The sequence below is a fragment of the Siphonobacter aquaeclarae genome, assembly GCF_900103285.1.
Taxonomy (GTDB): domain Bacteria; phylum Bacteroidota; class Bacteroidia; order Cytophagales; family Spirosomataceae; genus Siphonobacter; species Siphonobacter aquaeclarae.
Map to the genome: position 1 here is coordinate 115,343 of NZ_FNGS01000010.1, position 112,839 is coordinate 228,181.

Sequence of the window (112,839 nt, forward strand, 5' to 3'; positions counted from 1 at the left end):
TGGTTTGCGGATGATCTGCCGGTATCGTTCGGTCCGGAGCGCTCGTTCGGTCTTCCGGGTATCATTCTGGAGCTGGATATCAACGACGGCGACGTCGTCGTTACGGCTACTAAAATCGAACTGAAAAAGCTGACCGATAAAGAGCTGGCTCTCCCGAAAATGAAAGGGAAAAAGATCACGGAAAAAGAATACAACCGCCTGATCTCCGAGCATATTCAGGACAGCATGAAGTCGCACCGGAATCCGTACTGGAGTTTGAGGTATTAAAAAGCTGTAAGCCTTTATGCAAAAAGCAGCGGGCGGTAAGTGGCAGGGTCTTTCCTGCTGCTTACCGTCTGCTGCTTTTTGCATATGGCCTGCCGTGTATGGTCACGAATCAACCGGTAAAACGTGTCTATATTTGACTCGGAGGTAGCGCTCACCACTATTCCGAACAGTACCCCTGAAACCTTAACTGAATAGTATGCTTACGATCAACAATTACATGGATAACCACTACATCCACCGGAGCAACTGGCTGCGGGCGGCTGTATTGGGCGCGAACGACGGAATCATTTCGATTTCAAGTCTGGCGATCGGAGTCGCTACGGCGAGTGCTGCCCGGGAGCCGGTATTGCTGGCGGTCATTGCCGGCCTGGTAGCCGGAGCATTGTCTATGGCTGCGGGCGAATATGTATCGGTAAGCTCCCAGACGGATATTGAAAAAGCGGATATCGAACGGGAGCGGCAGGAGCTTCAGGATATGCCGGAAGAGGAGCTACGGATTCTGGCTGAAATCTACGAACGCCGCGGGCTGAAAAAGGAAACCGCTCTTCAGGTCGCAACCGAGCTGACGGCTCACGATGCTCTGGGTACCCATATCCGGGACGAACTGGGAATCAATGAAATAAGTCAGGCAAAGCCGATCCAGGCCGCATTGGCGTCGGGCGCGGCGTTTACGTTCGGGGGCGTACTTCCTCTGCTCGTTGTGCTGCTCGCTCCAATCACATACATGGAGTATGCGCTATATGCCTTTACGATTCTTTCTCTTGTGATTCTGGGAATAGTGGCGGCGAGAACCGGCGGTTCCGGCGTGATGAAGGCCGTCGTGCGCATCGTTGTCTGGGGTACGATTGCGATGGGATTGTCTGCGTTGGTAGGATACCTTTTCGGGGTAAACGTATAAAAGTGAAAAGCAACGATGGATGATTCCAGTCGTTGCTTTTTCGGATAACTGCGGGCGCCGGGCTACTCAATCTCAATCACCACATCCGCGCTCATCGGGTGCGCGACACACGTCAGGACGAAGCCTGCGGCAATTTCCTGTTCGGTCAGACCGTCTTCTTCGTCCATCATCACCTTGCCTGACTTGCACCGGCCCATACAGGCGGTACACATACCGGCCTGGCAGGAATAGGGCAGGTCGATGTCGAGCTCGAGACCGGCTTCGAGGATAGTTTGGTGCGGCTTGACTTCCACCTTGTACTCAGCGCCTTCGTAAAAGAGGGTGATGGTACGGGTTTTGAGTTTGCCGTCGTCTTCGTCTTCCACGACTTCTCCGTGTGTATCTTTTGAGGGAGCGAAGCTCTCTTTGTGAATCTGCTCTTTCGGGACGTTGAGGATGGCCAGCGCATGCTGCACTTCCTCCATCATCCCTTCCGGTCCGCAGAGGTAGAATTCTGCGGAAGTGACAGGTATGTTCAGTTCGTCCAGGATCCGGATGGCTGCCTGCTGGTTGACGCGCCCGCTGCGGCCGTCCCACGCGAGGGGCTGGCTGAGGACGTGCACTACTGTCAGGCGTCCGGCAAACTGCGCTTCCAGTTCAGCCAGCTGATCCCGGAAAATAATATTCCGTTCGTTCCGGCTGCCGTATACCAGAGTGATCCGGGTATTGGTTTCAACCGGTAATACCGATTTGATCATCGAAATCAGCGGCGTAACCCCGCTGCCTGCGCCGAACAGGACCAGCTCCCGGCTCCGGCCTGCCGCCGGTTCGCAAACGAAATGCCCCATCGGCTCCATGACTTCGATGACGTCTCCGGCTTTTACCTGATCGTTGACGTAGTTCGAAACCAGCCCGCCTGCGAGGCGCTTTACCGTCACCGCAATCGAGGCGTCCTTATTGGGCGAGCTCGACATGGAGTAGGCGCGGCGTACTTTCTTGTTCTCTACCGGCAGAATCAGCGTCAGAAACTGCCCGGGTTTATAGGGTATGGTTGCGTGCGGCGGATGCCAGAAATGAAGAGTAACCGTATCTTCTGTTTCGCGAACGACTTCCTTGACGGTCAGGTGATAATACTTGCTCATCTATCTAGTATACCGGTCGGGAAGGCCCGGCCGGCCATTGGGAATAAAGAAATGCAAAGGTAATAGATAGGGGCTATCGGGGTTTCAGTTTTCGGTTTTCAGTTTATAGTTTTCGGTTGGCGCTCCGACCAACGTACCTGACTGCTTATATGATTCGCGTTGCTGCCCTGCTACAGCTTGATTAGCTCACCCAACTGAAAACCAAAAACCGCAAACCGAAAACAAAAAAGCCCGTCTAACCAGACGGGCTTCTTCACCTCTATTTATAGCTCGGGCAGCCGCAGCCTTTGTCTTTCTTTTTGAAGAGGCCCCAGAGAAATCCTTTTTTCTTCCGGTAGCCTTTGTTGCGGCGTTTGGAGGCCGCATCCTGTACCGAAACCTCCGTCGAAGCCGATGGCGCGGCCGATACCTGTTCGGGAAGGACCATCACGCCGAGAAGAAATACAAAGAGTAGCTTTTTCATGGACGTTTGCATCGTTTCGTACATCAGTAAAACGGCCGTACCAGTCGTTTATTTTTTACAACAGCTTTTTTCTCAGGTATTCCGAAGCGTGGGCGAAGGCGTCGGCTGATGCCGCTTCATCGTATTTCGGATTGCTGGGATTCGCAAAGGCGTGGACGGCATCGTACATCTTGATCGTTACTTTCTTGCCCGCAGCGGCCATGTTTTTCTCAAATTCCTGTACGGTGCTCGGCGGAATGCCTTTGTCCTGGCTGCCAAAGATACCCAGTACATCGGTGTGCAGGCTTTTCAGTTTTTCGACATCCTGTTCGGGCCGGCCGTAATACATCACACAACCTACCGCCTGGGAGCCTTCCAGCAGCGCCGATTTGAGCGACAGCATGCCCCCGAAACACCAGCCGACGGTGGCAATTTTCGCCTTCGGGCCGGCATAACCGATACCCGCTTTGATGATCGTTTCCAGTCGCTCGGGTTTGGCCTGGCTCATGTATTTGCCGGCATCTTCACTTTTCGTGGCGACGTTCCCGTCATACATATCCAGCGCCAGTACGTTCACTTTTCCGTTGAGGGCGTTATAGTATTTCTCTGCTTCCTGTTTGACGTAGTCGTTCAAACCCCACCATTCCTGAAAAACGAGGAGGTACTTGTCGGACTTTGATTTGGCTTTGATCAGGAAGGCGCCGGCCTTCTGACCATCGGCTGCATCAAGCTGGATCATTTCTCCGCCGGCCTTGCTTTCGAACGTAAAGGGCAGCGGTTCTACGTGCAGGGCCTGAAATTCTTTCGTGGAGGCCATCAGCTGCATTTCATCGGGGCGTTCGAAAAGACCGGACGTCTTTTTCGTATCGTGGCAGGCCGCTGCCGCGTCTTCGCAGCAGCTTTGGGCGAACAGATTGGCGCTCGCGCCCAGCAGGAGGGCGGAAAGGAAGAGTTTTTTCATGAGGTTTTGCGGAATGGAGTCTGGCTAAAGGAATCCCGGGCCGGGATACAAAGAAAAACCGGAGCGAAAATGTTCGCTCCGATCGAAAGATACAAACGAAAAATCAGGCTTTCTGCAGTTCGAAGACGGTAATCTCCGGCGGCATACCGACGCGCCCCGGGTATCCGAGAAATCCGTATCCGCGGTTGACGTACAACTGCTGGTCGCCTTCCTTGTACAACCCGGCCCACTGCTTGTAACGGTACTGAACCGGACTCCAGCGGAAGTAAGGCGTTTCAATGCCAAACTGCATCCCGTGCGTGTGGCCGGCAAACTGCACGTCGATGTCGCTGAACTCGGGCCGGACCTGCGCGTCCCAATGACTCGGGTCGTGGGAGAGCAGGAGCTTGACGGCTGCTTCGTCGGTACCGGCGTTGGCTTTGGCCAGGTTGCCGTATTGGGCAAAACCGCCCGTACCCCAGTTCTGAATACCCAGAATAGCAATCTTATCGCCGTTTTGTTCGATGAAGCGGTGCTCGTCGAGCAGCAGGTCATAGCCCATTTCCCGGTGTACACGCTTGAGATCTTCGAGGTTCTGCCGCTTGGCCTGCGGGCTCGACCAGGAAGCGTAATCGCCATAGTCGTGGTTGCCGAGGGTAGAATAGACGCCCAGCGGCGCTTTTACTTTTTCGAAAATGGCTTTATAGTCTTTCACTTCCTCGGCGCGGTCGTTGACAAGGTCGCCGGTGAAAAATACCAGATCCGGTTTCTCTGCCAGAAGAAGATCAACACCGCCTTTTACCGCTGTTTTATTGTAAAAACTACCCGAGTGAATATCGGAAACCTGCGCAATGCGGAGCCCCTCGAAGGAGCGCGGGAGGTTTTTCAGTTTCAGCGTGACTTTCCGGACGCGGTAATCGTGTGCGCCGGAAATGATGCCCCACGTAAACCCGACCGCCGGAATAGCCGCCGTGACGAGCGCCGCCTTCGCCAGAAATTCTGAACGGGTAATCGCATCGCCGCCGGAAGGAGTAGCGGGAGTCGCTTCGGGTTTGGAAAACAGGCGCGCCGCCCAGCGGACAAGCCGGCCGGCGTCGTCAATCAGCAACAGCGGAATCATAAAGATTTTCGAGAGGTAGCCGATCAGGATATAACTGTAGAAGAAAATCCGGAGGCCTCTGAAACGGCCCCAGAAGTCACTTCCAAGGGTCACAGACAGGACAATAGTCAGCAGCAGCATGCCCGGAACGCTCCAGTAAATCCACCGGGCAGCGCGTTGCCAGCCGGGAGAGACGGATTGCGTTGCCGTCCGGACAGCCTGAAAGCCATACCACTCAATAGCAAGAAGAACGAGTATGGTAATGGCCAGGGTGATGATTCGGTTCATAAGGAAGAGACGATTCTATTGCTCGAACGGAAAAACTCCCGCAAGAGCCGGATGGTTCAGCCGGTTTCCGTATTCCGGATGAATAGCCCGATTCGGAGGATGGAGCCGCGGATCGGGGGAATGAAGATACGCAAACTACGGTAGCTCAGGTATATGTTTCCCCGGACGTATCGCAGATATGCTGTTGTCGTCCCCTTCCGGGATACCGGTCATTTTTGGGTGGGTGGCAACAGATAAGCCCCGCCGGAACAGTCCGTCCGGCGGGGCTTATCTGTTGGCGGTTTACTTACTGGTACACCACCCAGGCCGTCCCCACACAATCCGTATCCGACTTCACCCGCAACCAATGCGCGTTGAAGGTATACGGGAAGGTGACGGTAACCGGCTTGCCGGCTTTGACGGCGATGCGCTTGTAGGTATGCCAGCCTGAGACATGGTCGAAATCGACTTCAAGCGTGAACGCCGCGTCTTTGTCGGATGACAGCGTAACCGTTTTCTTGTCGTACCCGGTCATCAGGTACGGCAGGGACGGCTCTCCTGCGCGGACGACCGTATTTTTCCAGACGCCGCCTTCGCCCGTCGGCTTCCCGAGCTTCCAGAGGTCGTCAATAGCTCCGAACCAGAGGCTGGTCATACCGGAACCGAAGATATGTTCGCGGTTTTCAGCCCCTTTTTTTGTTCCGGAAAGAACGAGCAGCCCCCGCCAGGTACAAAAATCCTGAATCTGTTTCCGGTGGGTAGTAATCGGCCGCATGGTAGCAAAACCGCCTTCCCGCGGGACTTCATAGATCGTTCCGTGCGCCTGAAAAAGGTATCGCTCCGATTCCACCTCGCGACGGCCCCGGGGCCAGCCAGCGGCAAAAGGCTGGTCATACGCCGCCAGCGTGCGGGGCAGGCGGAAGGTTCCGGTGGCGTCTTTCACAATCACCGACGCGTCATCCAGCTCAAAATCCTTTTTGAAAGCGCCGACAGCAGCAACTTCCTCTGCCTTGCTTCCAGCAGGCGTGAGGTAGCTCAGGTTTTCGTCTACTTCCTGATAAACAGTACCATTCAGTACTTGTAGATTGGTATTGTCTTTGGAAGGACGAATGATGGCGGCCACGGGATCCCGATCGGTCGCTTCTGCCAAACCGGCAAAAAGCGCTTTCCCGTCAGAGGCCGCATGTCCCTGCCCCTGGTAATGGAAAAAGGCCGAATAGGTACCGGATTGACCGGCTTTCAGCCGTATCCACGTCGCTGCAAACGATGCCGGGAAAGCATACGCCAGGTATCCCTCTTTCGGTACAGAAACAGTGGCATAGTTCTCCCAGCGCCCCGTACCGGTTTTATCGACTTCCAGCGTGAACGTGACTGCTTTGCCGTTTTGATGGGTCAAATGCAGGATCTTTTTACCGAAGCCGTTGATCAGGAACGGATCAGAGGCTTCTCCAGCCTGTACCGCGTCGTTTTGCCAGGGACCGCCCCAGCCATTGGCCGCGCCCCATTCCCGGAGCTGTTCCGGCTGCCCGAACCAGAGGTTAGATTGCGAGCGACCAGCCAGGGGATTTTCCAGGATCGATGTTTCATCGGTGGCGAGGACCAGCTGCCCGTTCCAGCTGCAAAAATCAGGAATGTAGCGCAAGTGGTTGGAAATCGGGCGTATACCGCCGGTTTTCCCGGCGCTGAAGCCCGCCGGAAAGTCGTAAAACATCCCGTGCATGTCCATCAGCAAGCGGTTGTTGCCGATTTCCCGGATGCGTGGCCATTCAGTATACCAACCTCCCCAGTGATCATAGGTATGCGTGGATTTCGGAAGACGGTACGTATGCCATTTACCGTGATCGAGGAGCTTGAGAATCACCGAACGGCGGTCCCAGCCGATACTCCACGCCGGGCTTTCCGGAGACGGCGCCCCGTAGATTCCGCCGGGGCCGGTGATATCCGTAAACTGTTTCCGCTCGACGATGGACCAGGCTTTTCCGTCCCATTCCGCCAGTACTCCCATTTCATCCTTGTTTTTCGGGGCAGCGCCAGCCTGCAGCAGCTTCGTGTCGATGTCGAAGACCTGGTGTTCACCATTGTTGGCTACAATCAGCCGGCCCTGTGCCGTGTATCCGCCTTTTCCGTGCCAGCCGGGTACGGGCTTGTGAAACAGCTTTTTAACGGCGAGGGAATGGACGTTGGCTTCGTAGAGCATACCCTCCATGTCATAGAAATAGACCTGGTTGGCCGGGTCGGTGAGGTGGCGTGCTGTTGCGGTAAGCCGCCCGGGCATAACGGTCTGCGGGATGGTGCGCACGACTCCTTCCTTCGAAACAAAATACGGTCCGATGATAAGCTGGTTCGATTCGCGGTGAATCATCCGGTTGGCGGGCGTTCCGCCGACGCTCTCCGGCCGGATGGTGAGCCGGAGATTGTGATCGATCGTATAGAGCTTGTCGGAACTGCCGCCCGGGCAATGCGGGGAGTAGGTAACCATCCAGAGTTTGCCTGCCCAGGGAACAACCGCTCCGATACCGCACTCGCCGCCGTTGCCCTTGCACGGAATACCGTCGCCGCGGTTGAATACGGCCAGGTGAGGGTATACGCCGCTGATCTGAAGGGGTTTTTGCTGCGCAAAGACGGACGAGCCGGCCAATAGGGAAATCAATAGGGCACGTTTCATAGCACAATCAATAGCCGGAGTTTTGAGTGAGATTAGGATTGACGCGGCGTTCGTTGGCGGGAATCGGCCAGAGGTACTGCCGGTTTTTGTCGAAGTTGGTGACAGCCAGGGACTTGATATTTCCCATCAGGGCGGAGTAGTCCGGAATACCGTCCGCATCGATGACGGGCGCGCCGGCGAACGGCCACTTCCCGCGGTCGAGTACATTCGGGTCCTGAAACCCTACGATCGGGCGGGTCAGGGCTTTTTCAGCGATTTTCCAGCGGATAAGGTCCATGTACCGAAGGCCTTCGCGGGCGAGTTCAACGCGTCGTTCGCGCCGGATTACTGTCCGGAGTGCTACCGCATCCGTGGTTTTGACGGCCGGGTATGATCCGGTAGCCGTCACCGCGACGCCATAGGCCCGGGCCCGTACCTGATTGAGGGCGTTCAGCGCCGACGCGTCGATTTCTCCCAATTCTGTTTTCGCTTCCGCATAGGTCAGGAGTATTTCGGCGTAGCGGCAGAGGATAATGTCGTTGTCTGCCGCCAGGCGATCTGCCCAGGTCTGATCGATGCCTTTTTTCCAGATAAAACCGGTATAGCTGGCGAAGGTATTGACCGCCCGGCAGTCGAGGTTACTGACTTTCTTACCGGTTTTGTACGAAAATGTCTGAGTAGAATCAGGGTGCGGCTGATAGCTGAATCCAAGCCACGGCGTTCCAAATTCCACGATACTCATCGTCATACGCGGGTCACGGTTGGCGAAGGGCTTTTTCGGATTATAGAGCGGAGACTGATCAATGGGCAGCCCGTCGGTACACTCGTACGAATCCACGAGCGACCAGGTCGGTATCTGGGCGCCATATCCGCCCGCATTGCGCGAGATATAGTCGCGGACCGTACCGGCATCCATGAATACCGACAGTTCCTGCGAGCGGGGAATACTGATGATGAGCTCTTTACTCGTTTCTCCCGAAACCAGAAAAAGATCGGTGTAGGAGCTATGGAGCTGATAGGCGCCGAGGTCGATGACGGCTTTCGCCGCGTCGCGGGCTTCTGCCCATTTGCCAAGATACAGGGCGGTGCGTGCCTTGAGGGCCAGCGCGGCGCCCTTCGTCAGGCGTTTCAGCTCTCCGGCGCCATAGCTGACCGGCAATTGCGCGGCGGCCCAGTCAAATTCGGCGAATAAAAACGTTAGAATTTCCTCGCGGGAAGTACGCGTCATTTTGTACGATTCTTCCAGCGAAACAGGCGTTTTCAACAGAGGTACATCCCCGAAATGCGTAATAAGCCGGGAATACTGGTAAGCACGGATAAGCCGGGCCTCGGCCTCCAGGCGGAGCAGCACACTTTCGGCTGTATTGTTTTTCGCGCGGTCCTTGTTGGCCAGAAAGGTATTGGCGCGGGCAATGGGCTTGTAGCAGTTGACCCAGAGGGTACTGGCAATGCCGCTGCCGGCGTCCATTGTGCCGTAGGTGATTTCATTGCCGCCGACGCTGCGCTGCCAATGGTTGTCGGAATAGGCTTCGTCGTCATTTCCCCAGAAAACAAGGCGGTAGAGGTCGTTGACGGCCATCTCCAGCTCCGCCTGGTTCGAGTAGAAATTCTCCGAAGAACTCTCGGACAATGGGTTAAGATCCAGTTTGTTACAGGAGATCAGCAGCAGGGAAAGGAAAAATAGGGAAAGGCGTTTCATGTCCGTGCAGTTAGAATTTGAGGTTGATACCAGCCATCAGGGTTTTCACGACGGGATAGGTTGTCGCGTCGACTTCCGGATCCCAGCCTTTGGGGAAGCGGTTGAGCGTAAAGAGGTCATTTCCGGCCACGTATACGCGCAATCCCTGCATGCTCAGCCGCTTCGCGACAGCCTGTGGCAGGTTGTAGCCGATGGTCAGGTTTTTCATCCGGAAATAGGCGCCGTTGATGAGCCAGAAGTCCGACATCTGGTAGTTGTTTCCGGCGGAAATCTGGGAAAGGCGCGGATAGCGCACCAGCAGGTTGCGCTCGGCGGTATTGGAGGTACTCCAGTAGTTGCCGTCGATCTCCGCCGGGGCATTGCCGAAGCTTTCACCAAAAGGCATGACCTGTGTATCGGCCAGGCGGCGGTTGATCTTACCGACTCCCTGGAAGACCAGCCCGAGGTCAAATCCCTTGTATTCCAGCCGGATATTACCACCGAATACGTAGCGGGGCAGGGAGCCGCCGAGGAGTACCTTGTCGCCCTCAGGCGTAATCTTGCCGTCGCCGTTGAGGTCGAGGTATTTGATATCGCCGGGCTTGACGTTGGCATTCAGCACGGGAGCGTTTTTGACTTCTTCCGCCGTCTGGAATAATCCGGAGCTGCGGTACCCGAACCACTCGTCAAACTCGCCGCCTTCGAGCTTGGCGTTATCGCCGCGTAATTGTGTTCCCTTCAGGCTGACGATGGTCGTCCGGGTATCCGACAGGTTGACGCCGATGGAATAGTTCAGCTTCCCGACGTGGTCTTTCCAGCCGGCCTCGAGTTCCCATCCTTTGGCTTCGACGACGCCGGCGTTCTGGCTGGGGTTTTCGTAGCCGAGGTACTTCGGAATATCAAGACTCAGGAGAATATCACGGGTACGCTTGCGGAAGTAGTCGGCGGTCAGGCTCAGGCGCTGGTGGAAGAAACTGAGGTCGAGGCCGGCGTCGATCGACTCCGTCGTTTCCCACGTAATATCTTTCACGGCATAGGTTACCTGTGCGCCGGCCGATTGCGCCGTCAGCTGATTCCCCTGGTAAAACAGAGCGTTATTATTGAATTCGATGGATGCCTGATAGGGATAATCGCCAATGCGTTCATTCCCGATCTGCCCCCATGAACCGCGGACTTTCAGGTACGAAATCGCGGGAAGGGATTTGAGAAAAGGTTCTTCGGAAATCGTCCATCCCGCTGATACCGATGGAAATACGCCCCACCGGTAGTCTCTGTAAAAGCGGGAGGAGCCGTCGAGCCGGACATTGGCCTGGAGGTAGTACTTGTTTTTGTAATTGTACTTCACCCGGCTGAAGCCCGAGCGCAGTGCCGACTCCGTCGCCGACCCGCTGTTGGCCCGCAGAGTCAGGGAACCGAGGTTCAGGTACGGGAAGTCGGTGATGGTGAAACCCTCCCGCGAGGCTCCGAGCGACTCACTGAATGCATAGTTTTCTTCGTACCCAAGCAAGGCGTCAAACTGGTGATGTTCCCGGAAGAGTTTGGAATAGTTGGCGAGCAGCTGCCCGTTGAACGTCATCATCTCTGTCCGGCCTTCGTTCAGAATGGTATTTGCCTGGTTTTTGTAGATGACCTGCGCGGGATTGTTCAGTGCCGTATACTGGATGACTTTCGCAAAGTTCTTGCTCTTGTTGAAATCGAGGGTGGGGGAGATAATCGCCGTCAGCGAAAGTCCTTCCACCGGCCGGACGTCAAACACCAGCCGACCGCCCAGCTGGTTGTACGTTCCGCGGTTTGTACCGCCGTCGTGAATCTGGGCCAGGGGGTTGCGGCCTTCCTTGCCAGGCGCCCAGCGTCCGTCTTCGTACCGGTCGTCGTAAATGCCCGGGAATATCCGGCTGGCATACACGGGATTTTCGCCGGCAGGGCTTACTTCCGCCGTCCGTTTGTAGAAGATATCGAAGTTGGCCGATACCATCTTGTTGATACGCATGTCATTATTGACCCGAACGGTGTAGCGGTCATACTGGCGGTTGACGTACAGCCCGTCTACTTTGGAATAGCTCAGGGAGGCCTTTGTTTTCAGCTTGCCGGTCCCGATGGCAAACGACAGGTCGTGGCGGTGGCGCGGCGCCGTCCGTCCGATGATGAGGCGCTGCCAGTCGGTAGCAGGGTATTTATCCGGCTCCGCTTTATGACGGGCGTCGAAATTGTCGATGAGATCTTTGGCGTACAGACCGGTACCGCCGTCGTTGACCTGCATTTCATTGAACATCGACATATACCGGGGAACATTGACATAAGACGGCAGTTGCGTGGGCGACTGCATCCCGAACTCATAATTATAGTCGAAGCTGGCCTGCCCGTCCTTCGCCCGCTTGGTTGTGACGAGGATTACTCCCGCCGCCGCCCGCGAGCCATAGATGGAGGCAGACGCCCCGTCTTTCAGTACAGTGATGTTTTCGATATCGTTGGGGTTGAGGTTGTTGATATTGCCGTTGGGTACGCCGTCGACGATCACCAGCGGATCGTTGTTCCCGATCGTCGTAATACCCCGGATACGAATGGTAGAGGTAGCGCCCGGCGCTCCGGAATTACGGGTGACGGTCACCCCCGCCAGCGCGCCCTGCAGCGCTTCCGATACCTGCATGGTCTGGCGCTCGGCGATATTCTTACCGCTCAGCGATGCGACAGAGCCTGTGAGGTCTTTTTTCTGCTCGGAGCCATAGCCGACAACCACGACTTCGTCGAGCGACTTCGTATCCGGCCTGAGCGTGATGTCCAGATTGGTTGTCTGCGTGCCAAAGGGAAGCTCCTGGGTAATGTATCCGACCGACGAAACAACCAGCAGGCCTTTCTCCTCGGTTGCATTGAGGGCGAAGCGGCCGTCGTTGTTGGTGACCGTCCCGGTTGCTGTTCCCTTTACCCGGACGGAGGCGCCTGGAACGCCCGCTCCAACTTCATCGGTCACCCGGCCGGTCAGTAATGCCTGGATATCAGGGACTTCTTCTCCGGGGAAAACATCCACCAGGGCGGCAGCGTCCTCTGTCCGCGGGCTCCGTTTCAGCAGAATCCGGGAGCCGACAACCTCGTAGCTGATCCGGAGCGGGCGAAAGAGCTGGCGCAGAATGTCGTCAAGGCGCTCTTCCCGCGCGCGGATCGTCACGCTGCGCCGTGACTGAATGATCTCCGGGCTATACATGAACGATACCTGCGCCGACCTCCCGAGCTTGTCGAGGACCTCTCCGACAGGCTGGTTGCTCAGAAAGAGGGTGACTTTCCGGTCCAGCAGTTCCTGCGCCAGACCGGTCCGGGCCTGGCACAGCGTAATCAGTGTGAGGGAAAAGAAAAAATGTAACAGGCTGATTCTCATAACTTTTCTCCAGAAAAGGGCAGAGGGTACCTTTTTTTTCATAGTTTTGACTGTTTTGCTGGTGTCAAGAATTGGCAAAAACGATCCCCGGCGTCCCTTTCGGGACACTCCTTCGTGGCTGAAGCAGTGGGGATTAACTCGGGTGAATGATGTGTCCGCATCATTCACCTTTTTTACTTCATAGGTGTTCGGGTTTAGAGGTTCAGGGGATGTCGCAGGGCTTTCCGGTAAACACGATGCGGTCTTTCTGTACTTCGAAACGGGCATCGGTCACCGAGCAGATCCAGGTAAGCTTGTCCATCAGCGGCTCATCGCCCAGCGCTGCCGTGACCGAGCAATGCGCGATGTGGCCGGCGTCATAGACGATGTTCACGCCGTACGCCTTCGAAAGCGTGGCCAGTACTTCCGGCAGAGGCGTAGCGGTAAACGTGAACGTGAGCCGCTCGATGGAACGAACGGGTTGGAAAGAGGCTTGTGGCAGGGAAAAGCGGAGGCTGGACGCATCCAGGGAGATTTCCTGGTTGGGAGACAGGACCGGCCCCTGAAGACCGGCGGTCGAAACCGAAACCCGCCCGGTCTTGACCCGGACCAGCAGGCGGCGGTCGCCGGCATAGGCACGAACCCGGAAACTGGTTCCCACCACCCGCGTAATCAGCTTTCCGGCATACACCAGGAAGGGATGCAGGGAGTCTTTCCGTACTTCGAAAAAACCTTCTCCCGAAAGAAAAACTTCCCTCTTTTCTCCTGAAAAAGAGGAGGGATACCGGAGTTCGCTGCCCGGTTGAAGCACAACAGAACTTCCGTCAGGCAGGGCGACGTGGCGGACCGACCGCCCCGAGGCAAAACGTTCTTCCCGCGGTGTTTCGGCGACGGGGTGGCTCTCCGGCGCCGGACGAAAGACGAGAAACGCGCCGATCAACACGGCAACCGATGCTGCAACAGCCCAGGGCCAGTACCTCGGCTTCCGGACAACGGGGCGGGATTCCCGCAGGACCTGGCGGATGCGGGTATCGACCTGTTCGTCGGAAAGCGGGTACTCGTTCCCGCGGATGGCGAGCAGCATGCGCCGGGCACGGCCGAGTTGTTCCTGCCGCAGCGGGTCTTCGCCTGCCCAGTTCTGCCAGTAGGCGTTGTCCTGCGGTGCTTCTCCGTAAACCCAGGCCCGGAACCGGTCATTCTCCAGAAGGTGGTGTAATTCTGATTGCATAAGCGACAGCATTCCCTTTGAAAGCTATTAGGACGCTTTTCCGGCTGTCTACTCAGGCAAATGATACTTTTTGTAGAAATAATGAAAATCAGTGAAAGATCAGGTTCAGCAGAACAGAGAGCGCTGCCGGCCAGTTTTCCCGCAGGGTGGAAAGAGAACGGTAGAGACTATTGCTGACCGACTGAGGTTTCATGTCGAGAAGCTGGGCGATTTCTTCCGGTCCGAGGTCCTGGTAATACCGGAGATAGAGAATTTCCCGCTGCCGCGTCGGGAGCTGCCCGAGCAGCGCTGAAAGACGGGTTACCGCTTCTGACTCTTCTTCCGACAAAATCAACAGATCTTCTTCTGAACCCTGCATATGGAGATGGTCCCATTGCTCGGTCCACTCGACGGTCGGATTACGCTTGTTGAGCGCGCGCAGCAGTTCGTGCCGGAACGATTTAAGCAGGTAATGCCGCACGGAATTAGCCGAACCGAGGCGGTCCCGGTGTGTCCACAGATAGATGAGAACTTCCTGGATACTGTCTTCGATCAGCGCCTGATCCGGGCAGAATTTCCGCCCGTAATGGGCAAGCTTTCGGTAATGCCGCCGCGACAGCTCGGTAAAAGCCGCTTCATCTCCCCCGCGGAACAGGTCCCAGAGAAGCGAATCGTCGGTGTCGGGTGTGTATAGGTGTGCCATGCGCGCTGCCGAAAGCAGCTGCAAAGATGTCGGTCAACTGGTTGGATTTCAAGAAAGAATTGGGCTTTTCTTGGGAAAAGCCAGGATATCCGGTACAACGGATGTAATTGGAACAGGATATCTGTCGGTGTATACTGGAATAGCGGTGTAGCAATCCGCTTATTTACTCATACCGTATTTTTAAAAAAACGCGTGAAAAGACTTATCTTTTCCTATGACAGGCTCCCTGCTAATCGGGATTCCCGCGGAAACGAATAGGCATTGCAGCAAGTGAAAAGGAATTAATAACCAGCTACTTGAGAAAGGATGAACCCGTAATTTATTCTGCCCGGGTTAATGGTGAATTGGTTTCCGCAGAGTCTTAAGAGAAAGAAACAACGTTCAATACTTAGCCGGTAATAAGGATAATAAAGTAACGTATGAAAAGACAGGGATATCAGTTACGACGGATAGCAGCTGGCATAGCGGCGCTGGGTTTCAGCCTGCAGGCAGTACAGGCTCAATCGTCAGAGGTAATCATAGAACAGTTCAGGAAGGCAGTAGGGGGCGGGAAAGCGCTGAATGCCTATTCAACCGTCTTGCGTCCCGTCGGAGAGACCGGTCCGGCCGCAACACTCTACCGGACCATAGCAGGACAGTACCGCCTTGAAACGGCCGTATCCTGCCAATGTTTTGACGGAAAAATATACCGCTCGCGTGAAACCGGCGCACCGCATCCGGCAAAGCCGGCGGATGTGCTGACCGGGGTCAGTTATCCTTCCGCCTTCACGGAAGCCGGTGCGAAAGCCGGCGTTGTGGATGACGACGGAAAACCCTGTTACCGGGTGTCGTTGGGTAAGGACGAATACTTCCTGAATCCGAAGACCTACCTTCCCTACAAGGTGGTACGGAAAACGGCGGGAGGAAAGGATAAGAAAGAAGAGTATGCAGACTACCGTGTAGAAAGCGGATACATGGTTCCCCACTATGTACGCAGCGGAGGAAAGGAATATATACTGTCGGATTTCCGGGTTAATCCCGATCTGCCGGCCGACTGGTTTGCCTGCGGTAAGGCCAGATAAAAAGCGAAAGCCCGGTTCCATGAACCGGGCTTTCGCTTTTTCGGGGAAACCTTATCCGTGAATCTCGATGGGTTCTCCGGATTTATTGTAAAAATGGAATTCGGTAATCCCCAGGGAGCTATCCTGAATCAGGTTGACCCAGGTCTTGTATTTAAACCACCACCGTATCCGTTTCGACGGGAACCCGTTCATGAAATACGAGTACAGGTAAGGGTGGAGGGTGATACGCAGTCCCTTTTCGTTTTGTTTGGAGAGGATGTAGTCGACATTCTGCTCCACAATGTCTGACACGGCGATGCTGGCCGTGATTTTACCCGTGCCTCCGCAGGTCGGACACACTTCATGGGTCTGAATATTCAACTCCGGACGTACCCGCTGGCGGGTGATCTGCATCAGGCCGAACTTGGTCAGCGGAAGAATGGTGAACTTGGACCGGTCCAGTTTCATCTCTTCCCGCATCACGTCGTAAATCTGCTTCTTGTTTTCGGGCTTCTTCATGTCAATGAAATCAATGACGATGATGCCACCCATGTCGCGAAGGCGCAGCTGACGGGCAATTTCCTTGGCTGCTTCGATGTTGACGTTGATTGCGGTATCTTCCTGGCTTTCCTCCTGGTTCGATTTGTTCCCGGAGTTGACATCGATCACGTGGAGTGCTTCCGTGTGTTCGATGATGAGGTAGCCGCCTCCCGGCAGGCTGACAGAACGGCCGAAGAGCATTTTCAGCTGCTTCTCGATTCCGAACTGTTCGAATACCTTGTTTTTCCCCTGGTGGAAGCGGACAATATTCTGCTTCTCGGGGGCAATCTGCTGGACGTATGACCTGACTTCTTCATACATCTCCTTGTTATCAAGCGTAATGCTGTCGAAGTTATCGTTCAGCATGTCCCGCATGATCGACGTCGCCCGGCTCATTTCACCGATTATCTTATCGCGGGGCCGGGCGTCTCTCAGGGCCTTCGTTCCGGCATCCCACTTGGCGAGCAGGCTGCGGAGATCGAGTTCGATTTCTTCCGACTCTTTGCCTTCTGCGACGGTCCGGATGATCACGCCGAAGTTCGGGGGTTTGATACCCTGTACGAGGCGGTGAAGGCGCTGGCGCTCCTGCTTGCTGGTGATCTTCTTCGAAATATTGATGGAATGCCCGAAGGGGACCAGAACGAGGAAGCGGCCGGCGATGGAAATGTCGCACGAGAGGCGGGGACCTTTGGTTGAGATAGGCTCTTTTACGACCTGAACCAGGATCGGGGCATTTTTGGCCAAAACCTTATCGATTTTGCCATGCTTATCGATTTCAGGCTCCATTTCGAAGCCGTTCAGCATGCCGTCGGAGGTCCGTTTGGCGATGACATCTTTCGTGAATTTGTTCAGCGAGTTGATGTTATGGCCGAGGTCCAGGTAATGCAGGAAGGCATCCTTCTCGTAGCCGATGTCTATAAAGGCGGCATTGAGCCCCGTGACCAGTTTCTTAACGGTCCCGAGGTAAATATCGCCCACCGAGAAGTGCTCTTCGGACTCTTCAAAGTGATATTCAACGATTCTTTTGTCCTGCAAAAGAGCGATTCTATCACCTTTGGGAGTCGAATTGATGACTAATTCATTGCTCACAGGTGATGCTCAGAGGGTTTATGAGCAAAGGCCGGGCATGCGAAACCTCACCGTATCCGCGATACGGAAAAGACGGCGATAAAACCGGCAATTCGGGGCATTTGCTCAGGTAGAACAGGATTGGCTGGATACACAAAAAGGCTGAAACCCGGCAGGGCCAGCCAAACGGAGTGAAAAATGAAAAGCTAAAAGTGAAAAGTGAAACAGCGCTGTTCTCACTTTTCACTTTTCACCTTTCACCCGGCGTTATTTCTTCTTGTGTCTGTTCTTTCTGAGACGCTTTTTGCGCTTGTGAGTAGCAATCTTGTGGCGTTTACGTTTCTTTCCGCAAGGCATGATGTGAATGCGTTTAGGGGTCTTGGCCGACCGGCCGTAACCAGTGAAAAAATTACTTTAACTGTTCCAGGTACTCCCGGACACCCGCCTGGATAGACGGATCGGTTTCTTTTTTCCGGACCTCTTCCAAAAGAGTTCTGGCTTTGTCTTTTTGCCCCGTTTCAGCATAGCAGATGCCCAGGTAGAACATCGTCCGGGTGCTGTTGGGGTGAGTTTTCAGGATTCGTTCGAAACGGCCGACCGCTTTTTCATACTGGTTGGACCGCATCGATAAAATTCCGAGGTTAAAAAGGGCAGGTTCGAAATCCGGCTCCTGCTCGACAATTTCCCGCAGCATCGCAATACCCTGCATCGGCGTAGGCGTAGACACATAGGTCATCGCCAGGTTGGCCTTTGCCTGGAGCAGATTGGGGTTCTGGTCGAGCGCCTTCTGGTACCAGTTCCGGGTTTCTTCGCCCAGGGATGCCGCCTTTTCGGAATTGACGGCGAATGTGAAGGCTTCGTAATAGCGGTCGCCGGCTTTCAGGAAATGCTCTACCGTCGGTTTCAGACGGGCAATTTCCCCGGCATAGTATGCCGCACTGTCAAACCGCGTCACACCGGCGAATAATTCGGCAAGCGTTTCCGCCGCCTGGATCCGCTGATCCGGGTTGCCTGTTTCAAAGGACTGGCGGGCCTTGTCAATCTGCGCCCGCTGCGCAGCCGGAACCGGCTGCTGATGCGTGGTTTCCGACGCCTTGGCAGCAGATTGTTCCTGTTTAGGAGCCGCTTCCGAAGGTCGCTTGTCATCTTTCACCACTACCTTCGGAAGGCTGTACAGCCCGCCGATCGAGGCAACTGCAACCACAATCAGGATGACGAATGACTTTTTCACGGAAGTTATGATTGGCGGCTGCGGACCCCGCCTTCCCGGAGCAAAAACTCCCGGAAAACGCTGCCCGGAACTCGTTTCTAAACAAGATGAGGGTGGAAGCCACAAACCGTTTCCGGAGGGAAGGGTAGAAAGAAGAAAGGCTTGCCACTTCTTCCTACCCCGGTTCCTTTATGTGTCTTCCGGGGAAAACCAGACTAAACCGCGCTGGCGGCTTTCTCAGACTTCTTCACAGACTCCGTGAATTCCTTGGCAGGCTTGAAGCTCGGAATGTAGTGCTCAGGAATTTCCATGGTGGTGTTCTTGGAGATATTCCGGGCAACTTTCTTCGCCCGCTTTTTGTTCACGAAGCTACCGAAGCCGCGAACGTAAACCGGCTCGCCGTCTACGAGAGCCTCTTTCACCACGCCGAAGAAGGTCTCCAGGCTCTGTGCTACGTCAGCTTTGTCAATGCCGGTCTTTTCGGCGATTTTTGCGATCACGTCTGCTTTCGTCACTTTGATAAACTTTAAAAGGTTATATGATGATTTTTAATTGCGAAAGTGCCTAAGGCTCAAAATTTTAGAGGCACAAAAGTAGAGGTTTGATTTCATTTCCAAAACAATTCCTCCGAAATGTGATCAATATTTTTTTTGTAACAGGCTAATTTTAAGGTCTTTAACCTGATTTACATTTTGCCGGTGACCCCGGTAACCGCTCCCGGAGACGGCCCCGGAACGCCCTTCTGACAACTTCCCGGTACCCCGGACAGAACCACCGGAACAGCCCTCCGTACCCCTCCGAACTGCATCGAATGAGACTTGAATCCTTTGCCCCCCGCCTCCTCCACTGGTATGACGAGCACCGGCGGGACCTTCCCTGGCGCTCTACTACTGATCCGTACCGTATCTGGCTTTCGGAGATTATTCTTCAGCAGACGCGTGTTGCACAGGGGATGCCTTATTACCTGAAATTCACCGAAACCTTTCCGACCGTAACCGACCTGGCAGCGGCGGACGAACGGGATGTACTCCGCCTCTGGCAGGGGCTTGGGTATTACTCACGGGCACGGAACCTGCACGCCACTGCGCGCATCGTCGCCGATGAATACGGAGGAGCCTTCCCCGATTCCTATGCGAAACTAGTGCAATTGAAAGGAATCGGCCCTTACACGGCGGCCGCTATCGCTTCTTTCGCCTGGAAAGAGAAGGTCGCCGTGGTCGATGGAAACGTTTTCCGCGTACTCTCCCGGATCTTCGGTATCGCCACAGACATCGCAACGCCGGCTGCAAAGAAGGAGTTCACCGAGCTGGCCAACCGCCTGATTCCCGCCGACCACCCCGATCTCTTCAATCATGCCATCATGGATTTCGGGGCGACGCAGTGTGTACCTGTTTCCCCGGTTTGCCTGTTCTGCCCCTTTGCCGGCGATTGTGAAGCCCAGGCTACCGGGCGACAGGCCGAGCTTCCCGTGAAAGAGAAGAAGACGAAGGTGCGGGACCGGTTTTTTCACTACACAGTCCTGCAATCAGGTACCCGTCTGGCCCTGAAAGAGCGGACCGGCCGCGATATCTGGTCAGGTATGTACGATTTCTGGCTGACGGAGACCGATACGCCGGGTGGTAAGCCTGCCGGATTGCCGGCTGACCTGGCAGCCCGGGCGGAAGTATCGCCCGTATTTACCCATATCCTGTCTCATCAGAAGATACAGGCGGTCTTTCATACGGTAGAAGTTCCGGTGGATTTTCTTCTTCCCGAACAGTTGAAATGGTATACGTTTGAGGAGCTCGAAGACCTGCCAAAACCCGTCCTGATTCTTAAATATCTGAAGGGAAGGTATCAATTTTAGTATATATATTGACAATTATCAATCGGTAGGAAGGGTGCCGGAAATTTCCGTTTGATTTGCCTGGAAATAAGCCGTACCTTCACACTAATCATTCTTTTCTATGGCACGTACATTCAACAAAGTGATCCTGATCGGCAATCTGGGCCGGGATCCCGAATCGAGAACCCTTCCCAGCGGCGCGAAAGTGACCGAGTTCAGTGTAGCCACTTCAGAGTCCTACAATACCCGCGGCGGAGAAAAGGTGGAACAGACTACCTGGTTCCGCGCCGAAGCCTGGGAGCGGCTGAGTGATATCGCGTCCCAGTACCTCAAAAAAGGAGATCAGGTATACCTCGAAGGTCGCCTGCGGATGGAAGAGTATACCGATCGGGATGGCAACACCCGAACGGCGCTTCGCCTCCGGGTGACGGATATGAACCTGATGGGCGGCCGCCCGGAAGAAGGCGGCTACTCCCAGGGGTCTCAGGCAGCGCCGGCTGCTGCGCCCGCAGAAGCCCGCCGCCCGTCGGCACCCGCTCAGGCTCCGTCTTCGTTTGCCTCCAATAACGACGACGACGATCTGCCTTTTTAATCGAAAAGGCCGGACAGAATTAGCAGTTATCCGTTAATCGTGATTGTTTTGTAGACAGGAGCCGGTTAACGGATAACTTATTGTTTCGCCGGCATACGTTCCACCAAACGCTTCCCGACTTGGAGCCACTCCCTGCCACGCTCTTTGAAACGGCCCTGACCGACATACTGGACCCGTTCCCTCGATGGGCACCTCTCGCTGACGCGTTGGGTGCCGGATTCTACATCTCGAACGGCCTTATTCTCATCCTCCTCCTGGCCGCATCGGCGCTCGTTGCCGGATCTGAAGTAGGTTTTTTCTCCCTTTCCCTCGATGCCCGGAACGAAATCCGGGATAGTGACCACGCCTCCGAACGCCGGATTGCCCGGATGCTCGACCAGCCGCAACTGCTGCTTGCTACACTCCTGATTTTCAAGAATCTGCTGGATATTACCCTGGTTACACTGACGTCCATCGCGACGAAAGAGGCACTGGGTGACGGAGTGGAAGCCTGGGTGGGCGTTGTCATACAGACCGTTGGCGTTACCTTTCTCATTGTCTTTTTCGGGGAACTGATCCCCAAAGTATGGGCGAATCAGAACCCGATCCGTTTTCTTAAAATCACGGCCCCGATTATTGACGCGGCCCAACTGCTTTTCCGGCCGATTTCAGTACCGCTGATGGGTATCTCGAATCTGATCGAAAAACGTGTACAGCGGAAGGGCTATACCATTACGGCGGAAGAGCTTAGCCACGCCCTCGAAATCACGACAGGAAAAGATACTTCTCTCGAACAAAAGGAGATTCTCCGGGGTATCGTCAATTTCAGCAGTATCTCCGTCAAGCAGATTATGCGGTCCCGCATGGATATTACCGGCTTCGATATCGAACTGGATTTCCATGAGCTGATGGATAAAATCAATAAATCAGGCTACTCCCGTGTGCCTGTCTACCGGCATACGATTGACCGGATAGAAGGCATCCTGTATATCAAAGACCTGCTGCCGCATATTGATCAGGATGAGCATTTTGCCTGGCAGGAGACGCTCCGGCAGGTATACTTTATCCCGGAAAGCAAGAAAATTGACGACCTGCTTCACGATTTTCAGGAAAAGCGGGTACACATGGCGGTCGTCGTCAACGAATACGGCGAAACCGAAGGATTGATCACGCTGGAAGATATCATCGAGGAAATCGTCGGAGATATCCGTGATGAATACGACGAAGAAGAAATCCAGTATACCAAAATCGACGACCATACCTACGTCTTCGAAGGAAAAACGCCGCTCAATGACGTTGTCAAGGTTATGAACCTGAACCTCGACGTATTTGAGGATGCGCGTGGAGACAGCGAGTCGATCGGCGGACTGCTACTGGAGCTTTTCGGCCGGTTGCCGAAGGTAAATGAGGAAGTAGCGCTGGATCGCTATACATTCCGCGTACTGGCCGCAGACCAGAAGAAAATCAAAAAGGTGCGGATTTCCGTCCAGCGGGAGGCTGTGGCGGAAGGAGACGATTAAACGCTCCAAACGGGGCAGAGAAGGGCAGCGGATCGGAAAAATCGTCTTACTATTGCAGGATCATACCTCTGAACTACAATGAAAAACGTTTATTCGGCCTGCCTGAGGCCGGTGTTCCTTCTCTGCCTGCTGACTACCGTTGCGGTAGCGCAGCCTTCCGAACGTATCATCAAAGTCAACGTGGCTCCCGAAAAAGCCGGATGGACCTATAAAACGGGTGAAAATATCCGGTTTGCTGTTTCTGTTACCCAGTGGGGACAGGCGTTGAAAGGAGTAAAGGTCCGCTACCAGGTCGGACCGGAAAAAATGACGCCTACGCGCCAGGAAACGACGACCCTGTCCAACGGAACCCTGACGGTAGACGGCGGCTCTCTCAAAACCGGCGGGTTTGTTCAGTGTCTCGTTTTCGCGGAAGTCGACGGCAAGGAGTACAAAGGCATCGGCAGTGCGGGTGTTGATCCTGAATCCATTCAGCCGACGGTTGAGAATCCGTCTGATTTTGATGCCTTCTGGGACGGCGCAAAAGCCGAACTTGCCAAGATTCCGCTCGACGCCCGCTCGACTCTCCTGCCCGAGCGCTGTACGGAAAAAGTCAACGTCTATCACGTCAACATTCAGAACATCGGCGGTTCCCGCCTGTATGGAATTCTCTGTGTTCCGAAGGCCCCGGGCAAATACCCGGCACTGCTTCGTGTACCGGGAGCGGGAGTACGGCCCTACAACGGGGATGTCGCTACGGCTGAAAAAGGCATTATTACCCTCGAAATCGGTATCCACGGCGTTCCGGTCAATCTCGACCCCGCGGTATATACCAGCCTCGGCGCAGGTGCGCTGCAGGGGTACTATCAGTTGAATCTGGATAGCCGCGACCGGTATTACTACAAGCGGGTTTACCTCGGATGCATCCGGGCAAACGACTTTCTGGTCAGCCTGCCGCAGTACGATGGTCAGCACCTGGCCGTTACAGGCGGTAGTCAGGGTGGCGCCCTGTCGCTCGTAACGGCGGGACTGGATCCGCGGGTAAAATCACTGGGAGCGTTTTATCCCGCCTTGTGCGACGTAACCGGTTACCTGAAAGGCCGTGCAGGCGGATGGCCGCACCTCTTTGCCGGCAGTTCGCTGGAATTCAATAACAAGCCGGATAAGGTCAAAACCTGCGGGTATTACGACGTAGTTAATTTCGCCCGCCGGGTAAAGGTACCGGGGTACTATTCGTGGGGGTATAATGATGAAACCTGCCCACCGACTTCCATGTACGCTGCATACAATGTTATTTCCGCGCCCAAAACGCTTTATCTCGCCTATGAAACCGGGCACTGGACGTATCCGGAACAGGGCGAAAAAGTAATGGGCTGGCTTCTCGAACAGTTACAACGTTAACCTAAACTATGGATCGCAGATCATTCGTCAAGAACGCAGCAGCCGCGTCTGTTGTCGCTACCCCGCTTATGGAACAGGAGACTAAATTCCAGTTTGTACACCACGTCTTTTTCTGGCTGAAAAACCCGGATAACAAGGCTGAACACGATCAGTTGCTCCAGGCGCTGAGAGATCTTCGTAAAATCCCCGTTATCAAACACGCACACATCGGAAAGCCGGTAGTGACTGAGTTTGACAAGGCCGTAACCGAAGGCAGCTATTCCTTCTCTGTCATGCTCGTATTTGACTCAGCGAAAGACGAAGAGGCATACCTGGTGCATCCCCTGCACAAGGAATTTGGAAAGAATAACCACCACCTCTGGAAAAAGGTAGTGGTATACGACTCTTCGCTGATCTGATCAGCCTTTCTGTGAAGTCTGTGCAGTCTGTGAGCTAAAGCAATATCTCTCACAGACTACACGGACTTCACAGAAAATGAACTACCCATTATCTGCGAATTCAGGGTACAGCATCATACCTCCATCGATATAGAGGGTTTCTCCCGTAACATAATCTGATTCATCCGATGCGAGCCAGACAGCGGCTTTCGCGACGTCTTCCGGCTTACCGATACGCTTGTAGGGAATCAGATTGAGCAGGGCCGGCATCTTCGCCGGATCTGACCAGACGCTCCGGTTGATCGGCGTTTGAATGGCGCCGGGACTGATCGCGTTGACACGTATCTTCAGTGGTGCAAGTTCCTGCGCAATGGATTTCATGAACATGAGTACGCCACCTTTCGACGCGGCATAGTTCACATGCCCGGCCCAGGGAATCATGTCGTGCACCGAACTCATGCAGATGATCGCTCCAATCGCTTTTTCCGGCTCTCCTCCCTGTTTGACGAATTGCCGCGCAGCTTCCCGCGCACAGAGAAACTGGCCCGTCAGGTTGGTGGAAATGACGGCGTTCCATTGATCAAGACTCATGTCGAGAAAGGCCGAGTCGACCTGACGTCCGGTATTATTGACCAGGATATCGAGCCGTCCGAAAGCCTGAATAGCCTCAGCAAAGAGTGCAAGCACGTCTTCTTCCCGGCTGACATCCGCTTTGACGATGATTCCTTTTCCGCCGGCGTCTTCGATGACACGAAGGGTCTCTTCTGCGCCATCGCGACTGCTATGGTAGTTGATGACGACGGAAGCACCTTCCTTCGCCATTTCAATGGCAATGGCCTGTCCGATTCCGGAACTGGAACCGGTTACAATGGCAACTTTTTGATCCAGACGAAGCATGTGGAAGCAAGACGTTGATGAGGGGCTCAAAATAGCCCTTTTCAGGTGGTTTTCACCCTTCTACCCACGAAAGCTTGCTGGCTTTGCGGAGCGCCCAGCGGCGGGCAAGTTCGACTGCCGCGCGAAGCGCTTCTTCCTGAGTGCGGAGGCCTTCACGCATGAGCCGGCTGGCAATGAGCAGGGCCCGTTCGCGTGTGGTAGGGGTAAGTTGCTGGAGAAGGGAATCTGTTTTCATGGCTGTGCTTTTTTGAAGGAAGAAAAAAGGATATGCCAGAGCGGCTCCCCGTTGACCGGGTACTGACAGAAATACGGAGATTTTGCCGGGAGCGATTTCGCATTGGGGCCACCGGGTAATTTTCTCCCCGTATTTTACGGGCTTTTTTTGTTGGATGTTTAAGATAATTTGTTGATAGTCAATTGATTATGGTAAATCAATGGCTGGTATGCCAATTTTACCGATGCCGGTGTGCCAATCGAACAATGCCATGGACTTTGAACATCCCAATTCACCGGAAAAGATCAACCTGAAGATCAGAACCCTGTTTATTGCGATCGGGGTGATAGTGACCGTATTCGCCCTCTGGGCCATTTTCGGAAGCCTGCTGACGGGAAATAAACCGGATACGCCCAAAGGTACCGGCGCCGTGACCGCTCAGGACACGGCCATCGTTCAGGAAAGCGATACCCTCAAAACCCAATAAAAAAGGAGCCGACCGGCTCCTTTTTTATTTCAGGCACGAAGCAGCCAGCGGCCGGATGGCAACGGCTCAAACTCGGCCAATTGGGAGACAAATATCCGTAATAGCTGGCGCTGGCTTTCGAGGAGTCGGCGCAGGCTGTCTGGAAGCTCGTCGTCGAGCGCCTCAGCATACAGCCGGAGCAGGTGCTGGTCGGTCCGGAAGCGGACATCCCGCTGGTAGTCGGCCGTCGCCGGCGCAGAAAGCCATTCACTGTCAGGCAGAAAATCCGGGGAGAAGGTTCCCCCGAAATTCCACAACTGATTAAGCAGCTGACTTTTATAGAGGCGGCTGCAGGTAATGCCCCGCATCAACAGCGGTTGGATCACCAGGCAGTCGGTGCGGCAAAGGAGCGATTGATAGACCCTGATACGGCCTTCATGGGCGTAGATCAGGACGGGTAACCGATGATTGAGGGACTGGATCATGGCGTGGTGGATTTATGTACTACAAAGAGGCGGGATGGACGCGGTTATGCTGATCGTCTTCCGACAGGTTATTGGGAATCGTATCCTCATCTGCTCCTTCGAGCGGGCCGATTTCATCGGGTTTTACCGGCGGCTGTGCCGGGGTATCGGGCATAGGTGGCGTTTCCTCCGGCTGCGGAAGAGGCGGGGTTTCGTCGGGTTGCCGGGGAGGCTCGATGATGTCCGGATCGGTTGGCTTGACGCCGGGCTCTCCGGGCAGAGGGGGCGCTTCCGGCGGCGTTTTCGGCCCGACGGCATAATCTTCGTTTTTACGTGTTTCTTTCGGGTAGGAAGACTCGTCTCCCAGACCCAGCGGGCCTTCGTTTTCCCGCATGGATTTTTCGAGTTCGCGTTCCGATTGGTTCGCTTGCTTCCGGGTCGGAGTTGGATTCGTATTCATGGCATTCCGGGTAAATTGTATGCCTGAAAAGGGGAAAAGGACGTGCCACCATGAATGCGCCCCCGGTTCACCCGGATTGGGGAAAAAGAACATCAGAAAGCGCTCGGTTATTCGGGCATTCTTTTTTAACTTTTCCTGACCGAACCAATCGTCGTATCACCATGGAAGCGAAAAAGACCGTCGGGCATTTTCTGAAAGAAGTGGAACGAAAAAGTCAGGAACATCCGGTAGCGGAGGAGCGGGAGGAACTGGAACGCAAGCGAAAGGAAGACCCCGAATTCCGGAAACTGGCCGTCCAGGAAGAGCAGAAAGCACTGGAAGCGCAAAAGTTCGTAGGCAGTTGACGAAGGCTCTTTTGGAACAGAACAAACAAAACGCATCTAATCGATAGATTAGGTGCGTTTTTATTCTTGAAAAAATATAACAGGCTTCTTTCCCTGAAAAAACGGGGTGAAAGAGCGGGCATTTCAGTGAAAGAAGGTAGTGGAAAGCTGCCGGAATGGGATAACGGTCGAAGTGAAATGCTGTTTAATGTATTGATTATTAATCAGTTATTGTATTGAATTCCAACGCCAGCCAACAAAGTCTATCGCTCGTATTTTCAATTTCTACGCCTCCGGAAAATGCCAGCGGCGAGAACTCTCCTCTGATAAAATCCGTTAACCATTCTATCTAATTTATAGACATTATCTAATTTTGCAGTCCCGTTCATTCTGAATGGGTTAAAGTCTGGATTTTGGACGGATGCTATGGACAACGAAGCACTAGTAGAGGAGTTAACGTCTTCCCTGGAAAAACTTTCCCCTGCCGACGCGATCCGGCTGCTGACTCAACAGTTTCCCGGTCAGGTCGTTTTCTCCACTTCCCTCGGACAGGAAGACCAGGTCATCACGGATCTGATTTTCCGCAATGAATTGCCGGTCCGGGTATTTACCCTGGACACGGGCCGTCTCTTTCAGGAAACCTATGACCTGATTGACGCGACAAGAGCCCGGTACAACCAATCCATCGAAACCTACTTCCCCGATACCGCTAAGGTCGAAGCCCTGGTGCGTGAGAAGGGAACCAACAGTTTCTACTATTCGGTGGAAAACCGGAAAGAGTGTTGCTTCATCCGCAAGATCGAACCTCTCCGCCGGGCCCTGCAGGGAGCGGCGATCTGGATCACCGGTCTGCGTGCCGAGCAGTCTGAAAACCGCTCGGATATGCCCATGTTTGAGTGGGACAAAGGCAACGGGCTGATCAAATTTAATCCCCTGATTCACTGGACCTATGATGAGGTCCTTGCGTATCTTTCCGAAAACCGTGTACCGGATAATCCGCTGCACCGGAAGGGTTTTGTGAGCATTGGATGTGCGCCCTGTACCCGGGCCATTGAACCCGGCGAGCACCCGCGCGCCGGCCGCTGGTGGTGGGAAGAGTCCAAGAAGGAATGCGGTCTGCACTCCGCCTAGTTGTTTTTACCGTCCGGCAGTATTGCCTGCCACTTACTTATTGAATATGAGTTCGTTTGGAGATAAATCCCTGATTCCTGCTTCTGCTCTGGAAAACCCTGTTTTCCCCCGTGAGCTTGAAGACGAAGCGATTTACATTATGCGCGAGGTGGCGGCTCAGTTTGAGCGTCCTGCCATCCTTTTTTCCGGTGGAAAAGATTCCATTACCCTGGTCCGCCTGGCCCAGAAGGCATTTTACCCCGGCAAGATTCCGTTCCCGTTGCTGCACGTTGATACCGGCCACAACTTCCCTGAGACGATCGACTACCGCGATTGGCTCGTCAACGAAGTAGGCGCTGATCTGATCGTCCGAACAGTACAGGACTCCATCGATCAGGGAAAGGTAAAGGAGGAAACCGGCAAGTACGCTTCCCGGAATGCCCTCCAGACGGTTACCCTGCTCGACGCCATCGAAGAATTCAAGTTTGACGCCTGTATCGGCGGCGGTCGCCGCGACGAAGAAAAAGCCCGCGCGAAAGAGCGGATTTTCAGCGTTCGGGACGACTTCGGTCAATGGGATGCCAAACGCCAGCGCCCTGAACTGTTTGATATGCTCAACGGCCGTATTGCCGTCGGCGAAAACGTCCGGGTATTCCCCATCTCCAACTGGACGGAGCTGGATGTCTGGAATTACATCAAGGAAGAAGGAATTCCCCTGCCGTCGATCTACTTCTCGCACCGCCGGCCGGTGTTTGAGCGGGATGGTATGCTCTGGGCTGATTCCGTGTACATCAACAAGGACGAAGACGAGGTGCCCTACGAGGCAACGGTTCGTTTCCGTACTGTCGGCGATATGACCTGTACGGCGGCAGTGCTTTCGGAAGCGACCGAGCTCGACGACATCATCGGCGAAATCCTTTCAGCGGAAATTTCCGAGCGCGGCGCCCGTATGGACGACAAGCGTTCCGAAGCCGCCATGGAAAAACGGAAGCAGCAGGGGTATTTTTAAACGACAGCGGAAGGGTTTCCCTGAAACTGTCTTCCTGGAACGCAAACAAGCATTATGGATATTTTACGAATTGCAACGGCCGGGTCGGTTGACGACGGAAAAAGTACCCTGATCGGTCGCTTGCTGTACGAAACCCAATCGATTACCCGCGATAAACTGGAAGCGCTCGACGCCGCCAGCAAGCGGAAAGGACTTGACTTCCTCGATCTGTCTCTCCTGACCGACGGCCTTATCGCCGAGCGGGAGCAGGGAATTACGATCGACGTAGCCCATATTTACTTCAGCACGCCCAAGCGGAAATACATCATTGCCGATACCCCGGGACACTTTGAGTATACCCGGAACATGGTTACGGGTTCATCCAATGCGAAGGTATCCCTGATCCTGGTCGACGCACGCCACGGCGTCGTTGAGCAAACCTTCCGGCACTTCTTCATCTCGGCGATGCTCCGCATTCCGAAGGTGATTGTCTGCGTCAACAAAATGGACCTCGTCGGATACAGCGAAGAACGCTTTAACCAGATCCGCGACGAGTTTCAGCGTATTGCCGATCAGATCCATTCAGACGGTCAGACGATCGACTTTATTCCGGTATCGTCGCTCTTCGGCGTGAATATTACGTCGAAGTCGGACGAGATGTCCTGGTATCCGGGAGACTCCCTCCTGCATGCGCTGGAAAGCATCGAAACGCATACGTTGTGGGAAACATCCCGCCCGGCGCGCTTCCCGGTGCAGTACGTAATCCGCCCGAAAACCGAAGAATACCACGATTACCGCGGGTATGCGGGTGTGGTGGCGAGCGGGTCGTTTTCGGTTGGGGATGAGGTGGTTGTCCTTCCCACAGGCCAGCGATCCAAAATTTCGACCATCGAAAAATTTGATGAGCAGTTACAGAAAGTAAATGCCAGAGAATCCGTAGTATTGACACTGGAAAACGACGTTGACGTTTCCAGAGGTAACATGCTGGTGAAGCCAGGCGAGGAGCCGGTGCAGCGGAAAGAGATAACAGCCCAGGTATGCTGGCTGGACTATCAGGCGCTCCAGGCCGGCAAGACGTTGATCCTGCAACACGGAATCAACGACACCAAAGCGAAAGTGATCAGTGTCGATGAAATTGTGAATGTCCAGAGCCTCGAGCGGATTGCATCACCCGGGCAACTGAAATTAAACGAAATAGGCTCGATCCGACTCAAAGTGGCAAAGCCGGTTTTCGCAGACATCTATGAGGAAAACCCGGCCAACGGTGCGTTCATCCTGGTGGATGAGTTTACGCATGCAACCGTAGGCGTTGGGTTTGTAAATCACTGAAATGGCACGAAAATCACTTTTGACCAAATGAACCTATGCAAGTCTAAGTACATAGATTTTACATAGTGGTTAGGTGTTTAGTGTACATTATAAAAAGCCCGTGATCCTTGATTCCGGGCTTTTTCATTTGGGCAGTCGGTTGTCAGCGGTCGGCTATCGGCGATAAGCTTTAGGCAATAGGCGGGGTGGTGAGATATGCGGATTGACTATTGTTGTTTTGAAGAGCATACTGCCAATATCCTGAACCTGCTTCCAACTGCCTATAGCCTATTGCTTACGGCCTAAAGCCGATAGCCGACCACCGAAAGCCGCCGTCCCCGTGGTTTCGACAAGGCAATCCGTGATTCCGCCATTTCTCCGGCGCCTTCTTCCCTGCACCTTTGTACCATCAAATCACGAAAACAACACGACACCATGGATACCAAGGTTTTAGGTCTGCACCACGTAACTGCCATCGCCGGAGATGCGAAACGCAACTACGATTTTTATACCAATGTACTGGGTATGCGGTTTGTGAAGAAGACGGTCAACTTCGACGATCCCCAGACATATCACTTTTATTACGGAAACTATGACGCCGAACCGGGCACTATCTGGACCTTTTTCCCCTGGGGCAGCGCAATTCCGCAAGGCCGGAGAGGAACAGGCCAGGCAACGGAAGTAGGTTTTTCGGTACCGGAAGGCAGCCTCGATTTCTGGCTCAAACGCCTCGACCAGTACGGGGTTATCTACAACAAGCCGGCTACCAAATTCGGCGAAGAATACCTGACCCTGCTCGACCCGGACGGCCTCAAACTTGAGCTGACCGTCGCCGGAACAAAAGACGAACGCAAAGGCAATCCTACTGAGGCCATTGGCGACGATGCTGCGATCAAAGGATTTTCCGGTGTGACGCTGACGCTGAACAATATCCAGGCAACGGCCGAGATCCTGACCGATCTCCTCGATTACAAACTGGAAATGGAGCATGTCAACCGGTACCGATTTGTCAACCCGAACAGCGCCACGGCCAATGTCATCGACCTCGTCGAAGTACCGGGCGAAAAAAGAGGACATGTAGCCGGCGGCAGCGTTCACCACGTCGCCTTCCGGGTGAAAGACGACGCCACTCAGCTGGCCTTGCGTGACAAACTGCTGTCGAAAGGCCTGAATGTCACCGAGCAGATTGACCGGAACTACTTCCACAGCCTGTATTTCCGGGAACCGGCAGGCGTTCTCTTCGAAATCGCAACGGACAACCCGGGCTTTACGGTAGACGAAACCCTCGACGAGCTCGGCCATAACCTGAAACTGCCGCGGCAGTATGAAGGACACCGTGCCGAAATCGAAGCGGTACTTCCGAAGTTGTCTTAACGGAAAGAAGAAAAATGGGGCAGCCTCCTGCAACGGGAGGCTGCCCCATTTCGTATTGGTTTGCGGAGGAGTGTTTTTGTCTGTGAAGTCTGTGTCGTCTGTGAGCTGACTTTTCACACAGACGACACAGACTTCACAGACAAAAATTTCGGAAAGATCAGGGGGCGAGTTTTCCGACGGGTTTGAAGCGCTCAAAAACACCTTCGGTATGCGGGGCGTCGGCGAGTTCGTCGGTCAGATCCTGACCGGCCCAGTGCTCGTAGTGTTTGCCATTGCGCCAGAGGCGGGAGGCGGTAACATCGTAAATAATGCCTTTGTAGGCGACCCAGATTTCGTCCCGGTCCTGTCCGTTGCGCAGAGCCAGTTGGGCTCTGGTGAAAAATTTATCCATGTATCGGTCGGCCCTTTTGCCAATGAAGCCGGAATTTTTTCGTTTTCCTTTTCGGTTGACGCAGCATTTGTTATTTCTGCTATTTTAGTGCAAAAAAGTGAACCCATATGAAGAAACGTTTCCTGTATCATGGCTTTCTGGTCCTGCTGGTGCTGGTCTCGGGCTGCGGTAAGTCCAAAACGAAGCCGGTCTCTGAGATCATCCGGAAGGTCTGGAGCGTCAACATTGCGAAAGAAAACGGAACCACCGTTTACACCAAGGGTAGTTCCAGCAACATAAAATCCTACTATTCGAAATTCATTCTGGATCTCAGCAATTCGGCCCAGCAAACGGTACGTCTGACCACGGTAGACGGTACACAGTTTGTCGGAAACTGGACGCTGACGAATGATAACAAACTGACGCTCAGTAACCTGACGCCGGTGCCGAGTGGTACGACCGGAACCATCGAATACAACATTACGTCGACACCGACCGAAACGCAGCTGAACCTGACCAAGGTAACACCCGACCCGAAAACCGGCAATACAACGAACGATTACCAGCTCGTCAGTCCCTGACCGGTCATTGGGATTCAACGAATTAAGCCTCTACCTTTGCAGAGGCTTTTTTTGTGGCCGAAACTAACCGGCAGCACGCCGGGTTTTCAGGAAATGGAAGATCGTACAGAACTCAATACGCTGGGAGAATTCGGACTTATCGAACGGATTGCTTCCCAGCAATCGTTTACCCATCCGCTGACCGTGCAGGGCATCGGAGACGACGCAGCCGTGATCGACGGTGGGAAAGAATACCTCCTCGTCTCGACCGAGCTCCTCGCTGAAGGCGTACATTTTGACCTGAGTTATGTTCCGCTGAAGCACCTTGGTTACAAGGCGGTCGTCGCCGGAATCTCCGATATTCTTGCGATGAATGGTACGCCGCGGCAACTGACCGTCGGTATTGCCGTGAGTAACCGGTTTTCAATAGAAGCCATTGATACCTTGTATGCTGGTATTTACGCCGCCTGCAAGGAGTACGAAGTGGAGCTTGTCGGCGGGGATACTACCAGCAGCCGCGCCGGCCTGGTACTGTCGGTGACAGCAATAGGAGGGGTTGAAAAGAGCAAAATCGTATACCGGAAAGGTGCCTCGGCGCACGATATTATCTGCGTTTCCGGCGATCTCGGCGGCGCTTACCTTGGCCTGCAGGTACTGGAGCGGGAAAAAAGGGTATTCCTCGATGATCCTGAAAATCAGCCTGTTCTCGCTGGCCACGAATATGTACTCGAGCGCCAGCTGAAGCCGGAAGCACGGGTCGATATCATCCGGCAGCTGCGGGATCTTGGTATTGTTCCAACATCCATGATCGACATTTCGGATGGCCTGGCTTCCGATCTCCGGCAGTTGGCAAAGGCATCAGGGCTGGGTGTACGGGTTTTCGAAGAGCAGATTCCTATCCACCAGAAAAGCTACCTGACTGCCACCGAACTGAAACTCGGACCTTTTACAGCGGCGCTGAACGGCGGTGAGGATTACGAATTGCTGTTTACAATCAAGCAGGAAGACTACCAGAAGATCCTCGATCATACGACGGATATCAGTTTCATCGGATTTGTTTCGCCGGATCCGGAAGAAGCGCTCTTCATTACGAAACAAAATGAAGCGATTCCGCTGGCGGCTCAGGGATGGGAACGGACTGATACGGAATAAAAAAAGCCGCAACAGCGGCCATATTTTATACTTTCTGTGAAGTCTGTGTAGTCTGTGAGCCCGTTTTATTTTCACACAGACTACACAGACTTCACAGAATCAGACAAATTCACTTCCCCGCTTTCCGGCGTCGCTCACGAACTCCTTCACTTTCTGTTCCTGGTCTTTCGGGCAGACAAGCAGTACATTGTCAAACTCGGCGACGATGTAGTTTTCCAGTCCCTTGATGACAACCAGCCGCTCTTTTGGTGTTTTGATGATACACCCGCGGGTATCCTGCAGCATGGTATGCCCGTCGATGACGTTGCCGTTTTCATCCTGACTGGAAACCTCATACAAAGACTTCCAGGTACCCAGGTCTGACCAGCCGATATCACTCAGAACAACGTAGACGTTCTGGGCTTTTTCCATGATACCGTTATCGATCGAAATACTCCGGCACTGCGGATAGGCGCGCAGGAGAGAGGGACTTTCGTCGTTGGAGTAAAAAGTCAGATCCCGGAAAGCCTCGTCCATTTCAGGAAGGTGCAGTTCAAATGCCTGGCGGATTGCCCGGGCATTCCACACGAAAATACCAGCGTTCCAGACGTAGTCGCCGCTTTCGAGGAAAGCCTGAGCCAGTTCCAGGTGCGGTTTTTCGGTGAAGGTTTTCACCCGTTTCACGTCGGAGGTCGATGAATAGTCGAACTGAATGTACCCGTAGCCGGTATCCGGCCGGGTTGGCGTAATGCCAAGTGTGACGAGGATATCGCTCTTTTCAGTCGCTTCAAGCGCTACTTTCAACCGGTCGAGGAATACCTGTTCCTTGAGAATAAGGTGGTCTGCCGGCGTCACGATAATATTCGCTTCCGGGTCTTTCGAAGCGATCTTATAGCTGGCGTAGGCAATGCACGGGGCTGTATTGCGCCGGGAAGGTTCGAGCAGAATCTGGTGATCGGAAAGCTCCGGCAATTGCTGCCGTGTCAGGTCCCTGTATTCAAGGCTGGTGACTACATAGACGTTTTCCGGAAGACAAATACCCGCAAGGCGGTCATAGGTCATCTGGAGCATGGTGCGTCCCGTTCCGAGAACGTCATGAAACTGTTTCGGGTAGGATTGACGGCTGAAAGGCCAGAACCGGGTTCCGACGCCTCCTGCCATAATGACTACATAAGTGTGTTGGATGTTCATCGACAAAAAGTAAAATATTCCTTTTCTGAAAGGCAGAGGGAGAATATTTGCTTCGCTACCTGGCGGATGACAGACTGAAATAGTTTTCCACCTGCAAAGCTACATTTTCCCTTAGATTTCCATAGAACATATTGATGTCGGCGACGTGCCAGTTTTTTAAACGGAGCAGAAAAGCCCCGGGAATATGCGGTTTACTGATCCAGAGAATACCTTGGTGGTTTTCGGCGTCGGTCACTGCCGGATAGTATTTCAGGTGCCTGCCCACGCCTCCTTTGTGCAGCGACCGGGGTGCATAGGTCTCCGAGGAGTTCCAAAGCAGCGGATTCGTTGAAATAACCTCCGGCCCTTCCCGGAAAAAGCCTGCCTGCGGGTGGTATTCCTTCGAAAAGGTACACCAGGAAGCAAAGGTTCCCGGTTGGCCGGGTTGTTCGATCGGGGGAATATGCCGGAACGTGGTCCGTGTCACCGGGCGTCCGATCAGGTATGCGGCCACGAGCTGTTTCTGCAGGGGTTTTCCATCTACTTCTTCCTGCAAGAGGCGGATGGCGTGAATGGTTCCCTGACTATGCGAAGCAATGACAAAAGGCCGTCCGCTGTTCCAGTGCGCGAGGTACCAGGCAAAAGCTTTCCGGACATCGGCATAGGCCAGGTCGAGGGCTTTGCGCGCTGCGACCGAGTCGGCGGTGAGAAACACCGAGTAATGCGCCTGCCGGTACCGCGGCGCATAAATCTTGCCGGCGCCGTTGAAGACGGAAGCCTGGTTTCCGACCGAATTACTGTCTACCCGGTGGTTCAGCCGCCCGTCGGTCAGCGAGGCGTTCCAACCGGCCTCACCTTCCGGTTTGGCGGAATAGAGTGTCGGGTGGATGAAAAAAACATCGATCCGGGCGCTGTCCTGCCGGTCCCGGTAACCTGCTCCGACCGGTAGCCAGTCGGCCGGATCTTTTTTCCACGGCAACGCCGACCAGTTGGCCGGCTTACTATAGTCGGGAGGCGCGGGCAGTACCCGGTCGTCGTATTCGGTCGTGATGAAATACCGGCGGTGGCAGCCCGTAAATAGGGTCAGGAGCAGCAGGAAAGAAACAAGGCGCTTCATTCAACGAAAATACCCATAATCCCGGCGCTCCCGTTGCGGGAATCCCTACTTCGAAATAATTAACCACTGACTTGCATTCATCTTATAAAAAATTGTGATATTGTTATGCAATCATACTAGTTTGCACCAAGGCATCAACCACAAAGCTAAAAACCTATTAAAACACCATGAGACGTATTTCTACTTGCGGCAGGGCGATGCAAACCGTCTTCCTGCTTCTCTTCTTCGGCACATATGCGCTGGCCCAGACGCAGTTATCCGGGAAGGTGACGGACGCGGCTTCGAAAGAAGGATTGGCGGGCGTCAGCCTCTCGGTCGTCGGCACGGTGGCGGGTACTATTACGGACAGCAAGGGAGCTTTTACGCTTTCCACGTCGGCTGTTACGCCTTTCCGGCTTCGTATTTCCAGTGTCGGCTATGCGACGCAGATTGTTGAAATCAGCGGCAGCCGGACGGATTTGTCCATCGAACTCAAAGAGCAGGCTGTATTGGGTGAGGAAGTCGTCGTATCGGCTTCCCGGGTCGAAGAAAATGTCCTTAAATCACCCGTATCCATCGAAAAAATGGACCTCCGGGCGATCCAGTCCACACCGGCCGCCAGCTTCTATGACGCCCTTCGAAACCTGAAGGGAGTAGATGTCAGCACGCAATCACTGACCTTCAATTCAGTTAATACCCGCGGTTTTGCCGGAAACGGAAATACCCGCGTGGTGCAGATGGTCGACGGGATGGACAACCAGGCGCCGGGATTGAGCTTTCCGGTAGGTAACATCGTCGGGATATCCGAACTGGATCTGGAAAGTGTTGAACTGCTCCCAGGCGCAGCTTCTGCCCTCTACGGCCCGAACGCGCTGAACGGTTTGCTGCTGATGAACAGCAAGAGCCCGTTTCTGTATCAGGGCCTGAGTGCCTACGTGAAGGGTGGCGTCATGAACGCCAGCAACCGCTCGACGCAGACCACCCCGTTCTATGATTTTTCGGTCCGCTACGCGAAAGCGTTCAACAACAAGCTGGCCTTCAAACTGAACGCGAGTTTTCTGACGGCGAAAGACTGGCAGGCTACGGATACCCGCGATCAGAGCTTTGGTCTTACGCCTGACAACGCGCGCTATCCGGGTTTCGATCGGACGTTTGCCAATAACCCGAACTACAACGGGGTTAACGTATACGGAGATGAGAACTCGTCGAACGTAAGCCTGGCCAACTTCCGGAGTACGTTCGGGCAGTTTATGCAGATGTCTGACGCTCAGCTCGGCGCTATTTCCCCGGATCTGGTGAAGATTGTGAATGGCGTGAAGCAGCTGTCGGCCGCGACGGGTCAGCCGGCGACGAATATTATCAATACCATTCTGCTTCCGAATCAGCTGGTATCCCGGACGGGCTATGCTGAACGGGACCTCGTCAGCTACGATACCAAAAGCCTGAAGCTGAGCGGCGCCCTGCATTACCGTTTCAACGACAAGGTTGAAGCTATTCTGCAAGCCAACTGGGGGATGGGTACTACGGTTTATACCTCTTCTGACCGGTATTACATCAAGGATTTCTCCCTCGGCCAGTATAAGCTGGAATTGAAGGGCAGCAACTTCTTTCTCCGCGGATATACTACCCAGGAACGCTCCGGAGATGCCTATGCGGCGGGTATTCTGGCCAGCCTCGTCAACGAAGCCTGGAAGCCGAGTCTGAACACGGCCAACCTGGCCGGCTCGTGGTATCCGCAGTATGCCTTTACTTATGGAGGAGGCGCGCTGCAGGTGTTCTCAACGGCGCTGCAGGGAGCGCTTGCCGCCGGGCAGTCTCCGACGGCCGCCTATACTACTGCCATGAATGCCCTCAGTCAGGCGTCGGGTACGCTGAATGGCTTGGCTCGTACGACTGCCGATAAAGGTATGCTGATGCCCGGCACGCCTGAATTTGAAGCGGCGGCGGCGAAAATCAAGGATACGGCTATTCCGAACGGAGCGAAGTTCCTCGACAAAACCAACCTGTATCACTTCGAGGGGATGTACAATTTCAACCAGTTGCTTTCTCCGAAAATACTGGAAGTACTCGTCGGCGCGAACTACCGGATGTATGACCTTAACTCTGGCGGTACCCTCTTTCTCCAGAAAAGCGGAGGCGGCGAATACAACATCAAGGAGTATGGCGGTTATGTGCAGGCGACGAAGAATATCATGGACGTCCTGAAGCTGACGGGATCGGTCCGTTATGACAAGAACGAAAACTTCAAGGGCCAGTGGAGCCCGCGGATTTCCGGCGTACTGACGGTCGCGAAGAGCCACAACATCCGCGCCAGCTATCAAACCGGTTTCCGGATTCCGTCGACCCAAAACCAGTATATCGCGCTGGCAACGCCGGTATCCATCCTCATCGGCGGCCTGCAGGCGGTACGGGATAAGTTCAACCTGGGTCAATATCCCCTGTATTCTTATGAATCGTTCCTGGCCAACCCGTCCGATCCGACGAAGTGGGCGGCTGTCCAGCTGACCGAATTCAAGCCGGAGCGGGTACTAACCTTTGAAGTAGGGTATAAGGGGCTTATCGCTGAAAAGCTGATGCTCGATGTTTCGTACTACAACAGCAAAATGCGCAACTACATCGGCGGAATGGTTTTCATCAGTCCTACGAACCCGACTACCGGAACCCGGGCTGTATCCATGCCGTCGAACTACGACAAGGATATCAACTACGAAGGGTTCGGTATTGGCCTGGAATACCTGCTGCCGAAGGGCTACTCCATCAGCGGAAACATGTCGAACAATACGCTCAAGGCGGGTGGTGTGACGATGTTCAACAGCGACAAGAACCGGAATGTACTGGACGATGGCTTCCAGGTGGGCTTTAATACGCCGAAAAACCGCTACAACGCGTCGATTGCCAAGCGGATCTCCGGTAGTTCGATGTGGGGCTTTAACGTGACGTACCGGTACCAGGATTCTTTCTACTGGAACGACCTGATCATGCCGCCGCAGGCGCGTACGTCGATCAATAACCAACAGATCCTGATTCCCTCATTCGGAACACTGGATGCCCAGGTGAGTGTGAAAGCGCGGTCGATCAAATCGATCGTCAAAGTGGGCGGGAGCAATATCCTCAACAAGGCCTATACCACGGCCTGGGGGAACCCGCAGATCGGGGCGATGTATTATGTCAGCCTGAATTTCGATCAGTTGCTCAACTGACCCAAGATCGTTCAACTTAAACCCCTTATCCGATCAAGGGTGTCCGCAAAGGGCACCCTTTTTTGCTTTCAGGAAAGAAACATGGCTAGCCGGTGGGCCAGAAAAAACAGAACCTGCAGGAGGAAGATATCCGCGCCGAGCGGATTCTTTTTCGGGAAAGAAAGGGTTTGATACAGGTAACTGAAGAGCCAGGCCAGCGCATACCAGGAAAGGAAATTCCGGGACGGAATGGCGTTATCCTGCCAATACCAGAAGCCGAAACGAACTGCAACCGGCTCAAGAATTACATCGAGCGAGGTCATCAGCAATGCCGCCAGGCTAACCCGTATCCACCGGGGTACCCTCTTTTTCAACAGGGAAGGGACGAAACAGTTGACGCTGAGCGTCAGTACCAGCCAGTTCAGCCCGATGGTCAGCGGTACGCCGAAGAGTTTCCAGCCGAGGGTATCTCCGTAGGCATACGAGCCGAAGATGACGCCCGTCCGCACGCCGAGTACTTCCACGGCATATCCCGTCAGGGAGACAAAACCGCAAAACAGCCAGAACCGATACGTCGGCTGCTCCTGGAAAAGCAGTAGCAGGACCGTCGTCAACGCCAGGTGAAACGGTACCAGGAGGCGAAAAAGCGGTTCTTCTGCCTGAAGGCCGACAAAGCCCGTCAGGTACATCAGCCGAAGCATCAGCCGGACAGCGGTGGCTTGTCCGCGCCGGAAGGCCGGAAGCTTTTCCCGAAAGATGGAAGACATCGTCAACAGGGCATAAAAAAACCTGACGAGTGTTACCTGTCAGGTTTTCGGAGGGAGAAAGACGGGGTTCGAACCCGCGACCCCCAGAACCACAATCTGGTGCTCTAACCAGCTGAGCTACATCCTCCGTTTGGAGGCCCAAAGATAGAACATGGAACCCCTTAAAAGCAAGAAAAACCCGTCAGGAAGCATAAAAAAGTTTTAAATGCTTGGTGACGGGTTTTTCCGGAGCGGGTTATTTCGCTGATTGATAGTTGGTTTCAGCGACATCCCAGCTAACGACATTCCAGAACGCATCTACGTAATCGGGACGCTTGTTTTGGAACTTGAGGTAGTAGGCATGTTCCCAAACGTCGAGTCCGAGGATGACTTTGCCTTTCTTTTCGGCTATGTCCATCAGCGGGTTGTCCTGGTTGGGAGTGGAAGTAACGGCCAGTTGTCCGTCTTCGCCGACGATGAGCCATGCCCATCCGGAGCCGAAGCGGGCCAGGGCGGCCTTTTTGAATTCTTCCTTGAGGGCGTCAAACGAGCCGAATTTGGCATCGATGGCTGCCGCCAGGTCTCCTTTGGGGCTTCCGCCGCCGCTCGGAGAGAGTATGTTCCAGAAGAAGGTGTGGTTCCAGTGACCGCCACCGTTGTTGCGAACGGCGGGAGACAGCTGGCTGACGTTCTTCAGCAGGTCTTCCAGTGATTTTCCTTCGAGCTCAGTACCGGCAACGGCATTGTTCAGGTTGGTGACATACGTCTGGTGGTGACGGTCGTGGTGGATCGTCATCGTTTGTGCGTCGAAATGAGGCTCGAGGGCGTCGGCCGCGTAGGGCAGTGGTGCAAGTTCAAAAGCCATAGCTTTGAAATTTAGGAATTAGAAGGATAGATGAATAGCGTCTCGCTTTCAATCAAAAAGGCGTTCCAAGATAAAAAGAGTTCCTTCCGGCTGCCAAATTTTCCGCCTATTCCCGAAGTCTCCGGAAAAAACGAAGCAGCTGATCTCCTGCTTCGTCTTCGAGTACGCCGGCAGTTACTTTGGTTTTGGGATGGAGAAGGGGACCGGCTTTGGAATAGCCGCGTTTTTCATCAGCCGCCGCATAGACCAGCCGGCCCAATTGCGCCCAGTAGAGCGCGCCGGCGCACATGACGCAGGGCTCCAGGGTGACGTACAGCGTACAATCCCGGAGGAATTTGGAGCCCAGGTGCTGGCTGGCGGCGGTAATCGCCAGAATTTCGGCATGGGCGGTGACGTCCCGCAGGGTTTCCGTCTGGTTTTTTCCCTTTCCGATAATGGTCTGGCGGCAGACGACGATCGCGCCGACGGGAATCTCTCCGGCTTCGGCAGCCTCGTCGGCCAGGCGGAGCGCCGCCGCCATGAAGTACTCGTCAGAAAACATTACTTGCGGGTATAGAAATAGAGGTGCGAACGGATGCCGTTCCGGTCTTCGCTAAGGGTGAAATAGCCTTTATTATCGGTCGAAAAAGCAATAGCCTCTCCCTGAGGTTCGGGGAAGTACGACTGGACTTTCGGGGAGCGTACCATCGCGGCGGCAACGGTTTCGCCGCTTTTCCGCTTCCAGTAATAGACCGTGAGGTAATTTTTGAGGAGGATTTCCTGCCCGTCGGGCGAAATATCAGCCGCGGTAACCGTAGTCTGCGGTAATTCGGCCACGGATTCGGCAGTATTGACTTCCGTCGTTGACTGCGGGTACGGTAATTTGTACAGGTGCGTACCGGAACCGACTTTGGAGACGATGTAGAGGTCCTGCGTCTGATGGTCGACCATGAGCGCTTCCGCGTCCCATTTGCCGTCCGGGTAGCGAAAAGTAATGCGCTCGACGTTGCCGACGGAGGTTGTTCCCGACAGCGTTGCCGGATTGGGCTCGGGCAGCCGGTAGATCGCGTGCGTTTCGATCTGGTTGTTGTTGTCGCCGATATCGCCGACATACAACGTGGGCACCCCGTTGCGGACGGAGGCAGCCATGTCTTCCCAGTCGACATTGGTGGCGCCGTTCAGCATGACCGTCGCTTTCCATTTCGCGTTTGTCGCGTCCAGCAAAAAAATCCGGTTCTGATCGCCCGAATCGTTATGGGTCCAGATAAAATTGGGGTCGAACCGGCTTGAAGCCAATCCCGACGCCTCGGTAATATCCGGATTATCAAGCTCGCCGCGACTGACGCCGGAACTGAACGACGCGAGCGTCGACGTGACCGGAAATAACTGGTCACAGGCCGTCAGTGAGAGCAGCAGGAGGATTCCGCTATACAATCGATAAGAAGTCATCGAAACCTGTTTGTTTTTCAAAAACTTTAACCATCTTTTGGAAGTCTTTCTTATACCCTGCTTCGAATATTTATCTCCCGTGATCTTCTGTTCCACTTAATCCATTCCATCAATTTTTTCTCAGCCTCAACATTTTCAGTAGTATGTTTTCACCAAAAGACCTTGAACAAATTGCGTCAAAGGGTATTGACATTCAGACGGTTAACGATCAGATTCAATACTTTGTTGACGGTTTCCCCTGGATGAATCTTACGCGGGCCGCCACCCCGGGAGACGGAATCCTGCAGCTGACGGATCAACAGATCGAGGAAGCCCTCGATGTGTATGAAACGCATGTGCCAACACTCAGGATTGTCAAATTTGTTCCTGCATCGGGCGCCGCCACCCGGATGTTTAAGTCCTTGTTTTCGTTTCTGGAATCAGGTAAGTCGGATAAGTCGGTCGAACAGTTTTTTGAGCGTCTGACCGAATTTGCCTTTTACGACGACCTCAAAAACGTACTTTCCCGGGATGGCCATGACATCGCCTCAGCTGATCGCGGGATCATCGCCGAGTATTTTCTGACCGACAAAGGTCTCGGCTACGGCGCGCTCCCCAAAGGGCTGCTCAAGTTTCACCGTTACCCGGAAGAGTCCCGGACGCCGGTGGAAGAGCATCTCGTCGAAGGCGCTACCTATGCCCGTTCGAAGGGGGAGGTGAGCCTTCACTTCACGGTTTCTCCTGAACACAAGGCCAAATTTGCAGAATTGATTTCAGAAAAAGCGCCGGAATATGCCGAACGGCACAACCTGGGCTTCGGAATTGATTTTTCGGAACAGAAAGCGTCGACCGATACCATTGCGGTGGACCTGGAAAACAACCCCTTCCGGGAGAAAAACGGAGACCTGCTCTTCCGCCCCGCCGGTCACGGCGCCCTGCTGGCTAACCTCAACGAAGTGGCTGCCGATCTGGTCTTCATCAAGAATATCGACAATGTTGTACCAGACCGGCTCAAGAATACCACTACAATTTTCAAACGTGCCATCGCCGGAACGCTGCTGCAAACCCGCGAGCGGATTTTTGCTTACCTGGCCCGCCTCGACGCCGGTGAGACCAGCCCGGTTCTCATGGCCGAAATCGACGAATTCCTCCGCCGCGTGCTTTGCGTAGAGCCTGTTGATGGTTTTTACGAAAAATCGGTAGAAGAAGTCGTGGCGTATTACCGGAGCAAACTGGATCGCCCCATCCGTGTTTGCGGAATGGTGAAAAACGTCGGCGAGCCTGGCGGCGGCCCGTTCTGGGCACAAAGCCCCGATGGTACCAGCCAATTGCAGGTAGTCGAATCAGCTCAGGTAGATATGGATGATGAAGTGCAGAAGGACAAGTTCCTCAAGGCGACGCACTTCAACCCGGTTGATCTTGTATGCTCGTGGACCGACCGCAACGGTAAGTCATTCGACCTTCTGAAATTCCGCGATCCGCAGACGGGCTTTATCACCCAGAAATCAAAAGACGGAAAAGACCTCAAAGCCCAGGAGCTTCCCGGCCTCTGGAACGGCTCGATGTCTGACTGGAATACACTCCTTGTGGAAGTACCGCTGATTACGTTCAACCCGGTGAAGACGGTCAATGACTTGTTGCGGGATGAGCATCAATAGCGCTATAGGCAATAAGCTTTAGGCTGTAAGCCCGGTAGGCAGCCTCGCCTATTGCCTATAGCTTAAAGCCTATAGCCAAAAAGGAACCGCTCCCATCCGGAGCGGTTCCTTTTTTCAGCTAATCAATAAGCGGGCCCCGCTTATCGCTTACAGCCTAAAGCTTATAACTCTCCAACTACCGCCGTAAACTCGATTTCAATCAGGTAATCCGGGGATACCAGGCGGCTGATTTCGTAAATCGCCGTTACCGGCTTGATGTCTTTGAAAAACTCGCCATGCGCTCGGCCGATTTCGTCGAAACGGTTGATATCAGTCGTGAACATACGGGTACGGACCACGTCGCTGAGGCTGGCGCCGGCATCTTCCAGTACCTTTCCGATACGTTCGATGATGTTTTTGGTTTGTGCATAAGCATCGTCCGCCTTGACGGTTTCGCCATCAACGATAGCGACGGTACCGGCAACTTCGATCAGGTTGCCGATGCGGACGGCGCGGCAGTAGCCGACTTTGTCTTCCCAGGGAGAACCCGTGAGAATATTTTGACGAGAGGACATGAGAGATAAGAGGTAAAATGAATGGAAATGTATGGCTGCAGGCAGTAAGCTATAGGCTATATGCTTTATGCGGGAAGCCTTGCTTATAGCTTACGGCATAGAGCTTATAGCCTCGCCTGTTACTTCTTTTCTTTCCGCAACAAAGCGATGGCTTCAGATACTTCAGCCACTACTTCGTCTTTGGTACCGTCGTAGATACCGCGGATATGCATTTCGGGGTCGATCAGGACGAAAGCGCCGCTGTGAAGGATGCCTCCCGGTTCGGCAGAATCTTCTTTCGCGGTCACGAAGTAGGCATTCTGTCCGATATCGAAGATGGCCTTGCGGTCGCCCGTAATAAACCGCCACTGCTTCTGACCGGCTACGCCGAGATCCGTCGCATATTCGTTGAGGCGGCCGACGCTGTCGCGCTTCGGGTCGATGGAATGGGAAAGAAACAGTACGTCCGGGTTACCCTTGAATTTTTCGTACAGTTTCTTCATTTCACCGGTCATCTTGGGACAGATGGTCGGGCAGGTCGTGAAAAAGAAATCGGCTACATAAATCTTGCCGCGGAAGTCGGCTGAGCGGACGGTATCGCCGTCCTGGTCAACAAAGGCGAAATCCGGAATTTCGTGGTACACACTGTCGGTGACCATTTTTCCGTCAATGACCCGGGTCTTGATGCCGCCCCGTGGGCCGAGGATCGGCAGCCGGCCCTGTTCCTGCTGGCAGGCAGCGAGAAGGAGCAGAAGAGCGGCAAAGGAAAACCATTTCATGCGTGCGGAATTTGCGGCGGAAAGGTCCGTCGTTATTTTTTCAGGAAGCGTTTGGCTGCGGCGACACTTTCGTTGGTCAGGGCTTCCACGTGATTGACTTTGTCTTTTTCCTGAAGAAGGTATTTGTGGCCTTCTTCGGGAGAAATAGCAAGAAGCGTATCTCCGTTGTAGTTGGACATCCAATCATCCATGCCCTTTTCTGCCAACGTAAGCGCCGTAATGAGGCTATCACCGCTGGCTTTCCGGGTAGAGTCTTTGGCAACCTGCTGCCGGATTTCTTCCCGGAGATCTTCAATCTGCATGTACGGAGCCATAATCTTATCGTGCATGCCCTCTACTTCCTTCTGGAGCGTTTCGAGTTCGGCTGATTTGGGGTTTTGGCAGGCAGTGAATGCGCCGGCGGCAAGCAGCGCGAGTACGTATTTCTTCATGACGTTTACGGTGTGACCTACAGGTCGAGCTTGTAATTGGTTTGTTGGGTCAGATGGTGAGACAACATTTCCCGGGCGTTGTCAATAATCGACGGGGCCGGCTTGGCGCCGCCGATCATCTGCGCGATTTCCAGGACGCGCTCTTCGGTCGAGAGCTGACGTATCCGGGAAACGGTCCGGTCCGCGGAGTGATCCTTGTAGACGAAGTAATGGGCATCGCCCTTGGCTGCAATCTGGTGCAGGTGAGTAATGGCTATCAGCTGGTGACCACGGGCCATATCGCGCATCATGTTGCCGACCTTGATGGCGATTTCCCCCGAAATACCCGTATCAATTTCGTCGAATACAATCGTCGGAAGCGAGCGTTTGTTGGCAAGAATGTACTTCACCGCCAGCATGAGGCGGCTGAATTCCCCGCCGGAGGCCACTTCCCGCAATTGGCGGGGCTGGATGCCCTTGTTGGCGGAAAAGAGAAAATTGACGGTATCAACACCCTGCAAGGTCGGTTTTCCGGTATGATAGTCCACCACGAGGCGCCCGTTTGGGATGCCCAGGTCAGACAACAGGCCGGTCACCAGGTCCTGAATCTCGCCCAGTACCACTTTACGGGATTCAGAAAGTTTGATACCTGACTGCTGAAGCGTCTCCCAGGCCTGTTTCGCGTCCTTTTCCGCCTGCGCGAGGTCATCGTCGATGTTAAGTACCTTCGCTACTTTCAGTTCCAGATCAGCCTGTATGGCCAGCAGTTCCGGTACAGAAGCCACATTGTGTTTTTTCTCCAGGTGGTACAGCAGACTGAGCCGCTCCTGAATACGGGCGATTTTTTCGTCGTCGAGCTCTACCCGGTCGTTTTCCGACTCCAGTTCAGCGGTGATGTCTTTCAGCTCGATCAGGCAACTCTGCACACGGTCGCGCAGTGCTGCAAAGGCATCGCCAAACTGGCTGATACTGTTGAGATTACTGTTGACGCTTTGGAGCCAGTTGAGAATACTCTGCTCGGGATCGTTGAGATAGCCAACGGCGGCGTTGATCCGCTGCTTGATTTCCTCGGCGTTTTCAAGCGTAGATAGGTCCCGCTCGAGCTCCTGCTGTTCGTCGGGCTGAAAACGGGCTTTGTCCAGCTCATCGAGCAGGAACGAATGATAGTCAAATTCTTTCCGGATTTCCCGTGCTTCGGTCTGAAGACGGTCGTAGGCTTCCTGCTTTTTACGAAAATCCCGGAAATGGTCCTTGTAGTTCTCCAGCAGCGCGTTGTTCTGGGCATAGGTATCGACGAGCTGAAGCTGGTATTCCTGTGACCCGAGCAGGATGGAGTCGTGCTGGGAATGCACGTCCATCAGTTCCGAGCCGATTTTCCGCAGGGTATCGAGGTTAACGGGCGTATCGTTGATAAATGCCCGCGTCTTACCCGAAGGACTGATTTCCCGGCGGATAATGCACGTCGTATCGTAATCGATTTCTTCTTCCCCGAAAAGCGCCTGGATGTAGTAGCCTGAAATATCGAAATGGCCTTCGATGATGCATTTCTTCTCCGGATCCCAGAGCACTTTGGTATCGGCCCGGTTGCCGCGCAACAGCCCGATGGCTCCGAGAAGGATGGACTTTCCGGCTCCGGTTTCACCGGTAATGATATTCAGGCCACGGCTGGGCGAGAGTTCAAGAGACTCGATCAGTGCGTAGTTCTGGACAAGCAGTGTCGACAGCATCGGCAGAAGAATACAAGGCGTTCAAAGGTACAAAGGTATGACTCCCTTTCGGTCAAAAGGAACTGCCTTTGTCACAGATAATTTCCCCGATCAGAGCGAGTGGGTGGCGGCGCTTCCGGTGAAGACCGTCCTCGAGAATAAGCTCCTGCCGGTCGGCCGAGACAAAGGTCCCCTGGTACGTCGCGCCGGATGCCAGTACAATACTGACCGGCATTCCGGTAAGGCTTTGGAGGTCGCCCGTTGCCGGGTCGATCCGGATGAGTCGTTTACCCATGGTATGTCATCACGAAATGGTTTTCAATTTCGGCCGAACAGACCAGTCCGTGCCGTTCGTAGAAGCGCCGCGCCGGCTCGTTGACCTGCAACACGGTCAGTTTCAGAGGAATACCACGGCTATGTGCTTCAGTTTTCAACGATTCCAGCAGTTGCGAGCCAATGCCGAGGTTCTGGAAAAGCGGCAGCAGGTACAGTTCTGACAAAAAGATTTCATCCTTTTTGCGCTCTACGCGAAGGAGGCCTGCTGGCTCGTTGGCCCAGCAGATCACCTGGCTGTCGAGCTCCCGGAATGTTTCCGTAAAAAAGGTATGCTGGATTTTTTCGTACCACGCTCCCCACGTCATCACGACATACTCGCCGAGTGCCTGCTTCTTGACCTGATAGGCCCATTCCAAATCAGTAGCAGTGGCCGGGCGGAGCGAAATCATAGCATTGCTAGCGGACAAGCCTCCGGTACAGGTCGGCCTTGGTCGGGTCGAGCTGGGAAAGAAGCTGGTATGCCTGGCTCTTGTCGGCCGGCATGCCTTTGGAGAAAATCTGGTATAGCTCTTCCGACTTGGCATCGAAAAAACTATTGAGCAATAATGTAGCAGGCTTCTGCTGGTTGACACCGCGCAGGTCGTTCAGGACGGCCAGTATCTGCTTCCGGGACTGATCCGGCTGATCCAGCATGGTATCCAGCGCGAGGCGGTGATAGGTATACAGCCCTTCGCGGAACGGAACCATCTGCTGGTTCTGAAGATCATCGATGAGCCAGTACCGGCTGCGCTGATCCGCACGCGAATCCCAGCCTGCCGATCCGCCGGAGGACGCCAGATTGGCTACGTTATACGCCCGCTGAATCCAGACGTCGCCTCCCCGGCGACCGAAGGAATCATAGTCGAGCGCCAGCGCCAGATAGCTGTAGTAGGCGAGGAGCGACGTCAGGTTATTCGTAAACGTGTTTTCGTTGAAATTCAACGGGTTATTGGGCTGATACTGGAAGGAAAACGAGCGGTCGACAAACTTCAGCAATACCGTTTCATAGTTCGTACCGAAGACAGGCCGGTTGATCTGAATCATGGCCTGCCCGTCGTAATTGCCGTCGGCTGTAGCTTTCTGAAGGTTAATGGAGATATCCAGACGGATTTTTTCCTCCTGCCGGAACTGGTCGTTGGTCCACCGCCGGCCGTTGACAAAATCGGCCATTGCCCGTTGCAGTTCCGAATAGATCTGCTGGGCGTTGTTGCTTTGCTGGTTAACCTTGATCTGATCGGTGCGCAGGCTGATCGTGCAGTTCAGTTCCTGCGCCAGCGCCGCCGCACCGGGTATCAGCGTCAGGATCAGAAGGAAGAAGAATCGTTTCATTTGGGTGGAAAAGCGAGCCGGCTGATGGCCTGAAGGATATCGGCGGCTGCTTCTTTTTTGGATTTTAAAGGAAAATCGGCGTGACCATCCGGGCCAATGATCGTGATCTTGTTCGTATCGTATCCGAAGCCGGCCCCGGCATCGTTGAGTGAATTGAGGACGATCAGGTCGAGGTTTTTCCGGAGCCGCTTCTGGATGGCGTTGTCGAGTTCGTCGTTGGTTTCAAGGGCGAAGCCGACCAGCCACTGGCCAGGCTTCTTCCGCTGTCCGAGAGTCGCTGCAATATCAACGGTTTTGGTCAATTCAATATTGAAGACGTCTTCCTTCTTCTTGATTTTCTGCGTTGCGACCACCAGCGGAGTATAGTCGGCAACGGCGGCGGCGAGGATAACAACCTCCTGTTCATCGAAAAGACGGTCACAGGCCTCAAACATCTCCTTCGCAGAGCGGACATCCAGCCGCCGGACAGACGGATGCGGTACGGACAGGGCCGTCGGGCCACTCACCAGGGTAACCACGGCGCCTGCGCGGGCCAGCTCAGCCGCAAGCGCATAGCCCATTTTCCCCGTTGAATGATTGGAAATAAAACGGACAGGATCGATGGCCTCCTGCGTCGGTCCGGCCGTAAGCAGGACTTTTTTTCCGGCCCAGTCCGACGACTGGCTGAAATACGCCCCGATCTGGGCTACCAGCTCTTCGGGTTCTGCCATGCGGCCTTCTCCCACGAGCCCCGACGCCAGTTCTCCAAAACCGGGCTGAATAAACCGGTTGCCATAGCTTTCCAGCTTGCGGATATTTTCCCGCGTGCTGCCGTGCTTGTACATATCCAGGTCCATCGCCGGCGCCCAGAATACCGGGCAGCGGGCTGAAAGATACACGGCTGTCAGGAAGTCGTCGCAAATCCCGTTGGCCGCTTTGGCCAGGGTATGTGCCGTGGCGGGGGCGATCACGATAATATCGGCCCAGAGCGCTGTATCGACATGGTTCGTCCATGTTCCGGAGGCTGCGTCTGATACAAACTCGCCGGCTACCGGTCGTTTCGATAAGGTTCCGAGCGTCAGCGGCGTGATAAATTCCCGGGCGGCGGCGGTCATGACCACCTGTACCTCCGCACCGGCTTTTACAAGCAGCCGGATCAGCAAAGCTGTTTTGTAGGCGGCAATGCTGCCGGTGACGCCAACGATGATTCGTTTTCCCTGTAGCATGATGCAAAAATTCCCCCGCAAAGAAAGCAGATACGGGGAGATAGAAAACAAAAAACCGCTGCCCCAAAGGAGCAGCGGTCTGGTTGGAGAGCTATGCGGACTATTCTTCGCCCGGCAGTTCGCTCCGGTAACGCCACTGTACCTTGTCTTCGATGTACTCTTCAATCGAGAGAGTCGAAGGCTTCGGCTGGCGCTCGTAGTGCTTGGAAATTTCGATTTGCTCCCGGTTTTCGAAGATTTCTTCGAGGTTATCAACCGTAGAGGCAAATTCGGACAACTTCTGGTTCAGCTCTTCTTTCTGCTTCACGGAAAGTTGCTTGGCGCGGGCGGCCATGACGGCTACCGCTTCGTAAATATTACCGCCGGTTTTGGCAGCCAGCTTGTCCGTGTCACGGGTGACAATGGAAGGATTGGCAGGCATATGTTTGCGATTTATAGTGTTCGAAATGAATATCAGTTGGCTCCTCCGAGACGACCCGCTGCGTTGGGCTGCGACTCTTTTTCCTTCTCAGCCGCGGCTTTGGCCAGGCGCTCCGCCTCTTCCAGTTTGGCCGTCTTGCTGACCGATTCCTCGTAGAAACGCTCTGCTTTTTTCAGGTATTTGCTTTTCGGAAAACCGTCGACAAATTCCTGGTAGTATTTGAGGGCATCTGCGTACCGCTCTTTCTGCTTGGTATACAAACTGTTTTCAGCAAAGTCGAACTGAGCCTGTACCCGAAGGAAAGCCAGTTCTTCGTTGTAATCTGAATCCGGGAATTCGCGCTGAAAGTTATTAACTGCATAAACGGCAGCGCGGAAGTTCTGAAGATTGGTCGGACTCGTTTTGTAATACAACTTCGCCCGTTCGTAAGCCTTGCGCTCCAGCTTCCGGCGGGATTCTTTGATGATCTTGGAAGCTTCTTCGACAAACTTGCTCTGCGGATAGCTGTTGATAAAGCTCTGAAGCGCGTCCATCGACGTCAGGGTACTCGCCTGATCGAGGTAGAACGGCATCGACGCCCGGTGAGAGGCATACGCACTCATATACAGCGCCTCTTCGGCATAATCACTACGTCCGAAGGTTTCGTAGAATCGCTTGAACTGGAAGGAGGCGACTTCGTACTGCTGCAGGTTGTAATTGCAGTAAGCTTCATAAAAGTTCGCCATTTCCTGCTGATCAGAGCCCTTCAGGATCGGTTTCAGCTCTTCGAAAAGGAGCACGGCTTTATCCCAGGAACCTTTTTTGTAATAGGCCAGGGCAGCCTGGTACTTCTCCTCGTCAGTCCCCTTTTTACGGAGTTTCTCAAACTTTCCGCACGAAGTCAGGATCGCCGTAATACCCAGAAATAGAACGAAATACCGGAGTGTCTGCATAAGGCCGCAAAGATACGTCTTTCCTGTCAGAGTTAACACGTTGTGAAAAAGGATTTTATTCGGACAGGATAACGAACAAACCGGAGTCTGTATTGAACCGGCAGCTGAATCAATACCCTTTTTTCGGTTCAATGATGTGATCCGGCGTGCCGGTCGCCCGGAATTTCTTCAGATTCCGGAGAAAGGCGTCCGTCAACCCCATGAACTCATCCGAAAAACCGCCGCCCGTATGCTGAGACAGAATGACATTAGGGCAGTCCCACAGCGGGTGCCCGGCCGGAATCGGTTCATGCTCGGTGACATCGAGCGCGGCGCCGGCCAGTGTACCGTTCCGGAGCGCCTCAACAAGCGCGGCTTCGTCTACCGTAGAGCCCCGCCCGACGTTGGCAAAAATCGCGGTCGGCTTCAGCGAAGCCAGCAGCTCCCGGGAAACGAAGTGACGGGTCTGGTCGGTTCCGGGCAGGCAGTTGATAATCACATCAAATTCAGAAACGGCGGCGATGAGTTCTTCCCGGCTGCGGAACCGGGCCTCCGGGCTCGTCCGTCCGAAAAAGGAAATCTCACAGTCAAAACCGGTCAGTATCTTCCGGCAGGCCTGGGCGATAGAACCTGTCCCAAGAATCAGTACATTTTTTCCCAGCAGCAAACCCAATTCCGAACGGAGGGGCTGCCCGACCCATTCCTGACGCGTCCGGAGAATGCCGAACCAGTCCATTTTCCGGTACAACGCGAGTATCCCGGCAATGGCTGTTTCAGCACAGGGCTGCGCATAAAAACCCTTCATATTGGAAATCGGCGCCGGGATAGAGAGGTGCTGGTACTTGTCAAACCCGACGGAATGCAGCTGCACCCAGCGGAGGTTCGGCGCCTTTTCCAGCCATTCGGCAGGCGGGTTGCCGAAAACGAGATCGGCGCCCGTTACCTGCGCTTCCCGCTCTTCTGCCGGAAGTTCCGATTCAAATACCGGTTCAATATCAGCGGGAAGAAGCTGGCGGAGGTGGGCTTTTTCTTTTTCACCGAGAGAAGCCTGAACATAAAGTCGCATAGTCGTCAGGAGGAAAAAGAAACATCCGCCGGTTCGGGCGGATGTTCCGGGTGCTATTTCGTAACAGAGAAACGGTAGACAGTCGAGCTTTTGTACGTCTGTCCGGGGCGAAGCTCCGTCGTCGGGAACGACGGCTGGTTTGGTGAGTCCGGATAATGCTCGGTTTCAAGGCAGAAGCCGAAGCGCTTCGCATAGGGCTTGCCGGTTTTTCCGGTCAGGTTGCCGTCGAGGAAGTTACCGGTGTAGAACTGCGTCGCCGGTTCGGTGGTCTCCATTTCGAGGACACGGCCGGTGGTCGGTTCGGTTACCTTCGCGACAGCCTTGAGCTGGTTGCCGGCATCGTCAAATACAAAGCAGTGATCGTAGCCGCCGCCGCTGCGGATCTGCTCGTCGGTCGTATCGTTAATGGCTGTGCCGATGGCTTTGGGTTCGAGGAAATCGAAGGCGCCGCCTTTTACGTCGAGGTATTTACCGGTAGGAATGAGCGTTGCGTCTATCGGCAAAATCCGGCCTGCCTTCAATTGCACGACGTGATCGAGGACGTCGCGCTCACCGCCTGCCAGGTTGAAATACGTATGGTTGGTAAGGTTGACAACCGTAGGCTTGTCGGTTGTCGCCTCGTAATCAAGACGAAGAGCGTTGTCAGCTGAAAGGGTATAAGTGACCGTGACGTTCAGGGTACCGGGATATCCTTCGTCTCCGTCCGGACTGGTGAAGTGCAGTTTAAGGGCAACGGTCGAGTCCGTTTTCACTTCTTCCGCTTTCCAGACTTTCTTATCGAAACCCTTCAGTCCGCCATGAAGCGCATTGGGGCCGTTATTGATCGGCAGATGATACTGCTTGCCGTCAAGCGTAAAAGTACCTTTCGCGATGCGGTTGCCATAGCGGCCGACCAGCGCTCCGAAGTAGGGAACTTTCGGCTGGAGATAGCCCGAGAGGGAATCGAAACCGAGTACCACATCTCCTGACTTTCCATCTTTGTCGGGAACGTTCAGGTGGGTGATAATGCCGCCGTAGTTGGTGATTTTGACGGTCATCCCGGAGCTGTTGCTCAGGGTGTAAAGGTCGACTGGCTGGCCGTCGACGGTGCCGAAAGGCGAATGGGTAATGGTCATGGTTGTTTCAGAGGTTTTGCCGGGCGACTGGCAGGAAACGACAGCGAGACCTGTGCAGAGTGCAGCGGCCACCGCCCCGTACCGGAGAAAGCTGAGAGGCATGATCATTCGGTTTAGTGGTACAAAAAAGAAAGGCAATGTCGGGCCCGTTATGACAAGGACGATTCCTTCTGACAAGTGACCCGTATTATACCCTTTGTGTTTTCTGTGATTTTGAATCGTTCGTCTGCCCGTCTTCCTACAATCCAGGCAATTTCGTGGTTCGATTCCAAAACATAGACACCGTTTTTCTCATTTCGGGGAATTTTCTGATCCACGAGGTAATCGCTGACTTTTTGAGCCTTTCCGCCGAGACCCAGCGGGCAAAAGCGATCGCCTGCCTGCCAGGGCCGTAAAACGAGCGGAAATGGAAGGCATTCGGCATCGAGCCAGGCGACGGATGGGTCATTGCCCGGCAAAAACGACGTATGGGATAGCTTTTCGAACGTCAGCGTAAAACCAGGCGCCGAAATAAGGGGCATATTTTCCTCAATGTGGAAAGAAGGATACACATTGTCTGCCCTGTCGAGCATCCACACGCCCCGATCCCACAACAGCCGGTGTGTGCCGGAAAAATAGTAGCGGCCCGTTTGCTGCGCCGGATTCTCGTAAATATTGACGGCCTGCCGGTAGCTGAAGCCATACGGGCGGAGCAATTCGGAGAACAGCAGGAGGGGTTCCGGTTGTGCTGCAAGCCAGGCCGCATCGATGCGGCCACTTTCAGCTACCTGCCGGTGCAGAGGTATCAGCAACGCCTGAAACCACCGGTCGGCGGCGCTTAGCCGGTCGAGCGACCCGCGAAAGGTCTTTTCCAGGCCCGGATTCAGCTCCCTGAGTACCGGAAGGACGTCGTGCCGGATGCGGTTGCGCGAATAGTCGGTAGTCGCATTACTGGAATCTTCCACCCATTCAAGCTCATTGTTTCGGGCAAAATCAAGCAGTTCCTCCCGCGAAAAACAAAGAAGCGGGCGGCAAACCCGGCCATTCTGTACCGGAATACCGTGTAGTCCGGCCAGGCCGGTTCCCCGAACCAGGTTCAGCAAAACCGTCTCAAGGGAGTCAGTAAGATGGTGCGCGGTAACAATCCAGTCATAGCCTTTTTGTTCCCGGATTTCGGCAAACCAATCGTATCGCAGGTTTCGCGCAGCAAGTTGGGTAGACCAGCCGTTTTCGGCTGCAACGGAATGGGTATCGACTTGCGTATAGTGGAATGGAACACCGAGGTTTCCGGCCAGTGCACGAACAAAAGCAGCATCCCGGTCGGATTCCGCACCCCGGAGTGAGAAATTAACATGTGCGAGGCCGAACGGAAAGCCTGACTGCCGGATAAGCTCCGTCAGCACGACCGAATCTATCCCGCCGCTGACGGCCAGCAGCAGGCGCTGGCCGGGCCGGATAGACGTCCGTTGGTTAATGAATGCTAAAAATTCAGGTAGCACAGCCGGGATTGGTTAATTTTGCCTGTTGAAATGAACTACTGGCAAAGATATATCCTCGGTTTGCTACTCTGTCTTCCGCTTTGGGGGATTGCGCAGACGCCTGCACCCGGCGGAACCGCAAAGATTGTGGACGTGGATTACTCGGATTCGCTCTGGGTAGACAAGGAAATGGGAGCAACTTTTCTGAAGGGAAACGTACGGCTCCGGCAGGGGAATGTGGTGTTGTTATGCCACCTGGCCAAAAAGAACGACCTGATTAACGTCGTAGAAGCGTATGGAAACGTCAAAATCCTGCAGGGCGACAGCCTGACGATTACTGGAGACACGGCCATGTATTTCGGCAATACCCGTCTGGCGAAAATGACAGGAAGGGTAGTAACGCTCAATGACCGTACCTCGACCCTGAAAACGCGTAAGCTGGATTATGACATGAATACCCGCATCGCCAGCTACAATACAGGGGGTACCCTGGTAGACAAGACCAGTACCCTCGTGAGTAAGGAAGGGTATTACAACACGAATACGAAGATTTTCAACTTCTATAAAAACGTAAAGGTCAATAGTCCGGAAACGGATTTAGTAGCTGATTCCCTGCGGTATAGTACCCTGTCGAAAGACGTCTTTTTCATTGCTCCGAGTAAGATTGTCTCGAAAAGCAAAAAAAAGTCGGTTCCGGGCGATACCCTGCTGACCAATTCCGGGTCCTATAACCTGAACAGCCGGATTTCGAATTTCCTGGGGCGTTCGACGGTACGGACGCAGAACTATAACCTCACGGGAGATTCCCTGTTTTACGACCCGGTTACCCAGATCGGCATCGCCCGGGGAAATGTCGAGATTATCGCCAAGAAAGACAGTGCATTCCTGACCGGCCAAATCGGCAGGTATTTCGGTAAAACAGGCGTTTCGCGGGTATATGGAGAAGCGCTGATGCGCCGGTTTTTTGTGAAGGATACGCTGTATGTGTCCGGGGATACGCTGACATCCCTCGAAATCCGGGGTACGAAGGATACGACCCGGAGGATGATTGCCGACGGGCACGTGCTGATTTTCAAAAGCGATCTTCAGGGAAAATGCGATTCGCTTGTCTATAGTGTAGCGGACTCGCTGATGAGTTTTTACAAAAAGCCCATACTCTGGAGCCAGCGGAACCAGTCGGAAGCGGATACCATATTCGTCCGCCTGGTGAATAACCAACTGAAAACGATGTACCTGAAACGAAGGGCGTTCATCATCGCCCGGGATACGCTGGAGCAGTTTAACCAGGTGAAAGGCAGGTACATAACAGCCAGTTTCAACGGAGACTCCAAGCTGGACAATACCCTGGTAGAAGGAAACGGAGAGAGTATTTACTTCGCCCGGAACGACAAGAATAAACCTATCGGGATGAATTATGTCCAAGCTTCGCGTATGCGGATTCATTTCCGGGAAAACGAAGTAAAACGAATCGCCTTTCTCGGTACGCCGGACGGGGTATTAAGGCCCCCGAAAGACGTGAGTTCCGATAACCGGGAGCTGGACGGATTTGTCTGGAAAGAAAAGGAAAAACCAACCCGCGAAAAGGTCATGCGCCTGCCGGAACGAAAGCCTGCGGTGGCTCCGAAAGTTATACCGACGGCCTCAACGAAAAAGTAGGGGGAAAAATATAGTCCGTCAGTCTTTTTTTTGGCATAACTTTTTGACCTTTCGTCCCGGAAGTGAGACCGTTGAGTCGAAAAGTCCTGTTAAAACTTGTTAAAAACTTGGTAATCAAACGCGTATGCATACTTTTGCTCCTGTGAAGGCAGCTGTATGCGTTCCGCACCTTAGAAGTCATGAAACACCTTTTACTCTTTCTGTCCGGTTTACTTCTCCTCCTCGCTACTGTGGGGGCCGAGAAGACGCTGGCCCAGGGAGAGCCCAAAAGGAGCCGATTGGACATTAAGCCGAAAGCCAAGTCGTCCAGCCATGTGAATTCGTTTGAGTACCCGAAGACAGTTATGTCCCGGGAAGTAAAGCTCAACCGGTCGACGGCCGTCAACGAATATTACCGGAATCTGCTCCGGAACCGTCCGAAAACGGGTCGGGCAGATCAGCCGATCGCACCTGCGGCGCTGGTATCCTCGGATTCCGGTCGTGAGCCTGAAGAATTGAATATCGACAAGCTGTACAACGGCGAAAAGGTAGTGGTGTCCAACCTCTATCCAAACCCGGCCAACGACTATGTATACGTAGACTATAACCTGGCTCCGAATGCCGGGGAAGCAAAAATTACGTTTTATAGTCCGCTGGGTATGCAGGTCGGAGAATTTGTGCTCGACCGCACGGAAAAACGGCAGAGATTTTCTACCGCGGGCCTCCCGAACAACATATACTTTTACCAGCTTTCGCTGGAAGGCAAGACTCTGATCACCAAAAAACTCCTGGTGCGTCACCAATAGTGAACTTTGGGTAAATTGTCAAACCTCCCGTCTGCCTCGGCACGGGAGGTTTTTTTTGTGCTATGCCCCGCTTTCGGAGCTTGTCTGTGTAACTTTCGGGACGCTTGGTCCCGGGTACCCAGTCCCGCGGCAAACGCATTCGTCCCGGGCCTCAGCCCGTTTGTTCTTCACATCAAACGATTACGACGTTGTTTAGAATCGGCATTTTTTTCGGCGGACCGGCCCGCGAGCGGGAGATTTCCTTTTTGGGAGGAAAAACGACCTTTACCTGCCTCGACCGCTCGTTGTTTACACCGGTCCCGGTCTTTATCGACGGGAGAGGTAATTTCATCCTGCTGAAACCGGAATTCATGGAAGCGCAGTCGATCCGTGATTTTTACCCGCCGCCTGCCTTTACCGCGACTGAAGGATATCCTTTCCGGGTATACGAAGAATCGCTCGACCTTGATCCGGAATCGGAAAGAGCCATGATCCAGGCTGTGGGAACGCAGGTAGAACCGAAGGATTTTGCGGCTCATTTCGACTTTGCATTCCTGGCTGTACACGGCCCGCAGCTCGAAGACGGCGCAATTCAGGGACTGCTGGAATGGTACGGTATTCCCTACTACGGGTCCGGCCTGATGGGGTCTGGTATCGGCATTGACAAGATTGCACAGAACATCCTGATTCAACGGACCGTCGGACTTAATAAACGTCTTTATTCCATCACAAAAGAACAGTGGGACCACACCGACAAGTCAATTCTGTTTGAGCTGGTAAAAGAACACGTAGGGCTGCCTTTTGTTTGCAAGGCGCCGCATCAGGGTTCTTCCATCGGCGTTTCCTTTGTCCGGAAAGATGAACTGGATGAATTTGTCAAGGGCGTACTTCAGAGTTTTTTCCTGCAACGAATCACACGGGAAGAATGGGTATCCCTTACAGATAACGAAAAAGGGGAGAAGCTCCAGCGGATCGCCAACCTCGACGAAGGCATCGCCTTTCCGCTGGTACTGGATGAAAAAGAGATCATTACCCACCCTGCGGTTCTTTGGAAGGCGCTCGATGCGACGTTTACTGCCGGCGCTGAATTTGCGCTGCTTTCCTCCGTCCATGCCGAAGATGCTGTACTCTTCGAAAGCTTTGTCAACGGGCAGGAGTTCAGTTGCGGGGTGATTCAGGATTTCGATGGATCTCCCCTGGCTTTGCCTCCGTCGGAAGTGATTAAGCTGGACGACAATACAGTTTTCGATTTCAAAACGAAGTACCTGACAAGTACCACCCGCAAGGCCATTCCTATTCGCACATCGCTGGAAAATAACCGGAAGGTGCATGCTATCGTAAAAGAGACGTTCGATCTGTTCAAGTTCGGCGCCTGTGTCCGGATAGACGGTTTTCTGACGCCTGAAGGCGAAGTATTGCTGCACGATCCGAATACGCTGCCGGGTATGTCGCCGTCGTCGTTTATCTTCAAGCAAATGGCCGAAATCGGTCTGAATGTGACGGATTCACTGACCTACTTTATTCGGTTTTCGCTGCGGGAGCGCATCCGTACCGGAAAACTCACCTCGATGCTGCGGATGGAATTGAAGAAGCTCGATGACGCGATCCGCGTCCGGGTAGCCGGGTTGGCCTCCCGGACGAAAACGGAAATCCGGTTTCCAGCTACCGACGAAGCGTTTGAAGAAGCAAAAAAGACTTATAACCGGGTAGCGGCATCGGCCGATCAGGTTCCGGTTCCGGTGCTTTTGCATCCTGAGAAAGGAGCCGTAATCCTGAATGCCGCGCTGATGGCGAGACCGTCGGTTGCCGAGCTCATCGAGAGCCTGGATCAGCCTGTTCATCCGCTGATCGAAGAATGCCGGGCTTATTCCCGGGCCGTCAGGGAATTTCTGACGGCCTCCTAACAGAAAAGCCGCCCCGATGAGGGGCGGCTTTTTCCGTAATTCTAACAGCTATTTGATAAGAATTAACGTACTACGAAATTTCCTTCGCCGATTTTAAATCCTTCGGCATAGAGTTCGATGTTGTATTTACCCTTCTTGTAGTCCTGACCGCGGGTGTAGAGCATTTCTACGATCGGGCGGTTCGTAGAATAACGAACAGACTGCTTGTAGGTATACTGCATGTCTTTGCCCTGGAAGGAGAATACGCCTGAGCCGGTTTCGGTGTCGGAGAGAACAGCGCCTTCCGGATCAACCACGCGGAGGAGGATATCTTTGGGTTCTTCTTTCGTCAGCGGGTTCGGAGCGAGGGTAAAGGCTACCTTGATTTTTTCAGTCTTGCGGCCTTTATACTCGTTTTCGTCGTTCGAACGTTCCTTGCCACGCTTGTTCACTGCCAGTACACGTACATTTTCAGCGCGAAGGGCAGAGCCGATGGTCACTTTGTCTTCCAGCTCTTTGTTGTTGGTTCTCAGCGTGCTGACAGAGTCAGAGTAGCTGCGGCGGGTATTGTCCAGATCGGTTTTGATCGTGGTGTTTTCCTGCGAGAGCTGCTGGTTCTGGTTGGTCAGCTGACCGTTTTCTTCCTGCAGACGGGCGATATCCTCGTCCTTTTGCGTCAGAATCGCTTCATATTCCTTGATTTTCTTCTCGTACTTGGCAACAGATACGTTTTTGTTCTTCAGAACGGCCGCCTTATCAGCCTCAAGTTGTACTTTCAGTTTCTGAAGCTCTTCGATGTTACCGCCGAGCTGCTGAACCTGCGCGATTTTAGCGTCAAGCTCACGGGAGATGGAATCAAGCTTGCTGTGCGTAATAGCCAGGTCCCGGGCTTTGATACTGATTTCAGTCGACTGTTTGTCTGTCTCCTGTTTTTCCTGGAAAAGAAGAAATCCCAGTACTCCTGAAATTGCGAGCATCACGGCAAAAGCTGCACCCCAGATCCCGCTGGATGATTTGTTTTGATTATGGTTTGTAGCGTCCATGGTATGAAAAAAAGCGATGGATTAATAGTGAAACAAGCGATTGATGAATAATAAGGGAAATAAGTAGAAGGCTTAACTCGATAGCGGACTTTTGTTGGTTATAAGAACTGTACCGGACATAGGTTAAAATATCGAACCACCTGATTTCTAGCGGCTTTTCTACACATATTAACGGGAGGGTCGGGAGGTTTGGATTTCCGGAGACGAAAAATTTTCCGTGAAAAGACTAAATGCTTGCGTCGAAAGAGAGAATCAATGTAAGATTGCGTGTTCGTCTTTGCGGTACTGCCGCAGTCAGAACAAAGGAGAAGAGATTCTCGTATAAGTACCTATCATTCTATCTACACATAACCTAAACGGAACATGTCAACCGGACTCGACGCAATCATTCGCCAGAAAGTACATACCTGGATTTCCGGCAACTACGATGAACAAACCAAGTCCATCATTCAGAAGCTGATTGACGAAAACAACGACACCGAACTTACGGACGCCTTCTACAAGGAGCTTGAATTCGGTACCGGCGGACTCCGGGGGTTGATCGGTGTAGGTTCCAACCGCATGAACCGGTATACAGTCGGGGCCGCCACCCAGGGACTGGCAAATTATCTGAAGAAAAATTTCCCGAATCAACAGATCAAGGTGGCCGTTGCGCACGATAGCCGCAACATGTCACCCGAATTTGCCCAGGTGGCAGCCGATGTATTTTCGGCCAATGGGATCAAGGTGTACCTCTTCAAAGAGCTGCGCCCTACACCGGAACTGTCGTTCACCATCCGCCTCCTCGGCTGCCAGAGCGGCGTTGTCATTACGGCTTCTCACAACCCGAAGGAATACAACGGGTATAAGGCCTACTGGACCGACGGCGCACAGGTTGTCGCGCCGCATGACAAAAACATCATCGGCGAAGTCAACCAGATTCAATCCGTGGAAGACATCAACTTCCAGGGCAATCCGGACCTGATCGAACGTATCGGTGAAGAAGTCGACGCACAATACCTGGAGCAGGTGATTGTGAAAAACGTTGTTAATCCCGACGTTATCGCCCGGCAGAAAGACCTGAAAATTGTCTTCACCCCGATCCACGGTACGGGCATTACCCTCGTTCCAAAGGCACTGGCCAAAATCGGTTTCACCAATGTTTCAGTGGTGGAAGCACAGGCGACGCCGAATGGCAACTTCCCGACCGTGGTTTATCCCAACCCCGAAGAAGTGGAGGCCATGACTCTTGCCATGAATCAGGCCAAAGAGCAGGACGCTGATCTGGTAATGGCGACCGATCCAGACGCCGACCGCGTAGGTTCTGCCGTCAAGAATTCGGACGGCGAATGGCAGTTGCTGAACGGCAACCAGATGGCGAGCCTTATCATTTTCTACCTCCTCCGGGCGTGGAAAGACGCGGGGAAACTGACGGGCAAAGAATTTGTCGCAAAGACAATCGTTACGACCGACCTCATCGACAAGATGTGCGCCCGATACGACGTCAAATGCTACAATACGCTGACAGGCTTCAAGTACATCGCCGGGGTGATCCGCGACCTGGAAGGCAAAGAGCAGTTTATCGGCGGGGGTGAAGAAAGCTACGGCTACCTCGTCGGTGATGCCGTGCGCGACAAGGATGCGATTGCCTCCTGCGCCATGATCGCCGAGCTGACTGCATATGCCAAAGACAAAGGCCTCAGCCTCTTCGACCTGCTGACGGAAATGTACATGGAGAACGGCTTCTATTACGAAGGCCTTATCTCCCTGACAAAGAAAGGCAAGGAAGGAGCTGAAGAAATCCAGCGGATGATGCGCGACCTCCGCAGCAACCCGCCGGCTGAAGTAGCAGGCTCCCGCCCGGTGACAATCCTCGACTATGAAAACCTCGTTTCGAAGGATGTCGCGACCGGTGTAGAAACGCCGATTCCGGTGGGCATGGGTATCGAAAAATCCAACGTGATTCAGCTGGTACTCGCCGACGGTTCGAAAGTGTCTGCCCGCCCGTCCGGTACCGAGCCGAAAATCAAATTCTACGTCTCGGTCAACGCGCCACTGACGCAGCCCGGAGACTTCAACGCAACGTACGATGCGCTTAAAAAGAAGGTCAGCCAGATTCAGGAAGATCTCGGCCTGAAATAAGTTTTGATACCCATCTGCCGGAGGCTGGTGAGGCAACTCACCGGCCTCCGGCTTTTTCAGCATTATGGAAAAAGCATCGTTACTGGCGCACCTGAGGACCCTGTTGGATGAGCGCGTCGAAATGGCCAGAAGCGCCATGCAGGCGGCACAGGAGTCGGCCAATGCGGAAAGCAAGAGTTCTGCCGGAGACAAGTATGAAACCGCCCGAGCCATGGCGCAGAACGAGCGCGACCAGCACGCCCGGCAGTATGAAACCGCGCGACTGGACCGGCTGCAACTCGAACGCCCCGAACTGGCCGGCGAAAGCGCCAGTATCGCATTCGGATCACTCGTCCGGACGGCAGGAGAGTGGTTCTTTCTGGCGGTGAGTGTCGGGGTCGTGCGATGGGAAGGCGATACAGTACTGGTTATCTCGCCGGGATCGCCGGTAGCGGGTCAGCTGCTCGGCAAAAAAGCCGGAGATACCTTTCTTTTCAAGGGAAAACAGACCGCTATCCTCGGAATATATTGAAACTGCCTGATCGGAACGCCGTTGGCTGAATACTTCCGGCGCGCCGATCAGGCAGTTTATTTTTTGTAAGAATCGGTGAATCAGAAGAGCTTTTCTCCCGGAGGTACTACTCCCTTCAAGCGGAGATAGATAGTCGTCTGACCCCGGTGGTGCGTCTGGTGTTCGAAGGCCTTGTCGATCAGAATGCCCTTCGGAATCATGTTATCCCGCATTTTCACGGTTTCGGCAAGCTGGGCGTCTGTCATGCCTTTGAGGGCTGCGATGACGTAATCATAGCTTTCCATGACAACGTTCGTCAGGTTCGCTTTTGACTTGGTATACTCGTCCAGCTTCTCCAGATTCTTGCCCTGGTAGGGACTTGTTTTGCCTGAGGCCATCGAGGCAAACATGAAGTTGGCATTGGCCAGGTGCGCCATCTGCTCGGCGAAACTGCGGATTTCGGGAGTAGGTTTGAAGCCGAGCCCGTCTTCCGGCATGGCGTCGAGGTACTCTTTGGTGTAGGCTTTGGCGCGTTCCCAGTCGGCGATCATTGTAGCCTGGTTGCTGGGGGCGAAGCTGGTCAATACGGTCATGACCAGGGCGGAAAGAGTAAATAAAACAGTCTTCATGTGTATGCAGCAGTTACGGTTGAAAATCAGCCGAATGTAGAGAAACTGCCGAGATATCGGAAATTAATTTTTTGCGAAGAAGGGCCTGTTGAGCAGGACAGTGCGTACTACCGGGATTAGAGGGAATCCATAGCTTCCTGTCGTCTTTCGATCCGAAGAAACGTTCCATATCGCCTCAACGCCATGCGCCATTTTCTTGTCAGCGGACTGCTTCTGTGCAGCCTGGCCGCTACCGCCCAGACAGAGCTTCGTCAGGGTAAATTTTATACGGAGGAAGAAGGGAGGGAGAAACTGCTTCAATGCGGACGCCAGTACCAGGACCGCGCTTCGTGGGAAAAACGCGCGTCAAAGATTCGGCAGGGAATACTGGACGGCCTGGAACTGAGTCATTTCAACCGTAGCTCCTTTGCTCCGCTGAAACCGATTGTGCATAGTCGCCGTGAACTCGACGGCTATGCCGTCTCCAATGTCGCTTTTGAAAGCCTGCCGGGTATTTATGTGACGGGCAACCTATACGAGCCGCTGGGGCTCAAGGGTAAAACCGCCGGTATTCTGTGCCCGCACGGCCACGGGGAAAACCCTTCGGGCCGGTTCCGGGAGCAAACCCAGCAGCGATGCGCTACCCTGGCGCGTATGGGAGCCGTCGTATTTGTGTATGACATGAACGGCATGGGAGATGCCACCCAGACGCCTCACAAATTTCCCAAAGCCCTGAAATTGCAGACGCTCAACAGTATGCGGTCGCTGGACTACCTGCTGAGCCTGCCTTCGGTAGATCCGGGCCGGATCGGTATGACGGGCGAATCCGGCGGAGGTACCCAGACGTTTCTCCTGACCGCCCTGGAGCCCCGGATCAAGGTATCGGTACCTGTTGTGATGGTATCCGCCCATTTCTTCGGCGGATGCGTGTGCGAAAGCGGTATGCCGATACACAAACGTCCTTCGCATGAAACAAACAATGTAGAGATAGCCGCGCTGTTTGCGCCGAAACCGATGCTTCTGGTTTCAGACGGGGACGACTGGACCCGCAATACGCCCGATGTTGAATACCCCTTCATCCGGAATATATATTCCTTCTATGCAGCCCAAAAAGCAGTGGAAAACAAGCATTTGCCGGATGAAAAACACGACTACGGCCCGAGCAAGCGGGCGGCGATGTACCCGTTTATAGCGAAGTACCTGAAGCTGGATCTGGCGAAGGTAAGCAAGGATGGAAAGGTCGACGAGAGCAGCAACCGCCTGCTTTCCCGGGAAGAGCTGGCCGTCTTTGATACGACCCATCCGCGCCCCGCTACGGCCCTCGACGGTGAAGAGGCCGTCATGAAAGCCCTGTCCTTTCGCTGAGCTACAAGAAAAAACCCCGCCAAGTGACGGGGCTTTTTCCAACTGTATGCAAACAGGTAAAAAATCAGAAAATCAACTAAAAAGGTACTCGAAACTAGTTTTGTGAGAACTGGATCTTCAGGTCGTTCAACCGGCTCTTGATCGAGTTGTCAATCTGGTTATCCCCTACACGCAGGAGGTATCCGCCAATGAGGGTCGGATCTACCTTTTCTGCCAGCTCAACGGTCTTGCCGGTTTGCGTGGCTACTACCGACCGTACTTCGGCACGCTGGGCGTCCGTAAGCGGCGAGGCGGAAGTAATATGAGCGGTGAGGATCCCCTTGAGCAGCTGGTATTGGCGGCTGAATTCAGTCGCTACGGCCGGCAGGATCGCTTCCCGGTTCTTCTTTGTAATGATCTCGAAAATCGAAAACGTTACAGGACTTACCTTATCCTGAAAAACGGCTTTCAGGATTTCGAGTTTCTTCCAGTGTTTGACAATCGGGCTTTTCAGCGTGAGGGAAAACGAGCGGTTTTCCGTACACACCTGTGAGAACAGCTGCATGTCCTGGTAAACCGTGTCGAGAACACCTTTTTCCTGTGCCAGCCCGATCAACGATTTGGCATATCGAAACGCTACGCTTTGGTCAGACATAGTGGAATCAGATTCCGTGAGGCGCCGGGCGCGTCACATGATGCTAAAGTTAGTTGAGTTTGGCGTCTTTCAGCCACTCGCTCACGAGAGTTTCCTGAGCAGCTTTGTCTGCCAGTTCGCGGCGCAGTACTTTCTCGGCGATTTCGATCGCGATTTTCGCGGTCTCGCCTTTCAGCTTGGCAACAGCGGCAGCCTGCTCATCGCGGAAAGACTTACGTGCTTTCTCGATTTCAGCTTTTGCTTCCTGAGCGGCTTCGTTTTTCGCTGTAGCGATCATCTTTTCAGCCGTCTGGCGGGCCTGCTTCAGGATGGCGTCGCGCTCGATGATGGCTTCCGCCTTTGCCTTGTCGTTATCGGCCTTGAGTTGTGCCATTTCGGCACGGGTTTTCTTGGCCAGTTCGATGGCGTCCTCGATCGACTGTTCCCGTTCAGCGAGGCTGGCGAGAATGGGTTTCCAGGCGAATTTACCCAGAACAATGACGAGCAGAAGGAAGAAAACCAACTGCCAGAAAATCAGACCAAAACTAGGGGTAATTAAGTCCATGACGTTGGAAATATAAAATGATGCAAAAAGATCTTGTTTGTTTCACTGAGAACATCCGGCCCGGTCACCTAATGCAAGCCGGGCCGGATGCAGATTTTGTGAATTACTTCACAGCTACCAGAAGGCTGATAACCGCACCGAAGAGAGCAACAGCTTCCACGAAAGCGGCAACGATCAGCATGGCGCCCTGGATTTTACCAGATGCTTCCGGCTGGCGGGCAATGGCTTCCATAGCAGAACCACCGATACGGCCGATACCCAGACCAGCGCCGATAGCAGCCAGACCAGCACCGATTGCGGCACCGAGGTATGCCAGAGAAAGACCACCTTCCTGAGCAGCTTGCAAAAGAACAGTCAACATGACTTTAGTAGATTATATAGTGAAACAAAAACTCGTAAAAGCGAAACAGGTTATCAGTGGTGATCGTCGTGGTGGTGTTCTTCCACGGCAGCACCGATGTAGCTGGCCGTCAGTACCGTAAAGATGTAGGCCTGAAGGATGGCTACCAGCAGCTCGATCAGTGTCATAAAGACGGTAAAAGGACCGACGACCACGCTGAGCGCTGCTGATTTAAAGATAAAAATGAGGCTGAGAAGGCTCAGCAGAATGATGTGGCCTGCCGTGATGTTGGCGAAAAGCCGGACCATCAGGGAGAACGGACGCATCATCATACCCACGATTTCCACCGGAGTCAGGATGACGAGCATCCAGGCCGGTACGCCGGGCATCGCGAAGATGTGCTGCCAGTAGGTCTTCTTTCCATTGATATTGACGATAATGAACGTCAGTATGGCGAGTACCATCGTGACGGCGATATTCCCCGTTACGTTGGCAGCGCCCGGAAGCAGACCCAGCAGGTTGTTGATCCAGATGAAGAAGAACAACGTCAGCAGGTAGGGGAGGAAGCGCTTGTAGTGCTTTTCTCCGATGTAATTCTTGGCTACTTCGTCCCGGATGAAGAGAATGAACGGCTCCAGCGCAGACTGAAGGCCCTTCGGCGCTTTTCCGGTACGCTTGGCGTACGAATTCTTGATGGACGTGAAAATCAGCAGGAGAAGAACGACACTCAGGATAAGCGAGGCGACGTTTTTCGTAACGGAAAAATCATAGACCTTCGATCCGTCTTCGGCCGTGATGTGCTCATGGTGGAGCGTGAAACCGTCATGCGTTCCGTTGCCGTGGTAGAAATGGCTGGAGGAAAAGACCTTCAGACCCTTCGTCGGGCTGTACAGAATCACCGGCAGGGGAATCGAGATATGCGATTCTCCGATCGTACCGAGGTGCCACTCGTGGGCATCGGAAACGTGGTGAAGAATAGTTTGTCCCGGATTAAATTCTTCCGTTTTCCCATGTTCATGGGCATGTTCTTCGGCAGCAGCGTGCTCGTGTTGAGCAAACACGGCCGGAGCGGCGAAAACAGAAAGAGCAAACGATAAAACGGTGAATGCTAGGGCTTTGAAAGTACGATTTCGGCTCATCGCGACGGGGTTTCAGGGCTTCTTCTCAGAAAAGTGCCGCAATTTACGATAGACTCCTGCAAATTCAAAACCTGCGAAAAATAAATAGAGTACAAAAAACTCCAGAATGAAGTGCTTGAAATCAAGAGCTCCCAGCAAAAGGTAGACCAGCAGGAATGCAAAACTGAGAATCATGCGGAGGACCATACTACCCAGGTAAAACGTCACAAACTTCTCTTCCCGATCCGCAAAACCGCGTTCTATGAGCCGGTAGTTAAGAAATCCCAGACATCCGAAAAAGGCCAGCATGTCCCAGCTGTCGCGGTGTATCCACCCCCCGGAGCCTAAAACCGGAGCTAAAAAAAATACAATTCCGCTCAGTACGAGCGGCATCAGAATACGTAACATGCCGACTGTCTTTCCGGCAAAAGTACGGAGGGGACCGGACAGTCCCGGCTTTCCCGTGAATCCGAAGCTGCGTATTTTGCTTCCCGATCTGAACAAATACCATGCAACACTACCTCTCTGCCTACCTCCGCCAGCAAAAAGCAGCCCTCGATTCCATTTCCGTCGAACAGGTGGAAACCATCATCCGCAAATTCAAAAAATGCTGGGAAGAAGACCGGCAGGTATTTGTTTTCGGAAACGGCGGAAGCGCCTCCAACGCGTCCCATTTCGTTACCGACCTGGGAAAAAGTGCTTCCGACAGGATGGGCCGCCGGTTCCGGGTTTCTTCGCTCAATGAAAGTATCAGCTGGATTACGGCATTAGGAAACGACTATGCCTACGACGAAGTATACCGCATGCAGCTCCACAACTATGCCCGACCCGGGGATCTGGTGATGATGCTCAGCGTCTCCGGCAGCTCGCCCAACCTCGTCAAAGCAGCAGAGTGGTCCCGGGAAAACGGAGTGGAGACCATCGCCCTCGTCGGCGGCAAAGGCGGAACGCTCGCCGAAATTAGTGATACGGTTGTCCGCATTGCCGACACGCACTACGGGCGGGCCGAAGACGCCCAGATGGCGATTTGCCACCTGATTTGTTATGCGTTTATTGAAGGGGAGGTCGGCTGATTGTGTTTTCTGCCGGATTCCACCGGGGAACAGGCTGACCAGACGCCAGCTCGCATCCTCCCAACCAGCGCGAGCCTGTCCACCGGGATACATAGTCTGAAGAACCTGCCCAAACGGCATGGCCATCGGGAGCGAGGGAATAGTCACCTCCGTTATTAGCGAGCAGTCCGTACTGTACCAGGTCGTTCAGGGTTTCTTTCAGTTGGGTATCTCCGAAGCCGAATCCCGGATATGCCCGCCAGAATGCAGGCAGCAGTGTTGAAAGACCGGCGGGTTTCCGGAGCAGTTGTTCCAGAAAAAAGGTTTCAATACGGTTCAGGCCTGTCGTCACAGACGGAAACCGCTGCAGGTGGAGGGAAATCGCCGCCGGAAAATGGACAAAAGGACCGGTATCCCTGACGGCAGCAAGCGCTTCCGGATTCGGCGAGGTATAGGCTTTCCAAAGCAAGCGGGCCGCCTGCCGGTCGGCCTCGGTTAAGTGAATTCGGGTGACATACAGCGCAGCCAGTTGCCGTGCATTGCATTCGCCCAGACCATGAAAGTTTGGAATTTCCGGGTGGTCTCCGGGACAAATCAGAAACACCGGATTTTCGTCCGGCAGGTAGCTGACCAGAAAAAGCAGGTTGATCTGGCAGAAAAGATCGAATTCAAACCAGAGTACAACCGGCCCGCGATGCGCGGCGATGACTTCCCATTCAGCCAGTACCTGACGTTCGTAATCCGGAAAGAAACTGCTGCGTTCCCGGAGAACGGCGAGCGGATCGGCATGCCAGGCGACCCGGTCCTCGCAAAGGGCTTCCCGCCAGACGGCGCGCCTGCCCGGCAGACCGGTTCCACCGAAAGAAACGGCGGTAGAATCACCGTTGAGGACATGCAGATGTTCCATATCAGTTTTTCGGAAGGCTTCGTATGGCCGAAATCAGTGCCGCGGCGATGAAAAAAAGCGAGCACCCGATGGTGAACCACGGCGTACGGGTTTCGAGCCATTCATCCAGCTTCATTCCCAGAAAAACGCCTGCTCCGATCGTCACGAGCATCTGCATAGCCATCCCCGAATACCGGAGATAAGGATTGAATTTGGGAGGTTCGTCAGTCATAGCCGGAGAGAATGGGTAATTTTTGAGCGGAATTTACGTACTTGGCATAAAATCTACGCCTCTTTCCAACCGTTTGTAGAGGAGAATTGTTTTTCATTTCCGATGCGATTGTCTTCCTGTTTCCGGAATCTCGTTTGCCTGTCGGGTCTCGGCTGGGTAGCTGCCTGTACGCAGCACTCCACGGCCCCGGCCAACGTCGCGTTCCACAATATTACGGCCCGGTATAATGCCCTTCTTCAGGCGAAAGAAAAGCTCGAAGAAGCCCGGGCGACGCTTTTCCGGGATCGGAAGGACAACTACGGGGCGCTGTTGCCCGTCGTGGTTCCGGTAGACTCGAATGCCGCGCTGGCCGTATCAACCGAGCTGGCGGCGGTTATCAAGAAGGCTTCCCTCGTAGCCGAGCGCCATCAGAATGCTATTTATGTAGACGATGCCTACCTGCTCATCGGGCAGGCACGTCTCGAGCAGGGAGATTTCCGGAATGCTGTCGAGACGTTCAAATACGTCAATACCAATTATCCCGATGAAAACTCCCGGTCGGCCGCGCTGATCGGCCTGATGCGGGCATATGTAGAGCAGCGGGAGTATGGTACTGCGCTTCGCGTGGCGGACGTCGTCCGGACCCTGCCGCTCAGCAAGGAGGAAACCCGGGAGTACTACCTCACCAAAGCCTATCTCCACCAGCAGCGGAAGGAATACGCCATTGCTGCGGCGATTCTCGAAGAAACCCTCCCGCTGATGAAAAAGGGAGAGCAGAGAGCGCGGGTTTATTATGCCCTCGGTCAATTGTATGAGCTGACCAACAAGCCGCAAAAGGCATTGGCGCAATACAGTAAGGTGCAGAAAAACCGCCCGGGGTATGACCTGTCGTTTTATGCCAAACTAAATTCCCTGCTCAACCAGCCGGGTCAGGATCCGAATGTGAGTTTCAGCCGGATGTTGAAAGACCGGAAAAACGACGATCTCAAGGACCGGATCTACTACGCGATGGGTTCGTATGAAGAGCGCCGGGGTAATATCAAACAGGCTATTCCCTATTACAAGACGGCTGCACAGTTTGCCAAAGCCACGCGTGACCAGCTTCCGGCGATCTACCTGCGTATTGCCGAGCTGAGCTATAACCCGTTGCAGGATTATGAGTCGGCGCAGGCCTACTACGACAGTACGGTTTCTTCCCAGCCCAAAAACATGCCGGACCTTTCCCGGATTATTGAAAAGAAGAAGGTACTGGATGAGTTTGTGCGCCACCTGCGGACGATCCGTACGGAAGATAGCCTGCAACACCTGGCAGGAATGAATCCGACCGAACTGGATAAGTACCTGGCGAAGGTGGTTTCGGATAAACGCAAAAAAGAAGAAGATGCACGTCGGAAAGCCGAAGAAGCTGCTGCACGTGCCCGTCAGGAGCAGTTGCTGGCCCAGAATGGCGTTGCGACGGAGAATACTGCGTCGGCATGGTACTTCTATAATCCTTCGTCGGTGCAACGGGGTTCTCAGGAATTCCGCGAAAAATGGGGCCCACGGAAGCTGGAAGACAACTGGAGACGGTCTACGAAAGACATGAGCCTGTCGTCGGGCGATGCGCCGATGACGGCTGTACAAGGGAATAAAACGGTTGCCGGACAGGCCGCCGGTACCGGAGCCGCCCCCGCTGACCCCGAAATTCAGGACTTGAAAAAGACGATTCCGTTTGGACAGCAGGCCCTGGAGGTTTCCCGCAAGAAGCAGGAAACAGCGTATTTCGAACTGGGTAAACTCTATAAGCTGGGCCTCAGCGAACCTGCCAAATCAAAGGAAACGTTTGAAAAACTGCTGGCTCTGTTCCCGAATACCTCCTATGAGCCGGAAACGCTGTACCTGCTGTACCTGCTTGCTGAGGGAACCGGGCAACAGGCAGAGTATAAAAATCGCCTGGCTCAGAAATTCCCGGATTCATATTTCGTGAGGATGATCAACCGGAGCAGCCTGACGCCGCTGACCTCCGGCGCGGAGGCCGAAGCTCAGAACCTTTATGCCGATGCCTACGGCGCCTATACCCGCAGTGAGTATGCCAATGCGCTGGTGAAGGTAGAGCAGGGGTTGCAGAAATATGCCGGCAATGCGCTGGAAGACAAGTTTGCGCTCCTGCATGTCATGCTGGTGGCGAAAACCCAGAATGCGGAAGCATACCGGAAAGCCCTCGGCGATTTTCTCCGCAACTATCCGAACAGTACGTTGACGGGGATGGCAAAGGACATGCAGTCGGCGGCGAAAGGGAAGTAGGCCCCATGCAGTCTTTTTTTGAGTATATCGACAGGCTTACTCCGGCTCTTTCGAAAGAGGCGTTGGCGGCTATCGGGGAAATAGCCGCCAGACGTACCGTTCCCAGGCGGACGTTGCTGCTTCGGGCAGGGGAAATATGTTCGAATTTCTATTTCATCGAGAAGGGACTGGGACGGGTATTTTACTACCGGAACGATCAGGAAGTGACGGCCTGGTTCGGATTTGAAGGGCAGGTTATCAGTGCTATTGATAGCTTTTTTACCGGCTTCCCGAGTGAATACTGGATCGAAATATTGGAAGAATCGGAGGTGCGGGTAGTCGGGAATCAGGATATTGAGTGGTTGTTCAGGCATTATCCTGAGACGGAGCGACTCGGCCGGCTGATGATCACCGAAAACTACCTGCGCCTGGACGAACGCATGAAGTTATTTGCTTTCCATACCGCGGAGCAACGGTATCAGTTGGTCCTTAAACAGTTTCCTTCCATTCTTCAGCGGGTGCCGCTTCACATGATCGCATCGTATATCGGCGTGACGCAGGTAACCTTGAGCCGTATCCGGGCAGAGTACTGATTTTAACATTTGTAAAAGCGCGGGATCTCTTCTTTTCCAGAGCTTTGCGGAAGCTTTTATCCAACCCGCGATGAAAAAATACCTGGAAGTATCTGTCCTGCTTTTGCTCTCCCTCTGCTTCCATTTCGTCACCTGTGAAGGAAAGGGAATAGCGATTCCTGCCGCGTTCAGCCTGCTGCTCCTGTTTGTGTATTATACCCAGGTAATGGATATCTCCGGGTTATTGAAAGCTGTACTGGAATCGCTGCCGCTTCTGTTCTTCGTCGTCAGCCAGGTGGCGCTGTTTTGGCGGCCCGGTACCCTGAGGGGCGTGCAATGGGTAAAATTGCTGCCGCCTTTCTGGTTTCTGGTTCGGGAAGGGCAGGGCGGGCTAGATTGTCCCTGGCATCATACTATTTTTTGGGGGCCGGTGGCGCTTTACCTGCTGGTCTTCCTGCTGTTTCGTCTGAAAGAAAGAGCTGAAAAAAGCGACCCCGCCTGAGGTCGCTTTCGTATGATCTACACCAGTTTCTTATACTTAATCCGTTTCGGAGTCGCGTCAGTACCGAGGCGTTTCCGGCGGTTTTCTTCGTAGTCGGTGAAGTTTCCTTCGAACCAGTATACCTGTGAGTCGCCTTCAAAGGCAAGGATATGCGTAGCGATCCGGTCGAGGAACCAGCGGTCGTGGGAAATCACCACGGCGCAACCCGCGAAGTTCTCCAGGCCTTCTTCCAGCGCCCGGAGCGTGTTGACGTCGAGGTCGTTCGTCGGCTCATCGAGCAGAAGCAGGTTGGAACCTTCTTTGAGCATCATCGCAAGGTGAACCCGGTTGCGCTCGCCGCCCGAGAGGTTGGAAATTTTCTTTTCCTGATCGGAGCCGCTGAAATTGAACCGGCTCACATAGGCACGGGCGTTAACGGTCCGTCCGCCGACGATCATCGGGTCGTTGCCGCCGGAGATGGTTTCGTAAACGGACTTGTCGGCTTTCAGGTTGTCGTGAAGCTGATCGACATAGGCCATCTTGACGGTTTCCCCGACCTCAACGGTCCCGGAGTCAGACTCGGCTTGTCCCGTAAGCAGCTTGAAGAGCGTTGATTTCCCGGCGCCGTTGGGCCCGATGACGCCGACGATACCGGCCGGAGGCAACGAAAATGTCAGATTTTCGAACAGGATACGATCACCATAAGCCTTCGAAACGCCGCTGAGCTCGATGACTTTGCTGCCCAGACGGGGGCCGGCGGGGATGAAGATTTCCAGTTTGTCTTCCCGTTCCTTCGATTCTTCGCTGAGGAGCCGTTCGTATGCACCGAGACGGGCCTTGGATTTGGCCTGACGGGCTTTGGGCGCCATACGTACCCACTCCAACTCGCGCTGAAGGGTTTTCTGGCGTTTGGATTCCTGTTTTTCTTCCTGGGAAAGGCGATTCTGCTTTTGCTCGAGCCAGGAAGTATAGTTGCCTTTCCAGGGGATGCCTTCGCCGCGGTCCAGTTCGAGGATCCAGCCGGCTACGTTATCGAGGAAGTAGCGGTCGTGCGTAACGGCGATAACGGTACCCTTATACTGGCGGAGGTGTTCTTCGAGCCAGAGAACTGATTCAGCGTCAAGGTGGTTGGTCGGTTCGTCCAGAAGGAGGACGTCAGGCTGTTGCAGCAGCAGCCGGCAGAGCGCCACGCGACGGCGTTCTCCACCGGAAAGCGTGCCGATTTTGGCGTCTTCGGGCGGGCAGCGGAGGGCGTCCATGGCGCGTTCGAGCTTGGTATCAAGTTCCCAGGCATCCAGCGCGTCTAGTTTTTCCTGCACTTCACCCTGCCGTGCCAGCAGTTTATCGAAATCGGCATCCGGTTCGCCGAAAGCCTCGTTGATTTCCTCGAACTCTTTGAGTAAATTTACTACCTCGGAAACACCCTCTTCCACAATTTCACGGACGGTTTTGTCAGGGTCCAGTTGCGGCTCCTGCTCCAGCATACCGACGGAATATCCGGGCGAAAAGACGACTTCACCCTGGTAATTTTTGTCGATACCGGCGATAATTCGCATCAGCGTAGACTTCCCGGAACCGTTGAGACCCAGGATGCCGATTTTGGCGCCATAGAAGAAGGAAAGAGAAATGTTTTTGATGATGGTGCGGCTGGGTGGAATAACTTTACTTACCCGCGACATCGAAAAGATTATAGTTTCGTTACTCATTTTTTAGTTTATTTGTTGCTTGAATATCAGCACTGGCAAAAGTAGGCGTTCAGGACCGTTTGACCAGTCTCATTCCTCAAAAACCCATGGAAACCACCATCACACCCAACCGCTACGTCGAAGACACCTACGGGTATACCAAAGAAGGGAAAGTTTATCTGAGAGGGTACGGAGAATACCCTGACCGTGAGATCGGTTACGTCCGTAATACGGAAGAAGAGGCTCTGTCCTATTTCCGTAACCGTTTCCAGCTCGCCCAACAGAAAGTTATCCAGTTGCACCAGGACGTACAGGAAGCGCAGAATAAAGGATCTTATCTGACGAAACTGCTGCAGTTACGCAAGAATCTGATTGAGTTTGACGGCCTCGGCGATTTCATGCCGCTGCTGGCTATGCTCGATAAACTCGAAGTGTACCTGCGCGACCTGATTTCCTCCAATCAGGTGAAGAACCTGGAGATCAAACGCGCGCTGCTTGATGAAGTGAAGGATGCCGCTACCAAAATTCCGGACTGGAATGATGCAACGGCCAAAATTCAGGAAATCAAGAGCAAGTGGCTGAAAACGGGTCCGGTCGACAAGCAGTACATCGATGAAATCGAAGGTGGTTTTGACCGCGTTTCGGACGATTTCTTCCAGCGCCGCCGGGAGTACTACGCCGAACAGAACCGGATTATCGACGAACGTTTCGAGAAACTCGAAGCGCTGGTTGCCGAGTCCGAAAAACTGATGCGCAGTACGGAATTTGACGAGGCTTTTGCCCGCGTCCGGCAGTTGCAGAATGAATGGAAAGGCGTTGGTCAGGTACCGCCCAAGCGCCAGAACAAACTCTGGAAACGCTTTAAAAAGGCAACGACAATCTTCTTTGACCGTTACAACGCTGTCAAGGGAATTACGCCGCGGCCCCGGGTGGACCCCCGGATTCAGGAACTTCAGGACATTGCCGCCGAGGCAGAGCGCCTGACGGCTTCGATCCACCAGGATGTTATCTCCAAGGCTGCCGACCGCGCCAAGGAACTTCTGGTGAAATGGAAGGACCTCGCTCCGAAAGTCAAGACACTCGACCGCAACGTCGCCGAAAAATTCCGGATGGCCTGCGACAAGGTGTTCGAGCTCAACTACCTCCGCCGCGTTATCGGATACCGCTACCCGGATTTCGATGAGAAACCGAAGCGCGACCAGCTGAAGATCCAGATCTATCAAATGGAATACCTTGTCCGCAAGGAGAAGAGTGACCTGGAACAATACCTCGAGTTCGACGGACGTATCCGTTCCTACGTTGCCGCCGACAAAACCCTCTTCCAGAAGGTGAATACCCAGAAGCGGAAAGTCTCCGTCAAGGAAGCCCTTCTCGTCGAGTTCAAGCGGGAGCTCGAAACTGTTCTGTAGGATATTTTTATCAGGAATACCTGAAAGCCAGTCCATCCCGGACTGGCTTTTCGTTTATATGCCGTACACGATGATCCGGAATTACCTGTACATTCGTCGTTACGATCACACCAAAACCGTATGAAACACTTCATCGCTTATTCACTTGTCATTACGCTGGTAATCGGAGCTTGTTCTAAAAAGAAAGACCCGCAACCTGACAAACCGCCGGTAGATTCCACCAAAGATTCTGTCGGAAAGGACGTTCGGGACAGCGTTTATTTTGTAGCGAAAGAGCTATATCTATGGAATGAAAATCTACCAAAGCATGTGATCTTCAAGCCAACCAGCTATGACAGCGCAGAAGCCGTCATGCTTAAAGTCCGGACCTACAGCCCCCTCGGGACGAACGGCAAGAACCTCGACCGCTGGAGCTTTGCGATGAAGAAGTCGGTTTACGACAAAGTATCTTCCGGAATCAGCGGGGATTTCGGCGTCAGTTTCGGCTGGGCCCCGGGAACTGCGAACGATCTGCGGATTGCTTCCGTCTACAAAAATTCTGACGCAGGTGTAAAAGGTGTGACGAGAGGGTGGAAAGTAGTATCCATGAATGGCGTAGCTGCGACCAGCGCCAATGTAGCCGCGCTGAATACCGCACTCCAGGGAAGCTCGATCGACTTCGCCTTCCAGAAGCCGGACGGTACCCAGCAGACGCTGACGATCAAACGGACGGAATACCAGATCAATCCGGTCCTGACACGTAAAATCATCGAACAAAACGGGAAGAAAATCGGCTACGTTGCCTTTGAAACATTCTTCAGTACGACGGCAGAAGCGGCACTGAAAGAAGCGTTCAGCTACTTCAAAACAAACGGCGTGACAGAACTGATTTTCGACGAACGGTACAACGGAGGCGGGTATGTTTCCGTTGCCGAACGGGCCGCCAACTGGATTGTACCGCAATCGGCCGCCGGAAAGCTGATGTACAAGGATTCACACAACAGCGCGTATGCGAGCTGGAACAAGACGAAGAATTTTGATACTGCGCTTCCGGCGGAAAACCTGAACCTGTCGCGGGTATTCTTTATCGCGACGGGCAATTCAGCATCCGCAAGCGAATTGCTCATCAATGTTCTGACGCCGTATCTGACTGTCAAGATTATCGGAAACACGACCTACGGCAAGCCGGCAGGATATTATCCGATTCCGGTGATGAACTACTATTCCCTGCCGCTCGCCGTCAAGCAGGTCAATGCCAATAACTATGGCGACTATTACGAAGGACTGAAAGCAGACCGTACACAAGTAGACGGCGTAACCTACGACTGGGGCGATCCGAAGGAGCCTTGTGTCGCCGACGCCCTCGCGTTTATTGCTAACGGTAGTTTCCCGGCGGCTTCCGGCGGGCGCCTGGCAGCCGAGCAGGAAAGTGCGCCGAAGGTACAGGCAGAGACGCCGTTCCGGGGAGCAGTACTTGCCGCGCCGAAAGGCATCCGGTTGAAATAAGAAAAGGTCCGCGCCGAAGGCGCGGACCTTTTTTCATGGCTTTCAGGGGAAAAGGCGATCAGAACTTGTAGCCGACGGAAAGTTGTACCGTGGAATTCCGCAGCTGGAAAATATCGTTGAGGGGCATGTTGTCGGTGAAACTGAAGTCCTTGTTCATGTTGCTGAACCCGTAACTATACCGTCCTCCGATCACAAAATCCCCGGTTTCAAACTCGAGACCCGCTACTCCGTCGATCCCGGTCCGCCGGAATGCGTCGTTGTAATTGACGGCAAACCAGTTGTTCAGGCCGATACGGGCATTGGCGAGGTAGCTTACCTGCGGACCGGCAACGATAGAGACCGCCGGCGTGACATGAAGTTTAAGGAGCAACGGAACATTAATCATATTCATCGTCACATTGCCGAAGCCGTCGACCACCTTGAATCCCTGCCGGGAGTAAAGTACTTCGGGCTGAAAGCTTACTTTCTCCGTAATCGGAATCTCGGCGAAAAGGCCCGCATGAAAATCCGTACGGCCATTGACGAGGTTACCGGGACGAGGCGAAACAATCACATTGGCAAAATTGACACCGGCCTTGAGTCCGAACCGTACGCCCGAGCCGTCTCCGGAAGGGTGATAACGATACGACTGAGCCTGGGAAACAAAGGCAGAAAAGGTCAGAACGGCAGCAATCAATACTTTTTTCATGGCATTACGGGAAAACCCTGTTGAATTCGGTTCGTGTCCCGGAGGACGAATCAAAGGTGTCGGGGTTTGGGGAAATTCCGGTACAAGGTGCCGTTAAAGAGTGTTAAGCCTTCCGTCAAAAAATGTTAAAATCAGGGTGTTTTGTTGGATGATCCTGGCTTTCAGGCATGAAAAGAGGGACCCTCCGCCGGAGGGTCCCTCTTAAAAACAAAGGCCGGTTATCAGAGTACCCGGATATCTTCGTGTTCGACGAATTTTTCGTAAACCTGCCGGATACCTTCGGGAAGTTCAATGCGGTGCCGCCAGCCGAGATGGTGCAACTTACTGACATCCATGAGCTTGCGTGGAGTGCCATCCGGCTTGGAGGTATTCCAGATCAGCTCGCCGTCGAACCCGACAATGTCTTTGATAAGTAAAGCCAGGTCTTTGATCGAAAGGTCTTCTCCCGTTCCGATGTTGACAAACTCCTCGCCGTCGTACTCCTGCATGAGGAAATAGCAGGCGTCAGCCAGGTCGTCTGCGTGCAGGAATTCCCGGAGCGGAGAGCCTGTTCCCCATACTTCGACAGACGGCTGTCCCTGAACCTTTGCCTCATGGAATTTCCGGATGAGAGCAGGAAGAACGTGGGAATTCTGCAGATCGTAGTTGTCGTTGGGGCCGTACAGGTTAGTCGGCATGACGGAAATAAAATTCCGCCCATACTGCCGCCGGTACGATTCACACATCTTGATACCGGCAATCTTGGCGATCGCATACGGTTCGTTGGTGGGTTCGAGGGAACCGGTCAGCAGGTAGTCTTCCCGAAGCGGCTGCGGAGCCATTTTCGGATAGATGCAGGAAGATCCGAGGAACATCAGTTTCTTCACGTCGGCTACATGGGCGGCGTGAATCACGTTGTTCTGGATCATCAGGTTTTCGTACAGAAAATCGGCACGGTAGGTATTATTGGCCACAATACCACCGACTTTGGCCGCGGCGAGAAAGACGTATTCAGGCTTCTCTTCCTCAAAAAAACGAAAGACATCTGCCTGATTGCGGAGATCAAGTTCTTTGGAGGTACGGAGAACAAAATTCGAATAGCCTTCCTGCTGAAGCTTGCGAAGAATAGCCGAACCGACCATTCCCCGGTGCCCCGCGATATAGATTTTGGCGCTTTTTTCCACTGCTATGATAAAAGGTTACGTAAACAGACTCAGTTGTTTGCCGCGAAGATCGCAAAGATTCCCATACATGTTTACGATCTTTGCAGGGAGAATGCCTGCCGGCAGGAAATAATTCCCCGGTGGTGGCGTTTCCTAGAACATTCTCATTTCCAATCTGACCGACACGTATGCGACTCTTCACCACGGCCCTGCTGCTTGCCTTCGTCTGCCTCGGACGGACGGGTGCTTATGCCCAGGCCGATACGGCCCTGACCACGAGTAAGAAGCCGTTGATCGAAAAGAGCAACCGGAAGACGGTGCTGGACGAACTCAAGGAGAAGAAAGATAAAATCAAGGGTGCGCTCAGCAGTAAGGAAAACCTGAAAAAAGCAGCGGCTGAGGCGGTTTCTGCCGGCGCGGGCGCCTCTACGCCGCTCGGAGAGTTCAGTACCGACGAACTGCCGAAAGACCTGGGCCTGAAACTGAAGACCAGTCGCCGGAAAAACAGAAAGAAAAAGGTCAATAACTTTCTGCGGAACGATTACGAAGGTATTGCCGTCACCCGTATTTCAAACCGGCTGGGGTCGGGCGATAATGTGACCGTTGAAGATTTCTTCGTACTGAAAACCTATCAGCAACCGAGCCCGCTGGTCCGGGACGTCTACTGGTTCGACTACCGCGCGCACCGGATTCTGGCGACACCCATCAAGGATAAAAACTACGCGCAGATTTTGCACGGCCCTTACCGCCGGTTCAAGGGAGAACACCTGGAAGAAGAAGGGTTTTACTACCTCGGAGCTAAACACGGCCGCTGGGAAAAATATGGCCGCGACCCGGACGGAGACGAAGGGCTGATCGACAAGCAGGTATATGACAAGGGTTTCCCGGGAGAGTCGGTTATTACGTATTACGACGACGCACATACGAAAGTAAAGGAGATCGTTCCGAAGATGTTCGGGAAGTATACCGGGCTCTACCGCTCGTTTTATGAAGGTGGTCAGCTGAAGGAGGAAGGAGAGATGGACGATTCCGTCAAAGTAAAAATCTGGCGGGAATACTATCAGTTCGGGTCCGGCGGGCGCACGAAGAAAGACACGCAGTATGGCCGCACGAAGTACGAAGAAACAGAACCGTTAGTACTGCGCGAGTACGACAACAAAGGCAAGCTCATCTACGAATACAAAGGAAAAGCGAAGAAGGAAGAGGAGCCGGCGGCCGAACGTTTCTGACCGGAATGGAATCTTTTTCGAAAGTAAACCCAATCTGCTTTGACAGTGTCCTGGACCGGCTCGAAGACCGGGGAGGGCTGCATTTTGTCGCTGTTCCGGCGGAAATAGCTCAACAGGTGAAACAATCCGGGCATTCCCGCCTGGTCTGTACCCTCAATCACCTGCTCGATTTTCATTGTGCGATACAGTCAGATGGTCAGGGAGGATTTTTCATCCTGGTCGGGACGGATATCCGGCGAAAACTGAAACTGGCCGTCGGGCAGCGACTGTCCCTGTCCCTTATACCGGATACAAGCGAGTTCGGACGGCCCATGCCGGAAGAATTTCAGGCGGTGCTGGATACGGACGACGAAGGCCGGCGGCTGTTTCTGGAACTGAAGCCCAGCATGCAGCGGAATATACTGTATTGGGTGAGTTCGGCGAAGTCGGTCGACAAGCGCATCGAACGTTCTCTTGAAATGATCCGGCGGTTAAAGTAGCGGATCTGCCTGTTTCCGGAGCGGGAGAATAGCATGGAAATACATCCTTTCCAGGCTGTTGAGAAAAAATGAGTTTTGTACTTTTGTAAAAATCAGGAGATTGGCCTAACTTTGCGAGCCTTTTTGACGCCAGTATGCTTAACTCGAAAGAACTGAGAAAGTACGACATTGAGATCGTCCAGCTCGAAAACAAGCATTACGACTTTGAATTCGAGGGGGGAGAGGCGTTTTTTGCGGCCCTGGATCAGGAATTAATCCGTAAAGGAGCGTTCCGGGCGAAGGTAGGTCTGGACAAGTCATCGACGATGATCCAGCTTTCGTTCGACATCGAAGGAACGTATGAACTGATTTGTGACCGTAGCCTGGACCCGTTCGACGAGCCATTCCGGGCAAAGGAAAAGATGATTCTGAAATTCGGGGACAGGAACGAAGTACTGTCCGATGAAATCGAGATCATCACCTGGGAAACGACGACCATCAATGTGGCCCGGTACCTGTTCGACTTTATTGGTCTGACAGTTCCCATGAAAAAGCTTCATCCCCGGTTCCGGAAACCGGAGGAAGAGGAAGAAGAGGAGGAGGATCAGACGCTCGTCTATTCGTCGGCCAAGCCGGACGAGGAGACGGAGCCGGAAGTAGATCCCCGCTGGGCGGCGCTTCAGCAACTGAAGAATGGCCGGAGCAAGGATCAGTGAATCGAAAAACTACGAAAAACAACAAACGGCCTCGTCTTGTATGAGGCTCCTAATTAAGAAAAACAATGGCACACCCTAAACGCCGTCACTCCAGCACCCGTCGCGATAAACGCCGTACGCACGATAACCTGACTGTAAAGCAACTCGCAACGGACGCAACTACGGGCGAAGTACACCTGTACCACCGCGCACACGTACACGAAGGCAACCTGTATTACCGTGGTAAACTGGTAGTAGAAAACTACAAAGCGAACGCCTAAATGCGGGCTTCGGGAATGGTTAATTGTTAATGGTTCAGTGAAAATGAGACTTTTGTGGAAGCACGGAAGCTCTTTCAGTCGAACGATTAGCAATTAACCATTCGTTTTTTTGGCGAATGCCTTATTTTTGCCCGCCACCAAACTGGTTAGCTTAATGAAGATTGCAGTTGACGCCATGGGCGGTGATTTCGCTCCCCATGCGATAGTTGAAGGTGCGTTGCTGGTTTCACCGGAATTGCCGGAGCAGGTGACGGTCGTACTTGTCGGAGACCAGGCGGCAATTCAGGAAGTGCTGGGCGACCGGCCGCTTCCAGGCAACATAGAAATTGTACATACATCCGAAGTGATTCTGATGGGGGAACACCCCACCAAGGCACTTGCCCAGAAACCGAATTCGAGCATCAGCGTCGGGTTCCGGCTGCTGAAAGAACAGGCCATTGATGTGTTCTGTTCGGCCGGAAATACGGGAGCTATGCACGTTGGCGCGCTCTTCAGCGTCAAGTCGGTGGAAGGGATCATGCGTCCCGCGATTGTCGGCTTTGCGCCGCAGGTTTCGGGTCAGTTTGCCGTTCTTCTCGATATTGGCGCCAATGCCGACTGCAAGCCGGAAATGCTGGATCAGTTTGGGGAAATCGGTTCGATTTACGCAAAATATACCCTCGGGATTCCGAATCCCCGGGTGGCTCTCATCAACATCGGCGAAGAAGAGCAGAAGGGATCGCTCGTGGTTCAGGCTGCCTATCAGCTGATGAAGGTGAACAAGAAATATAATTTTGTCGGTAACCTGGAAGGGAAAGACTTCTTCACCGATAAGACGGACGTCATTGTCTGTGACGGATTTACCGGCAACGTGATCCTCAAAATGGCGGAATCGGTGTATGAAATCCTGAAATCACGGGGTGTAAACGACGAATTCCTGAGCCACATGAATTACGAGGCCATCGGCGGAAGCCCGATCCTCGGATTGAACGGAAATGTGATGATCGCCCATGGGATTTCCTCTCCGCTGGCGATTAAGAATATGATCCTTCTGGCGAAACGTCAGGTTGAATCGGAAGTTTACCTGAAGATCAAGCAAGCGTTAAGTTAAGCAAAGACACGGGGCAAAAGGCATTACTGGTCTTTTGCCCCGTGTCTTATGCCCAATGCATATGAAAATCACTGCAGCAATCACGGGCGTCCATGGATACGTGCCCGATTATGTGTTGACGAACGAGGAGCTTTCTACCATGGTTGATACGTCCGATGAGTGGATTACCAGTCGGACAGGTATCAAGGAACGCCGGATTCTGAAGGGCGAGGGGCGCGGAACCTCCGAAATGGGTATTCAGGCAGTGAAAGGCCTGCTGGAAAAGACCAATACCCGTCCGGAAGACATCGACCTGCTTTTGTGTGCAACGGTGACGCCTGATTTCGTCTTCCCGGCTACGGCCAACCTGATCGCTGCAGGCGCCGGCCTCGGACATACCCCGAGCTTCGATCTCGGAGCGGCCTGCTCCGGGTTTTTGTATGCGCTCACGGTAGGTTCCCAGTTTATCGAAAGCGGGAAATACCGGAGAGTCATTGTGGTAGGCGCCGACAAGATGTCGTCTATTGTGGATTACCAGGATCGTACGACCTGTGTACTCTTCGGCGACGGCGCAGGTGCCGTATTGCTGGAACCGTCTGCCGACGGGTTCGGCATCTGCGACTCCCGCCTCTATTCCGATGGCACCGGTGTGCAGCACCTCTACCAGAAAGCCGGCGGAAGCAAATACCCCCCTAGCCTGGAGACGATACAGAACCGCGAGCACTTTGCCCGTCAGGAAGGCCAGGCTGTGTTCAAGTTTGCTGTCGTCCGCATGGCAGAAGCCGCTGCGGAAATCATGGAGCGGAATAACCTCACCGGCGACGACGTCGCCTGGCTGGTGCCACACCAGGCCAACAAGCGGATCATCGACGCAACCGCGAGCCGGATGGGTATCGGCCCCGAAAAGGTCATGCTCAACATCCACAAATACGGCAATACCACCGCAGCAACCATACCCCTGTGCCTCTGGGACTACGAAAGCCGGATCAAGAAGGGGGATAACCTCGTTCTGGCGGCCTTCGGCGGCGGCTTCACCTGGGGTGCTGCCTACGTAAAATGGGGTATTTAACTGCCTGACCGTACGGTATTTATCGGCAAATGCCGTACCTTTTCCACCCGACCGACCCTTTCTCCGAAAAGCCATTCCTCCCGGATGGCAGTGAAGGAGCCTCCAAATAAAAATCGTTTGATACTCCGGCGACGGAGTGCCGGACAAAAACAATACACCCAATGGCAACGACCGCAGATATCAAAAACGGCCTGGTCATCAATCACAATAACGACCTGTTCCAAATCGTCGAATTCCTCCACGTGAAGCCTGGCAAAGGCCCTGCTTTCGTTCGGACGAAGCTCCGCAACCTGACAACAGGACGTGTCATCGACAATACCTTTAACTCGGGCGTGTCCATCTATCCGGTTCGGGTAGAGCGCCGGACGTTCCAGTTCCTCTACAAGGACGAGACCGGTTTCAACTTCATGGATACGGAAACATTTGATCAGATCCTGCTCGACGAGAAGATTGTCGAAGGCGCTGACCTGATGAAGGAAGGCCAGAACGTTGAGATCCTCATCAACACCGAAACGGAAGCGCCGCTGACGATGGAGCTGCCTCCGTTTGTGGAACTGGAAGTTACCTATGCCGAGCCGGGAATCCGTGGCGATACCGCCAACTCTCCCAAGAAGCCCGTCGAAGTAGAAACCGGCGCCAAAATCATGGTACCGCTTTTCATCGAGCAGGGAGAAAAAATCCGCATCGACACCCGGAGCTACGACTACGTTGAACGGGTCAAATAAGCCCCCAGGCAGACTGAAAAAACCAAAAAACATCGTATGGAAACCAGAGACATTCAACGCCTCCTTGATTTCATTGCCCAATCGGGACTGGATGAAGTAAATATTGAAACGAACGAGCTGAAAATCAGCGTCAAAAGATATGCCGGGACGGCTATTGCACCTGTTGCTGCTGCTCCGGTGGCGCAGATCGCTGCGCCGGCTCCCGTTGCCGCTGCCCCGGCTGCTGCCCCGGTCGCCGCTGCGGAAGCGCCTGCTGCCAACCTCATCACGGTTAAGTCGCCGATGATCGGAACGTTCTACCGGTCCGGAAGCCCGGAAGCTCCTGCTTTCGTTGAAATCGGTTCTGAAATCAAGCCGGGCAAGGTACTCTGCGTCATCGAAGCCATGAAACTCTTCAACGAAATCGAATCGGAAGTATCCGGCCGTATCGTGAAAGTCCTCGTGGAAAACGCAACGCCGGTCGAATTCGACCAGCCGCTGTTCCTGGTAGAACCTGCGTGAATTTAGGGTTACCTCGAAGCGCTTGTTACGGACCCTAATCAAACCAAGATGTTCAAGAAAATACTGATCGCCAACCGTGGCGAAATCGCCCTCCGGATCATTCGTACCTGCCGGGAAATGGGCATCAAAACGGTGGCTGTATATTCGACGGCAGACCGCGACAGCCTCCACGTTCGCTTTGCCGACGAGGCCGTTTGTATCGGCCCGGCGCCCAGCCGTCAGTCATACCTGAGTATCCCGAACCTGATTTCTGCCGCTGAAGTAACCGGCGCAGACGCCATTCACCCGGGATACGGATTCCTCTCCGAAAACGCGGAGTTCTCCCGCATTTGCCAGGAGTACGGTATCAAATTCATCGGGGCTACTCCCGAGCAGATCAATTCCATGGGCGACAAGGCCACGGCGAAGGCGACGATGAAAGCTGCCGGCGTGCCTGTTATCCCCGGTTCAGACGGCCTTCTGGATTCGCTCGAGCAGGGAATTGAACTTGCCAGAGGCATTTATCCCGTCATCATCAAGGCCACTGCCGGCGGCGGCGGCCGGGGAATGCGGGTAATCCGCGAAGAAGCGGAGTTCGAGAAAGCCTGGAACGACGCCCGTACGGAGTCGCTTGCCGCTTTCGGTAACGACGGCCTCTACATGGAGAAGTTCGTCGAAGAACCCCGCCACATTGAAATCCAGATCGTTGGCGACCAGTTCGGACGGGTGTGTCACCTGTCAGAGCGGGATTGCTCCATTCAGCGCCGCCACCAGAAGCTGGTGGAAGAGACGCCGTCTCCGATCATCACGCCTGAAATGCGTGAGAAAATGGGTGAAGCCGCTATCGCAGGCGCTTCCGCCATCGGATACGAAGGCGCCGGAACGATCGAGTTTCTGGTCGACAAGCACGGTAAGTTCTATTTCATGGAAATGAATACCCGTATTCAGGTAGAGCACCCGATTACGGAAGAAGTAACCGATTTCGACCTCATCAAGGAACAAATCAAGGTAGCGGCCGGCGTGCCTATCTCCGGTCAGAGCTACACCCCGAAACTCTTTGCGATGGAGTGCCGGATCAACGCCGAGGATCCCGGAAACAACTTCCGCCCGGCGCCCGGCAAGATCACCACGCTGCACCTGCCCGGCGGGCACGGTGTGCGGGTCGACAGCCACGTGTATGCAGGGTATACCATTCCCCCGAACTATGACTCGATGATCGCCAAGCTGATCGTATCGGGCCAGAGCCGGGAAGAAGTGATTACGCGGATGAAACGGGCTCTGTCCGAGTTCGTCATTGAAGGAGTGAAAACGACGATTCCGTTCCACCTCCGTCTCATGGATGATCCGAACTTCCAGGCCGGTCAGTTCACAACCCAGTTCCTGAATGATTTCGATTTCTCAGGACTGTAGGAAGTCTTCTTTTCCCTGAGCGGGCGGGCCGAAGGCCCGCCCGCTTTTTTTATGCCCGATGGATCACGCCGGGGACTTTGCCGGATGGCCTCAATCCGTATCTTTGTAACTTATCCTATCAAAAAGATAGACTAAATGAGTCGGATCAAGACCATCACTTCATTGCAAACAGAAGCGGCCGAGCAGGGCTCCGGTACGCTGAAAAGAACCCTCGGCAGCTGGAATCTCATCGCCATCGGGATCGGTGTCATCATCGGCGCCGGGCTTTTTTCCCTGACGGGTATCGCAGCGGCCAATCACTCCGGTCCGGCCGTCACCCTTTCGTTCCTCGTAGCAGCCGTAGGATGCGCCTTCAGTGCGCTCTGCTATGCGGAATTTGCCTCGATGGTACCGGTGGCCGGCAGCGCCTATACCTATGCTTACGCGACGATGGGGGAGTTTTTCGCCTGGATCATCGGTTGGGACCTAGTACTGGAGTATTCCGTCGGCGCCGCAACGGTCTCCATCAGCTGGTCACAATACCTGACGAAATTTCTCAGCGGGTATGGTATTCACCTGCCCGCCGCGTTTACGATGGGGCCTTTTGAACAGAAGGTACTGGAAGACGGCACTGCCGTGCAGGGGCTGATCAACCTCCCGGCTGTACTGATTGTGATACTCATCACAGCGATTATCATCCGGGGAACGAAAGGCTCGGCGTGGGTGAATGCCGTTATCGTAGTTATCAAAGTGGCTGTCGTACTGGTATTCATTGCCCTCGGCCTGAAGTACATTAATCCGGCCAACTATCATCCCTATATCCCGGAAAATACCGGAACCTTCGGCGAGTTTGGCTGGAGCGGTATTCTGCGCGGCGCCGGCGTGATCTTCTTCGTCTTCATCGGCTTCGATATTGTCGCGGCGATGGCCCAGGAGGCCCGTAATCCGCAGAAAACCATGCCGGTAGGTATTATCGGTTCCCTGGCGATCTGCACGGTATTGTTTGTGGTATTCGGTTTTGTGATGACGGGCATGGCAAACTACACCGAGTTCCGGAACAATGCCGCCCCCATCGCCGTAGCCATTGAAAAGACGCCCTATACCTGGCTCAGACAACTGATTATTCTCGGGATTCTGGTAGGATATACCTCTGTCATCATGGTCGATCTTCTGGGGCAATCGCGGGTGTTTTATTCGATGAGCAAAGACGGCCTCCTTCCGCCGGTATTCTCGAGCCTGCACCGGCAATTCCGGACGCCGTATAAGTCCAATATGCTGCTATGTCTGTTTATCTGCCTCTTTGCCGGATTTCTTCCGATTCAGGTTGTCGGGGAAATGGTCAGTATCGGAACACTGCTGGCGTTTGTCATGGTCTGCGCCGGAGTAATCGTCCTCCGGAAACGCCTGCCGGATGCGCACCGCCCGTTCCGGACGCCGTGGGTACCGCTCGTTCCGATTCTTGGTATCTTGACCTGCCTTGTAATGATGCTCTCCCTGCCGCTGGATACCTGGATTCGTCTCTTCGTCTGGCTGATTCTGGGCTTTGGCGTGTATTTTTTGTATGGAAAGAAGAAGAGTAAGCTGAGCGACAAATAGTTATATCTCTGGTTGATTAACATTTAAAAATAAATCTTTGCGAGTTAAGAAAAGCACATTAAGTTTGTACCATCCAATCCAGACAAAGTATCTAAAATGTTATCATTCTTTCGCGTTGCTAAGAGCTGTTTTGCTCTCTCAATTTCTTTTCTTTTATTTTCCTGTGGTCACGAGATATTGCAACCTGTTGTAAGCCAGGAAGATCTGACAATTTCGGGAGATCGTATTGCCTTCTCTTCAAGGGATCAATACCGACAGACTCTTGAAAAACTGTCAACTAAGGAAGGATACAAGGAGATTACTTCGAGATTAGAGAACAAAGGTTTTCGATCACTGAAATCCTATTTTAGAGAAAATAACTCTGATACTCTTCACTTTCCTTCTGAGATATACGAAATTCTCAACGAGAATCTTGAATACTCAATATCTGATACAATTTATCGATATGATGTATCAAGAAAGGTGAAATATGCATTTTCCAAAAACGAAACGGATGCTTATACAAAAGCAAAAAATGGCTTAAATCCCGGAGATAGATATATTTTTTCCCGTTTTAATAGCACGCCGGTCGAAATGAGATCCACAGGAGGAAGGGTTTCGATATCGGAAAAAGGGATCGATGCGAGGCATCAGAAGGAGTTTATGATCCATCAATATAACATGGGCAGTGCGAGTGGCCGCCGCAAATACGTACATGAGTTATGGGCATATTATGAGGCAAGCGGATTGCAAATGTCTTCGCAAGCGATAGTTGAAAGCTATCTATTCCTCCAAATAAAACTGGAAAAAAAAGCAAATACCGGATGGAATAATGCAACAGAGGCAAGGTATGTTTGGTGTAATATTTATGGAGATTCAGAAGTAATTACTAAGTCTAATCCTAATACATGGGATCCAGCGACAAATAAAACTACATTTAGATTTTCAGAAATGTTCCCGACGGTCGGTACTGTTAAACTGACTCTTCACAAGTTTACTTATATGTGGTGGTGGGAGGTTGGTGCAGAAACAATTAAGCATCAATTCTCTGTGGAAGTAAATGGATCTATCACTCAGGAGATAGTTGGTGGTATTCCTATGGATAGTTGGACAAATGAAGGATATCCGCTTTGGTAAATAAAATAACATGAAAAAAAGTATTTGCATTCTTGCATTTCTGTTTGCAACCCTCTGGACGTCTTGCCAAAAAAAATCAGATGAGCTAAGGACTGACAATTCAATATCGGTAATCGGCGGCAGATTGCGTTTTGCCAATGAGAAGCTTTTCAGAATGACGTTGATGGATCTATCTGATGCGAAGAGATCGAAAATCACCAAGTCGCTTTTACCGGAAAATTTTGAATCTATTGGAAAACAGGTCGAGGTGGCGGGAAGGGATACGCTTCCTTTTCCTGCATGCTATTACCCAGTATTGAATTCCAACATGGAGTATCAGGTTGCAGACACAATTTTTCGATACGATCTAACGAAGAGAGTAAAGTATGCCATTCCTTCTTCAGATATGTCTGAATTTGAGAATAATGAAATCGGACGAGATAAATATGTTGTTGCTCAATTTTCTTCAAATGTTTTGCAGATGCCGGCCAGCAAATCGGGAAGATCATATCTCACTAATATTGAGATAGATGCCAGACATCAGAAGGAATTTTATCTGGAGCAATATAATGGTCTGCCTGCACAGGGTAGGCGAAAATACGTCCATGAACTGGTTACTTATCAAGAGATTATGCTTGTGGGAAACAGGGTTGTAGTTGCATACTTGGATCTGCGGATTAAGCTTGAATCTAAGGCTAGAACCGGATGGGATCCGACGAATGAAGCTCGGCATATATCCTATTCTCTTACAGGCGAAACAAAAGTGCTAACAAGTTCGTCACCTTCTACTTGGTATCCTCAAAATAATCAGAATAATATCAATATTAACGATGTTATAGTTAGTTTTAGTGATTTAAAAATCCCTTTACAGCAGTTTTCTTATGCTATGGTTGGTAGTCAAGCGGGGCACTATTTTTCAGTGGAATTAAATGGATTTATTAGCCAACAGGTGAATGGAGATGTACCACAAAATGCTTGGATTAATAGTGGATATCCACTTTGGTAAAATATAAAATTTATTATGAAACAATACACATTCTTTTTGAGTATACTGCTGTTTTTTTTCTTGACTTCTTGCGAGAAAGAAGCTCTTTCCAATGAGGAAAATATTTCGGTAGTTAATGGTCGACTTGTTTTCTCTAGTAGTCGACAGTTTGAACAAACTCTTGGTCGCGTTTCAAAAATAGAAGATGAAGAAAAATTTCGGAAAAAGTTTCTGGAATCGGAGTTTACTTCTTTACGTAGTCTTGTTGCAAGGACAAAGAACGATACTTTTCCTTTTCCTTCTTGTTACTATAATTTGTTGAATTCAAACTTGGAATATCAGGTTGCGGATACTGTTTATCGATATGATATGTTGGAAAGAGTAAAATTTGCTATACCATTGAAAGAGCTAGATGAGTTTAAAAATATAGACACAAAAACAAGAAATAAGTATATAGTTGCTCGGTTCCAAATTGATTCTCCTACTACTACAAATAGTAAGTCTGGTAGGGTAACCATGAACGGAAATGCATTAGATGGACGACACCAAAAAGAATTTTTTCAAGAGAGATATCTTGAGAACGTAGTCAGAGGCAGACGAAAGTATGTTCACGAATTAATGACCTACTCTGAACGTATTATAGAATCTGGGTTGGTTATGCGGGTAAAATGTTATTCGTATTTATTGGTAAAGATGGAATGGATGTCGAGCTCAGGATGGAAAGACGCAGGAGAAATTAGGTATGTGACATTAAAAATTAATGGAGATTCTCATGTGTCGACAACGTCGGATCCAGTAGGATGGGTTGACCCCGTAGATTTGACTACCCCGGTTTCAAACAGAAAAGACTTTAGTTTTAATACACTTGCCATTGCCTCAGGAGTACACAAAATTGAACTTCAACGATTTTCTTATATTTCTCCATATCAAGACCATTATTTTAACATTACAGTTTCAGGCTCTATAGAGCAATTGGTAGTTGGAGATCTTCTGTCAAATTCTTGGAATAACACCGGAAACCCTCTCTGGTAAAATGGATTTATACAATGTCTAAGAAAACTATTTTTGTACCAGTCGTTTTTATTGTGCTTGCTTTTAGCTGCATGAAAGGTCAAGTCGAACCAGCATTGCAAGATATAAAGGTAGAAAACGAACGCTTAGTTTTTCGCAATAATTCTACATTCGATAACTTTGTCAAAGCCCTGCAGCGAAAGCAACCTGGTGACAGCCCGATGTCGCGCCATTCTGGTTTTGTATCGCTGGAACAGGTAATTAGGCAAAACACAACCGATACTTTGCCTTTTCCTGCTTATTTTTATTACTTTCTAAATAGTAGACTGGAATATCAGGTTGCGGATACCGTTTTTAAATATGATGTGACCAAGGGTATAAAGTATGGAGTTCCTGTAACGGAAGGTGCGGTCCTCAATAATTTGAACGATGGAACAGATATTGATCCAAAGTATATCAAGGCTCGCTTTGGGCTTTCAAGTAATGGGATTGTTTCCTCCAAGGGAGGCCGAGTTGGTATTGGAGCAGATGAGATCAATGCGAGATACCAGAATGAATTTCGTCAGATGAGTAACGGATCTACATTCGGCAGCAGAATGAAATTCGTTCACGAGCTTGTTACTTATTACGAAGACTTGGACCCGCAGATTGCGCCTAGACGCAACATTCTAAAAAGATATGTAGGTCATTTAATGCTCCGTATTAAGCTGGAATATTGGGGATCAGGCTGGAAACCTGCCAGTGAGTATCGCTATCTTACTTGCCATATTTGGGGGAATTCTAAGGCAGTCAAGATCGGTACAACCGGGACAATTGAGCAGAGTACTGTTAATTCTGATTTTGATTACAGTGACTATTCGATTATCAGATGGGATTATAAAATTCCTTTGCATCGGTTCGAGTATTCTTATTATGAGCCAAACCATTATTTTCTGGTTGAGGTGAATGGGAATATTAAACAACAAATTTTAGGAGATGATCCGTCAAATGAGTGGAATACCTCAGGTGCGCCTTTATGGTGATAAGGTTTAGATTTGTCAATATCTGAGCTAGAAGTTCAGGAAATTTTAGCGGAAACACGAAGAGTTCGATTTTCACTGGACTTTTCGTGTTTTTATTATGCTTGGATCAGATGTAAGTGATATGCAGATTTGGCACGTTTGAAGGTGAGGAGTATTCGGATCACCTTAGACATGTATCTTTTCGACTTCTTTTTCAATTATCGCACATGCCTCCTCCATCTGCCTTTCCGTTATCACCAGCGGCGGCGCGAACCGGATTTTATTTCCGTGCGTCGGCTTGGCCAGCAAGCCTTTTTTCATAAACGCCAGGCAGAGGTTCCAGGCGGCGTCACTTTCTTCTGAGTCATTGATAACCAGGGCGTTGAGCAGGCCTTTCCCGCGTACTTCCGTAATAAGGGGATTCACTGCTTTCAGCTGATTCATCCGGTCGCGGAAGAGCTGCCCCATTTTTTCGGCATTTTCAGCCAGTTGCTCATCCCGGATGACGTCGAGCGCCGCCATCGTCACGGCGCAGGCAAGCGGGTTGCCGCCATATGTGCTTCCGTGCTCACCGGGCCGGATGGTCAGCATGATCTCGTCGTCGGCTAACACACAGGAAACGGGGTAGGTACCTCCGGAAAGCGCCTTCCCGAGTACCAGGATATCAGGCCGTACGTCTTCGTGGTCGCAGGCGAGGCGGCGCCCGGTACGCCCGAGGCCGGTTTGTACTTCGTCTGCGATAAAAAGCACGTTGTAGCGGGTGCAAAGTTCCCTTACGCCACGAAGGTACCCTTCGTCAGGCACTACTACCCCGGCTTCTCCCTGAATCGGTTCGACCATGAAGCCTGCGATATGCGGATCAGCTGCAAAGGCAGCCTCCAGCGCCGCAAGGTCGTTGTAGGGAACGATCTCATACCCGGGCAAAAACGGACCGTAGTCATTCCGGCTGCTCGGATCGGTTGACGCCGAGATAGCCGCCAGCGTACGGCCCCAGAAATTCCCGGCGGCATATACCGTCTTCGCCTGCCCGTCAGGGATACCTTTCACCTTGTAGGCCCATTTCCGGGTGAGTTTGAGGGCTGTTTCTCCGCCTTCCACGCCGGAGTTCATCAGCAGGGCTTTGTCGTACCCGAAATAAGCGGAAAGGTACTGCTCGCATTCCCCGAGTTTGTCGGAATAGAACGCCCGGGAAGTAAGCGTAAGTCGCTGTGCCTGTTCGGTCAGGGCGGCGACAATCCGCGGGTGGCAATGCCCCTGATTGACAGCCGAATAGGCCGAGAGAAAGTCGAAGTAACGTTTTCCTTCGACATCCGTGACAAAAATGCCCTCGCCGCGGGTGAGTACCACGGGCAGAGGGTGATAGTTATGCGCGCCGTACTTGTCTTCAAGCGCGATGGCATGCTGGGTAGCGTTCATAGCAGGAAATAGGAAAAGAAACCCGTGAAGGAGTATTCACCGGAAAAACAACCAAAACACAAACAGGGCCTAAATGCCGCTGGCGGTGGCGATGACGTACAGAAGCTGGTCGGATGACGTCCGGATGCGGTGAAGCTGACAGAAATGCCCGTATACGGCACCGGCTGTCGCGGTCCGGCGTGATTTGGCCGGGTCGAGCAGGTAAGAGTTCCGGTGACGGTGCTGATTTTGCATAGCAATACGGTGTCGGAAGCAAGGTACGAAAAAGAGCCGGAACCGGCAATGCACACCCTGGCTGCGGTTTTTTGCAGGAATATGCCGGAGTATGGCAATTATCTCCTTTTGCCGCTGTAAACTTGGAGTCTGAAACAACAAAAGGACAGCACGTGCAACTGATTGCAGATAGCGGGTCGACGAAAACAGACTGGCGGCTCCTCGGAGCCGACGGGTCCGTCTCTCAGGCCCGCACCGTAGGATTCAATCCTTATTTCCAGACCCGGGAGGCGATTTCGGCCGAAATCGCTGACAAACTTAAACCGCTAGTGACCGAGCCCGTCACCGACGTCTACTTCTACGGAACCGGTATCAACAATGCCGCAAAGGCAGAGGTCGTTGCTGAAAGCATCCAGGCCGTTTTCCCGGAAGCCGGCCATATCGAAGCCCATTCGGATATGCTCGGCGCCGCGCGTGCGCTTTGCGGGCACGATGCCGGTATCGCCTGTATTCTCGGCACCGGCTCCAATACCTGTTTTGTGGAAGACGGAGATATTACCTTTAAAGTAGATACGCTGGGTTTCTGGCTCGGCGATGAAGGCAGCGGCGGGTACCTCGGCAGAACGCTGGTACAGGCGTTTCTGCACAAGGAAATGCCGGAGGATCTGTATCAGAAGTTTCACAAGCGGTATCCGGACGTCAACCGGGATACGGTACTGGAAAACGCCTATCAGAAACCGTATCCAAACCGGTATTTCGCTTCGTTTTCCAAGTTTTTGTTCGACAACCGGACGCATGCGTTTGCCTACGGCCTGGTGGTGCGCAACTTCGAAATCTTCTTTGAAAAGTACGTGGAAAAGTACCCGGACTGCCGGAAGTACAAGGTTCACTTCACCGGATCCGTCGCCTTTTACTATTCCGACATACTTCGCCGGGTGGCGCAGGAAAGAGGGATTACGGTAGGAGTTGTCATGGAAACGCCGATTGCCGGCCTGACGCTGTATCACCAGACTGCGTAACAAAAAAGGAAGACGCTTGCGTCTTCCTTTTTAATCAGGCAACTCCCGGTGTTTCGAGGTTCACCGCTCCGACGAGCAGGTCGGCGATGGTTGTTTGCTCAAGTACCGTCAGGTTGGCGTCGCGCCATTTGCGCATCACATTCCGGAGGGTGCAGGTGTGCTCATCGGCGCAGTCATCACATTTCCCGTAAAAGTAGAGCGACACACACAAGGTGGGAGAAATCGGCCCGTCGATGATCCGGAGTACCTTCGCGAAGTTGACTTCTTCGGGCGGCAGCCGGAGCATGTAGCCTCCTCCCTTGCCTTTCTGACTCTGAAGAATACCGTGGTTGCGAAGGTCCAGCAAAATGGCCTCCAGAAACTTCTTCGGGATCTTTTCCTGCTCGGCGATGTACGAGATCAGCACCGGCTTCTGGCTTCCGAATTCCTGGGCAAGTACTTTCAGTGCTTTAAGGGCGTATTTGGCTTTTTTGGAAATCATAGAGATGAAGTAACCCGTCTAATTGGCGTGAATCTACAAAAACTTTATCATTTCTATCGTTTACCTAGGAGAGAAGACCAATTGACTGTCAATCAGGTAAGTGATGCTATAGACGTGAACGAAGGGCAAAACAAGCCATTCTTCCCGTAAAACGCAACAGGCTGGCAGGGCAGGCCTTCTCTGTAGTGACCAACACCGGAACGGTTAAAAAAAATCCCTTTTTTCAGATAGACAGCTTGTTAATCGGATTTTTATGGCTAATTTTGCCGCTCGATTCTGAAAAAATGCGTAATCCGTTGTTGTCCTGAAGCGCAACGGTGCGTAAGGACAACAGGTAAAGATAAACAATCAATCACTCGGCAATGAAAAGGACTTTCCAACCGTCGAACCGCAAGCGCCGCAACAAGCATGGCTTCCGTGAGCGGATGAGTACTCCGAACGGACGTCGTGTGCTGGCCGCTCGTCGCGCACGTGGTCGCTGGAAACTTACTGTCTCTGACGAAAAGCGTCACAAGCAATAGTAAGTTAAGACCAATAAAAAAAGCCTCCTTCACGGAGGCTTTTTTTATTGGTCTTAACTTAGGCAGAGGGCCGGGGGCATGGGGCCGCGGATAACTACCCGCACAAGCCTGACCCCGAAGGGGTCTAACCCCATTAACCCCGGGCGCAGCCCGGGGGCTCGCCCGGAAGGCGGGCGAGACAGCCTCTTCTCACTACCTCCCCTGCTGTCCGTTCACAAACGTCACATTCCCCAGCGAATTCCCTTTTACATCATACATCGTCCCTGTACCCGTCAGTGAGATCATCCGGGCATCAGAGAACGTTCCGACAAGCTTGCGCCCATCCATAAACCGGTACTCTCCTTTGCCTTTGGGCATTCCTTTCGCATCATACTCTCCATGCCAGCCGAATTCGTCGCGGAAGCGTACGAGATACGTATCGGGGTTCTGAAGCTGAAGGACAATCTCAAACTTATCCGGGTTCGCCTGTACGACCGGAATCAGGTACCGCGGCGTAGAGGCATACCCGAGGGCATCGATGACGACGAAGGCGGTTTTCCGCTGCCGGAGGTAATCCAGAAACTCTTTCTGATTTTCGGTGAACCGGTAGTTCGATACATAGCTATCCGAGAAGACGACGAAAAGGCTGGGCTTCCGGCAGATGACCATCGAATTTTTCGGCGCGTTCTCCCGTATCCAGGCGGCTGCCTGGAAATAGTTCTCATGAGCAGGGTCATAGCCCGGAACGCGGGCGATCTGCCGCAGGTACTTGATACCTGACCCCGGCCGCGTTTCGGTCGCGGCCTGCCCGATCATCCCCGGAATCAACAACAGGAATGCCAGCGGTATAGCTACGTTACGCACCGCTGGACTGGTCACGCCTGCCTTCTGAAGCGCCAGCCCGATGCCATACCACAATCCATACAAGCCGCAGAATACCAGGAAAGGCACCAGGTGCAGCATGAGCCGGTTTCCGGTCCATACCTCCGGGTAAATGAGCAGCAGGGCGAATGTCGCCGCTGCATACCCGGCAATCAGCAGGCGAAACTGCCGCAGGTGGTACCAGCCAAACGCCGTCACGACGAGCAGCAGCAAACCTGCCATCCATTCACCTGAACTGACCGGCAGAGTATAATCGTCAATATTCGTACTCAGAACGCCGGAAGGAATTTCCCGGGTGATGTACCGCTCGGTATTGTGCCAGAAGCGGTCGACCCACCCCCCGAAACCCTGCACGACGCCTTCTTCCGGGCGAAGCGGATTGATCATTTGCATGTCCCGGACGTGGCTGTCGCCGCCCAGTTTTGCCGCCCGTATCTGCCAGGGCAGAATTCCGAGGAAGAAAATCACTCCCATGAAGACGATATGCAGCCACTTTTTCCGGAACAGAAGGTACAGCCCGGCGCCCGCCAGTATCATCAGCCCCGTCTGTCGGACGTAGTAGGAAAAGACTACGCAGACGGCAAATCCCCAGAAATATGGGTCCTTCCAGGGCGCTTTTGAGATATCTGCCCGGGCAAAAAGCCATAGCGCCAGCAGCGAGATGAAGAAGTACGTCATCTCGCTCATCATCATCGACGAATATTGCAGGATATAGAAGTTGAGCAATACCAGCAGGGCGCCGGCAAAAGCCAGCTGAATATTCCGGCCCATTCTTCGGAACAGGTCAAACAGCATCAGTACCGAAGCAATGAGAAAGAAGCCGTTAAAGGCCTGTATCGTCGTTGTCTTGTCTGAAAACAGCTTCATGATAACGGCGATCACGAAGGGATAACCCGGAGGAAAGTGGTTGGCCGGGACCTTCTCCGGCCCCAGAATACCCACATACCCATCGCCCTGCGCGATAGCCTTTCCAAGGATGTAGTAGTCGGTGGCATCTCCGGTAAGGGAGAGTTTTTTATCAAAGACATATTGAAACACAAACCAGCCGATCAGGGCGAGAAGTGTCAGGTAGAGGTAGATCAGAACAGAACGCCCGGCGGGTTGTGCAGGCGGCGGAGAGGTCGTTTTCATTCAGCTGTCGGCTATTGCGGCCCGGAGGCAGGGTTCCTCCGGAGGGCCGCCCAAAGATACAGTTAGTTTTCCAGCGGGAAAGACACGCAGGACGCTGCCGGCGGTTGTTCCGAAAACAAAACGTTCCGGAAAAAAGAGAATATTCCCGAAAACTGTTAAACTCGCAAAGCCGGGCAGGCTTTGGCACATTCCGGCACGTTTTCCTCTAAACAACAAACGATCTGATGAAGCTTTCCACCCGGATTCAGCTCATGGTCATGATGTTTCTCCAGTTTTTTACCTGGGGCGCATGGTATGGGCAGGTCACTAAATACCTCGGTACCGCGCTCGGTGCTACCGGGGAGCAGCAGGGCGCTGCTTTTTCCACCTTCTCCATTGCGATGATTCTGGCGCCGTTCTTTGTCGGGATGGTTGCCGACAGGTACTTCTCCGCCCAGAAAGTACTCGGCGTGCTGAATCTGCTCGGCGCCGGGATTCTCTGGTTTCTGACACAGGCGTCGAGTCCGGATGCCTTTTTCTGGCTCCTGCTGGCATATTGCCTGACCTTCACGCCGACGCTCGCGCTGACCAGTACCATCGCCATGAGCCAGATGGCAAAACCGGAAAAGGAATTTCCGGGTATCCGCGTGCTGGGTACCATCGCCTGGATCGTGGTCGGAAACATCATCGGAAACATGGGGTTTGGAGCGACGGTGACCATTTTTCACCTCGCCATGGGTGCTTCGGTCGTTTTGGGCCTGTTTGCGTTTACGCTACCGGACACGCCGCCGAAGGCCGGCGGACCGGCTTCTATCGGGCAGATTCTCGGTACGGATGCGCTGGTACTCTTCAAAGACCGCTCTTTTCTGATCTTTTTCCTGTCGTCCGTTCTGATCTGTATTCCCCTGTCGTTTTACTATGCGATGGCGAACCCGTCGCTGACGGATTCGGGTATGACGAACGTCGAAAGCAAAATGTCCCTCGGCCAGGCATCGGAAGTTATTTTTATGCTGCTGCTGCCCGTTGCCTACAACCGCCTCGGGGTAAAATGGACGTTTATTGTAGCCCTGCTGGCGTGGATTGTCCGCTTTCTCTGCTTCGGATTTGGAGACGCGGGGTCGGGCGAGTGGATCCTCTACCTCGCCATCATTCTGCACGGCGTCTGCTATGATTTCTTCTTTGTAACAGGGATGATCTATACCGACAACAAAGCCGGCGAACGGATCAAAACCCAGGCCCAAAGCCTCATCACCCTCGCCACGTACGGCGTAGGCATGGGAATCGGCTCCTACATTTCCGGTATTTTGAAAGATATGTTTACGACGGGCAGTACGGTCGACTGGCGCAGCTTCTGGATGTTTCCGGCCGGTATCGCAGCCGTGATTCTGGTACTGTTTATCGCCGTCTTTCAGGAAAAGAAAACCACCAACGTTTAAACCTTTACTTCAATGGCCAATATTGCCATGCTCGGCTCGGGCTTCATCGGGCGTTTTTACGCTGAATCGATTCATGGACAACGCTCCCGCGACCGTGTTGTCGCCATTTATGCCCGGAGCGAGAAAAATGCCCGCAAATTTTCGGACGATTACGGATGCGACCTCTGGAGTACCGATATGGAAGAGGTTATCTCGCATCCCAGTGTGGACCTGGTTTGCATCGCCCTTCCCAATAACCTGCATGAACCGGCTGTGATGGCCTGTGTCAAACACAAAAAGGCTGTTATCACCACCAAACCCCTCGGGCGTAACGGCGAAGAAGCCCTCCGCATGCTTAAAGCGGTGGAAGAGGCCGGTATTTTTGCCGGATACCTCGAAGACCTCTGCTACACACCGAAGTTTCTCAAGGCGCTGGCATCGGTGAAGGAAGGTTCGCTGGGCCGTATTCTCTGGGCGAAATCGCGGGAGACCCACCCCGGGCCGCACTCGTCCTGGTTCTGGGACAAGGAGCAGGCCGGCGGCGGTTGTATCCTCGACCTCGGCTGCCACTGCATCGAAATCACCCGTAGTTTCATCGGAAAGGATATCAAGCCGGTCGAAGTCATGTGCTGGGCCGATACGCAGGTGAAGCCGATCGACGCCGAAGACCACGCCATCGGTCTCATCAAGTACGAAAACGGTGCCATCGCGCAGTTCGAAACCTCCTGGACGTTCCGCGGCGGAATGGACCTCCGCGACGAAGTCATGGGTACCGAAGGCACGATCTGGATCAACAACTTCCTCCGGACAGGATTCGAGATGTTCACCACCGGCAAGGGAGGCGACTACATCGCAGAAAAGGCCGAAAGCGACTCAGGATGGCTGTTTCCGGTCGGAGACGAAGTCAACGACCTCGGTTATAACCACATGTTTACGGACATGTTTAACGCCTTCGAAAAAGGGCAGGAGCCGGCAGAGACATTTTACGATGGCTATGTCGTCAATGCGATTATTGACGCAGCGTACCGCTCCGCCAAAACAGGTATCTGGGAAAAAGTAGACCTCCCCGTCTGGCGCGGTCAGGAAGGGTTGACCAAGGAAGGGCACCTGACCGAATACGACGCCGACCACTACCTCATCAAGGAAGAAATGACGCACGACGGCCGCCGGGTGGTCGTACTGAAGGAAAAAGCGTCGGGTAAGTTTGTGGAAAAGCAACTGAACTAAGACGCCGTTTCTGTGTATTCTGTGCTTTCTGTGAGAAAAAAATTTAAGCTCACAGAAAGCACAGAATACACAGAATATCAGGCACCCGCCAGCGGGAAATGAATGGTAAAGGCCGTTCCCCGTCCCACCTCTGATTCTACATCTATACTCGCCTTGTGCGACTGAACAATGCTCAGCGTAGCCGCCAGACCCAATCCGATACCGTTGTTTTTGGAGGTAAAATACGGTTCGAAAAGCCGGCCCAGGTGTTCCGCGGGGATACCTGCCCCATTATCCTGAATCAGGACGTAGCAATTTTCTCCGGCGACGTGGTTTCCGATCCGCAAGACCCCCGCCTCAGGTTCCATTGCCTCTATGGCATTGACAACAATATTAAGCAGGGCAATTTTGATCTTCTCCTTGTCTACCCGCACGAGGCAATCTTCTCCGTACTCTTTTTCCAGCGAAATACTCTTCAGCTGAATCCGGTCGAGCGCCAGGGATAGCGTCTCATCCAGAATCTGATGAATGGGGTAGGGGGCGAGCGACATCTCCGTCTGCCGGGAAGAATTGAGCAATTCCGAAATCAAATCGTTGATCCGCTGGGAATTACGTTTGATGATCTGGGGATAAACGCTCAGGTTTTCGTCGTCTATTCCATTGACGAGCTCGTCTGCCGAGAGGTTAATATTCGTCAGCGGATTGCGGACTTCGTGCGCCAGCGTCCGCACCAGGCGGGCCGTAGCGGCTACTTTCTCCGACAACAGGGCATCCCGTTCGGCTTTTTTCCGGGCCGTGATATCATGGACAATTCCCTGTATCTGCTGAGAGCCAAAACCATCCGGCTGAAGGCTGGCGTAAATGGTGCAGTACCGTTTTTCCCCGAGATTCGTCACCAGCGCAACCTCAAAATCCTCGATTTCCCCGAACTGATCCAGCATACCTGAAAAAAGGGCATACCGGTCGGTACTTTCGAATAACTCGGGTACGCGGCGTGTCCGGAACTCGTCCGATGAGTACCCGAGCAGTTCCGTACCGTTTGGATTGACGTACAGGAAAGTACCGTCCGGCGTCGCCAGAAAGATCATTTCCCGCAGCTGATTAAACAGACTTCGGTAGCGTAATTCGCTTTCTCTCAGGCTATTGAGCGTAGCGGCGCGCTCAAGCGCATACCGGATACAGCGCTCCAGTTTCTCCGCGTCGAGATCCCGCTTGACGAGGTAATCCATCGCTCCGCGGCGGGTCGCTTCTTCGTCCACACGGCGGTCTCCGCGTCCTGTCAGCAGTACCATCGGAACGAAGATGCCGCGCTGATGCGCCTCCTCGATCAGATCGAGACCGGTTTTCGCCCCCAGGTAAAAATCCACGAACACAATGTCATGGGTCTGGGAGTCGATCTTCTCCATCGCGACGGCATATCCGTTGACCCAGTCGGTCTGAAATTGCCGTCCGGGAATATCGCGGAGGTACTCTGTCGTCAGGAGGAAGTCATCTTCGTCGTCATCGACGATCAAAACCCGGGTTATTTCGCTCATACATTCTTTCTGGTATTGATGACACTATTCCCTGACAGAAGGGAGCTGAACGATTTCGAACCAGTATTGCCCGAGCGACTTGGTGACTTCGATGAAGTCCCGGAAGGTCACCGGCTTGGTAATGAAGCAGTTGACGCCCAGGTCATAGCTTTTGACGATATCTTCTTCTGCCTGCGAGGTAGTCAGCACAATAATCGGAATACTGCGCAGGTCCGGATTGGTTTTAATTTCCCTGAGAGCCTCCCGCCCGTCTTTGCGGGGCATGTTGAGATCGAGGAGTATCAATCCCGGCCGGGGACTGCTCGCGGGGTCGGCATACCGTCCGCGCCGGAGAAGGTAATCGGTGAGTTCGACGCCGTCTGCGACAAACCGTATTTCATTGAGGACGAAATTCTCCTCCAGTGCTTCCCGGGTCATTTCCCGGTCGTCTTCATCGTCATCGGCGACCAGTAAAACAACCGGCTTTTTATGATGTATCGTTTTCATGGCGTACGGTGGCGCCAGGGAAAGGTTCGCCCGGCGCTACCTCATTTCATTTTTCTGTTGCTCGGGCAGAAGGAGAACAAAAGATGTCCCCTGGTGATGCTGACTCCGGGCGAAAATGACGCCGCCGTGATTTTCCACGATACGCTTGCAGATAGCCAGCCCCATGCCGGCACCTTCGTACTCCGATCGGCCGTGCAACCGACGAAACAGGGTAAAAATCTGTTCCGAATAGGCTTCCTCGAAGCCTATGCCGTTATCCGTTACTGAAATAGTGTAGAATTTTTGCCCCAATGGCAGACGATACTCCCCGACTTCCTGCCGGGTAGCCACCCGCGATTCAATCGTAATCTGCGGCTGCTGGCTTGTCGGCATAAACTTCAGCGCATTGCTGATCAGGTTCTGAAACAACTGATGCAGCTGCGTAGCCAGACCGGATACCACAGGTAGTTTGCCGGTTTCGACCCGGGCGTTTGTTTCCGAAAGCCGGAGTTCAAAATCGCTCAGTACATTGGTGATGACAACGTTCAGGTCGACCGGTACAAACGGCTCCTCCGGCCGGGAAAGCCGGGAATAGCTCAGCAGGCTTTCGATGAGCAGCTTCATGCGCTGGGTAGCGTCGAGCATCCGGGAAAGATAGTGCCGGCCTTCCTCGCCGAGGCTAACGTGGTGCCGGGCCTGGAGCCGCTCGCCGAACGAGGTAATCTTCCGGAGCGGCTCCTGGAGGTCATGCGAGGCGATATAGGCAAACTGCTCCAGCTCATGGTTGGAGCGGTCAAGCGCGCTGACCTTGTCTTTCAATTCATGTTGAAAACGGGTATTGGCCGTAATATCCGCGGAAATACCGACGAGACGGATACGGTCATCCTCATCTACGCGCCGGGCGCGCGAGATCAGTACCAGTTCTTCTCCGGTAAAGGAGCGGGCCCTGTACTGCACTTCGATGGGTTCGGGCGAGACCAGCATACGCCGGAACTCTTCCTGCAGCCGCGTGCGGTCGTCTTCGTGCACATGCTGCATATACCATTCGACGGTGACAGGCGGAAAAGGTTCGGTGAAGCCGAATACCTTGTACAGCCCTTCGGACCAGAGAATGGTTTCCTGGCCGGTCTGCCAGTCGAACGTCCCGAATTTGAGGAGACTTTCGGCCTCCTGGAGGTAGACGTGGCTATCAAAAACGGTAGGCATATAATCCGGGGGAAAAGCAAAACCGAAGCCAGATCGGGAATCTTTCTTCGGTAGCGCGCGTCAGGACATGACCGGACTCAGGACAAATGGTAATTCTTCATTTTGTTGTACAGCGTCTTCCGGTCAATACCGAGCAGAATAGCTGCCTTGCTCTTGTTAAAATTCACCTGTTTCAACGTCTTCAGAATCATGTCATATTCCGCTTCCAGGGCCGCTGAGCGCAGGTTGGGCTTCTCCGGTATCCTTGTCGCTTCCGGAACAATCGTTTCCGGAAAAACGGGGACGGACGGAGCGATCACCGGCTCCGGTACAAATACCGGGAGCGGCTGCTGGGAATCGAGCGACTGAAGTTTGTTGAAATGGACGATTTCGAAAGGCAGGTCCCGTGATTCGATCCGCTCGCCGTCGGTCAGCAGCGTAGCCCGCTTGATGACGTTTCGCATTTCCCGGAGATTACCCGGCCATTCGTAGTGCATGAAAAGCCGGATGACGTCGTCTGCAAAGCCCTGTACCCGCTTTCCGAGCTCCCGGTTCGTTGCCTGCAGAAAGTAATCGGCAAAGAGCATGATGTCCGAATGCCGCTCGCGCAGCGGAGGTACGTCGATGCTGAACTCGTTGAACCGGTAGTATAGATCTTCCCGGAACCGTCCTTTACGGGCCGATTCAATCAGCCGCTCATTGGAGGCAACGATGATGCGGACATCAATCGGAATTTCCTTGCTGCCGCCGAGCCGGCGAAGCTTGCGTTCCTGTACTACGCGAAGCAGGGATACCTGCACGTCGTAAGGCAGATTGCTGACTTCGTCGAGAAAAAGGGTGCCGCCGTGTGCCTGCTCAAAATGCCCGATCTTCTGGTTGAGCGCTCCGGTAAAAGCGCCTTTTTCGTGGCCGAAGAGCTCAGATCCGGCCAGCTCCTTCGAAATAGCACCGCAGTCCATCGCCACAAAAGGACCGGATGAACGTTTGCTGCGTTTGTGAATTTCCTGGGCGACGGCCTCTTTCCCCGAACCGCTTTCCCCGTAAATAATGACGCTGTAGTTGGTCGGTGCGACGAGGTCTACCTGCCGGAACAGGTACTTCGATTCAGGTCCGTTGCCGAACAGGTACTGCTCCGGTTCCCGGCGGGTTGCGGGAGTAGCCGCCGCGACGGTTTCCTCGCCGGTCGGTCTGGCTTCGTTGGAGAGCGCCTTGCGGATCGTTACCAGGATTTCGTCCGGGAAGAGGGGTTTTGTTACATAATCAAATGCTCCCTGCTTCATCACGCTGACCGCGATCTTGATATCGGAATAGCCCGTGATGACGATGACGGGTACATGCGGGAACTGTTCCTTGATCCGGACGAGTAACTGACCGCCGTCCATATCGCCGAGGCGGAAGTCGGTCATCACCAGATCCGGCTTGAACTCCGTGAGCTGTTCCAGACCGGAGGCGCCGGTATGGGCAATGGCGACTTCGAAGCCGTTGCGGCCCAGAAATCGCCTGAGAAGCAGACAGATGTCCGTATCGTCGTCAATTACGAGAATTTTCTGCATAGAGAACAATTATTAGGCACCTGTAAAATCGCCTTTACGGGGTTGGTAGTTCCGTAGCCAATGAGAGGTTAAAAATACAGATTCCGGCGTGGAGTCATACACCCCGCCGGTATTGAGCCGCCTGAATACCGAGCTGATCCCGGTACTTGGCGACTGTCCGCCGGGAGATCATATAGCCCTGCCGCGCAAGAAGCCGCATCAGATCGAAATCGTTAAACGGTTTTCGCTTGTCTTCCGCCGAAATATGTTCCACCAGCGCCTGCTGTATGGCTTTGTTCGAAACTTCTTCGCCTGTTTCCGTCCGGATACCTTCCGTAAAGAGCGTCTTCAGGTGAAGCAGGCCAAACGGCGTCTGGGCGTATTTCCCCGAGGTCACCCGTGAAATAGTCGAAATATCCATTCCGATCCGTTCGGCTACATCCTTCAGAATCATCGGTTTGAGTTGACGGACATCTCCCGTTTCAAAAAACGGGCGTTGAAGGTGAACCAGCATACGCATCGTCTTTTCCATGGTATTTTCCCGTTGACGGATGGCATCGACCAGCCATTGAGCCGACTGGAGTTTATTCCGCAGGTACGTTGCCGCACCGCGCTCGCGGCTGGAACCGATGAGTCCCGTCAGCGAATGATTGACCCGGATATCGGGCCAGTTGCCCCGGTTGAGCGTCACTTCGATGCGACCGTAGTCGTCGTAGTGGAGAATATAATCCGGAACGATACCGCTCTTGACCAGCATGGAATCGGTATTTCCGCCGGTGATCGGTCGGGGATTCAGTTTGGCGATCGTCGCGAGCGCTTCCCGGAGTTCTTCTTCGGACAGGCTGAGTACGCGGCAGATCTTTTCAAAATTGCGGTTGGAGAGTTCCGTAAAACACTCGGTTACAATATCCAGCGCCCGGAGTGATCCGGGTGTTGCTTTCCGGCGTTCAAGCTGCAACAGCAGGCATTCCCGCAGATCTCTGGCGGCAAGACCCGGCGGGTCCAGCTCCTCTTTGATGCAGGAAAGAACGTCCTCAACATTCGTACTGTCGATAAAAATTCCATGCCCGAAGGAGTAGTCGTCAGCCAGTGATTCGGCATCGGCGGGCAAAAAGCCGTCGTCGTCCAGTGAATCAATCAGAAAAAAGGCAAGTTCACGTTGTTCTTCGGAAAGGTCGAGCCAGCGGGCCTGCTCCTTGATCGCTTCCCGCCAGGTTTCCTGCTCTACGATGGGAGAGGCGTACAGATCGTCATCTGCATTGGGGTCCTGACTGAGGCGGAGTTTGTATTCAGGGATATCATCATGACCGAATTCGTCCCAGTCCCGGAAATCCTCCACCCCTTCAGGCGTATCAAACTCGGCCGTAACGGGTTCGGAATCAGGGGACGTCTCCTCAGCGGCCTCTTCGTTCTGCCCTTCTTCGAGGAGGGGGTTCTCTTCGAGTTCGTTCCGCAGGTGCTGCTCCAGCTCCACGGTCGTCAGCTGAAGGAAATTCAGAAACTGAATCTGCTGCGGGGCGACCTTCAGCGTATGCTTCTGTGTTTGCGATAAATTTACGGAAGTACTCATAAGTCAAAGCGGTTTGGAATTAAGTGGCGGTAGGGGAGAAACGTATAATTTCAGGCCACCCGGAAGCAGGAGGGTGAACGCAGACCGGCGTTGCATGCTTTTTTTATTGATTATCAAGCTTTTTTTGCATGACGACCATAGAAAAACACCAAAAGGGAAAGTGCTGATTTCGAACCGGTAGGAAAAGAGGGGTCAAACGGGAACATCCTCTTATTTCCCCAAAGTGTAGAAAATCGACCACTGAATCATATCGAATGAAAGGTTCTACCGTATGGTTGCTGAACGTTTCGGCAGCCTCTGCGATGGCTGTGCTTATTCTCCTGACCTACTTGTGTCTGGACCAGGTACGCACGGCCGTCTGGTTCAATGACCGGGTGGATCATACGTACCAGGTCATCCTGGAAAGTGAAAAAATGATGTCACGGGTGAGGGAAGCGGAAACAGGGCTGCGCGGATACCTGCTGACAAACAACGAACGCTTTCTTCAATCCTACCACGACGCGCGTGATGCCTATGAGGTATCCATGCAACGGATGGATTCGCTTTCCCGGGATAATGTTCACCAGTTGCGCCGCCTGGGGATTATCCGCAGCCTGCTTCGGGACAACTGGCGGGTAACAGATGAAAACATTCGTCTCTCTTCCCAGAAAAAAGTATCCAAAACCATCGAGCAGGCCAACGTCCTGAAAGGAAAAGCGACGATGGACGCCGTTAAGTCGGTTGTTCAGGAAATGCAGCAGGAAGAACGGCGGATTCTGGATGGACGCATGTCGGCCCGGGAACGGAAATTCAACCTCACACCGGCATACCTGCTGGTGCTGGCTTTTCTGGCCGGCGGGCTGCTGGTACTATCTGCGTTCTTCCTCCACAAGGAGCTGCGCCGGCGGGTGCAGACGCAGAAAGACCTGGAAAAGAAAGTGGAAGAGCTGAACCGGTCGAATGCCGAGCTGGAGCAGTTTGCCTATGTTGCGTCTCATGATTTACAGGAGCCGCTCCGCAAAATCCGGGCGTTTGCCGACCGCCTGCTGATGAAACAGCGCGACGGACTGACGGAAGAAGGAAAAATCATGCTCGATAAGATTTCCGGATCTGCCGAACGCATGCAGGGGCTGATCAACGACCTATTGACGTTCTCCCGCATGGTCAATAATCCCGATGCGACAGAGCCGACGGACTTTAACCGCATTTTCCAGGAAGTTGAATCGGATCTGTCGATGAGCATCGCCGAGCATCAGGCGGAGATTCACTGCGATCCCCTGCCTGAGCTGATGGCCCACCCTAACCAGATCCGGCAGCTCTTCATCAATCTGCTCAGCAATGCGCTCAAGTTTTCGAAAAGTACCGGAAAAGTGGTGATTGAAATACGCCACGAGGAAGTGTCCGGGCAGGATATCCCCGGACTTGATTCGGAAATCCGGAAAGAACAACGGTACCACAGGTTTCAGGTGATCGACAACGGAATCGGCTTTGAGCCGGAGTATGCCGAAAAGATTTTCGTGATTTTTCAGCGCCTCCACGGGAAGTCTTCCTACAGCGGTACGGGGATCGGGCTGGCGATTTGCCGCCGGGTCGTTACCAACCACGGCGGGTATATTTTCGCCGAGGGAAAACCCGGCGAAGGTGCTATATTTACGTTTTATCTGCCCTCTGATTCAGACACCGAAGGATTTACGATCGACTAGCGCCGCCGCACAGCGCCGCATGTTTAACTCTATGAATACGCAAATACCCATCCTTATCGCCGATGATGATGAGGACGACCGGTTTCTCATCAAGACAGCGTTCCGGGACAATCAGTTTACCAACGAGCTTTTCTTTGTTTCTGACGGGGTAGAGCTGATGCATTTCCTGACCCGCCAGGGGCAGTATGCAGATGCCGAGAAATATCCCCGGCCGGGTATTATCTTCCTCGACCTGAATATGCCCCGAAAGGACGGTTGGGAAGCGCTTTCCGAGATCAAGCAGGATCCCGAGCTGCGGTCTATTCCGGTGGTGGTACTGACAACGTCCAACTCGGAGCGTGATATTCTGCGGACGTATGAGTCGGGAGCAAATTGCTACATTACGAAACCCATTTCGTTCGATCAGTTGCTGCAGATCGTCAGGAGCTTCGGCCATTTCTGGCTACAGGTGGCCTCTATTCCAGGCCGGTAGGTCAGAGCGGTACGCGGCTGGCCGGCGCCGGGTCGTCCGTGACCCGTTTCACCCAACGGAAAAAGCGTTCTTTCGCCGTGCGTTTCGGCTTTGGCGGGCGTTCTTCCGTCACATTCCTTACCCAGCGGAGCGTCTTCTCCAGTACTTCATCCCGGTTTTGCGAGAGGTAGTTGGTCGTGGCGCGCTTCAGTACCAGCGGCAGCAACACCCGAACCGGCCAGACAGCCCGGCCGATCGGCGTAAGTGCCAGGGCCAGATCCACACCTTTTCCGATACCCAGGTGCAGTAATGCGTTTTGCGGACGGGCCATGAGGCCGGTGGCGACCTTGAATGCCTGTTTCGCCGGATTTATTTCTTCCTTGATACCGGACAGCTGCTGTCGGATCTGCGCCCGCGAGGTTTCCAGCTGGTTGGTCAGCCGGGCCTGCTCAGCGACAAGGTCGGATCGATTCTGAATACTTGTTCCCATGGAAGCTAGTCGACGTAAAATTTACGGATAAAGGCGTTGAGGACAGGCATCTTGATAAACTGCCCCCGCACGAGGTACAGGATGCCGGTCAGCACGGCATAGCCGAGTGCCACCCAGGCGAAGCCGCCGGCCATACTGCCGGTTTGTTCGCCGATCCACAAGGCCAGGGCAATACTGCCAAAAAGGCACACCATGCCCCCGAATACAGCCAGGATCAGCACCGCAGCAAGCGACGATACACCGTCGGCAATGCGGTCTGCGGTTTTCAGAACGGTCAGGTTCCAGCGGGCTTCGATGTACTCCGTAACATGTTCAAATAGATCTTCTGCAGAGTTTTTCAGGTCTTTGAAGGGTTCCATGGGCAAACAGCGTGAGTCGGGTTAAATTAAAAAAGGGGGACTCCGTACGAGTCCCCCTTTCATCAGACGAACCGTCAGTGATTAACCTAATTGTTCGTTAACTTTCTTCTTGGCTGAGTCGGCTGCTTCTTCGGCATGTGCCTGGAAGTTTTCGAATTTAGTACGGGCCTTATCGCGGAGCTCGGTCGCTTTCGTAGTGGCCTGGCCTTTCAGGTCTTCGAGGGTGATTTTCCCTTTCTGAATCGCTTTGAGGATTTCGTCCGCTGCATCATTCACCTGCTTTTTCATCTTGCCACGCGTTTCGGACCCTTTATCCGGTGCGAACAACAGTCCGATCACCGCACCCGCAGCCGCAGCTGTTACGATTCCCAAAAAGATTTTACCGTTGTTAGACATAACATCTTCGGTTTAAATGGTGAGACTTCGAAATACAGACTCCGGTGTTAAACACCTGTGCCATACCGGCAATTTTCCGAAAAAAACTTACTCGGACTGGGCGGAATGTGATAAACAAATCAATTGATACGCTGTTTGGTCGGTTTTGCCCTTTTTCCGGTGAGGAAAAAAGGTTTTTCAGTCCTGGCCTGACCCAATTTGGGGAAAAATACACACATTTTAAAATGGAATATTTTTTTATATATTTGGCTCGGATACCGCACCGTACAGGTGTTTTAGGTTAGGTGGAAGATCGGCATTGGGCAAGTCCACCGGACTTGCCCAATCTTTTTAGAGCCTTTGACCGGGTTCACGTTTCCTGCCCCTCTACGTTTGCATACTCTGATGGATATGAAAGTACTGATCGTCGATGATGAAGAGGATTTGTGTTTGCTCCTTGGAAGCTTCCTTCGCAGAAAGCAGGCGGACGTCAGCTATGCCAATAATTTGACAGAAGGGCTTGAACAGTTCCAATCCGGACATCCTGACGTGGTTTTTCTTGATAATAACCTGCCCGACGGCATAGGTCTCGACGTCCTGCCGGACTGGCGGCGGCGGCATCCTGACAGCCGCATTGTCATGATCAGTGCAATGAGTAATCTCCGGGAAAAAGCCCTCGCATCCGGCGCAGATGCCTTCCTCGAAAAGCCCCTCAGCTTCCATTCTGTGGAAGCCGTTCTCCGTTGAATTTTTTGCCCGGTTTTCCTGTCGGAAATTGTTTCCCGGGTACAGTCTTTTTGCTCTTTCCGGAAAAAGATTTTTATGAAAGATACGATCACTGCATCGGCCAAAGCCGCCGTCGAACTGGGGATTTCCGATGCCAACATCCGGACCGTTACCGATATCCTCAACACCCTTCTGGCAGATGAACACGTTTTGTACGTCAAAACCCGGAATTACCACTGGAACGTGGTTGGCCCGAGCTTCATCGAGTACCACGAGTTTTTTGAGCGCCTGTACAACGAACTGGCTGAACAGATCGACGAAATCGCCGAGCGCGTCCGCGCCCTTGGTCAGCACCCGATCGGTTCAATGGCCGAATTCCTGAAATTTGCCAGCCTCAAGGAAACCAAACACCCGTACAACGAACCGCTGTCGATGATCGGAGAGTTGCTCCACGATCACCAGGCACTGAGCCGCTGGCTCCGCGACCAGATCGAAATCACGGAAAGCAAAACCAGCGACACCGGCACAACCGATTTCCTGACCGGCCTTCTCCGCTACCACGAAAAGGTATCCTGGATGCTCCGGTCTTACCTGTCATGAGGGAACTGATTCCACAGTAAAAAAGGACGACCGGCCGGTCGTCCTTTTTTACGTATACCTGATAGCGTTTATCAGTCCTGAAGGCTCTTCTGCGCTTCGTCAATCTTGTCGTTCAGGCTTTTCTTCAAGTCCTTCCATTCCTTCTTCGCGTCGCTTTTCAGGTCCTTGAGCGAAGCGTCAAGCTTGTTCTTTTCCGACTCCAGTTTGGCTTTACGCTCTTTCCAGCGGTCTTTTTCCTTGTCTTTGGCGGAACGGATTTTGGCGTCTACCCGGTCGATTTCCTTCTGAAGCGCTACTTTTTCATCCTCGATCTTGAGGGTGAATTCTTTCCGCTCTTTTTCGATTTCTTCCTTGGTCTGCGCGGTAGCGTCCTTTACATCCGAAGCAACATCGTCATAGGCTTCTTTCACCTTGTCTTTGGTGTCGTCGGCAGCCTTTTCGACTTTTTCCTGGGCCTCCTGCGCGTCATCGGCAGCTTTGTGCTTGTCTTTCTCGGTGCAGCCGGTCAGGACAAAAAGACTCAGGGCAAATGCGGACGCTAACGTCATGAATTGCTTTTTCATAAGATAAAGGTTGTTTGTATTGGTTTGCACAAAGGAACGTGCCAGCAGTGCTTATTCGTTTGCGTTCTGTGAAAAAATAAGTACTCCATAGGGCGCCAGGCTGATGGTTGCCGAAGAGGGCAGGCCGTCGAGCGGCTCATCCAGCGCCAGGGTATCGTATACCGACAGATTGGTGAATTCTTCGTCATAATCCCCGAAATCACTGTTAAAACGTAATTTCCATAGCCCGGAAGCGGGCAGGCCGATCCGGTATGAATCGAATGTCTGGTTCGAGAAGTTGGCGACGACGACCGTGCTGTCCTGACGCCCCCCGTCGAGCCAACGGTGATAGGCGATGACCTTGTCTGTCGTGTTTTCGTGCAT

At 53.3% G+C, this 112,839-nt stretch carries 114 protein-coding genes and 1 tRNA gene (2 of these 115 only partly in view); 52 read left to right on the top strand and 63 right to left on the bottom strand.

Annotated features, from left to right (window positions below):
* Together BLR09_RS22335 and BLR09_RS22340 are read left to right on the top strand one after the other, a co-directional pair.
* On the top strand, window positions 1-267 hold the 3' end of the coding sequence (locus BLR09_RS22335; RefSeq protein ID WP_093208188.1) for a GLPGLI family protein. It extends 474 nt beyond the left edge of the window; the window shows 267 of its 741 coding nt (coding positions 475-741); its start codon lies beyond the left edge, outside the window; it ends in the stop codon at window positions 265-267.
* Between the two features lie 196 nt (window positions 268-463).
* Complete coding sequence (locus BLR09_RS22340; protein ID WP_093208008.1) at window positions 464-1,165, top strand: VIT1/CCC1 transporter family protein; 702 nt, start codon at window positions 464-466, stop codon at window positions 1,163-1,165.
* 62 nt (window positions 1,166-1,227) lie between these two features.
* On the opposite strand, the gene BLR09_RS22345 is transcribed toward BLR09_RS22340, so the two are convergent.
* The 9 genes from BLR09_RS22345 to BLR09_RS22385 form a co-directional block, all read right to left on the bottom strand.
* Window positions 1,228-2,286 (bottom strand): ferredoxin--NADP reductase, encoded by a 1,059-nt coding sequence (locus tag BLR09_RS22345; protein ID WP_093208009.1) that lies wholly within the window; start codon window positions 2,284-2,286, stop codon window positions 1,228-1,230.
* 259 nt (window positions 2,287-2,545) lie between these two features.
* Complete coding sequence (locus BLR09_RS22350; RefSeq protein WP_143011184.1) at window positions 2,546-2,749, bottom strand: hypothetical protein; 204 nt, start codon at window positions 2,747-2,749, stop codon at window positions 2,546-2,548.
* Window positions 2,750-2,804: 55 nt separating this feature from the next.
* Entirely contained in the window at window positions 2,805-3,689 is an 885-nt protein-coding gene (locus tag BLR09_RS22355; RefSeq protein ID WP_093208013.1) for a dienelactone hydrolase family protein, read from the bottom strand.
* 103 nt (window positions 3,690-3,792) lie between these two features.
* A complete protein-coding gene (locus BLR09_RS22360) occupies window positions 3,793-5,055 on the bottom strand; it encodes a metallophosphoesterase (protein WP_093208014.1) in 1,263 nt (420 codons plus the stop codon).
* 286 nt (window positions 5,056-5,341) lie between these two features.
* On the bottom strand, window positions 5,342-7,699 hold the full coding sequence (locus tag BLR09_RS22365; RefSeq protein WP_143011185.1) for a hypothetical protein: 2,358 nt from the start codon (window positions 7,697-7,699) through the stop codon (window positions 5,342-5,344).
* 7 nt (window positions 7,700-7,706) lie between these two features.
* Window positions 7,707-9,377, bottom strand: coding sequence for a RagB/SusD family nutrient uptake outer membrane protein (locus BLR09_RS22370; protein WP_093208017.1), 1,671 nt, complete (start codon window positions 9,375-9,377; stop codon window positions 7,707-7,709).
* A gap of 10 nt (window positions 9,378-9,387) precedes the next feature.
* On the bottom strand, window positions 9,388-12,726 hold the full coding sequence (locus tag BLR09_RS22375; protein ID WP_245689996.1) for a TonB-dependent receptor: 3,339 nt from the start codon (window positions 12,724-12,726) through the stop codon (window positions 9,388-9,390).
* 202 nt (window positions 12,727-12,928) lie between these two features.
* On the bottom strand, window positions 12,929-13,933 hold the full coding sequence (locus BLR09_RS22380; RefSeq protein ID WP_176785643.1) for a FecR family protein: 1,005 nt from the start codon (window positions 13,931-13,933) through the stop codon (window positions 12,929-12,931).
* Between the two features lie 88 nt (window positions 13,934-14,021).
* Window positions 14,022-14,615 (bottom strand): RNA polymerase sigma factor, encoded by a 594-nt coding sequence (locus BLR09_RS22385; RefSeq protein ID WP_143011186.1) that lies wholly within the window; start codon window positions 14,613-14,615, stop codon window positions 14,022-14,024.
* A 419-nt stretch (window positions 14,616-15,034) separates the two neighbouring features.
* Between BLR09_RS22385 and BLR09_RS22390 the strand changes: the two genes are divergently transcribed.
* Complete coding sequence (locus BLR09_RS22390; protein ID WP_143011187.1) at window positions 15,035-15,676, top strand: LolA-like protein; 642 nt, start codon at window positions 15,035-15,037, stop codon at window positions 15,674-15,676.
* Between the two features lie 51 nt (window positions 15,677-15,727).
* On the opposite strand, the gene BLR09_RS22395 is transcribed toward BLR09_RS22390, so the two are convergent.
* The 3 genes from BLR09_RS22395 to BLR09_RS22405 all read right to left on the bottom strand — a co-directional run bounded on the left by BLR09_RS22395 (window position 15,728) and on the right by BLR09_RS22405 (window position 18,988).
* A complete protein-coding gene (locus tag BLR09_RS22395; protein ID WP_093208023.1) occupies window positions 15,728-17,284 on the bottom strand; it encodes an Rne/Rng family ribonuclease in 1,557 nt (518 codons plus the stop codon).
* A gap of 388 nt (window positions 17,285-17,672) precedes the next feature.
* Window positions 17,673-18,494, bottom strand: a complete 822-nt coding sequence (locus BLR09_RS22400) for a tetratricopeptide repeat protein (protein WP_093208025.1) — start codon at window positions 18,492-18,494, stop codon at window positions 17,673-17,675.
* A gap of 194 nt (window positions 18,495-18,688) precedes the next feature.
* Entirely contained in the window at window positions 18,689-18,988 is a 300-nt protein-coding gene (locus tag BLR09_RS22405; protein ID WP_093208026.1) for an HU family DNA-binding protein, read from the bottom strand.
* 296 nt (window positions 18,989-19,284) lie between these two features.
* Between BLR09_RS22405 and mutY the strand changes: the two genes are divergently transcribed.
* The 5 genes from mutY (at window position 19,285) to BLR09_RS22430 (ending at window position 24,167) form a co-directional block, all read left to right on the top strand.
* Complete coding sequence (mutY, locus tag BLR09_RS22410) at window positions 19,285-20,319, top strand: A/G-specific adenine glycosylase (RefSeq protein WP_093208028.1); 1,035 nt, start codon at window positions 19,285-19,287, stop codon at window positions 20,317-20,319.
* A gap of 100 nt (window positions 20,320-20,419) precedes the next feature.
* Window positions 20,420-20,890, top strand: coding sequence for a single-stranded DNA-binding protein (locus tag BLR09_RS22415; RefSeq protein ID WP_093208029.1), 471 nt, complete (start codon window positions 20,420-20,422; stop codon window positions 20,888-20,890).
* A gap of 119 nt (window positions 20,891-21,009) precedes the next feature.
* A complete protein-coding gene (gene gldE, locus BLR09_RS22420; protein WP_245689997.1) occupies window positions 21,010-22,389 on the top strand; it encodes a gliding motility-associated protein GldE in 1,380 nt (459 codons plus the stop codon).
* A 78-nt stretch (window positions 22,390-22,467) separates the two neighbouring features.
* Complete coding sequence (locus tag BLR09_RS22425) at window positions 22,468-23,769, top strand: acetylxylan esterase (RefSeq protein ID WP_093208031.1); 1,302 nt, start codon at window positions 22,468-22,470, stop codon at window positions 23,767-23,769.
* Window positions 23,770-23,777: 8 nt separating this feature from the next.
* Entirely contained in the window at window positions 23,778-24,167 is a 390-nt protein-coding gene (locus tag BLR09_RS22430) for a Dabb family protein (protein ID WP_093208032.1), read from the top strand.
* An 81-nt stretch (window positions 24,168-24,248) separates the two neighbouring features.
* Here the strand turns inward: BLR09_RS22430 and BLR09_RS22435 are convergent, their stop codons facing one another.
* Window positions 24,249-25,043 (bottom strand): SDR family oxidoreductase, encoded by a 795-nt coding sequence (locus BLR09_RS22435; RefSeq protein WP_093208034.1) that lies wholly within the window; start codon window positions 25,041-25,043, stop codon window positions 24,249-24,251.
* A gap of 52 nt (window positions 25,044-25,095) precedes the next feature.
* Complete coding sequence (locus BLR09_RS25365) at window positions 25,096-25,278, bottom strand: hypothetical protein (protein ID WP_143011188.1); 183 nt, start codon at window positions 25,276-25,278, stop codon at window positions 25,096-25,098.
* 250 nt (window positions 25,279-25,528) lie between these two features.
* Here BLR09_RS25365 and BLR09_RS22445 point away from each other — a divergent pair, with 250 nt between their 5' ends.
* A complete protein-coding gene (locus tag BLR09_RS22445; protein WP_093208037.1) occupies window positions 25,529-25,744 on the top strand; it encodes a hypothetical protein in 216 nt (71 codons plus the stop codon).
* 29 nt (window positions 25,745-25,773) lie between these two features.
* Here BLR09_RS22445 and BLR09_RS22450 read toward each other — a convergent pair whose 3' ends face one another.
* The gene (locus BLR09_RS22450; RefSeq protein WP_093208039.1) at window positions 25,774-26,208 is read right to left on the bottom strand and encodes a hypothetical protein; all 435 of its coding nucleotides are present in this window, start codon (window positions 26,206-26,208) and stop codon (window positions 25,774-25,776) included.
* Window positions 26,209-26,227: 19 nt separating this feature from the next.
* Window positions 26,228-26,647 carry a hypothetical protein gene (locus BLR09_RS22455; RefSeq protein ID WP_143011190.1) on the bottom strand — a complete coding sequence of 140 codons (420 nt, stop codon included), beginning with the start codon at window positions 26,645-26,647 and terminating at the stop codon, window positions 26,228-26,230.
* Between the two features lie 161 nt (window positions 26,648-26,808).
* Between BLR09_RS22455 and BLR09_RS22460 the strand changes: the two genes are divergently transcribed.
* The 5 genes from BLR09_RS22460 to BLR09_RS22480 all read left to right on the top strand — a co-directional run bounded on the left by BLR09_RS22460 (window position 26,809) and on the right by BLR09_RS22480 (window position 31,750).
* Window positions 26,809-26,991: a hypothetical protein gene (locus BLR09_RS22460; RefSeq protein WP_093208043.1), complete on the top strand. Its 183-nt coding sequence runs from the start codon at window positions 26,809-26,811 to the stop codon at window positions 26,989-26,991.
* A gap of 405 nt (window positions 26,992-27,396) precedes the next feature.
* Window positions 27,397-28,101 (top strand): phosphoadenylyl-sulfate reductase, encoded by a 705-nt coding sequence (locus BLR09_RS22465; RefSeq protein WP_093208045.1) that lies wholly within the window; start codon window positions 27,397-27,399, stop codon window positions 28,099-28,101.
* Window positions 28,102-28,240: 139 nt separating this feature from the next.
* Window positions 28,241-29,089, top strand: a complete 849-nt coding sequence (cysD, locus tag BLR09_RS22470) for a sulfate adenylyltransferase subunit CysD (protein ID WP_245690002.1) — start codon at window positions 28,241-28,243, stop codon at window positions 29,087-29,089.
* Between the two features lie 54 nt (window positions 29,090-29,143).
* Window positions 29,144-30,397: a sulfate adenylyltransferase subunit 1 gene (locus tag BLR09_RS22475; RefSeq protein WP_093208048.1), complete on the top strand. Its 1,254-nt coding sequence runs from the start codon at window positions 29,144-29,146 to the stop codon at window positions 30,395-30,397.
* Between the two features lie 414 nt (window positions 30,398-30,811).
* Window positions 30,812-31,750 (top strand): ring-cleaving dioxygenase, encoded by a 939-nt coding sequence (locus BLR09_RS22480; RefSeq protein WP_093208050.1) that lies wholly within the window; start codon window positions 30,812-30,814, stop codon window positions 31,748-31,750.
* Window positions 31,751-31,907: 157 nt separating this feature from the next.
* On the opposite strand, the gene BLR09_RS22485 is transcribed toward BLR09_RS22480, so the two are convergent.
* Window positions 31,908-32,141 (bottom strand): cytochrome b5 domain-containing protein, encoded by a 234-nt coding sequence (locus tag BLR09_RS22485; protein WP_093208051.1) that lies wholly within the window; start codon window positions 32,139-32,141, stop codon window positions 31,908-31,910.
* 107 nt (window positions 32,142-32,248) lie between these two features.
* Between BLR09_RS22485 and BLR09_RS22490 the strand changes: the two genes are divergently transcribed.
* Both BLR09_RS22490 and thiL read left to right on the top strand, forming a co-directional pair.
* Window positions 32,249-32,701 carry a hypothetical protein gene (locus tag BLR09_RS22490; RefSeq protein ID WP_245689998.1) on the top strand — a complete coding sequence of 151 codons (453 nt, stop codon included), beginning with the start codon at window positions 32,249-32,251 and terminating at the stop codon, window positions 32,699-32,701.
* 93 nt (window positions 32,702-32,794) lie between these two features.
* Entirely contained in the window at window positions 32,795-33,832 is a 1,038-nt protein-coding gene (gene thiL, locus BLR09_RS22495) for a thiamine-phosphate kinase (protein WP_093208194.1), read from the top strand.
* Window positions 33,833-33,931: 99 nt separating this feature from the next.
* Here thiL and BLR09_RS22500 read toward each other — a convergent pair whose 3' ends face one another.
* Window positions 33,932-34,996 carry a mannose-1-phosphate guanylyltransferase gene (locus BLR09_RS22500; RefSeq protein ID WP_394331416.1) on the bottom strand — a complete coding sequence of 355 codons (1,065 nt, stop codon included), beginning with the start codon at window positions 34,994-34,996 and terminating at the stop codon, window positions 33,932-33,934.
* 61 nt (window positions 34,997-35,057) lie between these two features.
* Window positions 35,058-36,098 (bottom strand): DUF3089 domain-containing protein, encoded by a 1,041-nt coding sequence (locus BLR09_RS22505; RefSeq protein ID WP_093208054.1) that lies wholly within the window; start codon window positions 36,096-36,098, stop codon window positions 35,058-35,060.
* 167 nt (window positions 36,099-36,265) lie between these two features.
* On the opposite strand from BLR09_RS22505, the gene BLR09_RS22510 reads away from it, so the two are divergent.
* On the top strand, window positions 36,266-39,277 hold the full coding sequence (locus BLR09_RS22510; protein WP_093208056.1) for a TonB-dependent receptor: 3,012 nt from the start codon (window positions 36,266-36,268) through the stop codon (window positions 39,275-39,277).
* Window positions 39,278-39,345: 68 nt separating this feature from the next.
* Here the strand turns inward: BLR09_RS22510 and BLR09_RS22515 are convergent, their stop codons facing one another.
* The 5 genes from BLR09_RS22515 to BLR09_RS22535 all read right to left on the bottom strand — a co-directional run bounded on the left by BLR09_RS22515 (window position 39,346) and on the right by BLR09_RS22535 (window position 42,295).
* Window positions 39,346-40,023, bottom strand: coding sequence for a carotenoid biosynthesis protein (locus tag BLR09_RS22515; protein WP_093208057.1), 678 nt, complete (start codon window positions 40,021-40,023; stop codon window positions 39,346-39,348).
* Window positions 40,024-40,075: 52 nt separating this feature from the next.
* Window positions 40,076-40,151 (bottom strand) — tRNA-His (locus BLR09_RS22520).
* 107 nt (window positions 40,152-40,258) lie between these two features.
* Complete coding sequence (locus BLR09_RS22525; RefSeq protein WP_093208059.1) at window positions 40,259-40,867, bottom strand: superoxide dismutase; 609 nt, start codon at window positions 40,865-40,867, stop codon at window positions 40,259-40,261.
* Window positions 40,868-40,973: 106 nt separating this feature from the next.
* Window positions 40,974-41,408, bottom strand: a complete 435-nt coding sequence (locus BLR09_RS22530; protein ID WP_093208060.1) for a nucleoside deaminase — start codon at window positions 41,406-41,408, stop codon at window positions 40,974-40,976.
* A complete protein-coding gene (locus BLR09_RS22535) occupies window positions 41,408-42,295 on the bottom strand; it encodes a PE-PGRS family protein (protein WP_143011191.1) in 888 nt (295 codons plus the stop codon). The genes BLR09_RS22530 and BLR09_RS22535 overlap by 1 nt, the downstream gene beginning before the upstream one ends.
* Before the next feature lie 143 nt (window positions 42,296-42,438).
* Between BLR09_RS22535 and BLR09_RS22540 the strand changes: the two genes are divergently transcribed.
* Window positions 42,439-43,932 carry a DUF4301 family protein gene (locus tag BLR09_RS22540; protein ID WP_093208063.1) on the top strand — a complete coding sequence of 498 codons (1,494 nt, stop codon included), beginning with the start codon at window positions 42,439-42,441 and terminating at the stop codon, window positions 43,930-43,932.
* 161 nt (window positions 43,933-44,093) lie between these two features.
* On the opposite strand, the gene BLR09_RS22545 is transcribed toward BLR09_RS22540, so the two are convergent.
* The 13 genes from BLR09_RS22545 to tilS all read right to left on the bottom strand — a co-directional run bounded on the left by BLR09_RS22545 (window position 44,094) and on the right by tilS (window position 55,200).
* Complete coding sequence (locus BLR09_RS22545) at window positions 44,094-44,486, bottom strand: RidA family protein (protein ID WP_093208065.1); 393 nt, start codon at window positions 44,484-44,486, stop codon at window positions 44,094-44,096.
* A 119-nt stretch (window positions 44,487-44,605) separates the two neighbouring features.
* On the bottom strand, window positions 44,606-45,244 hold the full coding sequence (locus tag BLR09_RS22550) for an SCO family protein (RefSeq protein ID WP_093208066.1): 639 nt from the start codon (window positions 45,242-45,244) through the stop codon (window positions 44,606-44,608).
* 32 nt (window positions 45,245-45,276) lie between these two features.
* On the bottom strand, window positions 45,277-45,675 hold the full coding sequence (locus BLR09_RS22555; protein WP_093208067.1) for a hypothetical protein: 399 nt from the start codon (window positions 45,673-45,675) through the stop codon (window positions 45,277-45,279).
* Between the two features lie 17 nt (window positions 45,676-45,692).
* Window positions 45,693-47,381: a DNA repair protein RecN gene (gene recN / locus BLR09_RS22560; RefSeq protein WP_093208069.1), complete on the bottom strand. Its 1,689-nt coding sequence runs from the start codon at window positions 47,379-47,381 to the stop codon at window positions 45,693-45,695.
* 52 nt (window positions 47,382-47,433) lie between these two features.
* On the bottom strand, window positions 47,434-47,655 hold the full coding sequence (locus tag BLR09_RS22565) for a hypothetical protein (protein WP_093208071.1): 222 nt from the start codon (window positions 47,653-47,655) through the stop codon (window positions 47,434-47,436).
* A complete protein-coding gene (locus BLR09_RS22570; protein WP_093208072.1) occupies window positions 47,648-48,085 on the bottom strand; it encodes a GNAT family N-acetyltransferase in 438 nt (145 codons plus the stop codon). The genes BLR09_RS22565 and BLR09_RS22570 overlap by 8 nt, the downstream gene beginning before the upstream one ends.
* A gap of 7 nt (window positions 48,086-48,092) precedes the next feature.
* Complete coding sequence (gene porD / locus BLR09_RS22575) at window positions 48,093-49,004, bottom strand: type IX secretion system protein PorD (RefSeq protein ID WP_093208074.1); 912 nt, start codon at window positions 49,002-49,004, stop codon at window positions 48,093-48,095.
* Window positions 49,001-50,209 (bottom strand): bifunctional phosphopantothenoylcysteine decarboxylase/phosphopantothenate--cysteine ligase CoaBC, encoded by a 1,209-nt coding sequence (gene coaBC, locus BLR09_RS22580; protein ID WP_093208075.1) that lies wholly within the window; start codon window positions 50,207-50,209, stop codon window positions 49,001-49,003. The genes porD and coaBC overlap by 4 nt, the downstream gene beginning before the upstream one ends.
* A gap of 100 nt (window positions 50,210-50,309) precedes the next feature.
* Entirely contained in the window at window positions 50,310-50,630 is a 321-nt protein-coding gene (locus tag BLR09_RS22585) for a DNA-directed RNA polymerase subunit omega (protein ID WP_093208077.1), read from the bottom strand.
* Window positions 50,631-50,662: 32 nt separating this feature from the next.
* Window positions 50,663-51,562 carry an outer membrane protein assembly factor BamD gene (locus BLR09_RS22590; RefSeq protein WP_093208079.1) on the bottom strand — a complete coding sequence of 300 codons (900 nt, stop codon included), beginning with the start codon at window positions 51,560-51,562 and terminating at the stop codon, window positions 50,663-50,665.
* 109 nt (window positions 51,563-51,671) lie between these two features.
* Window positions 51,672-52,607, bottom strand: a complete 936-nt coding sequence (locus BLR09_RS22595; RefSeq protein WP_093208081.1) for a D-2-hydroxyacid dehydrogenase — start codon at window positions 52,605-52,607, stop codon at window positions 51,672-51,674.
* Between the two features lie 53 nt (window positions 52,608-52,660).
* A complete protein-coding gene (locus BLR09_RS22600; RefSeq protein ID WP_093208196.1) occupies window positions 52,661-53,824 on the bottom strand; it encodes an aldose epimerase family protein in 1,164 nt (387 codons plus the stop codon).
* Between the two features lie 47 nt (window positions 53,825-53,871).
* Window positions 53,872-55,200, bottom strand: coding sequence for a tRNA lysidine(34) synthetase TilS (gene tilS, locus BLR09_RS22605; RefSeq protein ID WP_093208082.1), 1,329 nt, complete (start codon window positions 55,198-55,200; stop codon window positions 53,872-53,874).
* A 30-nt stretch (window positions 55,201-55,230) separates the two neighbouring features.
* Between tilS and BLR09_RS22610 the strand changes: the two genes are divergently transcribed.
* From BLR09_RS22610 to BLR09_RS22620, 3 genes are all read left to right on the top strand, one after another.
* Window positions 55,231-56,835 carry an OstA-like protein gene (locus BLR09_RS22610; protein WP_093208084.1) on the top strand — a complete coding sequence of 535 codons (1,605 nt, stop codon included), beginning with the start codon at window positions 55,231-55,233 and terminating at the stop codon, window positions 56,833-56,835.
* A gap of 179 nt (window positions 56,836-57,014) precedes the next feature.
* Window positions 57,015-57,620 carry a T9SS type A sorting domain-containing protein gene (locus BLR09_RS22615; protein ID WP_093208085.1) on the top strand — a complete coding sequence of 202 codons (606 nt, stop codon included), beginning with the start codon at window positions 57,015-57,017 and terminating at the stop codon, window positions 57,618-57,620.
* 188 nt (window positions 57,621-57,808) lie between these two features.
* Window positions 57,809-59,503, top strand: coding sequence for a D-alanine--D-alanine ligase (locus tag BLR09_RS22620; protein WP_093208086.1), 1,695 nt, complete (start codon window positions 57,809-57,811; stop codon window positions 59,501-59,503).
* A gap of 62 nt (window positions 59,504-59,565) precedes the next feature.
* On the opposite strand, the gene BLR09_RS22625 is transcribed toward BLR09_RS22620, so the two are convergent.
* Window positions 59,566-60,525, bottom strand: coding sequence for a hypothetical protein (locus tag BLR09_RS22625; protein WP_093208088.1), 960 nt, complete (start codon window positions 60,523-60,525; stop codon window positions 59,566-59,568).
* Between the two features lie 363 nt (window positions 60,526-60,888).
* On the opposite strand from BLR09_RS22625, the gene BLR09_RS22630 reads away from it, so the two are divergent.
* Both BLR09_RS22630 and BLR09_RS22635 read left to right on the top strand, forming a co-directional pair.
* Window positions 60,889-62,646: a phospho-sugar mutase gene (locus BLR09_RS22630; protein ID WP_093208089.1), complete on the top strand. Its 1,758-nt coding sequence runs from the start codon at window positions 60,889-60,891 to the stop codon at window positions 62,644-62,646.
* A 64-nt stretch (window positions 62,647-62,710) separates the two neighbouring features.
* A complete protein-coding gene (locus tag BLR09_RS22635) occupies window positions 62,711-63,157 on the top strand; it encodes a transcription elongation factor (RefSeq protein WP_093208091.1) in 447 nt (148 codons plus the stop codon).
* Window positions 63,158-63,237: 80 nt separating this feature from the next.
* Here BLR09_RS22635 and BLR09_RS22640 read toward each other — a convergent pair whose 3' ends face one another.
* On the bottom strand, window positions 63,238-63,765 hold the full coding sequence (locus BLR09_RS22640; protein WP_093208092.1) for a DinB family protein: 528 nt from the start codon (window positions 63,763-63,765) through the stop codon (window positions 63,238-63,240).
* Between the two features lie 183 nt (window positions 63,766-63,948).
* Here BLR09_RS22640 and BLR09_RS22645 point away from each other — a divergent pair, with 183 nt between their 5' ends.
* Window positions 63,949-65,109, top strand: coding sequence for an alpha/beta hydrolase family protein (locus BLR09_RS22645; protein ID WP_093208094.1), 1,161 nt, complete (start codon window positions 63,949-63,951; stop codon window positions 65,107-65,109).
* A gap of 94 nt (window positions 65,110-65,203) precedes the next feature.
* Here BLR09_RS22645 and atpH read toward each other — a convergent pair whose 3' ends face one another.
* The 5 genes from atpH to BLR09_RS22670 form a co-directional block, all read right to left on the bottom strand.
* Window positions 65,204-65,743, bottom strand: a complete 540-nt coding sequence (atpH, locus tag BLR09_RS22650) for an ATP synthase F1 subunit delta (protein ID WP_093208095.1) — start codon at window positions 65,741-65,743, stop codon at window positions 65,204-65,206.
* Between the two features lie 49 nt (window positions 65,744-65,792).
* On the bottom strand, window positions 65,793-66,287 hold the full coding sequence (atpF, locus tag BLR09_RS22655) for a F0F1 ATP synthase subunit B (RefSeq protein WP_093208096.1): 495 nt from the start codon (window positions 66,285-66,287) through the stop codon (window positions 65,793-65,795).
* A gap of 103 nt (window positions 66,288-66,390) precedes the next feature.
* Complete coding sequence (gene atpE / locus BLR09_RS22660; RefSeq protein ID WP_093208098.1) at window positions 66,391-66,648, bottom strand: ATP synthase F0 subunit C; 258 nt, start codon at window positions 66,646-66,648, stop codon at window positions 66,391-66,393.
* A gap of 53 nt (window positions 66,649-66,701) precedes the next feature.
* A complete protein-coding gene (atpB, locus tag BLR09_RS22665) occupies window positions 66,702-67,766 on the bottom strand; it encodes a F0F1 ATP synthase subunit A (RefSeq protein WP_093208099.1) in 1,065 nt (354 codons plus the stop codon).
* Between the two features lie 12 nt (window positions 67,767-67,778).
* Window positions 67,779-68,153, bottom strand: coding sequence for a hypothetical protein (locus BLR09_RS22670; RefSeq protein ID WP_143011193.1), 375 nt, complete (start codon window positions 68,151-68,153; stop codon window positions 67,779-67,781).
* Between the two features lie 101 nt (window positions 68,154-68,254).
* Between BLR09_RS22670 and BLR09_RS22675 the strand changes: the two genes are divergently transcribed.
* Window positions 68,255-68,818: a D-sedoheptulose-7-phosphate isomerase gene (locus BLR09_RS22675; RefSeq protein WP_093208102.1), complete on the top strand. Its 564-nt coding sequence runs from the start codon at window positions 68,255-68,257 to the stop codon at window positions 68,816-68,818.
* On the opposite strand, the gene BLR09_RS22680 is transcribed toward BLR09_RS22675, so the two are convergent.
* Together BLR09_RS22680 and BLR09_RS22685 are read right to left on the bottom strand one after the other, a co-directional pair.
* A complete protein-coding gene (locus tag BLR09_RS22680; protein WP_093208104.1) occupies window positions 68,796-69,704 on the bottom strand; it encodes a hypothetical protein in 909 nt (302 codons plus the stop codon). The two genes, BLR09_RS22675 and BLR09_RS22680, sit on opposite strands and share 23 nt — an antisense overlap.
* 1 nt (window position 69,705) lies before the next feature.
* Complete coding sequence (locus BLR09_RS22685) at window positions 69,706-69,915, bottom strand: AtpZ/AtpI family protein (protein WP_093208105.1); 210 nt, start codon at window positions 69,913-69,915, stop codon at window positions 69,706-69,708.
* Window positions 69,916-70,017: 102 nt separating this feature from the next.
* Here BLR09_RS22685 and porW point away from each other — a divergent pair, with 102 nt between their 5' ends.
* The 3 genes from porW (at window position 70,018) to BLR09_RS22700 (ending at window position 73,230) form a co-directional block, all read left to right on the top strand.
* Window positions 70,018-72,177 carry a type IX secretion system periplasmic lipoprotein PorW/SprE gene (porW, locus tag BLR09_RS22690; RefSeq protein ID WP_093208107.1) on the top strand — a complete coding sequence of 720 codons (2,160 nt, stop codon included), beginning with the start codon at window positions 70,018-70,020 and terminating at the stop codon, window positions 72,175-72,177.
* A gap of 5 nt (window positions 72,178-72,182) precedes the next feature.
* A complete protein-coding gene (locus tag BLR09_RS22695) occupies window positions 72,183-72,749 on the top strand; it encodes a Crp/Fnr family transcriptional regulator (protein WP_093208108.1) in 567 nt (188 codons plus the stop codon).
* Window positions 72,750-72,819: 70 nt separating this feature from the next.
* Window positions 72,820-73,230 carry a hypothetical protein gene (locus tag BLR09_RS22700; RefSeq protein WP_093208110.1) on the top strand — a complete coding sequence of 137 codons (411 nt, stop codon included), beginning with the start codon at window positions 72,820-72,822 and terminating at the stop codon, window positions 73,228-73,230.
* A 17-nt stretch (window positions 73,231-73,247) separates the two neighbouring features.
* Here the strand turns inward: BLR09_RS22700 and ettA are convergent, their stop codons facing one another.
* Window positions 73,248-74,915 carry an energy-dependent translational throttle protein EttA gene (gene ettA, locus BLR09_RS22705; protein WP_093208111.1) on the bottom strand — a complete coding sequence of 556 codons (1,668 nt, stop codon included), beginning with the start codon at window positions 74,913-74,915 and terminating at the stop codon, window positions 73,248-73,250.
* An 86-nt stretch (window positions 74,916-75,001) separates the two neighbouring features.
* Here ettA and BLR09_RS22710 point away from each other — a divergent pair, with 86 nt between their 5' ends.
* A complete protein-coding gene (locus BLR09_RS22710; RefSeq protein WP_093208113.1) occupies window positions 75,002-76,303 on the top strand; it encodes a DUF349 domain-containing protein in 1,302 nt (433 codons plus the stop codon).
* A 120-nt stretch (window positions 76,304-76,423) separates the two neighbouring features.
* Window positions 76,424-77,788 (top strand): S41 family peptidase, encoded by a 1,365-nt coding sequence (locus BLR09_RS22715; RefSeq protein ID WP_093208114.1) that lies wholly within the window; start codon window positions 76,424-76,426, stop codon window positions 77,786-77,788.
* A gap of 58 nt (window positions 77,789-77,846) precedes the next feature.
* Here the strand turns inward: BLR09_RS22715 and BLR09_RS22720 are convergent, their stop codons facing one another.
* Window positions 77,847-78,476 carry a porin family protein gene (locus tag BLR09_RS22720; protein ID WP_093208116.1) on the bottom strand — a complete coding sequence of 210 codons (630 nt, stop codon included), beginning with the start codon at window positions 78,474-78,476 and terminating at the stop codon, window positions 77,847-77,849.
* A 221-nt stretch (window positions 78,477-78,697) separates the two neighbouring features.
* Window positions 78,698-79,639: a GDP-L-fucose synthase gene (gene fcl, locus BLR09_RS22725; protein ID WP_093208117.1), complete on the bottom strand. Its 942-nt coding sequence runs from the start codon at window positions 79,637-79,639 to the stop codon at window positions 78,698-78,700.
* A gap of 167 nt (window positions 79,640-79,806) precedes the next feature.
* On the opposite strand from fcl, the gene BLR09_RS22730 reads away from it, so the two are divergent.
* The 14 genes from BLR09_RS22730 to BLR09_RS22795 all read left to right on the top strand — a co-directional run bounded on the left by BLR09_RS22730 (window position 79,807) and on the right by BLR09_RS22795 (window position 92,722).
* The gene (locus tag BLR09_RS22730; protein WP_093208119.1) at window positions 79,807-80,847 is read left to right on the top strand and encodes a toxin-antitoxin system YwqK family antitoxin; all 1,041 of its coding nucleotides are present in this window, start codon (window positions 79,807-79,809) and stop codon (window positions 80,845-80,847) included.
* A gap of 5 nt (window positions 80,848-80,852) precedes the next feature.
* On the top strand, window positions 80,853-81,326 hold the full coding sequence (locus BLR09_RS22735; protein WP_093208120.1) for a YdeI/OmpD-associated family protein: 474 nt from the start codon (window positions 80,853-80,855) through the stop codon (window positions 81,324-81,326).
* Window positions 81,327-81,460: 134 nt separating this feature from the next.
* Window positions 81,461-82,021, top strand: coding sequence for a YceD family protein (locus BLR09_RS22740; protein ID WP_093208122.1), 561 nt, complete (start codon window positions 81,461-81,463; stop codon window positions 82,019-82,021).
* Window positions 82,022-82,086: 65 nt separating this feature from the next.
* A complete protein-coding gene (gene rpmF / locus BLR09_RS22745) occupies window positions 82,087-82,281 on the top strand; it encodes a 50S ribosomal protein L32 (RefSeq protein WP_093208123.1) in 195 nt (64 codons plus the stop codon).
* Between the two features lie 154 nt (window positions 82,282-82,435).
* Window positions 82,436-83,371: a phosphate acyltransferase PlsX gene (plsX, locus tag BLR09_RS22750; RefSeq protein ID WP_093208125.1), complete on the top strand. Its 936-nt coding sequence runs from the start codon at window positions 82,436-82,438 to the stop codon at window positions 83,369-83,371.
* Between the two features lie 61 nt (window positions 83,372-83,432).
* Window positions 83,433-84,419 carry a beta-ketoacyl-ACP synthase III gene (locus BLR09_RS22755; protein ID WP_093208126.1) on the top strand — a complete coding sequence of 329 codons (987 nt, stop codon included), beginning with the start codon at window positions 83,433-83,435 and terminating at the stop codon, window positions 84,417-84,419.
* Between the two features lie 161 nt (window positions 84,420-84,580).
* Window positions 84,581-85,144: an elongation factor P gene (gene efp, locus BLR09_RS22760; RefSeq protein ID WP_093208128.1), complete on the top strand. Its 564-nt coding sequence runs from the start codon at window positions 84,581-84,583 to the stop codon at window positions 85,142-85,144.
* A 36-nt stretch (window positions 85,145-85,180) separates the two neighbouring features.
* Entirely contained in the window at window positions 85,181-85,645 is a 465-nt protein-coding gene (gene accB / locus BLR09_RS22765; RefSeq protein WP_093208129.1) for an acetyl-CoA carboxylase biotin carboxyl carrier protein, read from the top strand.
* Window positions 85,646-85,693: 48 nt separating this feature from the next.
* The gene (accC, locus tag BLR09_RS22770; RefSeq protein WP_093208131.1) at window positions 85,694-87,034 is read left to right on the top strand and encodes an acetyl-CoA carboxylase biotin carboxylase subunit; all 1,341 of its coding nucleotides are present in this window, start codon (window positions 85,694-85,696) and stop codon (window positions 87,032-87,034) included.
* Between the two features lie 135 nt (window positions 87,035-87,169).
* Window positions 87,170-88,609: an amino acid permease gene (locus tag BLR09_RS22775; RefSeq protein ID WP_093208132.1), complete on the top strand. Its 1,440-nt coding sequence runs from the start codon at window positions 87,170-87,172 to the stop codon at window positions 88,607-88,609.
* Between the two features lie 96 nt (window positions 88,610-88,705).
* Window positions 88,706-89,725 (top strand): hypothetical protein, encoded by a 1,020-nt coding sequence (locus BLR09_RS22780; RefSeq protein ID WP_143011194.1) that lies wholly within the window; start codon window positions 88,706-88,708, stop codon window positions 89,723-89,725.
* Between the two features lie 10 nt (window positions 89,726-89,735).
* Window positions 89,736-90,710 carry a hypothetical protein gene (locus BLR09_RS22785; RefSeq protein ID WP_093208135.1) on the top strand — a complete coding sequence of 325 codons (975 nt, stop codon included), beginning with the start codon at window positions 89,736-89,738 and terminating at the stop codon, window positions 90,708-90,710.
* A 15-nt stretch (window positions 90,711-90,725) separates the two neighbouring features.
* Window positions 90,726-91,721 (top strand): hypothetical protein, encoded by a 996-nt coding sequence (locus BLR09_RS22790; RefSeq protein WP_093208137.1) that lies wholly within the window; start codon window positions 90,726-90,728, stop codon window positions 91,719-91,721.
* 14 nt (window positions 91,722-91,735) lie between these two features.
* Window positions 91,736-92,722: a hypothetical protein gene (locus BLR09_RS22795; protein WP_143011195.1), complete on the top strand. Its 987-nt coding sequence runs from the start codon at window positions 91,736-91,738 to the stop codon at window positions 92,720-92,722.
* Window positions 92,723-92,887: 165 nt separating this feature from the next.
* On the opposite strand, the gene rocD is transcribed toward BLR09_RS22795, so the two are convergent.
* Together rocD and BLR09_RS25605 are read right to left on the bottom strand one after the other, a co-directional pair.
* Window positions 92,888-94,117: an ornithine--oxo-acid transaminase gene (gene rocD / locus BLR09_RS22800; protein ID WP_093208140.1), complete on the bottom strand. Its 1,230-nt coding sequence runs from the start codon at window positions 94,115-94,117 to the stop codon at window positions 92,888-92,890.
* Window positions 94,118-94,186: 69 nt separating this feature from the next.
* The gene (locus BLR09_RS25605) at window positions 94,187-94,351 is read right to left on the bottom strand and encodes a hypothetical protein (RefSeq protein ID WP_176785644.1); all 165 of its coding nucleotides are present in this window, start codon (window positions 94,349-94,351) and stop codon (window positions 94,187-94,189) included.
* A 152-nt stretch (window positions 94,352-94,503) separates the two neighbouring features.
* On the opposite strand from BLR09_RS25605, the gene BLR09_RS22805 reads away from it, so the two are divergent.
* Window positions 94,504-95,349: an N-acetylglucosamine kinase gene (locus tag BLR09_RS22805; protein WP_093208197.1), complete on the top strand. Its 846-nt coding sequence runs from the start codon at window positions 94,504-94,506 to the stop codon at window positions 95,347-95,349.
* A 34-nt stretch (window positions 95,350-95,383) separates the two neighbouring features.
* On the opposite strand, the gene BLR09_RS22810 is transcribed toward BLR09_RS22805, so the two are convergent.
* Window positions 95,384-95,830, bottom strand: coding sequence for an RrF2 family transcriptional regulator (locus tag BLR09_RS22810; protein WP_093208141.1), 447 nt, complete (start codon window positions 95,828-95,830; stop codon window positions 95,384-95,386).
* Between the two features lie 362 nt (window positions 95,831-96,192).
* On the opposite strand from BLR09_RS22810, the gene rpmH reads away from it, so the two are divergent.
* A complete protein-coding gene (gene rpmH / locus BLR09_RS22815) occupies window positions 96,193-96,351 on the top strand; it encodes a 50S ribosomal protein L34 (RefSeq protein WP_093208143.1) in 159 nt (52 codons plus the stop codon).
* A gap of 192 nt (window positions 96,352-96,543) precedes the next feature.
* Here the strand turns inward: rpmH and BLR09_RS22820 are convergent, their stop codons facing one another.
* Window positions 96,544-98,343, bottom strand: coding sequence for an ArnT family glycosyltransferase (locus BLR09_RS22820; protein ID WP_093208144.1), 1,800 nt, complete (start codon window positions 98,341-98,343; stop codon window positions 96,544-96,546).
* A 224-nt stretch (window positions 98,344-98,567) separates the two neighbouring features.
* On the opposite strand from BLR09_RS22820, the gene BLR09_RS22830 reads away from it, so the two are divergent.
* On the top strand, window positions 98,568-99,758 hold the full coding sequence (locus BLR09_RS22830; protein ID WP_093208148.1) for a nucleoside permease: 1,191 nt from the start codon (window positions 98,568-98,570) through the stop codon (window positions 99,756-99,758).
* A gap of 12 nt (window positions 99,759-99,770) precedes the next feature.
* A complete protein-coding gene (locus BLR09_RS22835) occupies window positions 99,771-100,964 on the top strand; it encodes a Gfo/Idh/MocA family protein (protein WP_093208149.1) in 1,194 nt (397 codons plus the stop codon).
* A 77-nt stretch (window positions 100,965-101,041) separates the two neighbouring features.
* On the opposite strand, the gene BLR09_RS22840 is transcribed toward BLR09_RS22835, so the two are convergent.
* The 5 genes from BLR09_RS22840 to rpoN form a co-directional block, all read right to left on the bottom strand.
* Complete coding sequence (locus BLR09_RS22840; RefSeq protein ID WP_093208151.1) at window positions 101,042-102,478, bottom strand: hybrid sensor histidine kinase/response regulator; 1,437 nt, start codon at window positions 102,476-102,478, stop codon at window positions 101,042-101,044.
* A gap of 24 nt (window positions 102,479-102,502) precedes the next feature.
* Window positions 102,503-102,964: a response regulator gene (locus tag BLR09_RS22845; RefSeq protein ID WP_093208153.1), complete on the bottom strand. Its 462-nt coding sequence runs from the start codon at window positions 102,962-102,964 to the stop codon at window positions 102,503-102,505.
* 36 nt (window positions 102,965-103,000) lie between these two features.
* A complete protein-coding gene (locus BLR09_RS22850) occupies window positions 103,001-104,149 on the bottom strand; it encodes a sensor histidine kinase (RefSeq protein WP_093208154.1) in 1,149 nt (382 codons plus the stop codon).
* A 77-nt stretch (window positions 104,150-104,226) separates the two neighbouring features.
* Window positions 104,227-105,681, bottom strand: coding sequence for a sigma-54-dependent transcriptional regulator (locus tag BLR09_RS22855; RefSeq protein WP_093208156.1), 1,455 nt, complete (start codon window positions 105,679-105,681; stop codon window positions 104,227-104,229).
* Between the two features lie 94 nt (window positions 105,682-105,775).
* Window positions 105,776-107,230 carry an RNA polymerase factor sigma-54 gene (rpoN, locus tag BLR09_RS22860; RefSeq protein ID WP_093208157.1) on the bottom strand — a complete coding sequence of 485 codons (1,455 nt, stop codon included), beginning with the start codon at window positions 107,228-107,230 and terminating at the stop codon, window positions 105,776-105,778.
* 254 nt (window positions 107,231-107,484) lie between these two features.
* Here rpoN and BLR09_RS22865 point away from each other — a divergent pair, with 254 nt between their 5' ends.
* Together BLR09_RS22865 and BLR09_RS22870 are read left to right on the top strand one after the other, a co-directional pair.
* A complete protein-coding gene (locus BLR09_RS22865) occupies window positions 107,485-108,912 on the top strand; it encodes a sensor histidine kinase (RefSeq protein WP_093208159.1) in 1,428 nt (475 codons plus the stop codon).
* Between the two features lie 31 nt (window positions 108,913-108,943).
* Window positions 108,944-109,384, top strand: a complete 441-nt coding sequence (locus BLR09_RS22870) for a response regulator (protein ID WP_245689999.1) — start codon at window positions 108,944-108,946, stop codon at window positions 109,382-109,384.
* A 1-nt stretch (window position 109,385) separates the two neighbouring features.
* On the opposite strand, the gene BLR09_RS22875 is transcribed toward BLR09_RS22870, so the two are convergent.
* From BLR09_RS22875 to BLR09_RS22885, 3 genes are all read right to left on the bottom strand, one after another.
* Entirely contained in the window at window positions 109,386-109,853 is a 468-nt protein-coding gene (locus BLR09_RS22875; RefSeq protein ID WP_093208162.1) for a hypothetical protein, read from the bottom strand.
* Window positions 109,854-109,858: 5 nt separating this feature from the next.
* Entirely contained in the window at window positions 109,859-110,212 is a 354-nt protein-coding gene (locus BLR09_RS22880; protein ID WP_093208164.1) for a hypothetical protein, read from the bottom strand.
* A gap of 81 nt (window positions 110,213-110,293) precedes the next feature.
* A complete protein-coding gene (locus tag BLR09_RS22885; RefSeq protein WP_093208166.1) occupies window positions 110,294-110,608 on the bottom strand; it encodes a YtxH domain-containing protein in 315 nt (104 codons plus the stop codon).
* Between the two features lie 390 nt (window positions 110,609-110,998).
* Here BLR09_RS22885 and BLR09_RS22890 point away from each other — a divergent pair, with 390 nt between their 5' ends.
* The gene (locus BLR09_RS22890) at window positions 110,999-111,334 is read left to right on the top strand and encodes a response regulator (protein ID WP_245690000.1); all 336 of its coding nucleotides are present in this window, start codon (window positions 110,999-111,001) and stop codon (window positions 111,332-111,334) included.
* Between the two features lie 75 nt (window positions 111,335-111,409).
* On the top strand, window positions 111,410-111,913 hold the full coding sequence (locus BLR09_RS22895) for a Dps family protein (protein WP_093208170.1): 504 nt from the start codon (window positions 111,410-111,412) through the stop codon (window positions 111,911-111,913).
* Window positions 111,914-111,984: 71 nt separating this feature from the next.
* Here BLR09_RS22895 and BLR09_RS22900 read toward each other — a convergent pair whose 3' ends face one another.
* Together BLR09_RS22900 and BLR09_RS22905 are read right to left on the bottom strand one after the other, a co-directional pair.
* Window positions 111,985-112,476 (bottom strand): hypothetical protein, encoded by a 492-nt coding sequence (locus BLR09_RS22900; RefSeq protein WP_093208172.1) that lies wholly within the window; start codon window positions 112,474-112,476, stop codon window positions 111,985-111,987.
* A gap of 51 nt (window positions 112,477-112,527) precedes the next feature.
* Window positions 112,528-112,839 carry the end of an alpha-amylase family glycosyl hydrolase gene (locus BLR09_RS22905; protein ID WP_093208173.1) on the bottom strand. It continues 1,500 nt past the right edge of the window, so the window shows 312 of its 1,812 coding nt (coding positions 1,501-1,812); its start codon lies beyond the right edge, outside the window; its stop codon occupies window positions 112,528-112,530.

Excerpts from the sequence above, each read along its gene's own strand:
- BLR09_RS22340 (WP_093208008.1), top strand. The coding sequence starts at position 464 with ATGCTTACGATCAACAATTACATGGATAACCACTACATCCACCGGAGC.
- BLR09_RS22345 (WP_093208009.1), bottom strand. The coding sequence starts at position 2,286 with ATGAGCAAGTATTATCACCTGACCGTCAAGGAAGTCGTTCGCGAAACA.
- BLR09_RS22350 (WP_143011184.1), bottom strand. The coding sequence starts at position 2,749 with ATGAAAAAGCTACTCTTTGTATTTCTTCTCGGCGTGATGGTCCTTCCC.
- BLR09_RS22355 (WP_093208013.1), bottom strand. The coding sequence starts at position 3,689 with ATGAAAAAACTCTTCCTTTCCGCCCTCCTGCTGGGCGCGAGCGCCAAT.
- BLR09_RS22360 (WP_093208014.1), bottom strand. The coding sequence starts at position 5,055 with ATGAACCGAATCATCACCCTGGCCATTACCATACTCGTTCTTCTTGCT.
- BLR09_RS22365 (WP_143011185.1), bottom strand. The coding sequence starts at position 7,699 with ATGAAACGTGCCCTATTGATTTCCCTATTGGCCGGCTCGTCCGTCTTT.
- BLR09_RS22370 (WP_093208017.1), bottom strand. The coding sequence starts at position 9,377 with ATGAAACGCCTTTCCCTATTTTTCCTTTCCCTGCTGCTGATCTCCTGT.
- BLR09_RS22375 (WP_245689996.1), bottom strand. The coding sequence starts at position 12,726 with ATGAGAATCAGCCTGTTACATTTTTTCTTTTCCCTCACACTGATTACG.
- BLR09_RS22380 (WP_176785643.1), bottom strand. The coding sequence starts at position 13,933 with ATGCAATCAGAATTACACCACCTTCTGGAGAATGACCGGTTCCGGGCC.
- BLR09_RS22385 (WP_143011186.1), bottom strand. The coding sequence starts at position 14,615 with ATGGCACACCTATACACACCCGACACCGACGATTCGCTTCTCTGGGAC.
- BLR09_RS22390 (WP_143011187.1), top strand. The coding sequence starts at position 15,035 with ATGAAAAGACAGGGATATCAGTTACGACGGATAGCAGCTGGCATAGCG.
- mutY (WP_093208028.1), top strand. The coding sequence starts at position 19,285 with ATGAGACTTGAATCCTTTGCCCCCCGCCTCCTCCACTGGTATGACGAG.
- BLR09_RS22415 (WP_093208029.1), top strand. The coding sequence starts at position 20,420 with ATGGCACGTACATTCAACAAAGTGATCCTGATCGGCAATCTGGGCCGG.
- BLR09_RS22425 (WP_093208031.1), top strand. The coding sequence starts at position 22,468 with ATGAAAAACGTTTATTCGGCCTGCCTGAGGCCGGTGTTCCTTCTCTGC.
- BLR09_RS22430 (WP_093208032.1), top strand. The coding sequence starts at position 23,778 with ATGGATCGCAGATCATTCGTCAAGAACGCAGCAGCCGCGTCTGTTGTC.
- BLR09_RS22435 (WP_093208034.1), bottom strand. The coding sequence starts at position 25,043 with ATGCTTCGTCTGGATCAAAAAGTTGCCATTGTAACCGGTTCCAGTTCC.
- BLR09_RS25365 (WP_143011188.1), bottom strand. The coding sequence starts at position 25,278 with ATGAAAACAGATTCCCTTCTCCAGCAACTTACCCCTACCACACGCGAA.
- BLR09_RS22445 (WP_093208037.1), top strand. The coding sequence starts at position 25,529 with ATGGACTTTGAACATCCCAATTCACCGGAAAAGATCAACCTGAAGATC.
- BLR09_RS22450 (WP_093208039.1), bottom strand. The coding sequence starts at position 26,208 with ATGATCCAGTCCCTCAATCATCGGTTACCCGTCCTGATCTACGCCCAT.
- BLR09_RS22455 (WP_143011190.1), bottom strand. The coding sequence starts at position 26,647 with ATGAATACGAATCCAACTCCGACCCGGAAGCAAGCGAACCAATCGGAA.
- BLR09_RS22460 (WP_093208043.1), top strand. The coding sequence starts at position 26,809 with ATGGAAGCGAAAAAGACCGTCGGGCATTTTCTGAAAGAAGTGGAACGA.
- BLR09_RS22465 (WP_093208045.1), top strand. The coding sequence starts at position 27,397 with ATGGACAACGAAGCACTAGTAGAGGAGTTAACGTCTTCCCTGGAAAAA.
- cysD (WP_245690002.1), top strand. The coding sequence starts at position 28,241 with ATGCGCGAGGTGGCGGCTCAGTTTGAGCGTCCTGCCATCCTTTTTTCC.
- BLR09_RS22475 (WP_093208048.1), top strand. The coding sequence starts at position 29,144 with ATGGATATTTTACGAATTGCAACGGCCGGGTCGGTTGACGACGGAAAA.
- BLR09_RS22480 (WP_093208050.1), top strand. The coding sequence starts at position 30,812 with ATGGATACCAAGGTTTTAGGTCTGCACCACGTAACTGCCATCGCCGGA.
- BLR09_RS22485 (WP_093208051.1), bottom strand. The coding sequence starts at position 32,141 with ATGGATAAATTTTTCACCAGAGCCCAACTGGCTCTGCGCAACGGACAG.
- BLR09_RS22490 (WP_245689998.1), top strand. The coding sequence starts at position 32,249 with ATGAAGAAACGTTTCCTGTATCATGGCTTTCTGGTCCTGCTGGTGCTG.
- thiL (WP_093208194.1), top strand. The coding sequence starts at position 32,795 with ATGGAAGATCGTACAGAACTCAATACGCTGGGAGAATTCGGACTTATC.
- BLR09_RS22505 (WP_093208054.1), bottom strand. The coding sequence starts at position 36,098 with ATGAAGCGCCTTGTTTCTTTCCTGCTGCTCCTGACCCTATTTACGGGC.
- BLR09_RS22510 (WP_093208056.1), top strand. The coding sequence starts at position 36,266 with ATGAGACGTATTTCTACTTGCGGCAGGGCGATGCAAACCGTCTTCCTG.
- BLR09_RS22515 (WP_093208057.1), bottom strand. The coding sequence starts at position 40,023 with ATGTCTTCCATCTTTCGGGAAAAGCTTCCGGCCTTCCGGCGCGGACAA.
- BLR09_RS22525 (WP_093208059.1), bottom strand. The coding sequence starts at position 40,867 with ATGGCTTTTGAACTTGCACCACTGCCCTACGCGGCCGACGCCCTCGAG.
- BLR09_RS22530 (WP_093208060.1), bottom strand. The coding sequence starts at position 41,408 with ATGTTTTCTGACGAGTACTTCATGGCGGCGGCGCTCCGCCTGGCCGAC.
- BLR09_RS22535 (WP_143011191.1), bottom strand. The coding sequence starts at position 42,295 with ATGACTTCTTATCGATTGTATAGCGGAATCCTCCTGCTGCTCTCACTG.
- BLR09_RS22540 (WP_093208063.1), top strand. The coding sequence starts at position 42,439 with ATGTTTTCACCAAAAGACCTTGAACAAATTGCGTCAAAGGGTATTGAC.
- BLR09_RS22545 (WP_093208065.1), bottom strand. The coding sequence starts at position 44,486 with ATGTCCTCTCGTCAAAATATTCTCACGGGTTCTCCCTGGGAAGACAAA.
- BLR09_RS22550 (WP_093208066.1), bottom strand. The coding sequence starts at position 45,244 with ATGAAATGGTTTTCCTTTGCCGCTCTTCTGCTCCTTCTCGCTGCCTGC.
- BLR09_RS22555 (WP_093208067.1), bottom strand. The coding sequence starts at position 45,675 with ATGAAGAAATACGTACTCGCGCTGCTTGCCGCCGGCGCATTCACTGCC.
- recN (WP_093208069.1), bottom strand. The coding sequence starts at position 47,381 with ATGCTGTCGACACTGCTTGTCCAGAACTACGCACTGATCGAGTCTCTT.
- BLR09_RS22565 (WP_093208071.1), bottom strand. The coding sequence starts at position 47,655 with ATGGGTAAACGACTCATCCGGATCGACCCGGCAACGGGCGACCTCCAA.
- BLR09_RS22570 (WP_093208072.1), bottom strand. The coding sequence starts at position 48,085 with ATGATTTCGCTCCGCCCGGCCACTGCTACTGATTTGGAATGGGCCTAT.
- porD (WP_093208074.1), bottom strand. The coding sequence starts at position 49,004 with ATGAAACGATTCTTCTTCCTTCTGATCCTGACGCTGATACCCGGTGCG.
- coaBC (WP_093208075.1), bottom strand. The coding sequence starts at position 50,209 with ATGCTACAGGGAAAACGAATCATCGTTGGCGTCACCGGCAGCATTGCC.
- BLR09_RS22585 (WP_093208077.1), bottom strand. The coding sequence starts at position 50,630 with ATGCCTGCCAATCCTTCCATTGTCACCCGTGACACGGACAAGCTGGCT.
- BLR09_RS22590 (WP_093208079.1), bottom strand. The coding sequence starts at position 51,562 with ATGCAGACACTCCGGTATTTCGTTCTATTTCTGGGTATTACGGCGATC.
- BLR09_RS22595 (WP_093208081.1), bottom strand. The coding sequence starts at position 52,607 with ATGCGACTTTATGTTCAGGCTTCTCTCGGTGAAAAAGAAAAAGCCCAC.
- BLR09_RS22600 (WP_093208196.1), bottom strand. The coding sequence starts at position 53,824 with ATGCCTCTCAGCTTTCTCCGGTACGGGGCGGTGGCCGCTGCACTCTGC.
- BLR09_RS22610 (WP_093208084.1), top strand. The coding sequence starts at position 55,231 with ATGAACTACTGGCAAAGATATATCCTCGGTTTGCTACTCTGTCTTCCG.
- BLR09_RS22615 (WP_093208085.1), top strand. The coding sequence starts at position 57,015 with ATGAAACACCTTTTACTCTTTCTGTCCGGTTTACTTCTCCTCCTCGCT.
- BLR09_RS22625 (WP_093208088.1), bottom strand. The coding sequence starts at position 60,525 with ATGGACGCTACAAACCATAATCAAAACAAATCATCCAGCGGGATCTGG.
- BLR09_RS22630 (WP_093208089.1), top strand. The coding sequence starts at position 60,889 with ATGTCAACCGGACTCGACGCAATCATTCGCCAGAAAGTACATACCTGG.
- BLR09_RS22635 (WP_093208091.1), top strand. The coding sequence starts at position 62,711 with ATGGAAAAAGCATCGTTACTGGCGCACCTGAGGACCCTGTTGGATGAG.
- BLR09_RS22640 (WP_093208092.1), bottom strand. The coding sequence starts at position 63,765 with ATGAAGACTGTTTTATTTACTCTTTCCGCCCTGGTCATGACCGTATTG.
- BLR09_RS22645 (WP_093208094.1), top strand. The coding sequence starts at position 63,949 with ATGCGCCATTTTCTTGTCAGCGGACTGCTTCTGTGCAGCCTGGCCGCT.
- atpH (WP_093208095.1), bottom strand. The coding sequence starts at position 65,743 with ATGTCTGACCAAAGCGTAGCGTTTCGATATGCCAAATCGTTGATCGGG.
- atpF (WP_093208096.1), bottom strand. The coding sequence starts at position 66,287 with ATGGACTTAATTACCCCTAGTTTTGGTCTGATTTTCTGGCAGTTGGTT.
- atpE (WP_093208098.1), bottom strand. The coding sequence starts at position 66,648 with ATGTTGACTGTTCTTTTGCAAGCTGCTCAGGAAGGTGGTCTTTCTCTG.
- atpB (WP_093208099.1), bottom strand. The coding sequence starts at position 67,766 with ATGAGCCGAAATCGTACTTTCAAAGCCCTAGCATTCACCGTTTTATCG.
- BLR09_RS22670 (WP_143011193.1), bottom strand. The coding sequence starts at position 68,153 with ATGTTACGTATTCTGATGCCGCTCGTACTGAGCGGAATTGTATTTTTT.
- BLR09_RS22675 (WP_093208102.1), top strand. The coding sequence starts at position 68,255 with ATGCAACACTACCTCTCTGCCTACCTCCGCCAGCAAAAAGCAGCCCTC.
- BLR09_RS22680 (WP_093208104.1), bottom strand. The coding sequence starts at position 69,704 with ATGGAACATCTGCATGTCCTCAACGGTGATTCTACCGCCGTTTCTTTC.
- BLR09_RS22685 (WP_093208105.1), bottom strand. The coding sequence starts at position 69,915 with ATGACTGACGAACCTCCCAAATTCAATCCTTATCTCCGGTATTCGGGG.
- porW (WP_093208107.1), top strand. The coding sequence starts at position 70,018 with ATGCGATTGTCTTCCTGTTTCCGGAATCTCGTTTGCCTGTCGGGTCTC.
- BLR09_RS22695 (WP_093208108.1), top strand. The coding sequence starts at position 72,183 with ATGCAGTCTTTTTTTGAGTATATCGACAGGCTTACTCCGGCTCTTTCG.
- BLR09_RS22700 (WP_093208110.1), top strand. The coding sequence starts at position 72,820 with ATGAAAAAATACCTGGAAGTATCTGTCCTGCTTTTGCTCTCCCTCTGC.
- ettA (WP_093208111.1), bottom strand. The coding sequence starts at position 74,915 with ATGAGTAACGAAACTATAATCTTTTCGATGTCGCGGGTAAGTAAAGTT.
- BLR09_RS22710 (WP_093208113.1), top strand. The coding sequence starts at position 75,002 with ATGGAAACCACCATCACACCCAACCGCTACGTCGAAGACACCTACGGG.
- BLR09_RS22715 (WP_093208114.1), top strand. The coding sequence starts at position 76,424 with ATGAAACACTTCATCGCTTATTCACTTGTCATTACGCTGGTAATCGGA.
- BLR09_RS22720 (WP_093208116.1), bottom strand. The coding sequence starts at position 78,476 with ATGAAAAAAGTATTGATTGCTGCCGTTCTGACCTTTTCTGCCTTTGTT.
- BLR09_RS22730 (WP_093208119.1), top strand. The coding sequence starts at position 79,807 with ATGCGACTCTTCACCACGGCCCTGCTGCTTGCCTTCGTCTGCCTCGGA.
- BLR09_RS22735 (WP_093208120.1), top strand. The coding sequence starts at position 80,853 with ATGGAATCTTTTTCGAAAGTAAACCCAATCTGCTTTGACAGTGTCCTG.
- BLR09_RS22740 (WP_093208122.1), top strand. The coding sequence starts at position 81,461 with ATGCTTAACTCGAAAGAACTGAGAAAGTACGACATTGAGATCGTCCAG.
- rpmF (WP_093208123.1), top strand. The coding sequence starts at position 82,087 with ATGGCACACCCTAAACGCCGTCACTCCAGCACCCGTCGCGATAAACGC.
- plsX (WP_093208125.1), top strand. The coding sequence starts at position 82,436 with ATGAAGATTGCAGTTGACGCCATGGGCGGTGATTTCGCTCCCCATGCG.
- BLR09_RS22755 (WP_093208126.1), top strand. The coding sequence starts at position 83,433 with ATGAAAATCACTGCAGCAATCACGGGCGTCCATGGATACGTGCCCGAT.
- efp (WP_093208128.1), top strand. The coding sequence starts at position 84,581 with ATGGCAACGACCGCAGATATCAAAAACGGCCTGGTCATCAATCACAAT.
- accB (WP_093208129.1), top strand. The coding sequence starts at position 85,181 with ATGGAAACCAGAGACATTCAACGCCTCCTTGATTTCATTGCCCAATCG.
- accC (WP_093208131.1), top strand. The coding sequence starts at position 85,694 with ATGTTCAAGAAAATACTGATCGCCAACCGTGGCGAAATCGCCCTCCGG.
- BLR09_RS22775 (WP_093208132.1), top strand. The coding sequence starts at position 87,170 with ATGAGTCGGATCAAGACCATCACTTCATTGCAAACAGAAGCGGCCGAG.
- BLR09_RS22780 (WP_143011194.1), top strand. The coding sequence starts at position 88,706 with ATGTTATCATTCTTTCGCGTTGCTAAGAGCTGTTTTGCTCTCTCAATT.
- BLR09_RS22785 (WP_093208135.1), top strand. The coding sequence starts at position 89,736 with ATGAAAAAAAGTATTTGCATTCTTGCATTTCTGTTTGCAACCCTCTGG.
- BLR09_RS22790 (WP_093208137.1), top strand. The coding sequence starts at position 90,726 with ATGAAACAATACACATTCTTTTTGAGTATACTGCTGTTTTTTTTCTTG.
- BLR09_RS22795 (WP_143011195.1), top strand. The coding sequence starts at position 91,736 with ATGTCTAAGAAAACTATTTTTGTACCAGTCGTTTTTATTGTGCTTGCT.
- rocD (WP_093208140.1), bottom strand. The coding sequence starts at position 94,117 with ATGAACGCTACCCAGCATGCCATCGCGCTTGAAGACAAGTACGGCGCG.
- BLR09_RS25605 (WP_176785644.1), bottom strand. The coding sequence starts at position 94,351 with ATGCAAAATCAGCACCGTCACCGGAACTCTTACCTGCTCGACCCGGCC.
- BLR09_RS22810 (WP_093208141.1), bottom strand. The coding sequence starts at position 95,830 with ATGATTTCCAAAAAAGCCAAATACGCCCTTAAAGCACTGAAAGTACTT.
- rpmH (WP_093208143.1), top strand. The coding sequence starts at position 96,193 with ATGAAAAGGACTTTCCAACCGTCGAACCGCAAGCGCCGCAACAAGCAT.
- BLR09_RS22820 (WP_093208144.1), bottom strand. The coding sequence starts at position 98,343 with ATGAAAACGACCTCTCCGCCGCCTGCACAACCCGCCGGGCGTTCTGTT.
- BLR09_RS22830 (WP_093208148.1), top strand. The coding sequence starts at position 98,568 with ATGAAGCTTTCCACCCGGATTCAGCTCATGGTCATGATGTTTCTCCAG.
- BLR09_RS22835 (WP_093208149.1), top strand. The coding sequence starts at position 99,771 with ATGGCCAATATTGCCATGCTCGGCTCGGGCTTCATCGGGCGTTTTTAC.
- BLR09_RS22840 (WP_093208151.1), bottom strand. The coding sequence starts at position 102,478 with ATGAGCGAAATAACCCGGGTTTTGATCGTCGATGACGACGAAGATGAC.
- BLR09_RS22845 (WP_093208153.1), bottom strand. The coding sequence starts at position 102,964 with ATGAAAACGATACATCATAAAAAGCCGGTTGTTTTACTGGTCGCCGAT.
- BLR09_RS22850 (WP_093208154.1), bottom strand. The coding sequence starts at position 104,149 with ATGCCTACCGTTTTTGATAGCCACGTCTACCTCCAGGAGGCCGAAAGT.
- BLR09_RS22855 (WP_093208156.1), bottom strand. The coding sequence starts at position 105,681 with ATGCAGAAAATTCTCGTAATTGACGACGATACGGACATCTGTCTGCTT.
- rpoN (WP_093208157.1), bottom strand. The coding sequence starts at position 107,230 with ATGAGTACTTCCGTAAATTTATCGCAAACACAGAAGCATACGCTGAAG.
- BLR09_RS22865 (WP_093208159.1), top strand. The coding sequence starts at position 107,485 with ATGAAAGGTTCTACCGTATGGTTGCTGAACGTTTCGGCAGCCTCTGCG.
- BLR09_RS22870 (WP_245689999.1), top strand. The coding sequence starts at position 108,944 with ATGAATACGCAAATACCCATCCTTATCGCCGATGATGATGAGGACGAC.
- BLR09_RS22875 (WP_093208162.1), bottom strand. The coding sequence starts at position 109,853 with ATGGGAACAAGTATTCAGAATCGATCCGACCTTGTCGCTGAGCAGGCC.
- BLR09_RS22880 (WP_093208164.1), bottom strand. The coding sequence starts at position 110,212 with ATGGAACCCTTCAAAGACCTGAAAAACTCTGCAGAAGATCTATTTGAA.
- BLR09_RS22885 (WP_093208166.1), bottom strand. The coding sequence starts at position 110,608 with ATGTCTAACAACGGTAAAATCTTTTTGGGAATCGTAACAGCTGCGGCT.
- BLR09_RS22890 (WP_245690000.1), top strand. The coding sequence starts at position 110,999 with ATGAAAGTACTGATCGTCGATGATGAAGAGGATTTGTGTTTGCTCCTT.
- BLR09_RS22895 (WP_093208170.1), top strand. The coding sequence starts at position 111,410 with ATGAAAGATACGATCACTGCATCGGCCAAAGCCGCCGTCGAACTGGGG.
- BLR09_RS22900 (WP_093208172.1), bottom strand. The coding sequence starts at position 112,476 with ATGAAAAAGCAATTCATGACGTTAGCGTCCGCATTTGCCCTGAGTCTT.